The 115,343-nt window shown below is 42.6% G+C and carries 93 protein-coding genes and 1 tRNA gene (2 of these 94 only partly in view); 46 read left to right on the top strand and 48 right to left on the bottom strand.

Annotated elements, in window-relative coordinates; genetic code table 11:
• Window positions 1-683, bottom strand: the beginning of a protein-coding gene (locus Q0993_RS04130) for a tail fiber protein (RefSeq protein ID WP_299530006.1). 919 nt of this gene lie to the left of the window's left edge; the window shows 683 of its 1,602 coding nt (coding positions 1-683); it begins with the start codon at window positions 681-683; its stop codon lies beyond the left edge, outside the window.
• Between the two features lie 208 nt (window positions 684-891).
• Here Q0993_RS04130 and Q0993_RS04135 point away from each other — a divergent pair, with 208 nt between their 5' ends.
• The 7 genes from Q0993_RS04135 to Q0993_RS04165 are packed head-to-tail and all read left to right on the top strand — an operon-like array spanning window position 892 to window position 7,947.
• Window positions 892-1,317, top strand: coding sequence for a GNAT family N-acetyltransferase (locus Q0993_RS04135; protein WP_299530008.1), 426 nt, complete (start codon window positions 892-894; stop codon window positions 1,315-1,317).
• Window positions 1,314-1,673 carry a hypothetical protein gene (locus Q0993_RS04140; RefSeq protein WP_299530010.1) on the top strand — a complete coding sequence of 120 codons (360 nt, stop codon included), beginning with the start codon at window positions 1,314-1,316 and terminating at the stop codon, window positions 1,671-1,673. Before Q0993_RS04135 ends, Q0993_RS04140 begins: the two co-directional genes overlap by 4 nt.
• 19 nt (window positions 1,674-1,692) lie before the next feature.
• A complete protein-coding gene (locus tag Q0993_RS04145; protein WP_299530012.1) occupies window positions 1,693-3,237 on the top strand; it encodes a serine hydrolase in 1,545 nt (514 codons plus the stop codon).
• A gap of 33 nt (window positions 3,238-3,270) precedes the next feature.
• Window positions 3,271-6,420, top strand: a complete 3,150-nt coding sequence (locus Q0993_RS04150; RefSeq protein ID WP_299530014.1) for a glycosyl hydrolase — start codon at window positions 3,271-3,273, stop codon at window positions 6,418-6,420.
• 56 nt (window positions 6,421-6,476) lie between these two features.
• On the top strand, window positions 6,477-7,046 hold the full coding sequence (locus tag Q0993_RS04155) for a pentapeptide repeat-containing protein (RefSeq protein ID WP_299530016.1): 570 nt from the start codon (window positions 6,477-6,479) through the stop codon (window positions 7,044-7,046).
• A 57-nt stretch (window positions 7,047-7,103) separates the two neighbouring features.
• Entirely contained in the window at window positions 7,104-7,595 is a 492-nt protein-coding gene (locus tag Q0993_RS04160) for a DUF6265 family protein (protein ID WP_299530018.1), read from the top strand.
• Between the two features lies 1 nt (window position 7,596).
• Window positions 7,597-7,947, top strand: a complete 351-nt coding sequence (locus Q0993_RS04165) for a hypothetical protein (protein ID WP_299530019.1) — start codon at window positions 7,597-7,599, stop codon at window positions 7,945-7,947.
• Between the two features lie 6 nt (window positions 7,948-7,953).
• On the opposite strand, the gene Q0993_RS04170 is transcribed toward Q0993_RS04165, so the two are convergent.
• Window positions 7,954-8,418 (bottom strand): CBS domain-containing protein, encoded by a 465-nt coding sequence (locus Q0993_RS04170; RefSeq protein WP_299530021.1) that lies wholly within the window; start codon window positions 8,416-8,418, stop codon window positions 7,954-7,956.
• Between the two features lie 328 nt (window positions 8,419-8,746).
• Here Q0993_RS04170 and Q0993_RS04175 point away from each other — a divergent pair, with 328 nt between their 5' ends.
• The 3 genes from Q0993_RS04175 to Q0993_RS04185 all read left to right on the top strand — a co-directional run bounded on the left by Q0993_RS04175 (window position 8,747) and on the right by Q0993_RS04185 (window position 10,914).
• Window positions 8,747-9,556, top strand: a complete 810-nt coding sequence (locus Q0993_RS04175; RefSeq protein WP_299530023.1) for an SDR family oxidoreductase — start codon at window positions 8,747-8,749, stop codon at window positions 9,554-9,556.
• A gap of 121 nt (window positions 9,557-9,677) precedes the next feature.
• Window positions 9,678-10,052: a hypothetical protein gene (locus Q0993_RS04180; RefSeq protein ID WP_299530025.1), complete on the top strand. Its 375-nt coding sequence runs from the start codon at window positions 9,678-9,680 to the stop codon at window positions 10,050-10,052.
• A gap of 157 nt (window positions 10,053-10,209) precedes the next feature.
• Entirely contained in the window at window positions 10,210-10,914 is a 705-nt protein-coding gene (locus tag Q0993_RS04185) for a hypothetical protein (RefSeq protein ID WP_299530027.1), read from the top strand.
• Window positions 10,915-10,949: 35 nt separating this feature from the next.
• Here the strand turns inward: Q0993_RS04185 and Q0993_RS04190 are convergent, their stop codons facing one another.
• Together Q0993_RS04190 and Q0993_RS04195 are read right to left on the bottom strand one after the other, a co-directional pair.
• Entirely contained in the window at window positions 10,950-14,183 is a 3,234-nt protein-coding gene (locus Q0993_RS04190) for a glycosyl hydrolase (protein ID WP_299530029.1), read from the bottom strand.
• A 222-nt stretch (window positions 14,184-14,405) separates the two neighbouring features.
• The gene (locus tag Q0993_RS04195; RefSeq protein ID WP_299530031.1) at window positions 14,406-15,482 is read right to left on the bottom strand and encodes an AraC family transcriptional regulator; all 1,077 of its coding nucleotides are present in this window, start codon (window positions 15,480-15,482) and stop codon (window positions 14,406-14,408) included.
• A 159-nt stretch (window positions 15,483-15,641) separates the two neighbouring features.
• On the opposite strand from Q0993_RS04195, the gene Q0993_RS04200 reads away from it, so the two are divergent.
• Entirely contained in the window at window positions 15,642-16,070 is a 429-nt protein-coding gene (locus Q0993_RS04200; protein WP_299530033.1) for an SRPBCC domain-containing protein, read from the top strand.
• Window positions 16,060-16,383 (top strand): helix-turn-helix transcriptional regulator, encoded by a 324-nt coding sequence (locus Q0993_RS04205; RefSeq protein ID WP_299530035.1) that lies wholly within the window; start codon window positions 16,060-16,062, stop codon window positions 16,381-16,383. Before Q0993_RS04200 ends, Q0993_RS04205 begins: the two co-directional genes overlap by 11 nt.
• A gap of 2 nt (window positions 16,384-16,385) precedes the next feature.
• Here Q0993_RS04205 and Q0993_RS04210 read toward each other — a convergent pair whose 3' ends face one another.
• Window positions 16,386-17,474: a DUF2652 domain-containing protein gene (locus tag Q0993_RS04210; protein ID WP_299530037.1), complete on the bottom strand. Its 1,089-nt coding sequence runs from the start codon at window positions 17,472-17,474 to the stop codon at window positions 16,386-16,388.
• A gap of 46 nt (window positions 17,475-17,520) precedes the next feature.
• The gene (locus tag Q0993_RS04215; protein WP_299530039.1) at window positions 17,521-18,018 is read right to left on the bottom strand and encodes a hypothetical protein; all 498 of its coding nucleotides are present in this window, start codon (window positions 18,016-18,018) and stop codon (window positions 17,521-17,523) included.
• Window positions 18,019-18,083: 65 nt separating this feature from the next.
• Here Q0993_RS04215 and Q0993_RS04220 point away from each other — a divergent pair, with 65 nt between their 5' ends.
• Entirely contained in the window at window positions 18,084-19,025 is a 942-nt protein-coding gene (locus Q0993_RS04220; RefSeq protein WP_299530041.1) for an NAD-dependent epimerase/dehydratase family protein, read from the top strand.
• Here Q0993_RS04220 and Q0993_RS04225 read toward each other — a convergent pair.
• The 3 genes from Q0993_RS04225 to pta form a co-directional block, all read right to left on the bottom strand.
• On the bottom strand, window positions 19,022-19,330 hold the full coding sequence (locus Q0993_RS04225; RefSeq protein WP_299530043.1) for a hypothetical protein: 309 nt from the start codon (window positions 19,328-19,330) through the stop codon (window positions 19,022-19,024). The genes Q0993_RS04220 and Q0993_RS04225 overlap by 4 nt on opposite strands.
• 84 nt (window positions 19,331-19,414) lie before the next feature.
• The gene (locus Q0993_RS04230) at window positions 19,415-20,605 is read right to left on the bottom strand and encodes an acetate/propionate family kinase (RefSeq protein WP_299530045.1); all 1,191 of its coding nucleotides are present in this window, start codon (window positions 20,603-20,605) and stop codon (window positions 19,415-19,417) included.
• Window positions 20,606-20,679: 74 nt separating this feature from the next.
• Entirely contained in the window at window positions 20,680-22,773 is a 2,094-nt protein-coding gene (gene pta / locus Q0993_RS04235; protein WP_299530047.1) for a phosphate acetyltransferase, read from the bottom strand.
• Between the two features lie 200 nt (window positions 22,774-22,973).
• On the opposite strand from pta, the gene Q0993_RS04240 reads away from it, so the two are divergent.
• From Q0993_RS04240 to Q0993_RS04260, 5 genes are all read left to right on the top strand, one after another.
• Window positions 22,974-23,675: a hypothetical protein gene (locus Q0993_RS04240; protein WP_299530049.1), complete on the top strand. Its 702-nt coding sequence runs from the start codon at window positions 22,974-22,976 to the stop codon at window positions 23,673-23,675.
• Between the two features lie 176 nt (window positions 23,676-23,851).
• Entirely contained in the window at window positions 23,852-26,824 is a 2,973-nt protein-coding gene (locus tag Q0993_RS04245; RefSeq protein WP_299530051.1) for a PSD1 and planctomycete cytochrome C domain-containing protein, read from the top strand.
• 20 nt (window positions 26,825-26,844) lie between these two features.
• A complete protein-coding gene (locus Q0993_RS04250) occupies window positions 26,845-28,269 on the top strand; it encodes a DUF1501 domain-containing protein (protein WP_299530053.1) in 1,425 nt (474 codons plus the stop codon).
• Window positions 28,270-28,273: 4 nt separating this feature from the next.
• Window positions 28,274-29,209, top strand: coding sequence for a hypothetical protein (locus Q0993_RS04255; protein WP_299530055.1), 936 nt, complete (start codon window positions 28,274-28,276; stop codon window positions 29,207-29,209).
• Between the two features lie 6 nt (window positions 29,210-29,215).
• Window positions 29,216-30,631: a c-type cytochrome domain-containing protein gene (locus tag Q0993_RS04260; protein ID WP_299530057.1), complete on the top strand. Its 1,416-nt coding sequence runs from the start codon at window positions 29,216-29,218 to the stop codon at window positions 30,629-30,631.
• Between the two features lie 60 nt (window positions 30,632-30,691).
• Here the strand turns inward: Q0993_RS04260 and Q0993_RS04265 are convergent, their stop codons facing one another.
• The 7 genes from Q0993_RS04265 to Q0993_RS04295 form a co-directional block, all read right to left on the bottom strand.
• Window positions 30,692-31,579: an ABC transporter six-transmembrane domain-containing protein gene (locus tag Q0993_RS04265; protein WP_299530059.1), complete on the bottom strand. Its 888-nt coding sequence runs from the start codon at window positions 31,577-31,579 to the stop codon at window positions 30,692-30,694.
• A 24-nt stretch (window positions 31,580-31,603) separates the two neighbouring features.
• On the bottom strand, window positions 31,604-32,008 hold the full coding sequence (locus Q0993_RS04270; protein ID WP_299530062.1) for a hypothetical protein: 405 nt from the start codon (window positions 32,006-32,008) through the stop codon (window positions 31,604-31,606).
• Between the two features lie 136 nt (window positions 32,009-32,144).
• Window positions 32,145-33,257, bottom strand: a complete 1,113-nt coding sequence (locus Q0993_RS04275; protein ID WP_299530064.1) for an AraC family transcriptional regulator — start codon at window positions 33,255-33,257, stop codon at window positions 32,145-32,147.
• Between the two features lie 152 nt (window positions 33,258-33,409).
• Window positions 33,410-33,655 (bottom strand): hypothetical protein, encoded by a 246-nt coding sequence (locus Q0993_RS04280; RefSeq protein WP_299530066.1) that lies wholly within the window; start codon window positions 33,653-33,655, stop codon window positions 33,410-33,412.
• Window positions 33,636-36,746 carry an efflux RND transporter permease subunit gene (locus Q0993_RS04285; protein ID WP_299530068.1) on the bottom strand — a complete coding sequence of 1,037 codons (3,111 nt, stop codon included), beginning with the start codon at window positions 36,744-36,746 and terminating at the stop codon, window positions 33,636-33,638. The genes Q0993_RS04280 and Q0993_RS04285 overlap by 20 nt, the downstream gene beginning before the upstream one ends.
• 11 nt (window positions 36,747-36,757) lie before the next feature.
• Window positions 36,758-37,771, bottom strand: a complete 1,014-nt coding sequence (locus Q0993_RS04290) for an efflux RND transporter periplasmic adaptor subunit (RefSeq protein ID WP_299530069.1) — start codon at window positions 37,769-37,771, stop codon at window positions 36,758-36,760.
• 36 nt (window positions 37,772-37,807) lie between these two features.
• Window positions 37,808-39,121: a TolC family protein gene (locus tag Q0993_RS04295; RefSeq protein WP_299530071.1), complete on the bottom strand. Its 1,314-nt coding sequence runs from the start codon at window positions 39,119-39,121 to the stop codon at window positions 37,808-37,810.
• A 560-nt stretch (window positions 39,122-39,681) separates the two neighbouring features.
• On the opposite strand from Q0993_RS04295, the gene Q0993_RS04300 reads away from it, so the two are divergent.
• The 4 genes from Q0993_RS04300 (at window position 39,682) to Q0993_RS04315 (ending at window position 41,971) form a co-directional block, all read left to right on the top strand.
• Window positions 39,682-40,503, top strand: coding sequence for a trypsin-like serine protease (locus Q0993_RS04300; protein ID WP_299530073.1), 822 nt, complete (start codon window positions 39,682-39,684; stop codon window positions 40,501-40,503).
• A 95-nt stretch (window positions 40,504-40,598) separates the two neighbouring features.
• Window positions 40,599-40,964: a DUF6249 domain-containing protein gene (locus Q0993_RS04305; RefSeq protein WP_299530075.1), complete on the top strand. Its 366-nt coding sequence runs from the start codon at window positions 40,599-40,601 to the stop codon at window positions 40,962-40,964.
• An 18-nt stretch (window positions 40,965-40,982) separates the two neighbouring features.
• Window positions 40,983-41,570 carry an RNA polymerase sigma factor gene (locus Q0993_RS04310; RefSeq protein ID WP_299530077.1) on the top strand — a complete coding sequence of 196 codons (588 nt, stop codon included), beginning with the start codon at window positions 40,983-40,985 and terminating at the stop codon, window positions 41,568-41,570.
• Entirely contained in the window at window positions 41,567-41,971 is a 405-nt protein-coding gene (locus tag Q0993_RS04315; protein ID WP_299530078.1) for a hypothetical protein, read from the top strand. The genes Q0993_RS04310 and Q0993_RS04315 overlap by 4 nt, the downstream gene beginning before the upstream one ends.
• Window positions 41,972-42,306: 335 nt before the next feature.
• Here the strand turns inward: Q0993_RS04315 and Q0993_RS04320 are convergent, their stop codons facing one another.
• Window positions 42,307-43,155 carry an AraC family transcriptional regulator gene (locus Q0993_RS04320; RefSeq protein WP_299530080.1) on the bottom strand — a complete coding sequence of 283 codons (849 nt, stop codon included), beginning with the start codon at window positions 43,153-43,155 and terminating at the stop codon, window positions 42,307-42,309.
• Between the two features lie 137 nt (window positions 43,156-43,292).
• On the opposite strand from Q0993_RS04320, the gene Q0993_RS04325 reads away from it, so the two are divergent.
• Window positions 43,293-44,030 (top strand): phytanoyl-CoA dioxygenase family protein, encoded by a 738-nt coding sequence (locus Q0993_RS04325; protein ID WP_299530082.1) that lies wholly within the window; start codon window positions 43,293-43,295, stop codon window positions 44,028-44,030.
• 170 nt (window positions 44,031-44,200) lie between these two features.
• Here Q0993_RS04325 and Q0993_RS04330 read toward each other — a convergent pair whose 3' ends face one another.
• The 7 genes from Q0993_RS04330 to Q0993_RS04360 form a co-directional block, all read right to left on the bottom strand.
• Window positions 44,201-44,647, bottom strand: a complete 447-nt coding sequence (locus Q0993_RS04330) for an ester cyclase (protein ID WP_299530083.1) — start codon at window positions 44,645-44,647, stop codon at window positions 44,201-44,203.
• Window positions 44,648-44,673: 26 nt separating this feature from the next.
• Window positions 44,674-45,366, bottom strand: a complete 693-nt coding sequence (locus tag Q0993_RS04335; protein ID WP_299530085.1) for a type 1 glutamine amidotransferase domain-containing protein — start codon at window positions 45,364-45,366, stop codon at window positions 44,674-44,676.
• A gap of 101 nt (window positions 45,367-45,467) precedes the next feature.
• A complete protein-coding gene (locus tag Q0993_RS04340; protein ID WP_299530087.1) occupies window positions 45,468-45,953 on the bottom strand; it encodes a Crp/Fnr family transcriptional regulator in 486 nt (161 codons plus the stop codon).
• Window positions 45,954-46,334: 381 nt separating this feature from the next.
• Window positions 46,335-49,598: a hypothetical protein gene (locus Q0993_RS04345; protein WP_299530089.1), complete on the bottom strand. Its 3,264-nt coding sequence runs from the start codon at window positions 49,596-49,598 to the stop codon at window positions 46,335-46,337.
• Window position 49,599: 1 nt separating this feature from the next.
• Complete coding sequence (locus tag Q0993_RS04350) at window positions 49,600-50,469, bottom strand: ABC transporter ATP-binding protein (RefSeq protein ID WP_299530091.1); 870 nt, start codon at window positions 50,467-50,469, stop codon at window positions 49,600-49,602.
• Between the two features lie 171 nt (window positions 50,470-50,640).
• The gene (locus Q0993_RS04355; RefSeq protein WP_299530093.1) at window positions 50,641-51,057 is read right to left on the bottom strand and encodes a DoxX family membrane protein; all 417 of its coding nucleotides are present in this window, start codon (window positions 51,055-51,057) and stop codon (window positions 50,641-50,643) included.
• Between the two features lie 4 nt (window positions 51,058-51,061).
• A complete protein-coding gene (locus Q0993_RS04360; protein WP_299530095.1) occupies window positions 51,062-53,464 on the bottom strand; it encodes a TonB-dependent receptor in 2,403 nt (800 codons plus the stop codon).
• A gap of 141 nt (window positions 53,465-53,605) precedes the next feature.
• Here Q0993_RS04360 and Q0993_RS04365 point away from each other — a divergent pair, with 141 nt between their 5' ends.
• Both Q0993_RS04365 and Q0993_RS04370 read left to right on the top strand, forming a co-directional pair.
• The gene (locus tag Q0993_RS04365) at window positions 53,606-54,586 is read left to right on the top strand and encodes an AraC family transcriptional regulator (RefSeq protein WP_299530097.1); all 981 of its coding nucleotides are present in this window, start codon (window positions 53,606-53,608) and stop codon (window positions 54,584-54,586) included.
• 34 nt (window positions 54,587-54,620) lie between these two features.
• On the top strand, window positions 54,621-55,055 hold the full coding sequence (locus tag Q0993_RS04370; RefSeq protein ID WP_299530099.1) for a Fur family transcriptional regulator: 435 nt from the start codon (window positions 54,621-54,623) through the stop codon (window positions 55,053-55,055).
• 185 nt (window positions 55,056-55,240) lie between these two features.
• Here Q0993_RS04370 and Q0993_RS04375 read toward each other — a convergent pair.
• Window positions 55,241-55,312 (bottom strand) — tRNA-Arg (locus tag Q0993_RS04375).
• A gap of 19 nt (window positions 55,313-55,331) precedes the next feature.
• A complete protein-coding gene (locus Q0993_RS21860) occupies window positions 55,332-55,619 on the bottom strand; it encodes a GIY-YIG nuclease family protein (protein ID WP_367279578.1) in 288 nt (95 codons plus the stop codon).
• A gap of 263 nt (window positions 55,620-55,882) precedes the next feature.
• On the opposite strand from Q0993_RS21860, the gene Q0993_RS04380 reads away from it, so the two are divergent.
• The 5 genes from Q0993_RS04380 to Q0993_RS04400 are packed head-to-tail and all read left to right on the top strand — an operon-like array spanning window position 55,883 to window position 61,463.
• A complete protein-coding gene (locus Q0993_RS04380) occupies window positions 55,883-57,226 on the top strand; it encodes a Gfo/Idh/MocA family oxidoreductase (protein WP_299530101.1) in 1,344 nt (447 codons plus the stop codon).
• Between the two features lie 16 nt (window positions 57,227-57,242).
• Window positions 57,243-58,220 carry a Gfo/Idh/MocA family oxidoreductase gene (locus Q0993_RS04385; protein WP_299530103.1) on the top strand — a complete coding sequence of 326 codons (978 nt, stop codon included), beginning with the start codon at window positions 57,243-57,245 and terminating at the stop codon, window positions 58,218-58,220.
• Window positions 58,221-58,232: 12 nt separating this feature from the next.
• Window positions 58,233-59,444, top strand: a complete 1,212-nt coding sequence (gene nagA / locus Q0993_RS04390) for an N-acetylglucosamine-6-phosphate deacetylase (RefSeq protein WP_299530105.1) — start codon at window positions 58,233-58,235, stop codon at window positions 59,442-59,444.
• A 3-nt stretch (window positions 59,445-59,447) separates the two neighbouring features.
• The gene (locus Q0993_RS04395) at window positions 59,448-60,689 is read left to right on the top strand and encodes an Nramp family divalent metal transporter (protein WP_299530107.1); all 1,242 of its coding nucleotides are present in this window, start codon (window positions 59,448-59,450) and stop codon (window positions 60,687-60,689) included.
• A gap of 9 nt (window positions 60,690-60,698) precedes the next feature.
• The gene (locus tag Q0993_RS04400; RefSeq protein WP_299530109.1) at window positions 60,699-61,463 is read left to right on the top strand and encodes a glucosamine-6-phosphate deaminase; all 765 of its coding nucleotides are present in this window, start codon (window positions 60,699-60,701) and stop codon (window positions 61,461-61,463) included.
• On the opposite strand, the gene Q0993_RS04405 is transcribed toward Q0993_RS04400, so the two are convergent.
• Window positions 61,460-62,431 carry a sugar phosphate isomerase/epimerase gene (locus Q0993_RS04405; RefSeq protein WP_299530111.1) on the bottom strand — a complete coding sequence of 324 codons (972 nt, stop codon included), beginning with the start codon at window positions 62,429-62,431 and terminating at the stop codon, window positions 61,460-61,462. The two genes, Q0993_RS04400 and Q0993_RS04405, sit on opposite strands and share 4 nt — an antisense overlap.
• A gap of 188 nt (window positions 62,432-62,619) precedes the next feature.
• Here Q0993_RS04405 and Q0993_RS04410 point away from each other — a divergent pair, with 188 nt between their 5' ends.
• From Q0993_RS04410 to Q0993_RS04420, 3 genes are read left to right on the top strand one after another with little or no spacing between them, the layout of a single operon-like run.
• On the top strand, window positions 62,620-63,549 hold the full coding sequence (locus Q0993_RS04410; protein WP_299530113.1) for a DUF4434 domain-containing protein: 930 nt from the start codon (window positions 62,620-62,622) through the stop codon (window positions 63,547-63,549).
• 46 nt (window positions 63,550-63,595) lie between these two features.
• Window positions 63,596-64,756 carry an AGE family epimerase/isomerase gene (locus Q0993_RS04415; protein WP_299530115.1) on the top strand — a complete coding sequence of 387 codons (1,161 nt, stop codon included), beginning with the start codon at window positions 63,596-63,598 and terminating at the stop codon, window positions 64,754-64,756.
• Window positions 64,746-65,942, top strand: coding sequence for a family 10 glycosylhydrolase (locus Q0993_RS04420; RefSeq protein ID WP_299530117.1), 1,197 nt, complete (start codon window positions 64,746-64,748; stop codon window positions 65,940-65,942). The genes Q0993_RS04415 and Q0993_RS04420 overlap by 11 nt, the downstream gene beginning before the upstream one ends.
• On the opposite strand, the gene Q0993_RS04425 is transcribed toward Q0993_RS04420, so the two are convergent.
• Window positions 65,939-67,300 carry a TlpA disulfide reductase family protein gene (locus tag Q0993_RS04425; RefSeq protein WP_299530119.1) on the bottom strand — a complete coding sequence of 454 codons (1,362 nt, stop codon included), beginning with the start codon at window positions 67,298-67,300 and terminating at the stop codon, window positions 65,939-65,941. The genes Q0993_RS04420 and Q0993_RS04425 overlap by 4 nt on opposite strands.
• A 159-nt stretch (window positions 67,301-67,459) precedes the next feature.
• On the opposite strand from Q0993_RS04425, the gene Q0993_RS04430 reads away from it, so the two are divergent.
• Both Q0993_RS04430 and Q0993_RS04435 read left to right on the top strand, forming a co-directional pair.
• Window positions 67,460-68,824: a sulfatase-like hydrolase/transferase gene (locus Q0993_RS04430; protein ID WP_299530121.1), complete on the top strand. Its 1,365-nt coding sequence runs from the start codon at window positions 67,460-67,462 to the stop codon at window positions 68,822-68,824.
• 17 nt (window positions 68,825-68,841) lie between these two features.
• Window positions 68,842-70,680: an FAD-dependent oxidoreductase gene (locus Q0993_RS04435; protein ID WP_299530122.1), complete on the top strand. Its 1,839-nt coding sequence runs from the start codon at window positions 68,842-68,844 to the stop codon at window positions 70,678-70,680.
• Here Q0993_RS04435 and Q0993_RS04440 read toward each other — a convergent pair.
• From Q0993_RS04440 to Q0993_RS04480, 9 genes are all read right to left on the bottom strand, one after another.
• On the bottom strand, window positions 70,667-71,422 hold the full coding sequence (locus Q0993_RS04440; protein WP_299530364.1) for an alpha/beta hydrolase: 756 nt from the start codon (window positions 71,420-71,422) through the stop codon (window positions 70,667-70,669). The two genes, Q0993_RS04435 and Q0993_RS04440, sit on opposite strands and share 14 nt — an antisense overlap.
• Window positions 71,423-71,514: 92 nt before the next feature.
• Entirely contained in the window at window positions 71,515-72,093 is a 579-nt protein-coding gene (locus Q0993_RS04445) for a RidA family protein (RefSeq protein WP_299530123.1), read from the bottom strand.
• 28 nt (window positions 72,094-72,121) lie between these two features.
• Window positions 72,122-73,336 carry an aminotransferase class V-fold PLP-dependent enzyme gene (locus Q0993_RS04450; RefSeq protein WP_299530124.1) on the bottom strand — a complete coding sequence of 405 codons (1,215 nt, stop codon included), beginning with the start codon at window positions 73,334-73,336 and terminating at the stop codon, window positions 72,122-72,124.
• A 15-nt stretch (window positions 73,337-73,351) separates the two neighbouring features.
• Window positions 73,352-73,828 (bottom strand): RidA family protein, encoded by a 477-nt coding sequence (locus Q0993_RS04455; protein ID WP_299530125.1) that lies wholly within the window; start codon window positions 73,826-73,828, stop codon window positions 73,352-73,354.
• A 110-nt stretch (window positions 73,829-73,938) separates the two neighbouring features.
• On the bottom strand, window positions 73,939-74,856 hold the full coding sequence (locus Q0993_RS04460; protein WP_299530126.1) for an RraA family protein: 918 nt from the start codon (window positions 74,854-74,856) through the stop codon (window positions 73,939-73,941).
• Window positions 74,849-75,985 (bottom strand): bile acid:sodium symporter family protein, encoded by a 1,137-nt coding sequence (locus tag Q0993_RS04465; protein WP_299530127.1) that lies wholly within the window; start codon window positions 75,983-75,985, stop codon window positions 74,849-74,851. The genes Q0993_RS04460 and Q0993_RS04465 overlap by 8 nt, the downstream gene beginning before the upstream one ends.
• A gap of 9 nt (window positions 75,986-75,994) precedes the next feature.
• On the bottom strand, window positions 75,995-77,245 hold the full coding sequence (locus tag Q0993_RS04470; RefSeq protein WP_299530128.1) for an amidohydrolase/deacetylase family metallohydrolase: 1,251 nt from the start codon (window positions 77,243-77,245) through the stop codon (window positions 75,995-75,997).
• A gap of 23 nt (window positions 77,246-77,268) precedes the next feature.
• The gene (locus tag Q0993_RS04475; protein WP_299530129.1) at window positions 77,269-79,023 is read right to left on the bottom strand and encodes a PQQ-dependent sugar dehydrogenase; all 1,755 of its coding nucleotides are present in this window, start codon (window positions 79,021-79,023) and stop codon (window positions 77,269-77,271) included.
• A 177-nt stretch (window positions 79,024-79,200) separates the two neighbouring features.
• On the bottom strand, window positions 79,201-79,923 hold the full coding sequence (locus Q0993_RS04480; protein WP_299530130.1) for a carbohydrate-binding family 9-like protein: 723 nt from the start codon (window positions 79,921-79,923) through the stop codon (window positions 79,201-79,203).
• A 229-nt stretch (window positions 79,924-80,152) separates the two neighbouring features.
• Between Q0993_RS04480 and Q0993_RS04485 the strand changes: the two genes are divergently transcribed.
• Together Q0993_RS04485 and Q0993_RS04490 are read left to right on the top strand one after the other, a co-directional pair.
• Entirely contained in the window at window positions 80,153-82,696 is a 2,544-nt protein-coding gene (locus Q0993_RS04485; RefSeq protein ID WP_299530131.1) for a PSD1 and planctomycete cytochrome C domain-containing protein, read from the top strand.
• On the top strand, window positions 82,696-84,180 hold the full coding sequence (locus Q0993_RS04490; protein ID WP_299530132.1) for a DUF1501 domain-containing protein: 1,485 nt from the start codon (window positions 82,696-82,698) through the stop codon (window positions 84,178-84,180). The genes Q0993_RS04485 and Q0993_RS04490 overlap by 1 nt, the downstream gene beginning before the upstream one ends.
• 103 nt (window positions 84,181-84,283) lie before the next feature.
• Here Q0993_RS04490 and Q0993_RS04495 read toward each other — a convergent pair whose 3' ends face one another.
• Window positions 84,284-84,937: a DUF1080 domain-containing protein gene (locus Q0993_RS04495; protein ID WP_299530133.1), complete on the bottom strand. Its 654-nt coding sequence runs from the start codon at window positions 84,935-84,937 to the stop codon at window positions 84,284-84,286.
• Between the two features lie 144 nt (window positions 84,938-85,081).
• On the bottom strand, window positions 85,082-86,467 hold the full coding sequence (locus tag Q0993_RS04500; RefSeq protein WP_299530134.1) for a sulfatase: 1,386 nt from the start codon (window positions 86,465-86,467) through the stop codon (window positions 85,082-85,084).
• A gap of 254 nt (window positions 86,468-86,721) precedes the next feature.
• Here Q0993_RS04500 and Q0993_RS04505 point away from each other — a divergent pair, with 254 nt between their 5' ends.
• Window positions 86,722-88,140 carry a hypothetical protein gene (locus Q0993_RS04505; protein WP_299530135.1) on the top strand — a complete coding sequence of 473 codons (1,419 nt, stop codon included), beginning with the start codon at window positions 86,722-86,724 and terminating at the stop codon, window positions 88,138-88,140.
• Window positions 88,137-88,310: a hypothetical protein gene (locus tag Q0993_RS04510; protein ID WP_299530136.1), complete on the top strand. Its 174-nt coding sequence runs from the start codon at window positions 88,137-88,139 to the stop codon at window positions 88,308-88,310. Before Q0993_RS04505 ends, Q0993_RS04510 begins: the two co-directional genes overlap by 4 nt.
• Window positions 88,311-88,314: 4 nt before the next feature.
• Here Q0993_RS04510 and Q0993_RS04515 read toward each other — a convergent pair whose 3' ends face one another.
• On the bottom strand, window positions 88,315-90,579 hold the full coding sequence (locus Q0993_RS04515) for a GH92 family glycosyl hydrolase (protein WP_367279579.1): 2,265 nt from the start codon (window positions 90,577-90,579) through the stop codon (window positions 88,315-88,317).
• A gap of 196 nt (window positions 90,580-90,775) precedes the next feature.
• On the opposite strand from Q0993_RS04515, the gene Q0993_RS04520 reads away from it, so the two are divergent.
• Window positions 90,776-91,888 (top strand): cellulase family glycosylhydrolase, encoded by a 1,113-nt coding sequence (locus tag Q0993_RS04520; protein WP_299530137.1) that lies wholly within the window; start codon window positions 90,776-90,778, stop codon window positions 91,886-91,888.
• A gap of 9 nt (window positions 91,889-91,897) precedes the next feature.
• On the opposite strand, the gene Q0993_RS04525 is transcribed toward Q0993_RS04520, so the two are convergent.
• On the bottom strand, window positions 91,898-93,013 hold the full coding sequence (locus Q0993_RS04525) for an AraC family transcriptional regulator (RefSeq protein ID WP_299530138.1): 1,116 nt from the start codon (window positions 93,011-93,013) through the stop codon (window positions 91,898-91,900).
• Window positions 93,014-93,018: 5 nt separating this feature from the next.
• Window positions 93,019-93,141, bottom strand: a complete 123-nt coding sequence (locus Q0993_RS04530) for a hypothetical protein (protein ID WP_299530139.1) — start codon at window positions 93,139-93,141, stop codon at window positions 93,019-93,021.
• Window positions 93,142-93,257: 116 nt separating this feature from the next.
• Between Q0993_RS04530 and Q0993_RS04535 the strand changes: the two genes are divergently transcribed.
• The 3 genes from Q0993_RS04535 to Q0993_RS04545 all read left to right on the top strand — a co-directional run bounded on the left by Q0993_RS04535 (window position 93,258) and on the right by Q0993_RS04545 (window position 99,972).
• Window positions 93,258-95,189: an ADP-ribosylglycohydrolase family protein gene (locus Q0993_RS04535; RefSeq protein ID WP_299530140.1), complete on the top strand. Its 1,932-nt coding sequence runs from the start codon at window positions 93,258-93,260 to the stop codon at window positions 95,187-95,189.
• A 39-nt stretch (window positions 95,190-95,228) separates the two neighbouring features.
• On the top strand, window positions 95,229-96,494 hold the full coding sequence (locus tag Q0993_RS04540; RefSeq protein ID WP_299530141.1) for a multiheme c-type cytochrome: 1,266 nt from the start codon (window positions 95,229-95,231) through the stop codon (window positions 96,492-96,494).
• A 139-nt stretch (window positions 96,495-96,633) separates the two neighbouring features.
• Window positions 96,634-99,972 (top strand): VCBS repeat-containing protein, encoded by a 3,339-nt coding sequence (locus tag Q0993_RS04545; RefSeq protein WP_299530142.1) that lies wholly within the window; start codon window positions 96,634-96,636, stop codon window positions 99,970-99,972.
• Between the two features lie 366 nt (window positions 99,973-100,338).
• Here the strand turns inward: Q0993_RS04545 and Q0993_RS04550 are convergent, their stop codons facing one another.
• The 3 genes from Q0993_RS04550 to Q0993_RS04560 all read right to left on the bottom strand — a co-directional run bounded on the left by Q0993_RS04550 (window position 100,339) and on the right by Q0993_RS04560 (window position 106,591).
• On the bottom strand, window positions 100,339-101,883 hold the full coding sequence (locus Q0993_RS04550) for a RagB/SusD family nutrient uptake outer membrane protein (protein WP_299530143.1): 1,545 nt from the start codon (window positions 101,881-101,883) through the stop codon (window positions 100,339-100,341).
• A 13-nt stretch (window positions 101,884-101,896) separates the two neighbouring features.
• The gene (locus Q0993_RS04555) at window positions 101,897-105,013 is read right to left on the bottom strand and encodes a TonB-dependent receptor (protein WP_299530144.1); all 3,117 of its coding nucleotides are present in this window, start codon (window positions 105,011-105,013) and stop codon (window positions 101,897-101,899) included.
• Window positions 105,014-105,544: 531 nt separating this feature from the next.
• On the bottom strand, window positions 105,545-106,591 hold the full coding sequence (locus tag Q0993_RS04560; RefSeq protein ID WP_299530145.1) for a GntR family transcriptional regulator: 1,047 nt from the start codon (window positions 106,589-106,591) through the stop codon (window positions 105,545-105,547).
• Between the two features lie 173 nt (window positions 106,592-106,764).
• On the opposite strand from Q0993_RS04560, the gene Q0993_RS04565 reads away from it, so the two are divergent.
• From Q0993_RS04565 to Q0993_RS04575, 3 genes are read left to right on the top strand one after another with little or no spacing between them, the layout of a single operon-like run.
• Window positions 106,765-108,864, top strand: a complete 2,100-nt coding sequence (locus Q0993_RS04565; protein WP_299530146.1) for a bifunctional aldolase/short-chain dehydrogenase — start codon at window positions 106,765-106,767, stop codon at window positions 108,862-108,864.
• Window positions 108,865-108,912: 48 nt separating this feature from the next.
• The gene (locus Q0993_RS04570) at window positions 108,913-110,193 is read left to right on the top strand and encodes an L-rhamnose isomerase (RefSeq protein ID WP_299530147.1); all 1,281 of its coding nucleotides are present in this window, start codon (window positions 108,913-108,915) and stop codon (window positions 110,191-110,193) included.
• A 9-nt stretch (window positions 110,194-110,202) separates the two neighbouring features.
• Complete coding sequence (locus Q0993_RS04575) at window positions 110,203-111,576, top strand: FGGY family carbohydrate kinase (protein ID WP_299530148.1); 1,374 nt, start codon at window positions 110,203-110,205, stop codon at window positions 111,574-111,576.
• A gap of 7 nt (window positions 111,577-111,583) precedes the next feature.
• On the opposite strand, the gene araA is transcribed toward Q0993_RS04575, so the two are convergent.
• The 3 genes in view from araA to Q0993_RS04590 are tightly spaced (at most 28 nt apart) and all read right to left on the bottom strand, a layout consistent with a single transcriptional unit that may run on beyond the window.
• On the bottom strand, window positions 111,584-113,074 hold the full coding sequence (gene araA / locus Q0993_RS04580) for an L-arabinose isomerase (protein ID WP_299530149.1): 1,491 nt from the start codon (window positions 113,072-113,074) through the stop codon (window positions 111,584-111,586).
• A gap of 16 nt (window positions 113,075-113,090) precedes the next feature.
• On the bottom strand, window positions 113,091-114,716 hold the full coding sequence (locus Q0993_RS04585) for a sodium:solute symporter (RefSeq protein ID WP_299530150.1): 1,626 nt from the start codon (window positions 114,714-114,716) through the stop codon (window positions 113,091-113,093).
• Window positions 114,717-114,744: 28 nt separating this feature from the next.
• A protein-coding gene (locus tag Q0993_RS04590) for an L-ribulose-5-phosphate 4-epimerase (RefSeq protein WP_299530151.1) crosses the window boundary here: on the bottom strand, window positions 114,745-115,343 show its 3' portion. Its footprint extends 106 nt past the window's final position; only the last 599 of its 705 coding nucleotides appear in the window; its start codon lies beyond the right edge, outside the window; it ends in the stop codon at window positions 114,745-114,747.

A 115,343-nucleotide genomic window follows, 5' to 3' on the forward strand; every position in this document is an offset into this window, starting at 1 on the left:
GTGGCAAGGCCCAAAAAACCACCACTGGTTGTATCTCCCCGATAAAATGAAATGTAACCATTGTCCTCATCAAGCCCATACTTAAGTCCAAGCCTGAAGGATTCTATATTTGCAGGTTGCGTATCCAGAGTTTTAGCATAAAGCGAAAAACTGCTCTCATCAGCATTGGCCAAAATGGTCCCGTAGGAGTTGTTCCCATTGTTAACATGTAACGTAGCCCCTGGGTTAGTGGTGCCTATACCAACATTGCCATTGGAGCTAATTCGCATTCGTTCAACAAGGTTGGTAATTCCACTGCCCGCGTTTGTCTGAAACGTAATATATCCAGGAACCGCCCCCGTGGCTACACTTTCGGCATTGAATCCCATATGGGCGACCCTATGGTAATTGGTACCGTCAAAGCCAAAACCTCTTACCCATAGCGTATTATCCCCTGCAGCAAGTGCAGAAGGGGAGGATTCCGAACCTCCAGCCCCATATCCAAGGATGCCAAACCCACCTGAGGAGGTCCTGAAGGAATTCCCTCTTAAATAAACAACATTACCATCTTCCAAAAGGTGAAGGTTGGAAGCTGGGGCAGTAGTACCAATCCCCACATTACCGGAGGTAGGAAAGGTATTGGTTTGGCTCCAGGCCGAAACACAGCCCATTAGGGCAAAAAGAAAGATTTGGGACGTTTTCATTGTGTCGGGGGTTTTGTAGGTTAAAAATCAAATGTAAGAATATACATCTTTATTTCCAATAAACATAGAAATTATTCGATGAAATGTAAATCACGGAACGATAATTCCTGCAACGGTCTGCCCGTCAGGTTGTATAAAAGCCTTGAATAAAATATAGAGAAATCCGTACTTTTAGAACAGTGATAACCAACCCTATAAATTACCATCGATGTACTTATCCCTACTAACACCCTCTGATATCGACCCAAAAACCGAAAATCGGATCCAAATCCTTTTTAAACAGTTGAATGCCGTTCGGGTACCGGTTTCCCTGAATGAAATTCTAAATCCAAAGAATCCGGTAATCATAGCATACTGTACCTTGGAAAATCAAATTGTGGGAGTTGCGGCAATGGCAGAATATTCCGTAATTTCAGGTCGTAAGGGTTGGATCGAGGACGTGGTGGTAGACGAGGTGCATCGGGGCAAGGGTATTGGTCGCAAACTGATGGAATTCCTCATCAAGCAGGGTAGGCAAAAAGGAATTTCGGAAATCCTGCTCTTTACCGGATACCATAGAAAACCGGCCCACCAACTTTATCAAAATTTGGGATTTCAGAAAAAGGAAAGTCAAATCTATACATTGCAATTATGAGTACGCTATCTAAGGAAGCCTGGCAACAACGACTGGAATTATACGATGCATTGATAGCTAAATGTCCTCGATTTGAGCGAAAGGGAAAGACCATGCCCTATACCTCCGCCAATGGCCACATGTTTTCGCTCCTTAACAAGGCCGGGGAAATCGGCATCCGTTTTGTAAAGGACGTTCAGGAAAAGTATATGAGCGAATTGAACACCACGATCTATAAGTCCTATGGTGCCGTAATGCGAGGCTATATCCTCATTCCGGAAGTAGTCCTCAAAGATTCGAATCAAGTGGCCACCTATCTCAATGAAAGCTACGACTATGTAATGTCCTTGGAACCCAATACCTCCAAGAAAAAATGAATCCACCAAAACCCTCCCAATGAAAAGAATCGTCCTATGGATTCCCCTACTGTTCTGTACGTTGGTACAGACCTTGGGCCAGACCCCCCAAATAGATTTTAAGGCACTGGATGCCTATTACCAAAAAATGATGCGAGATTGGGATGTTCCCAGTGTCGCCATCGGCATCGTTAAAGATGGGGAATTGGTCTTTACGGGAAACTATGGTGTTCTGGAAGTGGGCCAAAACCAAAAGCCGAATGAGAACACCCTTTATGCCATCGCTTCCAATTCCAAGGCATTTACATCGGCCATTTTGGGCATGTTGGTCCAGGAAGGAAAATTGGGTTGGAACGACAAGGTAAAAAAGTACCTCCCCTATTTTGAGGTTTACGATTCCTGGGTGAGCAATGAGGTGACGGTGCGGGATTTGTTATGCCATCGGGTAGGGTTCGGTACCTTTAGCGGGGATGTCATTTGGTATAAGTCCAACCTTACCTCCGAGGAAATTATCAGAAGGTTCAAATATTTACCGAAGGCCTTCGATTTTCGGGCCGGTTTTGGGTATTCCAACCTTATGTACATCACCGCTGGGGAGCTTATCAAAAAAATAACCGGGAAAAGTTGGAACCAAAATGTAAAGGAACGGATTTTCCAACCTCTAGGGATGGATAGGACCATCACCTCGCCCAAGGAACTGCAGGCAAAAGGCAATTATGTTACCCCCCATGGTCGTGAAAATGATGTCAATATTCCTATTGCTTGGGAGGATTGGGAAGAGATAGGGGCCACCGGAGGCATTATCTCCAGCGTAAAGGATGTCTCCAAATGGATGATTTTTAATCTAAACCACGGTATATTGGGCAACGATACCTTGCTTACCCGCGTGACCCGAAACATGGTTTGGACCCCCCACAACAACTTTATCGTAGACCATACCAAAACAAATGATATGAACCGGCATTTTAGTGCCTACGGACTGGGGTGGGGATTGAGTGATTACCATGGCCTATTGCGCGTGGCCCATACGGGTGGCTTTGATGGTATGATTACGGCAGTAACTTTAATTCCTGACGAAAATTTGGGGGTAGTGGTGCTAACGAATGGGATGAAAAGTCCCATCCACGCGGCCACTTACCATGCCCTGGATCTATTTTTGGGGATTAACGGCAAGGATTGGTCCGCCGAATATCTGGAAAGAGCGAATAAAAAACAAAAGGAGGATTCCCGAGTGACCGATATCAAGACAAAACGCGTTTTGAATACCAAACCTTCCCTATCCCTAGAGGCATATTCCGGAGTGTACAAATCTGATATATATGGGGAGATTAAAATCGACCTCATAAACGAAAAATTACGGATGCAATTTGAACATACTCGAGAGCTGTCCGCCACTCTGGAACATTGGCACTATGACGTTTGGGAGATTAAGTGGGACAAAAAGCATGCTTGGTTCAATTTCGGTACCGTACGGTTTAAGACCGATAACAACATGAGCATAAAAGGATTGGATTTTGAAGTCCCCAACGACGACATTTTCTTTGAGGAATTAAAACCCTATAAGATAAAAGGCCCTTCGGAATAATGGCCTTTTCAATTTCAACACAGTAAAGACATTATGAAGATTTTTCCGTTTTTTTTGATTTCCCTATTCCTATTTCAATTTTCTGCCGAGGCACAAAGACGGGGCAAAAAAACCGCACCGCCCAAAGTTGTTGTACAGGATTCCCTTTTCCATGGGCTTACATGGCGTAATATAGGCCCCTTTCGAGGTGGCCGTAGTGTGGCCTGCTCCGGGGTAGTCGGCCAACCTATGACGTACTATATGGGTGGTACGGGCGGCGGCATATGGAAAACCATGGATGACGGTATTACTTGGAAAAATATTTCAGATGGTTTTCTTAAAACAGGAACCGTGGGGGCCATTGCGGTTTCTGAAAGCAATCCTAATATCGTCATTGCCGGTATGGGCGAGCATGCCGCCCGTGGCGTTATGACCTCTATGGGCGATGGGGTCTACAAATCTACCGACGCCGGCAAAACCTGGAAGCATATCGGTTTGGAGAGAACACGGCATATTTCTGATGTTAGTATCCACCCCACCAATCCCGATATTATTTTTGTGGCGGCCCAAGGTGCCCAATACGGCGAAACTCCGGAGCGTGGCATTTATCGAACTACTAATGGAGGGATGTCTTGGGAGAAAGTGCTTTTCGTAAATACCAAAACCGGAGCTTCTTCCCTCTCCATGGATATGACCAATCCTTTGATTCTTTATGCGGCCCTATGGGAACACAGAAGATATCCGTGGACCATGGAATCCGGCGGAGCTAGTTCAGGAATCTATAAATCTACGGATGGAGGCCATAGTTGGAAGCAACTTAGGGAAGGTCTCCCAGAGGCATTTGGAAAAGCGGGTATCTCGGTTTCACGGGCCAATAACGAACTTGTTTTTGCGGTCATTGAAGCCGAAGGGGAAAATGGTGGTGTCTATCGCTCCGAAGATGCCGGGGAAAATTGGAAGCAAGTCAATAAGGACCGAATCAACATTGCCCGATCCTGGTATTACATGGAAATTCTGGCCGATCCACAAAATGAAAATGTCGTATATGTGCTCAATGCCCCCGTGACCAAATCCATCGATGGGGGAAAAACCTTTACATCCCTCCCGACCCCACATGGGGACAACCACCATTTGTGGATCGACCCTTACAACAACCAGCGCATGATCAACTCCAATGACGGAGGAGCCAATGTCTCCAATAATGGGGGTAAAAGCTGGAGCACACAACAAAACCAACCTACTGCCCAGTTTTATCGTGTAATTACGGACAATCTTGTTCCCTACAATGTGTACGGAGGCCAGCAAGATAACTCGGCCATTGCCATTGCCAGCCGTACCAATGACGAAGGAATAGACTGGAAGGATTGGTATTCCGTAGCCGGCTGTGAAAGCGCCTTCCTAGCCTTTGACCCTGACAATCCGGAATATGTTTTTGGTGGATGTTATCAAGGTATTATCGAGAAATGGGTACGTGCATCCCGCGAAGGAAAATCGATCAAGGAATATCCTGAACTTGGGCTAAGCATTGCACCAAAGGATTTTAAGTATCGCTATAACTGGAACGCGCCCATTATTAGTTCACCGCATGACAGAAATACCATTTATCATGCTGGAAATGTAGTATTTAAAACTGTTGACCAAGGAAATAGCTGGGAAGTCATAAGTCCGGATTTAACCCGTAACGATAAGAACCGGCAGGGCCCTGGGGGCGGTCCCTACACCAATGAAGCAGCGGGTGGCGAGAACTACAACACCCTATCCTATTTGGTAGCATCTCCCCACGAGAAGGGCGTACTTTGGGCCGGAAGCGATGATGGACTGGTACATTTGACCAAGGATGACGGCCAAAATTGGGAAAATGTGACTCCTGCCGGTCTTGGGGAGGGTATCATTAATAGTATTGAGGTTTCTCCCCATAATCCGGCTACGGCCTACATCACTGTAATGCGCTACAAGTGGATGGATTTGACACCTTATATTTTTAAGACCACGGACTATGGAAAAACCTGGATCAAGATTACCAATGGAATTGCCGGCGAGCATACCTTTGTACGGGTGGTACGTGAAGACCCCAAATACAAGGGACTTCTATACGCCGGCACCGAAACCGGACTTTTTGTTTCCTGGGACAATGGTGAAAATTGGCAAACCTTTCAACTGAACCTTCCCGTAGTTCCCATTAACGACCTCATTGTCCAAAGTAATGATCTAGTGTTGGCCACCGCGGGGCGCTCCTTCTGGATATTGGATGATTTGGCCGCCATTCAGAACGCTACCCGACCGAAACAGCCTATCGAAATCTTTGCCCCTAAGGATACCTATTTGCTGTTTGGGAAAAGCAGTGAAAAACCTGTTCCAGGCCTAGGGGACAATCCAAAAAGTGGCGTCACCTTTGACTATTACCTGGATAGGGAAGCGGACAGTCTGGATTTAAAGCTAGAAGTAATGTACAAAGGAAAAACCATACGGACCATAACCAACAAAAAACCAAAGGATTTTAAATCCTGGCCCGGAGGCCCATCGAAACCCCAGGTGCTTCCCTCAAAAAAGGGATATAATCGGTTTACGTGGAATTTTAGAAAAGATGGCCTTCCTTCTATAGACAAGGTTTTTGTTTATGGAAATTATAGGGGATCCAGGGTGGGCCCAGGAAAGTACATCTTAAAGTTGACCTTGGACACACTAACATCCGAAACCCCAGTTACCCTTCTTGCGAATCCAAAAGTAGAAGCCACCTCAGCAGATTTTACGGAGCAGCAAAATGTCTTGAATAAAATTGAAAGCACCATAAAAAACATCCACGAATCCGTCAACCAAATGCGATCGGCAAGATCACAATTAAAGGATTATGCTAAATTGCTTGAAGGCCGTGAAGAAGCCGATGCATTGCTAACAAAAGGGGATTCACTTATTAAACGTATCGATACCTGGGAAGAGAACCTCATCCAACCAAAACAAAAGACCTTCCAAGATGTCATCAACTTTAACAACAAACTCAGTGCCCAATTAATGCATCTAAAAGGTTATGTGGATACGGCAGAACCTCGCGTTACCGAAGGTGCCCAGGTGCGTTTACGGGATTTGCTAAAGGAGTGGGGTATTTTCGAAAATGAGCGGGATGCCATAGTGAGGGACGAAATGGAGGATTACAATACAACCTACAAGGAGTTGGGATTGCCAGCCCTAATATTACCCAAACAATGACAGTTGCGATGAAGCCTATAATTAAATAATAAAGAATCAAACCCACCAAGCTCGCAATGAACGATTTTATAGCCGACCAAACTTTTAAGGGAATAAACTATACCCAGAGTCCCTTACCTAAAGGCGATTATGAAAATTGTGTTTTTGAGGGTTGCGATTTTTCCAAGGGCTATTTGGACAACCAAAATTTCATGGAGTGCGAATTCTTGGATTGTAATCTAAGTAATGCCAATATAGCAAATACCACTTTTAAGGAGGTTGTCTTTTCCCATTGCAAAATGCTAGGGCTTAAATTTGAGGATTGCAATGATTTTTTGATGAAATTCAGTTTTCAGGAATGCATTTTAAATTTTAGTTCATTCTATGACTTGAAGCTTAAAAATCAAAAGTTTGCCGATTGTACGTTAGAGGAAGTTGATTTTACGCAAGCGGACCTTGCCCATGCCCAATTCACTGAATGCGACCTAAAAGGTGCCATCTTCAGTGCAACCGTTTTGGAAAATGCCGATTTTAGAACGGCCCGTAATGTTAACATCGATCCCGAAAAAAATCGCTTAAAGAAAGCCCGATTCTCCAAAGAAGGTGCCATTGGATTGCTTAAAAAATATGATATCGTTGTGGAATAGAATATAATCTCCATTTGTAAACGGATAATTTGTACCTTAATCCTAAATCATTTTCTTATGAGAGACTATATAATTATCCTTCTTTTTTCTACACTGTTCTGCAGTGGACAAAACACCTTGCAGTTTCCAGAAAACGGGACCTCCCCAAAAGCCAGCTTACAAGATGTTTCTTGGATGGAAGGCCATTGGAGGGGAGAAGCTTTCGGGGGCATAACGGAAGAATTCTGGAGCCCTCCCTTGGGTGGTTCCATGATGTTCGTCTTTAAACTGGTATCCGATGGAAAGGTCAATTTTTATGAGGTGGGCCATATACAGGAAATCGGGGAGACCTTGCTTCTTCAACTGAAACACTTTCATGGTAATCTAAAAGGATGGGAGGAAAAGGACGAGACCGTGGATTTTAAATTGGTAAAGGTTGAGGAGAACCGCATATTTTTTGACGGTTTTACCTTTGAGAAAATTAACGCCAATGAAGTGAACCTCTATGTGGTCATTTCCGAGGATGGCAAAACCGAAAAGGAGGTTAAATTCAATTACAAAAGAATGTAGTTTGAAAAGAAAGTGTTTGGAATGCGGGGTTGAAATTATGGGAAGGGTAGATAAAAAATTCTGCTCGGACTACTGTCGTAACGCCTACAATAATAAAATCAACAAGGACAGTAAGAACCTTGTTCGAAACATCAACAACCGCTTGCGAAAGAATTATAGGATTTTGGATAGCTTTCCACTGCGGGAAGGCAAAACAAGAACTACAAGAACGCGACTATTGGATAAAGGTTTTGATTTTGACTTTATTACCAATCTATATACCACAAAGAAAGGAACTACGTATTACTTTGTCTATGACTTGGGTTATTTGCCCTTGGATAATGAGCAGTATATGATCGTAAAAAGGGAATAAGGTTCCCTATTTCCAATTTTGACCACTTAGTTTTAGTGCCGCGATTACAATATCCTTTCGGCTAATCTGGCCCACAAGAATGCCATCTTTCATTACCGGTAGCCTCCGACGGTTATGTTTGTCGAATACACCCGCTGCATCAAAGATGCTCATATCATGGGGAATGGTCTCAACTTCTTTGGTCATATATTTTTCGACACTTTTATCTAAAATAGGTTGATTAAAGTATCGGCTTTCGGAAATCTGTTTCATACAATCGGCCTCGGAAATAATCCCGACCAAAAAACCATTATCGTCCAATACGGGCCCACCGGAGATTTTGTGTTTGGCAAACGCCTCCATGACCTCCAAAATAGACTGATCAGGCGAAAAGTTTACCAATTTCTTGGACATATAATCGGTTACTAGGATTGGGGCATCAAACTCCTTTTTGGAAGACCTACGAATCCCCTGAAAACTTTTTATTCCCATAATTATTTGGTTTTTTACCTGCCTCGAATCAATTCAGGTTAATCTTAAATATAGTTAATTTTTGCGAATTACCTAAATAAATCCGCCAAAATACAGCAAACCTTCAAAATTTATACTTTTAGGGCATCACCTTTATAATAAAAAAATACGCTCCCACCATTATCCTCTTATTACTGGTTTTGGGCATTTATTAGGGCTTTACCTGGGCTTAACCCCTTATTCCGAGGGTGCGAGGGCATTTTATCCGAAAACAAAAAACCCAAAAAATGATATTATTCCATGCCATTTGTACGTAACGATGCTATATTAGTCATACAAAAGTTACGGTTTGAGTAAATCTATCGCCATAATAGGTTGCGGGTGGCTAGGCTTGCCCTTGGCAAAGTCCTTTCTGAACATAGGATACACAGTACATGGGAGTACTACCTCAAAAGAGAAGTTATCCTCATTGGCAGAAGCAGGTATTCGTCCATATTTGATTTCACTCTCGGAAGAAGGTCCCAAAGGGCCTGTCTCTGATTTTTTACAGGATGTTGATTCCCTTATCATCAATGTACCTCCCAAGTTAAGGGGCGGAAACCAAGGGAATTATATCGGAAAAATACAAGGCCTCTATAATGCCATCAAAACATCGTCCGTACAACAAATTGTCTTTGTAAGCAGTACTTCGGTCTATGGCAACATCGATGGGGAGGTTACCGAGGATACGGTGCCAAAACCCGCAACGGAGTCCGGGAGGCAGCTTTTGATAACGGAAGCTATTTTTAGAAATGACAACGAATTGCGGTCCACTATCGTCCGATTTGGAGGGTTAATAGGGCCAAATCGGCATCCAGTGACCATGCTCTCCGGAAGAACCGGATTGGCAAATGGCATTGCGCCTATAAATCTTATTCATCTCAATGATTGTATTGATATCCTCAGAAATATTGTTGAGCAGCGCTGGTGGAACGAAGTCTTTAATGGCGTATATCCAGATTATCCATCCAAGGCCGAGTACTATGCAGTTGAAGCAAAAAAAAGAGGAATTCCCGGTCCGGAGTATTCCAAAGAAACGGTTAAAAGGGGTAAAAAAGTTCAATCCAGTAAGCTTATTCTTGTTAAAAAGTATCGTTTTAACACTTCGATACATAGTTGATACGCCACACGAAAGTCGTTTTTCACAACAAAAACAGGTGTTTTGTGTTAATTATAGCCCTGATTTTTAATAACTTATCGATGAAATGCATAACTTTAGGTATATCTAAAACAAGATTGCCATGGAAAATTCAAGTCTAAAAGGGAGGATTTTGACAGAAATAGAAAACCTGATCTCCCAAAGTTGTGCCAACCAAAAAACGACAAGTAAATTTGAAAAATTCCATATCGCCTTACTTAAAAAGCACTACAATGCGGCGGAAGTCTCCATAGACTATCACCGAAAGCGAGTAAAGATGAACATTGTCATGGACGATACCTGTTATGACCCGAAAACAATAAATCTATATCTCCCCATGCTACATGTGAATTTGTTTTTTAAAAACCTAAAGGAGTTTTTAAAATCATGTATCGAACAGGATTCAAAAAGCCTTGGGTTCTATGCGGGACTATTGCGCTCTTTCACGAACAAGGAAGTGACACTTATGGTTGTCTAAATTATTGAAAATAATGATTATTAAAAAGGATGCCCCTTAGGCATCTTTTTTTTGTTCTTATGATACCTAGATTGCCCAAAACCATACAATTAAGTGTTTTCTTAACAGGATTCTACAAATAATTTTAATAGTTTTGCCCACCAAAATTTAATAACAGATGAAGAAGATAATATGGGTATCGGTACTTGCCATTGGTTTTGTGGCTACTGCCCAAACCAAGACCGAATTGCAAAAGCATTACGAAGCGTTTTACAAGGAAATGCGTTTACAGGGTGATATTGATGGTGTAATCAATGCCATGACACATTTGAATGTCCTATCCCCTTCAAAGGCTAGAAAAGACACCTTGGCCTATATCTATGCCAATGATAATCAACATCTTCAGGCCCTGAATACCATAGGAATAGAAAGATTGGATTCGGATTCCGATTTGGCCGTACAGGTGAAGGCCATTTCCTTGAAGGCGTTAAACCAACCTAAACGGGCCTTGGAACATTTTGAAGAGTTGTTCAAAAGAAGCCCAAATGTGTATCTGGCCTACGAAATGGCCGATTTAAAAATACAGACCGGTGATATTACCGGAGCTGAAGCCAATATCGAATATGGTATTGCCAATGCCAAGGATGATATGAAATATGCCTTTTATGAACGACAACAACCCTATGAGGTTCCCTTAAAGGCGGCTTTTATCCATTTAAAAGGTCTTACCAAATACAATAATGATAAGAATAACATCGATGAGGCTTTGGCCCTTATCGATGAGGCCTTGGCCATAGATCCCAATTTTAACTTGGCCAGTTTGAGCAAACAGGCCTTGGAAACACGGAAAAACCCGCCAGAGGCGGCAGAAACAAAAGAATAAATAAAGGCGGGGTTACCCGCCTTTATTGTTTAGTTTTAGTTTTCGATAAGGCCCTGTCCCTCGATCCATGGGGCACCTATAGCCTTTAACTCCTGTTCTATCGCTGGCAAAGTGGTATCCGTTATCGTCTTCAACTTTGATTTAATTTCTTTCAACTGATTTTTTCCCCGTAAAAAGGAAGCCCTATGATTGGCGGTCGGTCCATAGGTAGTACTCAATGCATAGGATGCCACAGAATTGGCATTTTGGGGTGTAGGATTGGAACGTTCCCCTATTTCACCTTTGGTTTGATCTCCTTTCAGTTCTTTCTCAATATCCAACAAGCGTTCCCTTGCCTCGTGAATACGATTTACGAGATCGGACGATGATTTGTCGGATTTGTCCGCCGCCCTTTGCATGGCATTCACCAGCATAAGCTTCTCAGACAGCACCATGTTCGTAGCAGTCAAGTCTTGTTGAAAGGAGTGGTATTCTTTGGTAAAAGCCGCGATTTCCTCATAGGAAGCTCCTTTTAATGCGCCTTGGCCCAAAGGAACCACTTCAAAGTTTTGGGGTTCTGCCAGTTGGATCATTTTACCGTCCACCCTTTTTGACAAGGTTACGGTATAATTGCCCGGGGTGACCATAACACCATCATTGGAGGATTCTTTTTGGACCCCGGGCGCCTTAAGTTTTACGGCACCTTTGTTGGGGTACTTCAAGTTCCAACTTACCCTATTAAATCCCTGTTTATTTGATCCTTTTACCCGATTCACTACCGCGCCCTTTTCATTCTTTATCGTAAGGATAATGGCAAGCGAGTCCTGACGTTTTTCAGCTTCCAGGGCATCCCAACCGGGAAATGGTATTTCAGTTGCTTTCTTCTCCTTTTCCTGGCGTTGTTCCTTTAGCGATTTCACCTTTTCCGGCAAAAAATAGGTGAAAACCGTTCCAAAAGGCGGGTTTTTGGCTTTATATTCAGAATCTCCCTGAGCATATACCGCATCTTTTTGGATATACCAGTATGCCGGTTTGGAAGGGAATAAAGTAGCTTCATTTTTCAACATGGTGTTACTGAAATTTCGTAGAGGACTTAAGTCATCAAGAACATAAAAACCTCGTCCAAATGAGGCGGCTACCAAATCATCCTCCCTCCTTTGTATCGTAATGTCCCGAAATGAAATTGTGGGTAGGCCTCCCTTTAGTTTAGTCCATTTGGCTCCTCCATCCGAAGTAAAGTATATTCCAAATTCAGTTGCGGCAAATAAGAGCCCTTTCTTAACATGGTCCTGTACCAAACGCCAAGTCAAAAGTCTTTCGGGCAGATTCCCATTTATGGAAACCCATGTTTTACCCTTATCACTGCTTTTTATAAGATACGGCCTAAAATCCCCGTACTTATGATTGTCCAAAGCCGCATAAACTATATTGGCATCGAACAGGTCCGCCCGGATATCGTTTATAAAGGCTGTTCCGGGTATGCCTTTAATGCTTCCTACTTCAATCTTGGTCCAAGTAGCACCACCATCATCGGTCACCTGTATAATGCCATCATCCGTCCCTGCATAGAGCAGGCCTTCCTGCTTTGGGGATTCTGCCAGTGAAGTTATGGTATTGTAGTTGGACATCGCATCAACATCCCACGCATTGTCCCAACTTTGCCGCCCACCCATTATAGGTAAGGCTATTCTATTCTGATTTCGGGTCAGGTCTTTTGATATGGCGGTCCATTCATCTCCTCTATTTTCGGAACGCCATACCCGTTGCGATGCGAAATACAGTCTAGTGGGGTTATGCGGACTTACCAAAATGGGGGCATCCCAATTAAAACGTTCATAAGGCTCTCCTTTAGCGGGTTGAGGTTGTATAAAAACGGTTTCCCCGGTGGTTTGATCAATGCGCCATAACCATCCCTGTTGATACTCCCCATATGTAATCTTTGGGTTTCCAGGTTCTACTGCGGACTGATGTCCATCCGCTCCAAGGGTAATCCACCAGTCCCCGTTGAGTATCCCTGACTCACTTCTAGTTCTACTGGGACCTCCATGGGACCCATTGTCCTGGGTGCCTCCATAAATGTTATAAAAAGGTTCTGTGTCATCAACGGCAACTTTATAGTATTGGATAATGGGCAAATTCCCTACAAAACGCCAACTCTTGGTCAAGTCAAAGCTTTCATAGAGTCCGCCATCAGTACCAAATAGCACATAGTTTGGGTCGGATTCCTTGAATGCCACGGCATGGCTGTCCACGTGCTTGTTTTCCTCGTTAAGGGTATAGAATGTTTTTCCATGATTATCGGAAACCTGTGTATAGTTGCTCATTAGATAGAGCCTACCCTTCTGGTGTGGGGATGCAAAAAGCTCCTGATAATAGTGGGGTCCTGTTCCACCAGATACAGCATCCGACTGTTTGACCCAGGACTGTCCTTTATTGGAGGACATAAATACGCCTCCCTTCTTCCGATCGAGTTCTATGGCGGCATAGAGTACATCCGGATCAAATGGGGAAATTGCCAAACCTATTTTACCCAGGTTAGACTTAGGGATGCCTTCGGTAAGTTTTGACCAGGTCTCGCCTCCGTCCGTACTTCTATGGATACCGGACCCGGGGCCGCCTCCCAAATAGGCGGCAACCGTTCTATGGCGCTGCCATGTTGCAGCGTACAGTACGTTAGGGTCTGTGTAGTCCATGACCAAATCTGTGGCTCCCGTCCATTCTTCATCACCCAATGTTTTTTTCCATGTTTTCCCACCATCAATGGATTTGTATATCCCGCGATCGCCTCCTTTCTTCCATAAGGGTCCTTGTGATGCTACCCAGATGATGTCAGAGTTTTCCGGATGGATGATAATCTTTGATAGGTGTTCGGATTTTTTAAGCCCCATATTCTTCCATGTTTTTCCATCGTCATGACTTACGTAGATCCCATCCCCGAAACCTACATGCCTACCTCCAACATTTTCGCCAGTACCGACCCAAACGGTATGCGGATTATTGGGATCTATGGTGATACAACCAATGGAATAACTTATCTGTTTGTCAAAAATTGGGGTCCAAGTGGTTCCGGAGTTAACCGTTTTCCAAACTCCCCCGGATCCAACGGCTACGTACCAAATATTTTCATTTTTAGGATGAATGGCTATATCTGCAATTCTACCGGAAGTCAAAGCCGGCCCTAAGCTCCTGAATTTAAGTCCCTCAAAAGTCTTTTCGTTCACTTGTTGCGTCATACCCAAGTGGGCAATTACCAAAAAGCATGCATAAAAAAGTAGTTTTTGCCTTCTCATTGTGCTACAATTAGTTTTAGTATTTCGAATTAGTCAATCCAAGCAATTTAAGGAATTTGCGGTTATTTTCTTACGTACAAGACTTAGAATGTGAATAACTCCAATACAACGTAAAATCCGAACTTCGGGATGTTTGGCGGCAGTTCTTTTAAACAGCTGAATTTAATCAGGCTGAGCCCAAGGTCAAAATCAGTTTTACGGAAAATTAAGAATATGGGAAGCCTAAGAGGTCTTACTATGTTGATGGATGTACGCTTTTGGGGTAATTCCCTTTTCCTTTTTGAAAGCCGTATAAAATACCGAGCTTGATTTAAAACCTGCCCTTTGGGCAATTCCCATGATGGTTAAAGAGGAGTGCTGCCCGGAACGCAAGGCCTCCTCCACTTCGGAAATTCTAAGGCTGTTAATGAACCCATTGAAATTCCTATTGTAGTTTTGATTAATGAGGTGGCTTAATTCATGGTACGGCATATTCAATTGGTGGGAGAGTGTTCGGATGTTTAAATCGGAATCCCTATAGTACTTTTTCTCGCGTATTAGCGCAATCAAGGAGTCGCACTCACTATCCTGGTTTTTTATTTCCCTTTTCCCAATTCGTGAATTTTTTCCGACTCCCCTTTCAAAAGAGCCTGTAAGCTTTTGATAGGAGACCCACACCATTAAAAAGGTAAAAAGCAACGTGATATTGAGGTAAAAAAGACTGGAAAGTTCATGGACAAAGATTCGGTATACGTGAAACAACAAATTAAGAAACCAAATGGATGCAATGCTCCAAAAAATGACCTTGGCTAGTTTACGCTTGCCCTTCTTCCAATTTTTAAGTGAATAAAAGGACAGGGATAGATAAACAAGAAAGTGCAGATTCCATAACAAAAGTATGGCTTTATGGTCCAAGATCCAGGTTCCCCAATTTCCTGAAGGGGTATTGGGAAAGGCTAAAGTCCAGATTGTAAAGGATAAAATGAAATAAAAAGGCAACAAATGAACCGCATCGGATACCTTCCTTTTTCCAGAAAATGCGTTAGACCTAATATAGAGATACAAAAGAGGGGCCATAGCCCAAATAACTGCATTGCTAATGGGCTCAAAAACATGAAGGACATGGCCATAACCCGTAAAATTCAGTATCGTATTAAAGATGACCACTCCAATGATGAAAAATAAAAAAGAAAGTAATTGTGCATTCCGACCAAGATCCCCTGATTTTCCCATCACATAGACATATGAAAGTAAAAAACAATTGCCCACGCCAAAAGCATTGATCAATACGGAAACATCCTCAACGATATGTAATTCCATGTAAATCCTTTAGAGGATAAGACGACGCACCTAGGGTCAACGTTACATGATATGCCATAGATTCAAAAAAATAAAATGCAACCAAAAAGTTGCGTATTAAAATTTATTAGCTATATTTGCAACCATATAGTTGCATATTAATTAAAAAAACGAACAGTCATGAAAGATGTAATTTCAAAGGAACACGTATTTGATCATTCCATCGAAAAAGTATGGAATGCGATTTCCAAGGCGGAGGAAATCTCCGCTTGGTTCATCAATGCCGATTTTAAGGCAGAAATCGGGTACAACTACACTTTTACCGCAGATGAGGAGCATGGGTGTACCCAAATAACGGGAGTTGTAAAAGCGGCGGATCCGTATACATTGGTGTATACTTGGATTGTCCAAAATACAAATACCGAAACCACGGTTAAATGGGAATTGAATGAAATGGAGGGAAAGACCAAGCTGTATTTGGAGCACTCGGGAATATCCAAATATCCAGGTGATAGTGCCGTACAAATGTTCACTAGTTTTAATGCCGGATGGGATAATTGCATATCTGAACTTTCCAAGTATCTAATACAGGAAGTCCATGCAGGATAAGATTACGACAATTCTAAAGGCCATAGCCGACCCGACAAGGCGTGAAATCTTTCACGCCTTGATCTTAGCGGCTACCGCAATGCCCATCACCCAAATTTCCGGTCAATTTGAAATTAGCCGACAAGGGATTACCAAGCATTTGAAGACTTTAGAGGAAGCTGGATTGGTGGAAATCAATACCAAAGGTAGGGAACGTTATTGCTATGCAAATGCAAGACCGCTTAAAGAAGTAAACCAATGGCTTAAGTTTTACGAGCATTTCTGGAACGATGCCTTGGGTAACCTTGGTTCCTATTTGGACAGCAAGCCTTAAAACTAGGTTAGTAAGGGTTTGGCCTTAACAAATCGGTAGAGTCCATCCAAGGCCTGTAGTGTATTTTTCTTGAAGACCCGGCGGACAAAAAGAAAAACAATCAATTTTTTCAAGGGCGACTTGGCTTCCCAATATACTTCGCTCCTCAGGTTACACGAGGTTTGTGAAGTAGGGGTAATACTATAAAATTGATACAAGGCATCCAAGGGCGGGGGGCTTGTTGTCATCTCGCCATAGACCAGTACCTCGGGATCTACTTCTTTGGTGACGGTAATAAAATTTAAATGCTTTCCGTTAATGACACATACATGCTCTGTTCCCAGTCGTGTGACCTCATTTTCATTAAAAACGAAATCATCCACCCCCTTCACCCATTCATGGCGGTATTTATAATTGGTAATATACTCCATGAGTTCCGTAGCCGAAACCGGAAATTGTTTATCAAAAGTCAGGTTGGGTGGTCTGTCAAAAACAACTTTCTTAGCCTGGGAATATGTATTCAAGCTCAGTTTTTCACGATCGATCAACGCATAGATGTATTCTACTTCCTTACCATCATAGTCGTCCTTCCCTTCCTTAAACCTAAAAACCTTGCTGTAGTAATAGATCGGTAACTCTATTTCCTTGGCCAGCTTTTTACTGACCAATACATAATTATCACTATCGATAGAATTTTTTAGCAAGCGATGGGCCTCTATTACTTGTTGTCCAAATGGCTTTCTGTTTCCCTTTACAGCAATATATTGTAGCTCTCCGCAGTGCGCGACTATCTTAAGTTGAAGGTTGGGTGCCGTGGCACAGGCATTACAGGGGCATATTCTATTTTTTTCCAACAACTTCAAATGACTATAAAACGCGGTGAAAATGGTTTCTATTTGGGCCAACAATCGCTCCTGTGAAGGTATTTCTCCCTCCTTATAAAAGAATAGGGCGTCGCCCTCTATTTCAACCAATTCCATATCCTGGGTATTGGCATCAATAAGTACTTCCAACAGTTCGGAAATCACATGTTGGCTATGTTCTACCTCCGTTGTCTGGACAAATTTGGTAAAACCGGAAATATCCGGAATGAAAAGCAGTGAATTCGGCATGACTTTAATCCAAATAACCTTCAAAAACCATAGAACAAACCGTCCCCTATTCGTCTTCCAAAATAAGTTTGGTGTCTAGGGTACTGTTAATTATGATATTGAAGTGATCCCGAAATATATTGTAGGCATCGATCATCTCTAAGGTCGGTTCTTGGGGGTCCTGTTGGAATTCTAAATAGTCCTTGGCCTTTAAGACATAGGTTTTAAATACTTTTTGCCTGCTCCTTACCTGGGAAATATCAAAAAATTCGGGATATTTTGAATCAGCCAATAGATTTTGCTTTTCAATCAAGTCTTCAATGACCAGTTTAAGGTCTTCTTTGTTCTCGATTGAATAGAGGGCATCAAAACTGGTTTCAAGCGCGTTAAATTCAGGCCAGCTTTTCAAAATATCCATTGCCTTAGAGTTTATTGGTGTCTTTTTTGGCCATTTTTCCGTGGATATATCAAACACGGAAGAATCCGTTTCCCCCTCCTTTTTATCGCCGGACCCACAAGAAATAAGCACTAGGACCATAACTCCCAAAGCGAAGAATTTTTGCATAACGCGAATGTACAAATTTTAGAATCGGTTATCTTTACCCCCATATCCCTTTAACTTCATTTTAAATGCACAAGTCCATACTTATTCTAGGAGCCTGCGGTCAGATAGGCACTGAACTTACCTTAAACCTAAGGGAAACCTACGGAAATGAATCCGTAATTGCCAGTGACATCAGGGAAGGAAACGAAAATTTGATGGACTCGGGTTCTTTTGAATTATTGGATGCTACTGACTACGATGCATTGGAGGAAGTTATTGCCTATTATGAAATAGATGAAGTTTATCTTATGGCCGCCATGCTCAGTGCAACAGCGGAGAAATTCCCGGAACGGGCCTGGAACCTTAATATGAACTCCCTATTTAATGTTCTGAACCTTGCCAAGGATAAAAAGATAAAAAGAATCTTCTGGCCATCCAGCATTGCGGTCTTTGGTCCCAGCACCCCAAAGACTAACACTCCTCAAAACACGATAATGGAGCCCAGTACGGTCTATGGTATAAGCAAGCAGTCCGGCGAGCGTTGGTGCAACTATTATCATCACAAATTTGGAGTGGACGTTCGCAGTCTTCGCTACCCAGGACTAATTAGTTGGAAGACCCAACCTGGCGGGGGAACCACGGACTACGCCGTAGAGATTTATCACAAGGCCTTGACCGAAGGTGCCTATAGCTGTTTCCTAAACAAGGACACTAAACTCCCTATGATGTTCATGGACGATGCCATACGGGCCACCCAACAGCTTATGGCAACCGACATGGAAAAAATAGGGATACGTTCGTCCTATAACCTATCGGCCATGAGCTTTTCCCCAAAGGAAATTGCCCAAAACATCAAGGAACACATTCCGGAGTTCGAAATTTTTTATGAGCCCGATTTTAGACAGGCCATCGCGGATTCTTGGCCCAACAGTATCGATGATTCCCAGGCTAGAAAGGACTGGGGCTGGAAACCTCTCTTTGATTTGAACAAGACAACAAAGGACATGTTGGGGAATTTAAAAGCCTAGTCCTCATCTTCTTCTTCCAGCATCTCTTTGGGATCTACTACGGCAGTGGGATCATCCGCGGCAAAATCCTCATAATCATCCTCATCGTAGTTTTCCATGGTATACTCCAGTTTGGCACTGATTTTCACCAAATACTTGGTGCTACCATCAATAACTTCCACTGCTTCAATACGTTGGCCTCTGGCATTTTTAAAAGTAATGATATTGCGATCATCGTACCCATCGGGATATTTGTCCACCAAAAGTTTGAGTACTTCTGGGGTCAGTTTTTTGAAATCTACGATGACTCTTTTTAGGTTGTCCATGATTACGTGTCCAAAAGTTAAGCAAAAATCAGGCTTGTAGCAATAGTGTCCTAAAAAGAAGTCCCTTCAAATTCTTGAAGGATTTCAGACCCCGGAACACAGTCCAAAGGTCTGCTTAGCGATTTCCAATTCCTCATTTGTGGCAATGACCAGAATCTTGATTTTGGAGGAATTCTTGTTTATTTCCCGTATTGGAGCCGGGCCCATGTCATTTTTATAGTCGTCCAGGACAATGCCGAGATAGGACATGTCCGTGCAAACAAGTTTCCGCAAGACACTGGAGTTTTCACCGATACCCGCTGTGAACACAATGGCATCCAAACCATTCATAGCAGCTGCATACGCCCCAATGTATTTTTTAATGCGATAAGCATTCATTTCCAGCGCAATTTGGCAATCCGTATCCCCATTTTCGGCCTTCGCCTGAATGTCCCTCAAATCACTATATCCGGTAAGGCCCAACATGCCACTTTCCGCATTCAGTATACGGTTTACCTCATCTAGCGAATGCCCTAATGTGTTCACCAGGTAAAAAATGAGGGCATGGTCTATATCCCCACTTCGGGAACCCATAAGAAGTCCATTGGAAGGGGCAAAACCCAGACTATGGTCAACGCTCTTACCATCGGCCACAGCAGTGATACTACATCCATTTCCAAGATGAATCGTAATTATTTTGGATTCTTCTTTTTTTAAATATTCAATCGCCTTTTCGGAAACATATTTATGACTGGTGCCATGGAATCCATAGGACCGGATGCCGTAATCTGTATAAAACCTGTTGGGAATGCCATACTTGTGCGCCTTAACGGGAATTGTTTGATGGAAAGCCGTATCGAAAACCGCAACTTGCCTGGCTTTTGGGAACAATTGTTCGGCAATTTGAATTCCTTCCAAATTATGGGGATTATGCAAAGGTGCCAAAGCAGAAAATTCCCGGATTTCTTTTTTTACCGTATCGGTAACCCAAGTGGTCTTGGCAAAGGAATCTCCTCCATGAACTACCCTATGCCCTACCACATCAATTTCTTCGATATCATTGATGGCTCCATTTTCAGCGTCCAAAAGGATATCCAGAATTCTCTGCAGTCCCAGTTTATGGCTCTTTATGGCATCCACATAATGTAAGGTCTTACCATTACCCTTGTACGTTAAAGTAGCCTCTTCCAAACCAATGCGCTCCACGATTCCAGAACAAGTAACATGTTCCGAAGGCATTTGTATCAGCTGGAATTTTATGGATGAGCTTCCGGAGTTTAGAATTAGAATGTTCATAGGCTAAAGATAGTAGTATTCTTTACGGCATATGGTAGGGTAGAACGGTTACGGCAGATTTTATTTTCTTTGATTTACATGGTCTGTGCTTGAATGGCTGTAATGATAACGGTATTAACGACGTCCTCGGTGGTACAACCTCGACTCAGGTCGTTTACAGGTTTTTTAAGCCCTTGCAATATGGGCCCTATGGCCAAGGCACCTGTCTCCCTTTGTACCGCCTTATAGGTATTGTTCCCAGTATTGAGGTCGGGGAAAATAAATATAGTTGCCTGTCCCGCAACATCGGAATCCGGAAGTTTGCTTTTACCCACTTGTAGATCTACCGCGGCATCATATTGGATTGGGCCCTCAATTTTAAGATCTGGACGTTTCTTTCGAACAAGTTCAGTAGCCTGGCGTACCCGTTCCACATCCTCACCTGCCCCTGAACTCCCAGACGAATAGGACAACATCGCTATTTTGGGTTCTATACCGAAGGCCAAGCCCGATTCGGCCGAGGAAATGGCAATCTCCGATAGTTGCTCGGCAGTTGGGTTTGGATTGATGGCACAATCACCAAAAACTACTACGCGATTGGGAAGGCACATAAAAAAGACCGAAGATACCAGAGAAACACCCGGCAAAGTCTTTACGAATTGTAGGGCAGGCCGTATGGTATGCTGGGTAGTATGTACTGCACCGGAGACCATCCCATCGGCATGGCCTTTGTAGACCATCATGGTTCCAAAATAGGAAACATCGGTCATCAGATCGCGCGCCATGGTACGGTTCAAGTTTTTATGTTTGCGCAACTCATACAGTGTATCCACGTATTCATCAAAATTTTCGGCTCTGGCCGGGTCAATAATGGAAATCCGGGATATGTCCAATGCCAAATCCAATTGAACTATTTTTTCCTTGATATGCGCAACATTCCCCAATAAAGTGATATCAACGGCATTGTTATCCAATAATTCCTGAGCCGCTTTGAGAATGCGTTCGTCTGTTCCTTCCGGTAGTACAATATGTTTTTTGTTCGCCTGGGCCTTTTTCACAATATTGTACTGAAACATTCTCGGGGTGATTCCATTGGAAGAAAAGGTTACCAAACGCTCTGAAAGCTCCAGTTCTGGTGTGAATTTTGCAAAATCTTGAATGGAAGTGGTTATCTTTTTGGTGTTCTTGGCATAAATCTTAGGTGTTATCGCCCCTATTCGGTTTGTGATGTGAAAAGTTCCCTCCTTTACCGAAATAATCGGCACTATTTCTGAAAGTCCCTGAATAAGTTTTGTAATTGGTTCCTCCGGCTTTAGCCCTCCAGTTAGGATGATGCCGGAGACCGTCGGATAGTTGGAGGAGATATGCGCCTGTAAAGCCCCCAGGATGATATCCGCCCTATCCCCCGGAGTAATGACAAGTGCATCTTCCCTCATATGAGTCAGATAGTTCCGCAACTGCATGGCTCCTACCCCAAAATGTCCTGCCTGATTGTTTAAATAGGACGCCCCGAATAAAACCTCTCCATCCAGTTCGTCCACGATTTCCTTAATGGTGGGGTTTCCTAAAACAGGATTTAGGGGAATAGCCCCGATCAAGACCGCTTCGGGTAGATCCTTTTTAAGGGCATCCGTAACCAATGCTATGTTCTCAGGTTGTATCTTATTGGCAACCATCATCAATACCTCAACTTCTTGTTCCTTGAACGAATCATAGGCCAAATACATGTCCCCAATGAATTCATCCAAGGTCTTACCAACTCCACTGGTCACAATTATGGTTGGAATACCAAGGTTTTTGGCCATTAAAACATTTATGTCCCATTCGATAATACCGCCTTCTCCCGTAAAATCCGTGCCTTCTACAAGGACAAAATCAAAACGATCTTCAATGGCCTTGTACTTTTCAATAATCTTGTCCAGCACCTCATCTTCTTTGTCCCTATTCAACTTTTTTACCACATCGCTACGGGTATACGCATAGGCATCATCATGATCCAGATCCAAATTGAAATAGGACAGTACAGTTTCAATATGATTGTCCATTTTACCAGGGCCAAAGTCATCGATAATGGGCCTGAAGTAGCCCACTTTGGCGGCCTTACCTAGCAATACCTGCATAAGACCTAGGGAAACGATGGACTTACCGCTTTTGGGCTGTGTGGTTGCAATATAAACTGCTTTATTCATGAATCTGTGTTATTGAAGCTGTAAATTTATGGCATTCTTGTCGGGGAATTGCAGTGGAAAACATAAAAGATCAAAAGCTTAACATAGGTGACTTTTCTATCCACACCACTTAAAAATTTGATAATTCTTTCGTACTTTGCTTTTAGGGTGATGGCGTATATATCTAAGATTGTTTTCTACATAACTCTAAATCGAGAAAAATGAAACTGGCACAAAAAATATTGAGTATTTGCTTGTTAATAACAGCGTGGTCCGCTACCGGACAAATTGCCCCGGGTATTTATCATACCAGTATGGACAATGTGCATCATGAACTAAAAACAAATGGGAATTATCTGATCCATTCTATTTATGAAAAGTCTCCTGCAAAATTTATCAAAACTTTAGGTGGGTTCTACACTACCGAAGGCAATATTCTTAAGGTAAAGCTTGAATTTAATTCCAACTACGAAGCGGATGGTCTCACCGAGCTAACCCTGGCGTATTCGCAAGAAGGGGAAAAGCTGACCTTAAAAAATGGTAAAACATTGCACTTTATCGCTTCCAAGGAATCGCGACAGGATTTGGACGGCCCATGGCTTTTTGCCACACGTGGGCCGGATAACGGACAAGAACGACGCGGTGAGGAAAATCCCAGAAAGACCTTAAAGTATCTTCAGGGCGATCGTTTTCAATGGATTGCCTACAACACGGAGACCATGAAATTCTTTGGTACGGGTGGTGGTTCCTTTTCCTCTAAAGATGGCATTTATACGGAGAACATTGAGTATTTTTCCAGGGACAACTCCCGTGTCGGGGCATCCCTAAAATTCGACTATGAAATCAAGGATGTGGATTGGCATCACACAGGCAAGAATAGTAAGGGCGAACCCATGTATGAAATTTGGAGCAGGCGAAAATAGACTTTGCGAACAGTGCCCCTACAACATCCCGGTATTTCGACTACTCTTGGTTGGGTTATTAAAACGGGCTCCTTTCTTTGTACCAATGTTAGGAAAGTAACATCCTGGCCACACTGTACAATGGAATCCTAATATTTTAATCTTTATATTTGATGGGAAGCCTGTAAAAAGTTGGAATGGTGTTCTCCCAAAAAAGAAATATCGTAATCGCGATCGGGTTCGTTTGTGTCCTGATATCTTCCTGTGGCGATAACCGACAATTTTCTGAGCCATTACCGGAAACCGTGGATTTCAATTTTCATATCCGACCTATTTTGGTACAAAATTGTTATTTATGCCACGGCCCCGACGCAAGCGGAAGAAAAGCGGAGCTGAGACTGGACACTTATGAAGGGGCTACAGCGGCCCTAAAGGAAGGTGGCCATGCCATAGTTCCTGGAAAACCTTCAAAAAGTCAATTGATCTATCGGATCAATCACGAAGCTGAAGACCTGGTAATGCCTCCCCCGGATTCCAATTACAAACTGACCGAACGGGAAAAGGCATTATTGGAAAAATGGATCGATCAAGGCGCCGAATGGAAACCGCATTGGGCATTTATAAAACCAGAAACCGGGATTGCCCCTAACAATAGCAATGCAATTGATTCATTGATTCATATGCGACTACGGCAAAAAGGTTTATCCAAGACCTCCAAGGCCGATAAAAATACCCTCATTCGAAGAGTGTCCTATCTGCTGACCGGTCTCCCACCATCACCTGAGGATGTAAAGCGTTTTGTTGCTGATACTTCCAGTGATGCTTATGGAAGCATGGTAGATCGTTACTTAAATTCAAAAGGCTACGGCGAACGCTGGGCCCGCCATTGGATGGACCTTGTCCGTTATGCAGAGACCAAGGGCCATGAATTTGATTATCCTATTGTAGGGGCCTATAAGTATCGCGATTACCTCATACGTGCCTTCAACGAAGATGTGCCCTATGACCAACTTTTAACGGAGCATTTGGCCGGGGATTTATTAGAGGAGTCCCGTGAAAACAAGGAAACCGGCATTTCCGAATCGCCCTTGGGAACAGCATTTTATGTGATGGGCGAAGGCAAACATAGTCCGGTGGATATCAAAAAGGAAGAAGCGGATCGCATTGACAACATGATAGATGTGACCAGTAAGACCTTTCAAGGTCTAACCGTTTCCTGTGCAAAGTGCCATGATCATAAGTTCGACCCGATAACGGCGGCCGATTATTATGCCTTTTACGGTATTATGGAAAGTACGCGCTTTACACCCATTGCCGACGTTTCGATGACCACTGGGCAAACCGCCAAGCAAGTTCAGGATTTGAATCGCTATATGCGAAAAATTGTAGCCGATTCCTGGTCAGAAAAAGACCTACAGGAAATAACCGCTTCAAGGGAATCGCAAAGGCAAAATTCGCCCCTGGATGCGCCTTATACAATTATCGGCGATTTCAGAAATTCCGGTTTTGATAGATGGCTCACAAACGGTCTCGCCTTTGGGGAACGAACTACCTTGGGAAATCCTTTGGTGGATAGGACCTCTGAAAAATTATTAGGGTTGGATAAAGGCAGAGCCTCCAGCAAAACTTTGGGCACTGGAGTATTCGGCTCCCTACAATCTCCCAATTTTATTCTGGACACCGATTACATCGGGATAAGGGCCCGAGGTGCCAACAGTACTATCCGTATCATCATTGATAATTTTCAATTGATCCAAGACCCTATCTACGGAGAGCTAGAGCAGCAGATTAATTCCAAATCCTGGAACAATTACGTTTTTGATATCAGTCCGTGGAAGGGCCACAAGGCCTATATCGAAATTCTTCCAGGTGGCTATAAAGGTCATCATTATAACTTGCCCAAGGATGCCTTTATTGAAGCCCAGTACGCCATTACCTATACTTCGGAATGGCCTGTTGAAATGAAACAGCCGATTGCGAAGCCCGTAAAAAAAGAAAATTGGGCCACCCTGGAACTTTCGGCGAATTTGGTCAATGGGCTGAATCAAAGACTTGCGGAAGGAAAGCTTCCCTCAGAGTTTCCGCAATTAGCCACCGCTTTGGACAGTAGTTACCAACTAATCAAGAATATAGAGGGTGGTTCTTTCTTCTACGGCATTACCGATGGTTTTGGCATCAATAGTCCCGTATTTAATAGGGGTGACCATAACGATCTTCTGGAGGGCGATATTCCCAGACGATTCTTGTCCGCACTACCTTTGGGCGATGTCCCCTTTACATCAAAAGGAAGCGGACGATTGGAATTGGCCGAAACCATGTTGAGCGAGGACAATCCTTTAACAGCTCGGGTAATGGTCAATCGTATTTGGCATCATCTTTTTGGTAAGGGCATCGTGGAGACGGTTGATAATTTCGGATTACAGGGCAAATTGCCTTCCCATCCCGAACTGTTGGACTATCTGGCTATTACCTTCCAAAAGGAAGGATGGTCCATAAAAAAGATGGTCCGTAGTATTGTAACTTCCGAAACATTCAAGAGAGGTACGGCCCGCAATGAAGAGCTCACCAACAAGGACCCGAATAATATTTATCTGGCTTCCTTCCCGGTGAGGCGATTGGAGGCCGAGGCAATTCGCGATGGTGTTCTGGCCGTTTCAGGAAGTTTGGATTCTACTATGTACGGCCCTCCCGTAAAGACCTATCTTACCGAGTTTATGCAAGGCAGAGGAAGGCCAAGCCAGTCCGGTCCCATGGATGGCGCCGGGAGAAGAAGCATTTATCAGGAAGTTCGCCGAAATTTCCTGGAGCCCATGATGGTCACTTTTGATCGTCCCATTCCGTTTAGCACCTTTGGCAATCGCAATGTAACCAATGTGCCGGCACAATCGTTAACTTTAATGAACGATCCTTTTATAGCACAGCAGGCAGGGATTATGGCAGAGAAACTACTCGCCCAAAAAGAACTGACCTTCGATCAAAAAATCGAATGGATCTATATGCGGACCTTTTCTAGAAAACCTAATCCAGAGGAAATACGCAAAGCACAACAATTTATAAGCGGACTGCGGAAAATGGAATCTACGGAAACTGATACGGACAACGAGATCTTAATCTGGAAGGATTTCTGCCATAGCATATTTAATCTAAAAGAATTTATATACTTGATCTAATGAGCCGATACCATAATTTTATGCAACGCCCCCTGTCTCGCCGAGAAATGCTCGGAATATGTAAGGGAGGGTTTGGTGCCCTTGCCTTTACCAGCATGTTCGGGGTTTTGCCTTTTGGTTGTGATCGGCCCAAAACTAGTGCTGCCGATACCGATCTATACCTTGGGGCCCATTATATGCCCAAAGCCAAAAACATCATCTTTTTGTATATGGACGGTGGGGTATCCCAAGTAGATTCATTCGACCCCAAACCTCGACTTGCCAAGGAAAATGGTCAAGATCCCAGAAAAAAGTTCAAGGTAGATGCCACACAATTCGATAATGTTGGAAAGATTTTAAAAAGTCCATGGGAATTCAAGCAGTATGGTGAATGCGGTATGCCTGTAAGTTCACTGTTTCCCCATATCGCTACTTGTGTAGATGATATTGCCTTGATCCGATCTATGACTTCCAATTTTCCCGAACATACCAATGCCAATTATTTTTTACATACCGGTAGTGGTATTCAAGGACGGCCCAGTATGGGATCTTGGATGACGTATGGTTTGGGAAGCGAGAACAGGAATATTCCAGGGTATGTGGTTTTGGATGGTGGTCTGATTCCTCCCGGCGGCCTGGACAATTTTAAGAACGGCTTTTTACCGGCTTCCTATCAGGCTTCCATCTTAAGGGCCGGGGCAGAACCTGTAGCCAATATCAAGCCCTTGGAAAAGGTCAATAATCTACAGGAAGAAAAATTGCAGTTTATCAAACAACTGGACAACAGCCTCATTGGAAAAATGGGAGAGGCGGATGCTGTGGAATCGGCTATTTCCAATTACGAGCTGGCCTATAAAATGCAGTCTTCCATTCCCGAATTGACAGAGTTCAAGGAAGAATCCAAGGCCACCAAAAAGTTATATGGATTCGATTCCGATGATCCCCATACCCGGGGTTATGCGGCCCAGTGCCTATTGGCAAGACGTTTGGTAGAGCGCGGGGTCCGGTTTATTGAATTGACCTGTCCCAAGGTAGCGGCAGACCGCTGGGATCAACACAGCAATCTAAGGGACGGACACGAACGAAATGCCCATGCCGTGGACCAACCCATTGCCGGACTATTAAAAGATTTAAAATCCCGCGGCATGTTGGAGGACACCTTGGTGGTTTGGACAGGTGAATTTGGGCGGACTCCCTTTGCCCAAGGCACCGACGGAAGGGATCACAACCCATCGGCCTTTAGTATGTGGATGGCCGGGGCGGGAGTGAAAGGAGGTACCATATTCGGCAAAACGGATGAGTATGGGTATCGGGTCATCGAAAACGAAGTAACCATTCACGACATGCATGCCACGATCATGCATCTTATGGGTATTAACCACGAACAATTGACTTTTCGTTTTGGAGGTCGGGATATGCGCTTGACCGATGTACATGGGCATGTTATGAAGGATATTTTGGCTTGAAATTTTGAAGGAAGGAAAAACTACTATGCACGACTTTTCCAAAAAGGGAATATTCATTTTTCTTTTGTTGCCCATACTATTGATGGGTCAAAAAACCTCGGACATAACACATTCCTTCTTTTTGGCCGGACCCCAGTTTACAGGCATTATAGACGACGCCGGGGAAGAGCTTTGGGATTCAGGGAAACCTGGGGCAAGGGACGGTTATATTTTGGAAAATGGAAACCTTTTGATTTGTTGGGCAGATGAGGTATTGGAATTCAATACAAAAAAAGAAGTAATCTTCTCCTTTCAAAGAGCCGAAAAATCCATGGAATTGGGAACTGCTGTCCGGCTACAAAATGGAAACACGATGATCACGGAATCCGGAACCAGGCCCAGGATAATAGAAGTGGATGTCCATGGAAATGTGGTCAAAAGTGTCCCTTTGTTACCGGAAACGGATAATGTACATATGCAGACACGTATGGCGAGAAAATTGGAAAACGGCAACTATCTGGTTCCCCATCTATTGGCATTCGCGGTCAAGGAATATGACAATACCGGTAAAGTCATATGTTCTTTTCAAACAGATTTGGAGGATTTGGGAGGAAGAGCGGGAGAAAACTGGCCCTTTACGGCTATCCGATTAAAAAATGGCAATACCGTAATTACCCTTACGCATGGCAACAAAGTCGTCGAAATGGATCCGGAGGGAAAAGTAGTATGGAAAGTGGACAATACCGATTTGAAGGGAGACCCCTTGGCCGATCCATGCGGTGCCCAAAGATTACCCAACGGCAACACGGTCATTGCTAGTTATGGGGCTAAGGAAGGTATAAAACTTTTAGAACTCGACAGGAATAAGAATATGGTTTGGACGTACTCCGGTCATAACGTCCACCATTTTCAAATACTTACCACCAATGGAAAACCTTTACTGGGAAAGCCCCTTAAATAGAACTGAATGGAGTTGGTCCTTATGCTCACTTTTGGCTTTCTAGAAGATCCTTCTGACATCCTTATTTTTTTTGGGCGATTCCATCCGCTAGTGGTACATCTACCCATTGGGTTTCTGATACTGGCCATTATTGCCCAATTTGCCAGCCGTTGGCCTAAGTTCCAGCCTTTAAAACCCTTTCTCCATTACCTTTGGGGGCTAGGCGCCATTAGTGCATTTCTCGCCGTTCTTTTTGGTTATCTATTGTCCCTTTCAGGAGATTATGATACGGATACCTTATTCTGGCATCAATGGAGCGGAATTATGGTCCTGGTATTGTCATTGGCCTGTTATTCCCTTTTTAAAAAGCAAGGAAAAAATACCCCATTTGTGAAATGGCCCTTGGTTGTTTTGGTTGCCATCACCATTACCTATACGGGGCATTTGGGAGGCAATCTCACTCATGGATCTACGTACTTGTTGGAATACGCCCCTAATCCCGTCAGGGGTATGGCCGGTCTACCCCCAAAGAAAGAGCCGAGACCCAAAGTGACACTCTTGGATTCTGCAGATATCTATTTGGATTTGGTACAGCCTATGATGGACGCCAAATGCATTAGCTGTCACAACCCTGGCAAAAAGAAAGGCGGATTGCTATTGACCTCCCATACCGAACTAATGAAGGGAGGCGAAAGTGGCGAAGTGGTAACGATGGGCGATGCCGAGGCAAGTGAGCTGTTTAGACGGATTGCACTTCCCGAAGACCATGATGATTTTATGCCCTCGGAAGGCAAAAGACCGTTAACCGAAGAAGAAGTGGATATCATTGAATTTTGGATTACTACCGGCGCCTTGCCCAAAGGATATGTCACTGAACTAGATAGCAAAAAGGAAATTATTGAAACCGTGAATACCTATCTTGGGTTGGACCAGAATACTATTTTTGGCCAAACCGTAGAGCCACCAAATACAATGCTTATTGATTCCCTAACGGACAATGGTTTTATTATAAACCGCCTAATGCGGGATAACTACTTTCTCGATGCCAATTTTAGCCTTAGTGAAAGAGAAATCACCCAAGCCGACCTGGATTTGTTAATGCGCCTTAAGGCACAATTGGTTTGGCTAGATCTAAGCCATTCGGGAGTAACGGACGAGCATCTTCAACAGTTGGGGCAGTTGGAAAATCTTGTAAAATTGAATCTTAGCGGAAATGCTATCTCGGACACAGGAATTCAACATTTATCAAAATTGACCCATCTGGAATCCTTGAATTTATATAATACCAAAGTTTCGGGGGAACTACTCAACCTGCTTCCCAAACTTGGTAAGCTAAAAAGCATTTATCTCTGGAAAACCCATATCGGTGATACACTTGCTATACAACTTCAGGAAGAATATAAAAATCTTACTATCGTTTATGAGCGGGAGAACTTCGAATAAAAAGTTGGCCCGGACGCTCCCGTGATCGCTCAGGCCATATGCTGTTCCGAACACAAATACTCATAGATTTTCCAATCGCCACTTTATTTCCTTTAGTCGTAACCAATTTTGGTAAAACACCGGTAGGGTAATTACACTTTCTATATATTGAAAAACATAGATGATTAGCGAAAATAGGGCCCCGTATGCCACATTGCCCGCACTTACGGACAGAACTATGGAGAGTACCAAAAACCCCATGAGCACAAGCCATGAAATTGAAAAGTTAAACACTTCCAAATCCGATAGTTTAATATTCCATTTCATCATGTTTTTTAGATGGGATGCCAATAATCCTTTATTGTTCGTCGTGATAACATTTACCTGCTTCTCAAACTCGTTGTTGTATGCGCTATTTAAATAGGTGGTTCTTTTTCGGGTCAGGAAATAAATGAGAAAAACGAAAAACGTGGCTACAAGACCGGTTATAAATACTTGGGTATTTAAACTTGCCAAGATGATGACTACGCCTATCATTGCAATACTATTGGAAATCAACACGGGAAAGGAGTTTTCCAAAAACTCAACAATCTCATTGATCATGCCCAATCTTGCGGTTTTGACGGAAGATTGGTTTTCTTCTATTTTCAAAAGCGTTTCATTGCCCAACCTTCGGTATACCTTTGCATAGATCCTTGAATCGAAAAATCTACGCCCCCCTCCAATCAAGATAATAAGCGTCCCCAATATGCCAAGCTGAACGGCTCCCCAATAACTTCCCTGAAGTGCATCGTCTATGGCAAAACCGATAAATAAAGGGATTAACAATTCAATGGCGGACTCCATCAAAATCAAGATGAATATGAAGATAAGCTTCCATTTGAATTCCAAGAGTATGGCCCTAATTGTTGTTTTTTCGGTATCGAGCCTTTTTCTGATCCTTTTCCAGATTTTTTCTTTATCGATCATGGGCCATCTATCTTGAAAGGGAAACTATTTCAATCGTTTCCAAGTTTCGTTGTCAGAGTAACCCCAGGCCGAATAGCGTATTCGTAATGTATTGCTATTTTCCAACTTAAGCGTTGCTTTTACCTCATACTCCTTTCCTTCATAGGTGAACTTATACTTCCCGTTGCCTTCCCTTCCCTTAAATGTTACATCCTTTATGGCCAATGATTCATGCTTCTCACCATGTCCCTTATCGTCTTTGATGTAGGTGGTATAACAGTTAAGTTTCCCGTTTTCATTTCTAAATTCATACGTCACATAGGATTTCTCGTTCTTTTCCTCGTACTCGGCTTCCCATGCCCCAGGTAATGGGTTGTTGTTTTGGGCGTTCATATCCGTAATCGACACCAATACTATCGCCAAAGTGGAAATTGTTCTTAAAATTCGCATACTATTTCTTTTTAATTGTGGCCAAAGGTATAGGGGAGGATGTGTAGAAATGCCCTTCCCTATAATACTGAACATAAAAAAGGTGTCTTGAATCGTAGGCAAGACACTCTTGGGATTCTTTTCGCCGTAAATAGAGCTACACTTTGGAAGCCTTTTTAAATTCGGTAGGGGTTTGCGAAGTCACTTTTTTAAAGGCGGTATAGAATGCTGCCTTACTATTAAAACCAACATCTAGGGATATCGCGAAAATGGTGTCCGGTTTTGGCATAAGCAGTCTCTTTTTAGCTTCCTCAATGCGAAAGCTATTGATGAAATCCGGAAAGCTCATGCCCGAGTTTTGATTGATCGCCTGTGAAATATGATGCAACGAAGCCCCTAATTTTTCTGACAACGTATTCAATTTCAAATCGAAATCCAAGTATAGCTGTTCTTCCTTGACCAAAGTGCCGATTTTGTGAAACAGTTCTGACGAATCCTTTAAGGAGGACTTGGCATATTTCTTTTGGGTTGCTTCCGGTAAATCCTCAAAATCCCCGGAAAAAGCAAATACGGGAAAATGCATTATGGAATAGGCAAAAATAAAAAAGAAAATAGCGATCAATAACGATTCGAACTTCATGGAGACTTGATAGGTATCCAAGGTATAGCCATTGACCAAAAGATTGATGAACAGACCCAATTGTAAAATAACAAGTGTAATCAGTATTAATTTGGCCCATTTGTATTTAAGCCTTTCATCCTTGTCCAGGATCATCATAGTTGGAGCCTGCCTGAACCGATAAAATGCAAGGAAGAAGAAAGAAATATTGAGCAGACTTACCAAGAGGTACTCCAGGAACAACCATTCATCGTATCCTGAGGATTTTAGGGATGCAAAAAATGTATCCATATTCTCGTACTCCAAAAGTGGATAGAAGAAAGACCACCGTAATAGGGTAACGCCAATAACAATGAAGAGCCACTTTTTAAATGCTACAGGTAGTTTTATCAATAAAGCAATGAAGTAATAGAATAAAAACCCGACTAAATGGTAGAACATGTAGGATATGCCAAAGTACCAATTGTTCCCACTTTCGCTTAGGGTAACATAATAGTCAAAGGATACGAACGTAAAATAAAACACAAGAGTCGCCAGAACGTAGCGAAGCCTTTTATTCCTCCCCAAACCCGATTTTCGGAATACAATGAAAGCAAATAAAAATACCCCCACTGTGAGACTCAACAAGGGTGTAATGTTTAACGCATCCATAGGGCAAATGTAGTATTTAATGCCCATAAAAAAACGGAGTGATTACTCCGTTTTCCAGTAACAGTTTGCCCATATGTCCTAAATGAGTCGTAGAATTTAGGGTTCAAAGAATGCACTCCACGACACATATAATGTTTCCTTGATTTTCTATATCATTGTGCGAAGTATAAAATCACCAACGCATCTATAGCAAGGATCAGTGCCAAAATAAGTACCCAAACCCATAGTCTTAGATGAAAGTTCTTGGCTATTTTCACTTCCGCCCACCACCAAATGCTGATATACCCGATCCATATCCAAGTGTTCTCAATTTTATGAAGCAGCATAATGATCATTCCAATCAAAAAAACGATCATTACCGCAGAGAACTTTGCGATTTCAATTTTTGATGGTTTCATTTAACTGCCTTTTTCGCCTTCTACTTCTAATGACGTAAAACAAGGAGGGAATCAAATACAGGGTCAATATGGTCGATGTAATCATTCCCCCAATGGTTACGATGCCCATGGGAATTCTATATTCCGCACCTGCATCCCCCAAACCAATGGCATTGGGCAACATTCCAAATATTATGGCTACCGTCGTCATAATAACAGCCTTCATTTTGGTCTTCCCGGAAAGGATGGTAGCACTGTGAATGTCCATTTTCTTCTTGCGCATTAACTGTTCGGTATAGTCATGGATTAAAATATCGTCATTGACGACTAGGCCAAGCAAGGTGATGATGGCCATCAAGGACATGATATTCATAGTGGTCCCCGCAAAATACATGATTACAAAAACCCCAATCAAGGCCATGGGTACGGTAGTGAATATGACCAAGGGTTGCCATAGGCTTTCCATAAGCGAGGCCAAAAGCATATACATTAACAACAACGCCAATAAAAATGTTATGGTCATATCGGCTACCGTATTGTCCAATTCCTCTACGTTTCCGCTCCATTGGAAATCAACACCCGAAGGGAGACTAATTTCTTCAAGTTTTGAATCAATGACGGCCCTTACATCCCCCAATATATAGCCGGGTGCCAAGGTTGCACTAAACTCGGAAGTCTTTGACTTTTCCTTGTGAAGGATTTGGGCGGGGGCAGTTTCATAGGACACTTCGGCCAGCTGGCCTACGGTATACATCCCCGTTGGTGTATGTACCGGGAGTTGCTCGATGTCGGTTACCGAATTGGCTTGGGAAACCGGAACCTTGATGTTTATGTTGTACTCCACATCATTTTCACTCATTACCGTTGCTTTGATTCCGGTAATGGCACTACGAATGACCAGTGCCAGTTCATTGACCGAGATTCCCAATTCGGCCAACAAACGCTTCTTGGGTTTAAACTGGAGTAAAGGTGGCCCATTTCGCAAACTCGATTCGAAAGAAATCAAGCCCTCCACATCCTTCAAAAGATTCATGACCTGATCATTTGCCTCGGATAGTTTCGCGGCATCGTTGGATTTTAAGGAAAATCCCAAATCCCCACTTTCCTCGGAATTCACGGTGGCCACTACAGGTTTAATTTCTGGAATCCCCTTGAGTTCATTTAATAGTTTCTCCCCAATTTGAGCGTTGGACAGTTCCCGATCCACACTCTTGTTAAGTTTCAATGAAATATTGGTATAATTGGAACCGGTGGTAAAGGAGTTTTTACTGCCCAACATACTGAGTACCGCTTTTACTTCCGGGTATGCGGTAATCTTTTGTTCCACCAGTTTTGTCAACTCCCTATTTTTCTCGATCGAGGTGCCCGGTTGCATTTCTAGCTCCACGAACAAATCCCCATTGTCGGATTCCGGTTCAAATTCAAACCCGATTTCCCCCAATAGACCCATACTCATGATAAAGAAAAAGAACATTACGGCAAACAGGATGATGGGGTTGCGTTTCTTGGACATCAACCTTCTTAAGGATCTTTCGTAAACCTCCTGAAGTTTTTCAAATGAAGTAATGATCCAGTTTGAAAATTTGGAGGGTTTTGGATTGTTCTTCAATAAAATCGATGCAAGCATCGGGGTCAAGGTAATGGAGACCAGAAGCGAAAAAATGGTCGCGAATGAAATGGTCAAGGCATATTCCCTAAAGAATGCACCGACTATGGAATTCATGGAAGCAATCGGTAAGAACACCACCAAGTTGGTTCCCGTAGAGGCCAATACCGCTGTAAAAACTTCCTGTGTACCGGTAACACAGGCCTCTTTTATGGGCAAGCCCTCTTTTTTGAGGCGAAGAATATTTTCCAAAACCACTATGGAGTTGGAAACCAGGGCCCCAATGGCCACGGCAAAGCTCATCAATGACAACATATTGAGCGACCCATCAAAAAGCCGCATGGCCAAAAAATTAATGATAAGCGATACGGGAATGGAGATGCTTACAATTATGGTGGCCTTAATGTTGTTTACGAATAGGAATAAAATCAATCCAGTAATCACAATACCCAGAATAACGTTGATCATGGCATCGTTTACCGAGCTTTCAATATATTCCGAGGAGTCAAATGGCAAACTCAAGGTAACCCCTTTGGGCAGGTTCCTTTGAATTTCAGGTACCAGTTCCTTTACCGCCTTGGCTATGGCCACCGCATTTGCCGTACTGCTCTTCTGTACGCCTATCCCCACAATATTGTTGAGCTCCCTTTTTTCGATACCATCGTAAAAAAAGGCATCGCTTTTTGCAATCTCGAAAGTATCCTTAACGTTGGCAAAATCGGTCAGTTTCTTTTCGCCATAAGGAGTTGAAACAAAGGTGCTCTCGACGGATTCAACAGAATTATACTTGCTTCCGGTTTTTACTATGGATTCCCGATCTTCACTTACGATATCGCCGCCGGACATATCCACATTATTCTCCTTTAGCTGTGTAGCAACCTCCGTAATGTTCATACCTAGGTCGTAGAGGTTTTTTTTATCGACCTCTACATGAATTTCACGTAATTTACCACCGTTAAACTCAATTTTGGTAACCCCGTCGATACGTGAAATCTTGTCCTTGATTTCCCGTCTGGATAGTTGATAGAGTTCGTTGGCATCCACATTTCCGGTAATGATCAGATCCACCACGGAACCACTATTCATACTAAAAGGGGCCAATAAAGGTTTAGATCGTTTGCGAACAAACGGAAGTTTGGCCTCTTTGGGTAAAAAAGAAACTACCAGGTCTATCTTGTTTCGAAGTTCGGCCATGGCCTTATCCTGGTCTTTATCCAATTCAAATTGAACAATGATCATGGACATATTGGGCATGGAATAGGACTGCATAAGTTTTAATCCATTGATCGTGGCCACTTCCTTTTCCAGCAGATTGGTAATCTCGGTTTCCACTTCACCAGGGGTTGCTCCGGGATAGTCGGTTATAATCGCCATGGCGGGAAGATTAACCTCGGGCATAAGATTAACCGGCAACTTTACATAAGACATAAATCCAAATAGTAATAATGCCAAAAAGACCATTGAGGTGGTTACCGGTCTGGATACTGCAAAATTGGTGACTTGCATAGTGTTATTGTTTATTGAATCTCTAAAACGGGGCTATTCCTTTCCATTTTGTCTGAACCAGCGGTAATCAGACGTTGTCCTACCCTTAGCCCCTTGATTATCTGTACGGAAGTTTCATTTCGCTGTCCTACTTTTACATCCTTCTCGACAGCACTACCATCCTCTATGAGGAACACATAATTTCTGCTTCCGATTTGTTTTAGGGATTCTACAGGAATCCAAATACCCGATAATGATTCCCTGATCTCTACCTGGATCTCTACATGGCTCCCTGTATACTGAACCCCCTCGTTCCTAAAAGAGGCGGTAACCCGAAAGGCCTTTCGTTTGGGATCCATTTGTATGGATCTTTCCGTAATCTTTCCTTTGATCCTTTTATCAGGGAGCATCAAAAAGGTAGTCGCTCCTATCTCTACTTGGGCTATGTCCTCCGGTGTTACATAAAAAATGGTTTCCATAGTAGCCGTTTCCGCTATACTAAACAGGGGTTGTCCCATGCTCACTTCCTCACCCATTTTAATCGGCACCTGTGTGATAATTCCCGAAAAAGGTGCGCGGACCGTGTTCGCATTTTGTAGTTGCTGGGTCGTCTTGACCTGAACATCCAGTTGGGTCTTATACGCGTCAACGGAAACCCTGGAAACGGCACCGGCTTTGAACAATTCTTGTTGCCTGGCATAGTCTTCGGCGGTTCTATTCTGTTCGATCCTTGCCTGATCGATCTGCAATTGGTAATTCAAGGGCGGGTATTTAGCGATGATTTCCCCACGCCGTACTTTTTGACCAGGCTGGGCGTTAAGTGTGGTCACTATTCCGGATTGTTGTGCAACAAAACTGGCCGATTTGGAAAACCGCAGTTCCCCATAATATAGCTTCCTTTCCGTATAAGGCGCTTCTTTTACGGTAATGGCCTTTACATTGATCGGTTCTTTCTTGGTGGATTCCTGTTGGATTTCCGGCCAATAACATGCCCCCAAAAGGGAACTTGAAATAACCACTATCACTAAATGCTTTACTATTTTCATGTGTTTGTTTTTAGTGTTTTTCCAGGGTCTAACCGCTCAATTTTTTTGACCCGTTATTCGCAAAATTTGAAGGTGCGCCAGATGTAAATCGAGGTATGCATTGAGCAATTCCAGTCGGGACTGTGTGAGCCGTAACCGACTTTCTTTAAATTCAATGGTAGTGACGACACCCAGGCTCAATTGCTTTTTAAAAATTTCTATTTCATTTTCGTTCAAAAGAATGGTTTCCCTATACGTTTCAATATTGGCCATGGCATTGTTATAGGTATTCTCGGCCGTCTTGAGTTGGTTGAACAAGTCCCGCTTGGTTTTGGTAAGATTGAGTTCCGCCGTTTCCCTCTCAAGGGTAGCCTTGGCGATTTTGGCCTTGTTGCTCCCTCCAGAGAGAATGGGCATGCTAACGCCCAGCTGAAAAAAGAACAAATTGTTTTCGTTATCGCTAAAATTAAAGTTGTTCGCCTGGGCATCGAAGTTATAGCCAGCAGTCAGATTTAACTTTGGGTACCAAAATTTCCTTTTGAGATTGATTTGCCTATCCGCAATTTCCACCTCTTTTTTTAAGGTTTTGAGTTGTGGTTGTTCCTCTAGGTTTGCCTCGTTGGTATATATGGGATTGTTTAGTCCTAGGGTTTCGAGGTCATCGGTTAGCATTATATCCTCCTTCATGGAAATATTGGCCAGTACCTTAAGTTCGTTCATCAACTTTCCCAATTGATTTTTGGCATTCTCAAGGGAAGGGAGTGTTTTTTTATAAAATATTTCGGCTTGTTGTACCTGCAAATCACTAACGGTACCCTTGCTATGCAGTTTCCGTATCTGGGCCAACTGGTCTTTTGCCAAGTTTGAATTTTCAGCAAGTACCGCCACACTTGCCTTGGTAAAAAGGGCCTGCCAATACAGCGATGAAGCCTGGGCGACAAGTTCATTGGAGAGATAGGCATTGTTTAAAACGCTGATTTCCTCGGCAAGCCTTGCAATCCGGACAGCAGGAAAAACCGCAGCATCAAAAATGGTCTGGTTCAAGGCTGCATTGGCATTAACACTGTTGTTAAAGTTGGTTCTCAACCGGGTTATGCTTCCGTCAAAATCATTGATAAAGAGAAAATTTCTATTGAAGTCCCGCTGATAAAACCCATTAAGCCGCACATCCGGCAATAAGGCGGATTTGGCAATTTTGGTTTCCTCCTTTGAAATGAGAACTTGCCTTTCACTTTGCTTTAAATCGATATTGTTCTTTTTGACCATATCGATATATGTTTTCAGATCCATCTCCTGGGAATACGATAGGGTATGGATCAAGAAAACTATACAAGAGAGTATCCCAGTGAAGGAGCGAAAGTTATACTTCATTTGCTTCGTTGTTTCGTGGTAAAAAGGGTTGCCCCTCTTTTTCGAAGCAAAAGTAGAACCGCGCTATATCCTAAAAGACTTGCCCTATAAATCAGGACATATTTTTTTAGTATCGAATTATAGGGAACAGCATATTGAACCCTCTAAAGGATTTTTTGTTCCTCAAATTCAGAACAAAAAATGCACATTGAAAAAGTAGCGCCGTAAAAAGTGGTTTCGGGATAATGGGAAAATAGATGTTGACATATCCCATAAAAGGTGTATTGTCGAAACCACTAAAAAAGACCAGAAATAGGACTTTCCATTAAAATGGGTATTGATTTTGCTTTTTTGTCCTGTAAGTCCGCCTTTTTATAGGATTCTAGAGTAATTAACGTTTTACCTATTCCGATTTCGAGGTAACCAATTTCAACTAATTGAATAATCTACTCCACAATGAGAAATTGAAAAACTAAACCCATTTGAAACCTAATTTTAAAATCAGTAGTCTTATACTTTAGATAGGGGATTGATGAAGTTTCAATCCTCATTGCAAATCATTCATCTATAAAACAGAAAGTATGAAAAGAGTACTGATTTTGCTGCTTTTGGCAACCAGCCCGATACTCCTAAGTTTTAATGCCACAAGTTTCTTTGGTATGATTCGTCATGATGTAGATATTGAAAAATATAAAGAAATTGGCAGACAACCTGAGTATAATTGCGTGGGAAGATATTCCATTTCAGAAACAGTGGAAGACTATGCAGTAGGAGTCTTAATATCTTCTCAATGGGTTTTGACCGCAGCACACTTTGTTCAGGATTCCTCAGTATGGAAGTTCGGGGATAACTTTTATCGAACAAAAAGGATAGTCAAGCACCCAAAACTAAAGCCGAACTCCAAGGAAACACAATGGGATGGATGGGATATGGCTTTAGTAGAACTTGAAACACCTATTTTGAATATCAAGCCCGCGGAGCGCTATCGTGGAAATGAAGAACTGGGTAGAACAATTACCAAGTTGGGTTACGGATTTATTGGAGATGGAAAAGCAGGATTATCTACACCAAGAACGCAAGAAAAACTTGGTGGCCAAAACATTGTTGATGCCATAGGGGGCATATTCGAGGATAGAGAATTCAGTACCAGCGTAATGATATGTGATTTCGACAATCCAGAAAATCCAAAGTCCAACCATTTTGGTTCTCCTATTCCGCTCGAAATGGAAATAGGAGGGTCAAAAGGGGACAGTGGAGGTGGGGTTTTTATGGATAATAATGGTACGACCGTTTTAGTGGGAATCGTTTCAGGAGCTTTGAATCGTCAAATCAAATACGGAGCTGTAATGGCTTTGGCTAGGGTTTCAAAAGCCAATGAATGGATAGATTCAGTTATCGATTGATATAGTTTCTTCTAATCTAAAATTATCTCTTGACTAAATTGAAACCCATTTTCAAAATCTGTAGTCTTATATTATAGCAAACAAAACTTAAAAACATGTATGCATACTTCGTTATAATCGCAATAGCGTTATCTGTCTTCGGAATTGCCTATACCTTCTTTACATATCGCAATAAAGAACGTATGGCCCTAATTGAATCGGGAATTGATATTGAATACTTCAGACTTAAGACCCAAAGACAGAATATTATGCTGTTAAGTTTTGGTTTAATATTCATCGGTTTCGCCTTAGGTATCCTGAGTGGGTTCTTTTTTGAAAAATACCTGTTAGAAAATTATAACCCTAAAGACTATCGCAACTACCCACAGGCATATTTAAGCATGATTACTTTGTTCATGGGTATGGCCATGCTGGTTGCATATTTTATAAATCGGAAGATGAAAAGTAAAATCAGTAGGTAAGAGTATTTATCCGTTATAATGGACAAATCCAACTATTCAGAAGAGGATGCTATCGAATCGGCAATGGTTGGTCAGGAGGATGGGTATAGGTACTTGCTTACAAAATACCAGAGGTATGCGTTCTCGATTGCCATTGGGATTGTTAGAAATGAAGAAAATGCGGAAGAGGTTGTGCAGGATTCATTTATTAGGATTTTCAAACATATTTCCAAGTTCAACAAGTCGGGTAAGTTTTCTACTTGGTTGTATCGTATAGTATACAATACCGCACTAACCAGCTTAAGGAGGAAAAGAAAAATAGATTTTCTTTCATTGAACGAGCCAGAAAATTATGACCTAGAAATTCCCGCCAACTATTCGAACGGATTCGATGATCTGGTTAAAGGCGATAAAGTCAAATTCGTAAATAAGGCTATAGCGAGGCTTTCGGAAGCCGAAAACTTAGCACTTATACTCTACTATACGAATGAGTGTTCGATTATTGAGATTTCACAGATTACAGGATGGAATACATCTACAATCAAAACAAGGCTTTACAGGGGGAGACAAAATTTATACTTGGAACTTTCCAAGCTATTGGGAAATGAAGTAAAAGAAATACGATGAAAAAATTGAATTTGAACCATCAGGTTGATGAAGACGATGAAAAGTTGATAAGCCTTCTTAGGACATCTATAAGTCGGGAAGCCTCCGAACAATTTGTAGATAACACTTTACAGAAGTTCTTGACTCTAAAAGTAAAAAGAAAGAAACTCTACAAACCTTTAAAATTGCCATTGTACTTGATGCTGGTTATAGGATTCATTCTTTTGGCACCTATCTTTATTATGTTGAACTCTCAAGTATCCCCTCCCGATTTTGGGCTTGAGTGGGGTGATTTCATTGAAAACATGTCGTTTCAACTGGATTCTTGGTATACACTAACCCCATTACTGTTAGTATTGGTTTTAATTTCTGTCGTCTGGATTGAATTAGGTCTGTTCAAATTTCGAAATCCTTTTGTATAATCGTTTTCAAGGTAAAAGAAGCCCATAAAACCAACATATTTTGGGAATCTACCTCTCCTCACAAATCTGTCTCATAAACTCGCCGTTTTTTAGGACATCACCTCTACTTCATTCTATTCCTTTAATTAGCTGTGGTCGACAAATACGTTAAATTCATATTGTTCCTTTATTACTATAGGACCAACGACTTGAAAGGCTTGATAGTATTACATTTTTGATGTACCAAGCCGGTTGCATCGACATTTGGTGCACCACGCCCCTTCCCTTATAAAGGTTTCCGTTCAAAGTCTAATTTTTTAATCCCCTCTTAGTCCGGTTGTCATAGTTATTGCTTATCAATAATTGGCATATTGTTTTTTAAAAGCCAAAGGGTTTTCCAGAGTAATAGCCTTAAAAACCCGATTGAAATAAGAAAGGCTTTCAAAACCACAAGCGTAACACACTTCACTGACATTTTTGTCCAATAACAGTAGACGTTTGGCTTGATTGATGCGATATTGATTCAAAAATTCAGTAAATGTCAAATGTGTTGCCTGTTTGAAATAACGACAAAAAGCAACTTTTGTCAGGTGGCATAAATCGGCAACTTCTTCCACTTTTATTTTGCGTTGATAATTAGCCTCAATAAAATCATATAACAATTGGAGCCGTTCTTGCGATTTTCTAGTGTATTGATTCTTTACTGGACTATCATGCAATAACTTAATTTCTGTACAATGTGCCAATAATTGAAATACTCGCAACACTTCTAAAAATTGTTCAAATGGGTGTAAAACAGATAATTTTTCAAGCATTTCTCCTGCAATAGTCTTTGTTTTGCCTTCAATGACAATAACATATTTCGATTGTTCAAGAAATCGATGAACAGCCAATAGTTCTGGAGTCTGAATCGAATTTTCCTTTAAAAAATCGGGTCGAATATGCAAAACCGTTTTTTTGTAATCAGTCTTTACTCCGTAATCAACGTTAAGATGTGGAATATTTGAGCCAATAAAAACTAAACTACTGCTTTCATATCGGGATATATGTTGGCCGATATGACGTCTGCCGTTAGCACCCTCGATATAGGTAAGCTCCAATTCTGGGTGATAATGCCAAAAGTAAAAATCGTTCATTCGTGAATTGGGCAAGATTTGAAACGAACTATTGCTAGCGGGTTGTATGGATTCCAATTGAATTTTCATCGTCAATATACTTTTACCAAGGCAAAAATCGTAAAAAATGTTTATATAGTTCAAAAAATGATGAATTTTGAGGTAGAACGCCCCTCTCTGTAATTTTATCTTCGCTACATTATTTCACTTTTAAAAAGATGTAGGATATGCTTACTAAACAAGAAATTGATTTTTTAGATAACAACGGTTATCTAAATTTGGGTCAACTATTAATACCAGAACAAGTAATTCAAATTAATGAACGCCTCGCTGAACTATTGCAGCTGGAAGGCGACAATGCAGGGTTAGAATTGGGAAAATCAAAATATATCCGCCATCCGAAAGAAGATGGGACGGACCGCTTGGCGGATTTAGTCAATAAAGGCTCTGTTTTTGATATTTTTTACACTCATCCTAGGGTATTGTCTGGTATTGAAGCCGTATTAGGGCAGACATACAAATTATCGTCACTAAATTATCGGGCTGCAAAACCAGGCAAAGGGCAGCAAAGACTTCACGTTGATTGGAAAAATGCTGTAGCGAGCGGTTCTTTTAAAGTCTGCAATAGTATTTGGCTTTTAGATGATTTTACGGAACACAATGGGTCTACCCGCATAGTCCCTAAAACGCATAAATCGAGTATTCTGCCTGAGGAAGCTATGTCAGATCCTAATGACGAGCATCCTGACGAAATTCGCATTATGGCGCCTGCAGGCTCTGTTTTTATTTTTAATTCGCATGTATGGCATGGTGGTACAACCAATCAAACAAGCCATGACCGACGTAGTATTCACAGTTATTTTTGTACAAGGGACCAACCTCAACAAATTGACCAGAGGGAATTTATAACCCGAGAAGTTTTACAACGCATTGGTGAAAAGGGCAAGTATATTTTAGATGTTTAAGAAGAACTGAGTTAAAATTTTCCGATTTTTATTGAATAGCTTAATTTTCAATTGTCCCATAAAACGAACATTTTACAGCTCTTTTAAACCTATTGAAACTTTAGGGGAACCCTTATCGAAATAAAAAAACTGCCCGTAAAGGGCAGTTTCAGATATTGTCGAAAATAGACTTAGGATGCTGGGTTGTAACCAATCTGTTGAAACCAATCCCAGTTGTCCCAAAAAGAGGTAATCTCTTCAATTTGGTTATCGTCATTGATTTTCAAAATGAACAGGTGTTCCACATTGTAGTACCTCCCTTTGCTTGGTATTCCCAGAATTTCCTTTTCCTGGGTGCCACCAATGAATACCCTTACTATGGCATTTCCTTCGTTATCCACCGTAATGCTCTTTACATCATTGGTAAGGTCGGGAAAGGAAGTGATAAGCGCATTGGCAATACCTTTCCAAGTAGTTCCTTCACCTCCTTTTATCTTGCCTATTCCGTTCTCCCCAAGTGGGACATATCTGAAGGTTCCTTCGGCTGTTGCGAGGGAAACTGCCTTGTCTAAATCCTGATTTTTGTAAGCGTTGAAGAATTCTTGTGCTACTTGCTTTCTGTTTACTAAAGTTTTCATTTTGATTGTTTTTTTACGATTAAATTTTATTTTACTGAAATTAATTCGAGGGTCTTTTTTGCTGTCAATATGGATGACTGGGGATTTTGACCCGTAACCAAATTGCCATCTTCAATGACAAATTCACTCCAATCATCCCCTTTTTGGTATATGCCTCCTTCTTCGACAAGTGTCTTTTCTAAAAGAAAGGGTACAACTTCGGTAAGACCAACGGCCTCTTCTTCTGAATTGGTGAAGGAAGTCAGGCGACGTCCTTTTACGAAGGGTTGGCCATTTTCGGTCTTTACACCTTTTAGACCAACCACACCGTGACAAACCAAGCCTATCGGTCTGTCTTTTTTGGCGAAGGCATTAATCAGTCGGGCTACCTCTGCATTGTCACCAAGGTCCCACATCGGGCCGTGTCCGCCAGGGAAGAACAATATGTCATATTCTTCGGGGTTGATTTCGGAAAGCACGGGTACATTTTTTATAGCATTCAGTGCTTTGTCATCAACGAAGAATCGTTTGGTGTAGGCCGTCTGCCATTCCTGTAGTTGGCTCTTTGGGTCCAAGGGAACTTGTCCCCCTTTTGGCGAAGCAATGGTAATGGCTGCCCCGTTATCCAAAAATTGATAATAGGGTCCGGCCAGTTCTTCTAGCCAGACTCCTGTTTTCTCACCTGTATTTCCCAAGGTATCGTGAGAGGTTGTTACGATCAATACATTTAAAGTATCCATTGTGCAGTGTTTTATGGGTTATTAAAATCTTACACTACAAAGATGCGGCGGGAACAAGGCCAAAATCGTTGACCTTGGTTATGAAAAAAGATTGACCTGTGTTAAGATTGGGCCAGTTTTCTACGTAAGCGACTAAGGCTTTCGGGCTTTATGCCCAGATAATTGGCGATCAGATAGTTTGGAACGCGCTGTTCAATATTAGGATAACGTTTTTGGAAATCAAGGTACCTTTCGGTACTTGTCTTTTCCATTGCAGAAAGGATTCTATCCTGAAGTGCTACATAGGCTCCAGAAAGTTTGATGCGGAAAAAACGTTCAAATCCAGGTATTTTTTGGTACAGTAGTTCCAGGTCATCCCTATGGATACCTAATAGCTCGGAGTGCTCTAGACAATCGATGTTAAAACGGGCCTTTCGTTCTTTGAAAAAAGCCCCAAAATCGCTTACCCACCAGTTCTCAATGGCAAACTGTACGGTGTGCTCATTCCCTCCGGAATCGACTTCGAATGTTCTTAGGCAACCTTTGGAGACAAAATACTGGTAATTGACGTAATCGCCCTCTTGAATGAGATACTGACGTTTCCTCATTCTTTTTGGAACCAATAGAGAATGAAAAACTTCAAGGTCTTTGTCTGTTAGCGAGATATGCTCCGCGATATGTTCATCAATGCTATCGAACATAATACGAAAGTAAGAAATAGGTGTTCTAAATCTGTTTTGTTCGTCATTTTAGTAGTCAAACCACAAAAGTAATGTCACTGTGTGTATATTTGACACTTTCCTAAAAATATCTATAAAACCAACGTTTTTTCGGAAGGAATTGCAACAAAAATGCTGACGACTTAAGAATTTTACGTTTGAGTCATCTTCAACCGCAGATATAGTCAAACAAGCTTATTCTAGTTTAAATTACATAGTTGTAACTCTCGAAACGGAAGACAAACCCAAACTGAACATTTTTAGCTATCTCTAATCCACAGCTTCAAAAAGGCTTTTTATCGATTCTTTTTTGGCTGAAGGTACTTCCTCCAACAATTTTAGATAAAAATCAATAAATCTTTTGGGTTCGCTTTGATTTTCCTTTCCCCACTGGGCCAAAATTGAATTAAACTTTTTGATCCCAATGGTTTCCATCAAAGAGAACATGGCCCATGCTCCTTTGTTTACTTCAAGATAGTCAGCACCATCAGCGTAGAGTAATGGAGGTTCTATGTTGGGTTCATTGTTTTTGTCCTTGCCATATTTATCCTTTTTCTTTTGTACCAGAAGCTGTGAGGCTTCATCACCTAAAGACTCTTTCACAAATTGCAATCCAATGGCCTCGGGCAATGCCATGATGAGCATCTCAGCACCCTGAACGTCGGCAACGGATAGTTTTTTTTGCAACCATAGACTTGCCAATCCACTTCCAATGGTTTGATGGATATAGGCCTTTTCCTGTAAGCCTTCGGTATTGGCGACCCATCCCTCTTTTTCAGAAAGGGCAATGGTGTTGGCAAAAGTGTATCTGTCGTCTTGCCAACGGTGTATCTCTACCAACTGTAGATAATTGTCCACCGTATTTGCACCAAATTTGGTTCCCATAAAGGCAACCCCTTTTTTAATGGCTTCTTGATATAATACTATATTAAAAGTGTGGGTAGGTTTATATAAAATAGAGTAGGCTACCTTATCTGCCTTGCCATTGGCAATGGCATAATCTGATGAACCTACATGCCAATTGAACACTTGGGGAGTAGTTACTGTGTAGGTCGCTATATTTCGACCATCCTTGGTCTCCATTTTTTGTAAGACCCCCGCTGTAAAAGGAATTTGACCTTCTTCGGTACTTACGGTTAGCTTACCGGTAACCCAATTGGCATCTGTAGCAAATACATTTTGTCCAAGGGCAAAAGAATCATCTATGTCGGCCATTCTGGAATCCAGTCTTCGCAACCCTTGTTCCTTACGTTTGCGATTTTCCAACAATTCCTTATCACTATCATAACCAATTACTGGTAAAAACTCTTGTATGCTTCCAAAGCTACCCTTGTTTGTTAAATCTGCCTGAAAATCACTCTGAACAAAACCAATATATTGCTTGGTTCCCTCTAAAGAAAGCTGCAACGAACTGTCCTTTTGTATGGCTTTCGGAATCAAATAAGCGGTCAGGTTTTGCTCGGCATCCTCTTTTGCGATAGTCAATTCCTGTCCGTTCAGCATTACGCTGGTCAATTGGGTAAAATCCTTGGAATTTAGAAATAGGCTGTCCGCCCCTTTTTCGTTGTTCAAGATGATATCAGCAGAAAATTCAGCCCTTCTTTCCGAAGGAAAAAGGTCTAGCTTTGCATCCAACATTTCGTATTTGGGTTGCGGTTTGGTTTCCAAATACTTGTATGTCTTCTCATACTCGGCATCCAACCGTTCTTCTACAGCCTCTGGGGTAAAGTTTCCGTTGTCATAAACATTTTTGGTAATGAAAGACATTAAAAGCAAGAATACCCCAAAAAACGCCACCATCACGACTTTGGAACCTAAACCGAGCTGCATATTTCTTAAGGAAAGCCTGTTTTTCCATTTTTTGTCCGAGCCTCGCTTCCACAGCCAAACACCTGCCATGACTAGGGTAACGGCCAACGCCAACCAATACAGGAAGAACCAATTGGCCGACTGATGGAATATACCGTAACCGCTAGTTTCTGAGTAGTCTTCCACACCGGGTGTAAAGCCATAACCCACTCTTAAGTCTTCAATGATGCCCATATCAAAGGAAACAATCAAGAAAATAAAAAAGCCAACACAAAGAAGATGTGTCAAAATTCGATGGCTAGTTAATGCGCCTACAAAAAATACCAACGAAGCCCAAAGGACAAAATTTAAGAAGGCCCATCGGTACAATAATAAATCTTCCACAAACCTTCCTAAGTCTATATAAGAAGCACCGCCCAACAGAACCTGGGTAAACAGTGAAACCAAAATAAAGCTTAGGCTTAAGATAAAAGATAGTCCAATAACGGCTGCCAATCTAGAAAGTTGGGTAACCCACACCGGAACAGGTAATGAATCTGTTATTTGCCAGATATTCACCGTTTTGTCCTTAAAAAATAGCTCTCCGGCCCAAATCATGATCAACATGGTAACAAAGACGCCCCATTGCAACCTAAAATAGGTCATATTGCTACTTATTGGATGTTCATTGCCTATATAGTAGGCAGCATTCCAGGTAACGTTTTGCATAAATACCATCAATAAAATAATACCTAGAATTATTTTAAATGAGGTAGGACGAACAATATTCATGAACTCCAATTTCGAAAGCGACCATAATTTGGTTACAAAATTGCGCACCCGATATTGCTTCACCACCTTCGGTAATTTTATGGATGCGGCAGTAAACGCCCCCTTTTTGTCTTCTTTGATTTTTTTAGATTTATCGACCCCTGCTTGAATAAAATATTTGAAGGAAAATCGGATATACGATGCTATGGTAAATAACAACGCAAGTCCAAACCAAAATAGCCTATTGTATAACACAAAGCCTGAGAGCCGGAACATTTCTATATTTTTTTGCGAGGGAGTCAACAATTCCGTGTAGTGTTGTGCAGCCACATATCCGCCAGAATCTGCCAAAATGTATGCCATTAAATTATCCCCGCCACCGGTTTCATAAGAAGTTTGCGCAATTAAAAAAATGATGACCACCAAAAAAACGGCCAAATAACTTGTAGCTATTTTTCTGGTAAAAACGATGGAGAAAAATACTATGGACACATAAAAAAAGAGATTGGGTATCGTAAACATAATCCAACCATGAAATAAGGGGCCCCATGGTGTGGGTCCAAAACGACTTGCCTCGCCTATACCGGAATAAGGTACCAACAAATGCCCCACGATCATACCCGTACTTAGAATCACCAAATAAAGGAAAGCGGCCAAAAAGCGGCCCACAAAAAAATTTTTGTCATTGATGGGCAAAGCATAGGTCCATTGAGCGGATTTATATCTAATATCCTTATAAAGCACTCCCCCTGTGGCAATAGCAATAATGATAATCATCAACATGCCCATAGCCGCATAATTGCGGTACAAGATACTGGAGGCATTCATTAGCACACCCTCATTGGCAAAAAAATCAAAAGACCCTTTGGTGTACCATATCATCTGAAACGCCAGCATGACGAAGAAAATGAGGGTTACCCAACTGAACAAACGTTGCTTGAGTTCATTCTTTATTATGGAAAATACGGTCTTCATCTTAACTCTCGCTTAAAATTTTAAAATAGGCATCTTCCAACGAGGGCGCTTTGGCATCAAATTCTTCGGAGGGCATATCATCTGCCAAAACGGTAATCATCAGTTTTCCGGCAAAGAAACGTTGTGATATCACCTCGTACTTTTCTTGATATTCGACTAGTTCTTCCTTTCTGATGGGAACTTCATATAGTTTGTTTCGCAGGGCCTCTTCAACTTCATCCGGTTTGCCGGTAAGTACCACCTCTCCATTGCCAATAATGGCCATATCCGTACAAAGGGTACTAACATCTTCCACGATATGTGTGGAAAGAATCACCACGGAATCCTCGCCCAACTCTGAAAGCAGATTGTAAAAACGATTTCGTTCCATGGGATCCAAACCAGCTGTAGGCTCGTCCACAATGATAAGCTGAGGATTCCCCAATAGGGCCTGGGCAATACCAAATCGCTGTTTCATACCCCCCGAGTAGCCATCAAGTTTTTTGTTCCTAACGTCGTAGAGATTTACTTTTTGAAGTAATGCCTCTACTGTTTCCTTGCGTTCCCCTTTATTTGCAATGCCCTTCATATCAGCAATGTGCAAGAGCAATTCCTCTGCCGTAACGTTAGGATAAACACCGAACTCTTGCGGGAGATATCCCAAGGTCCTTCTAAGTTCTTCAGGTTTCTTTAGAACATCTATACCATTAAAATTTATGCTTCCCTCATCTGGATCTTGCAAGGTGGCAATGGTTCTCATAAGTGTTGATTTTCCAGCGCCATTTTGTCCCAAGAGGCCAAACATGCCCCTTTCTATGGTAAGGGATACATTTTTTAGTGCCTGTACTCCATTGGAGTACGTTTTTGAAAGGTTTTGAATTTCGAGTTTCATAGTAATTCTTTTATGGTTATGGTACTGTATACCGAGGTTTGAAAAAGTAGAAGACCGTAGTAGCAAAATTTAGACCCTGACATGATGCATTGCGCTGTTTTTCAAAAACACTTCTAATGAATCGCAACGATACGGCAGAGACAATAAATGATATTGAAAACAATAGTTCCGTTATATCCATGAGTTTTGTTTTTTGAAAAGGGTAGGCTGCCAATCTTTATATCTATTAAGAAGCAAGATGAGATTCAGCGCAAGCATAACACCATCAAAAATGATAAAAGGAGGGTATTTTGAAAAAAACACATGGGTCATAAGCAGACAAAGTATCAATGGCACTAGCATGATACAGCCAAGCAAATAGGTGCGTTTGAATACCAACAAAAGGCCGCAAACCAATTGAAAGAAACCTACAAAATATAAGTAACCAGCGTTTTGAAGTAAGTCATAAAAGACAAAAAAAGAAGGGTCGGCTTCCGCAGCATCTGCTTTGAAAACCGAGGGGTCATATGGCAAAAATAGTTTTTCCATCCCCGCATAAATGAACAGTATCGCCAAAAGAAACCTTATGATATAGGTGGCAATTTTCATTGATCTAAAATTTGGCAGTTACCGTAGCTCCATAGGTCTGTGGAAGGCCATACGAAGCAAATATGCCCGAACCGCTCACCGAATAACCGTAGCTCAAGTATGTTTCATCGGTGAGGTTTTTGGCCCATAAGGCAAATTCAAGATTTTTTGACCCTACTACGAGTCGACCGTTTAATAAACCATAGGCACCTTGACTTGCCGTATTCTCGGGGTCGAAAAAGATTTCGGACTGAAATTGATAATCCAAAACAACGGAACCTTTCCACTTTTTGCTCAAATTAGTGGTATAATTGGCCCCCAAGCTTCCACTCCATTCAGGGGAAACTACTTGCATATTTCCTTCATTGTTAATTTCAGTGCCCGTAAAACCAATATAGGTGTAATCCGTAAACTCCGTCTTTAAATACCCTAAGTTTCCTATTAGACTAAGACCTTTGGTTACTATGAATTCCGTTTCCAATTCCACGCCATAGCTTCGGGAATTTCCAATGTTCTCCCTCCCAATACTAAAGGTAGACAGGTCCAATACGTTAAAAAGTTGCTGATCCGTGTAATTGATATAGAACAGTGTAACATTAAGTTTTACCTTGTTGTTCCATAAGGTGTTCTTAGTGCCTAGCTCATAATTCCAACTAAATTCAGGGTCAAAGGTCGCTTGATTTTCGTCGAGCACAAACTCGTTCACTCCCCCTGGTCGGTATCCCCTGGTGACATTGGCGAATATGAGTGAATTCCCACTCACCTGGTAACCTAAGCTAAATTTGGGGGATATTGCACTAAACTCCGTTTCTTTATCAAATTGCGCCGGTACTGCCCCTAAAGGTGGAAACACAAATTCTTGTCCATCTTTTTCAAAGCTATTATCAACCTCTAAGCTGCTATCTTCAATTTCATACCGTAAACCTGCTGTTAAGGTAATTTCATCGGTGAGTTGATACGAGGCCTGTCCAAAAATGGATAGGCCCTTTTGTCTTATTTCGTTATCCGCCAGCTGATCGTACGGATATTGTGCCGCCACCTCTGGGGGTAACATGGGGTTGAATGCATTGTCCACCCCATTACTGGTTCTTCTATCACTTTGATTTGAAACCGAATAGAGGTACAGACCTCCAATCCAATCCAGTTTACTTTTTGTATTGGAACTCACCCTAATTTCCTGACTGACGGTAGATAACTCGGTATCATCAGAAACAACTGCTTGGATATCTGCCGGAGAAAAATCAAAATCGTCTCCACTTCGCTCAATATTGGTATATTGATACGCAGTAATGGCCTCAACTCTTATCCTATCGTTTGTAAATCTAAGGTTGAACGCGTTGTTCGAAATATTTGTAGTATAGATACCATTGGTATTTTGGGCCACTTGAAAAGGGTTGTTGTTTACCGTTTCATCAATGACTTCTGCAGTTGCCCCGAATCCACCGATAAACGCATAGGCATTTACCTCCCTTCTTTCATAACCCGAATTGAGTCTAAAAAGCCAATTGTCATTTGCGACATAGGTTAAATTCAGATTTCCATTATAGGCTTCTCTCCCCAGTAGCTCTGTGTTATTCAAAAATGTATTTTCAATATAACCGTCCCTAGCAGTAAGCCCTCCATTGATTTTAGCGAATAGTTTGTCCTTTACAATGGGCGTACTGATTCCTGCTTGTACCTCATATTGGTTTAGGTTTCCATAACCCGTGGTAACATAGCCCTTGGTGTCGTTCGTAGGTTTTTTACTGATAATATTTATGACCCCGCCAATGGAGTTTCTGCCAAATAGTGTTCCTTGTGGCCCTTTTAAAATTTCAATACGTTCTATATCCCCAAAATAGGAGGGAAAGGAAGAAACATTGAATAACGGCACATCGTCCACATAGACACCTACTACTGGAGTTTCATCGATAGTAGTAATACCCCTTGTGGAAACAAGGGGGAAAGAACCACCCCCGTCATCATACGTTCTAAAGTTGGATGTAATGCGTCCAAGTTCGTTGATATTGCTAATTTGCAGGTCGGCTACTTCTTGTGCATTTGCCACAGATACAGAGGCAGCGGTCTTTTGAATATTTTGCAACCTTCGATTAACGGCCGTCACCACCACCTCATTAAGTTGATCAGAAGTATTGGCTAAAGTCAAATCCAGAGTAGTGTTCGCGCTTAATTCTATTTCCTTGGTTACACTTTGGAAACCTAAATAGCTTACTTGCACAAAATAAGTCTGAGGTTGAAGTCCATTAATGGAAAAAGTGCCATCCGCATTGGAGAAGGTTCCCTTGGTGGTTTCCAAAATAAAAATATTGGCTCCAACTATGGGATTTCCTTCGCTATCTTTGACTGTTCCGGTAATTGAATTTTCCTGAGCTGTTGACAACAAGGAAGCCAATAAAGCAACCAAGAAGGTTAAATTTTTGAAATTCATTGGTAGTTTGTTGATATTTATAGCTAAAATTCGTTATTTAGATTTGTTATAAATAATTATGTTTATTGGGTAAAAGTAGCTTGCATCCAGTAAAGATTAGCTACGCAAAACGGAATAAAACCTACGCAAAAAGGAATTACGATGAGTACAAAACTCTACTTGAATAACCTCGAGGAAATTATCTATGAATCCGGTAGTGTACAGCATCATTTTGACAATGCCGGAACAGGTGAATTTAAGTTCTCATTCGATTATAAAAAATTCAATGGCTGGTATAAGGAAATTGTTCTAGACAATTTTAGAATTAGTTATGGTAGTGGTTCTTTTTTGGAAAAGACCACTATTTTTTTCGAGTTTGACGAGGAAACGGTCGAAATGCATTTTGCAATAAAAGGAAACTCCACAACTTCTATGGAGAGTTTTGATGGAGATTTCTCCATTGGTCCCAATTCGCACAATATATTTTACGGCCATGATTTTCGAGGTGCCCTGGAATGGAAATCAAAGGAAATGTTTTTTTTGGAGGTAAATCTTAAGCCTAGCTTTTTTGAGCAATATCTTCCGTCATCCGGACAATTTGATATGTTCAAAAAGTTAATTCAAAATAGGGTGCCGGGAATAATCAGTCCGCATAATCATCCAATAACCTCAGAGATGTTCATTATCATAAATGACCTTATCAATTGTACGTTGAGAGATGAATTTCGAAAATTGTTCCTAGAAGCCAAGGTGATGGAATTGCTGCTTTTGCAGTTGAATCAAATGCAGCAATGCGAACTCTGTTTTGCCCATGCGGATGCTTCCAAAAAAATAATTGAAAAGATGTATTTAGCTCGAGATATTATTCTAGGAAAGTTAAATAATCCGTTGAGCCTTTCGGAATTGGCCAAAATGATCAGCACTAATGAATGTACACTAAAAAAGGAATTTAAAAATGTTTTTGGAACTACCGTTTTTGGATATATCCGCAATACCAAAATGGAGAGGGCAAAAAATATGTTACTCTATGAGAACCTATCTGTCAATGAAATTTCTGAGATGGTAGGTTATAAAAATCCACAGCATTTTACTACCGCATTTAAAAAGCAGTTTGGGGTATCCCCAAGTAAAATCGTCTGTTGACCATTCTTTACAAAATTTTTAATACAACTAAATTATGGCCTGCGTAAGTAGTTTTAACATCATTAAAGGAGTGTTCACAGCCTTTCTCGAAGAAAATGGACATCGAAAAACACCAGAGCGATATACAATTTTGGAAGAGATTTACAACAGTGATGAACATTTGAACATTGATAGCCTATATATACTAATGAAAAACAAAAACTATAGGGTTAGTCGGGCTACGCTTTATAACACCATGGAGCTTTTAATTGAATGCAATTTGGTTAGAAAGCATCAGTTTGGAGATAATGTTGCCAAATATGAAAAGTCCTTTTTCAGCAGCAAACATGATCACGTTATTTTAACCGATACCGGGGAAGTAGTGGAATTCTGTGATCCTCGTGTTGAGGAAATCAAGAAGACTATTGAAGAGACATTTAACATCAAAGTGGATAGACATTCATTGTATTTTTATGGAGAGCGTAACTAGAGGTCAAAAGAGCATAGTTTATGAAGTGTAATACTTTATTTTGATTATAAATTAATTACAACTTTATAAAAAACCTTAACAACCTAAGGGTAGCCTCTCTAAGAATTACTGCGAAAGTAGAAATATGAACTTCGGTTCAAAAGCTTCGCTTTAACATACTTCGTGTTTTTTGCTTCACCACTTTGTAGCCCCGGCAAGAATCGAACTTGCATCTAAAGTTTAGGAAACTTCTATTCTATCCATTGAACTACGGGGCCATAATTTTGAAGTGCAAACTTATGAATACTTTTCTATAAGCTTTCGACTAATTTCGGGATATTTTTTTAGGTCCAATATGTACTTCCTACTCTTCATTTTTTTGATATGTTTCTCAATTTTATCCGCTAGCGAAGAAGTTTCAACTTCCAAGGTATAGAAATATTTCCATGGCATCCGCAACCTAGTAATGCCTGTATTTAGTTCAACTGAGTTATGGAATTTCAATCTCTTTTTTAGATTGGATGTTCTTCCGATGTAATAACTATCATCTTTTAAAGATTGGATGACATAGACATAGTGCGCCATGGTAAACTTGTACTATCAAAATTCCTCAAAGAACCTAAATCCCTAGTAGCCAAGGAAACTTCCCCCGATAGTCATCGGGGCTATCCATTGAACTACGGGGCCAATTTATCAAGAGTGCAAAAGTAAAATTTTTTTTGGGAGAGTTGAAAATCGGCAACAACTTATTTGATGTGGATTTTGAGCCATTCCAACGGATAAAAGAATATTCCTATCATTTCTTTCCCGTACAAAATCATATCTTGTACTGTGGTAAAACCAGAGGTATGAAAAACAAGACCAACCCAAGAAGAAACTTTATCAAAAAAAGTTCAATGGCCTTAGTGGCCGGTGGAATATTGCCCCATTTTAGTGCCAAGAGCTATGCCCGAATTTTGGGAGCCAACGAAAGGATCCTTGCTTCGGTAATGGGTGTAAATAGTCGTGGTAATGCCCTTGCCCAAAATTTTGCAGGTCAGGATAATTGTGATGTAATCCATATTTGTGATGTGGATAAAAGGGCCGTCACAAAATGTGTCGATGCCCTTAAAGTGCGACAGACCGTTAGGGCAAAAGGTTTTGGAGATTTTCGAAAATCCTTGGAGGACAAAGATGTGGATGTGCTAGTCATTGCCGCTCCGGACCATTGGCATGCCCCAGCTTCGCTTTTGGCGATGCAGGCGGGCAAGCATGTTTATGTTGAAAAGCCCTGTAGTCATAATCCCAATGAGGGTGAAATCCTCGTCCAAGCTGCAAAAAAATATGGAAAGGTCATTCAAATGGGTAACCAGCGTCGTTCATGGCCCAATGTTGTGGAAGGTATAAACGCCTTGAAAGCCGGCGCAGTTGGTCGCGTATATTTTGGTAAAGGCTGGTATTCCAACAACAGGCCCTCAATAGGAATAGGCAAGGAAACGGAGGTGCCCGATTGGTTGGATTGGGAGCTTTGGCAGGGCCCGGCACCAAGGAAGAATTTCAAGGACAACCTCATCCATTACAATTGGCACTGGCATTGGCATTGGGGTACTGGGGAAGCCCTGAACAATGGCACCCATATGATCGATCTACTGCGCTGGGGCATGGAGGTAGATTATCCCTCAAAAGTGAGTTCCAATGGAGGGCGCTATCGCTATAAGGACGATTGGGAGACTCCGGACACCCAAATCATAAATCTGGATTTCGACAATGGTATGACCATGTCCTGGGAAGGCCGAAGCTGTAATGGGAAAAATATAGAGGGAAGTTCCGTTGGGGTGATGTTCTACGGAGAAAATGGCAGCATGTTGATTCCCGGAGGTGATAGTTATACAATTTTCGACCTTCAGGGTAAAGTCGTAAAAGAGGTAAAGAACACCATGAAAATCGATGCGAGGAATAAAATGAATCCTGCAGAAAAATTGGATGCCTTTCATATTCAGAATATGTTCGAAGCTATAAAACGCGGGACGGCACTCAATTCGGATATCGATTCAGGCCATAAGAGCACCTTGCTCGTACAACTGGGGAACATTGCCCAACGCATTGGGCGATCATTGGAAATTGATGCCAAAAATGGCCATATCCTAAATGATGCGAATGCCGAGAAACTATGGGGCCGTTCTTATGAACCAGAATGGGAAATGAGGCTCTGAGCCCTAAAAATAGGTCATGACCACGCGAAGATCTTTTTTAAAAAAAACCGGAAAAGGCGCACTCCTATCTACAGCCACACTGACCACCCCCCTAGGGTTGGTTTCGCAATGGGCCAACCTTCCCAAACCATTCATCATTGGCATTATAGGCGCCGAAAACTCACATACCGCGGGCTTTGGAAAGTTATTCAATATTGACAAGGCCTTCCCCGGAATGGAAGTAAAATATGTTTGGGGAGAGACCCAGGAGTTTGCTAAAACAGCCATGGAAAAAGGCAATATTCCCAAAATGGTCAAAGATCCCAATGAAATGCTCGGAAAAATAGATGCCCTTATCGTGGACCATCGACACGGAAAATTTCATCTGGAACCGGCCATTCCTTTTATTAAGGCTGGAATTCCGGCCTTTATTGACAAACCTTTCTGCTATCGTGCCGAAAAGGGAAAGGAATTTTTGAAAATGGCCCGTAAATACGGCACGCCGGTTACTTCCTTTAGTTCCATTGCGCACAGTTACGAGACTTTTGATATTATGGAACAATTACGAGATATGGGCAGTTTTAACCAAGTGGTGCGGTATGGACCAGTAGATCTGGAATCTAAATATGGGGGTATATTTTTCTACGGGGCACATATCGTTCAGCCTTTGTTGTACATGTTCGGGGATACGGTGAAAAAGGTACAAGTGCACAAAAATGGAAAAAACAGTAGTGCCAGTCTTGTTTTTGAAAACGGAATGATGGCCAGCCTTATTTTCACCACCAAAAAATACGGATGGCGTACCTATGTTGAAACGGACGATGGCATACAGGAGTTGACTTCAAGAGTAGAAGAAAAAAAGCCTGCTAAAAACTATGCCGATATGGTACATATGTTCCGAACAGGTGAGGAACCACGGAGCCACAGGAGCATCATTCATGGTGTGGCCGTACTGGAAGCCCTTGAAAAATCCGTAGCAACCGGAAAATGGGAGGATGTAGCCCATTGGAATTAAAAAAATAATACCATGAAGTTTTTGACCTTATGTATGATCTTTATACTGGCACCCATGATTCCCTTTGAATCCTCTAATGCGATTACACTCCAAGGTATTAGCTATTGGGACGAAAATCCGGTTTCAATCTCCCTGAAAAATGGAAGAATCACCGCGTTAAAACCACTGGGCCCGGAAACGGATAGACCTCCTTTGTATATCGCTCCAGGTTTGATAGATGTACAGATCAATGGGTATGTCGGGGTAGATTTTTCCGGACCGGACCTAACCGTGGAAGGAGTTGTAAAAGCGACCAAAGCATTATGGAAGGCCGGGGTTACCAGCTATTTTCCAACCATTATCACAAGTGATGTGGATCGGATCAAAAAAAACTTCGCCATTTTGGCAGAAGCCCGAAAAAATCCCGAAATAGGGCGATCCATTCCCGGATTTCATTTGGAAGGACCCTATATTTCTCCTTTGGCCGGTTTTCGTGGGGCACATTTGGAAAAATACATTAAAAAACCAGATTGGAAAGAATTTCAAGAAATCCAAAAAGCGGCAGAAAATGGCATAAAGCTGATAACCGTTGCCCCGGAAATCGATGGGATGATTCCCTTTATTCGTAAATGTGTGGAGAGCGGAGTTATAGTTTCCTTGGGACACCACAACGGCTCAGCGGAAGAAATACAGCGTGCGGTCGATATGGGTGCCACCATGGGCACTCATTTGGGAAATGGATGTGCCAATGAAATCAACCGTCACTATAACCCTATTTGGCCGCAATTGTCCAATGATGCCATTACGATCAGTATAATCGCCGATGGCTTTCATTTGACCAAGGAGGAAGTACGTACCTTTTATAAGGCCAAAGGTGTTGAAAATACCATTTTGGTTTCCGATGCCCTGGATTTGGCCGGTCTACCACCCGGTGAGTATATCCGGGGGGAAAGAAAATTAGTACTTACCCCTAATGTTGTGAAACTTCCGAGGGAAAATGTGTTGGCAGGTGCCGCCTCTCCTATCAGCAAATGCGTGGGAGTGGTAATGGAGTATACCGGATGTTCCCTAAAAAATGCAATTCAGATGGCGAGTACCAATCCGGCGAGGTTATTTTCGTTGGATGAGCTGGGGGAAATTGAAGTAGGCAAACAAGCGGACCTTATCCTTTTTTCCATAAAGGACAATCAAATGGTCGTTGAGCAAACCTATGTTGGGGGGAAATTGGTATACGACCAGAACTAGTCTATGGAAAATAAGCCCTTTTATAGAAAATTGCTTTTGGCCTTGGCCGCCGTTGGTCCCGGTTTATTTCTTATTGGGTATAATATCGGTACCGGTAGCGTAACTACTATGGCCAAAACCGGGGCCGAACACGGTATGGGGCTTTTCTGGGCCTTGGTGCTCTCCTGTATTTTTACATATATCCTTATGGTAGCTTACGGTAAGGTAACTTTGGTCAGTGGCAAGACCGCTTTATTCAATTTCAAAACCCAGTTCCGATGGGGATGGATCCTATCTCTCTATATTATCATTGCGCTTATCATTGGGGAACTATTGGCTTTAATGGGTGTTATGGGTATTGTGGCGGACCTGGTCCAGGAAGGTCTTCGCCTCGCTTTTGACGGACTGGTCATTAAGACGTTTTGGATTATTCTCTTTTTTAGCATCATCCTGTATTTTTTACTTTGGTATGGTCAATATCGAACCTTTGAAAAAGTACTGACGGTGTTGGTCATTGTAATGGGACTTTCATTTATCGTGGTTTTTTTCATGGTAAAACCCGATTTTTCTGCATTGGCGGAAGGTATTGTCCCCAATATTCCAGATACGCCCGGGGCGCTTGGCTTAATCGCCGCTATTACCGGTACCACTTGCTCCGCTGCCGTGTTCATTATGAGAAGTACGGTGGTGGCAGAAAAGGGTTGGAGTACCAATGATTTAAAAACGGAAAAACGCGATGCCTTTGTATCTGCTGCCATGATGCTCCTATTGAGCGGTGTGATCATGGCCGTAGCGGCGGGGACGTTACACGTATCCGGGCTTAAATTGGAGAATACCGTAGAAATGATCGATTTGTTCGAGCCTATCGGCGGTAAGCTTGCTGCTTTTATACTTATCATCGGCATTACCGGGGCAGGGCTTTCCACAATATTTCCCATAGTATTGATAGCTCCATGGTTGGTAGCCGATTATACGGGAAGACCTAGAAACATACGCTCGGCGCAGTCCAGATGGCTTATTTTTGGAGCTATGCTTTTTGCCTTTGGTACCGTTTTCTTGGAAGAAAGACCACCTGCCCTAATGATTTTCTCACAGGCCTTTCAAGCCTGTATCCTTCCCGCGGTAGCAGTTCCCATCTTTGTATTGATCAATAAGAAAGGATTGATGCAAAACCATAGAGCCAGTAAAGCATTAAATTTCGGAATCCTGCTGGTAATCCTGTTCTCCTTGATTACCACTTGGTTTGCCATTGTTGAATTTCTATAAGCCTTCAAAATGACAAAATCGTTCAAAATAGACAAACTGCAGATTGCCGTTTATGGCGACCTTACTGAAATGGGAGAGGCAGCAGCCGACTTCGTAAAAAGTAAATTGGACGAAGCTATACGGGAAAGAGGCGAGGCAAACCTTATTCTCGCTACTGGGGCCTCTCAGTTTTCCTTTTTAAAGGCCCTACAAGAGAAAGTAATCGATTGGAAAAAAATTGCCGTTTTTCATTTGGACGAATACAAGGGTATTTCGGACCGACATCCGGCCAGTTTCCGAAAGTATTTGAAGGAACGCATCCTCGATGCGGTATCTCCAAAAAAAGTCTATTTTTTGAATGGTGATGCGCCAGATCTGGAAAAGGAGATGGACAGTTATTCGAAAGCTTTGGAGCAAAATCCCATAGATATCGCCTGTATCGGGATTGGTGAAAACGGTCACATAGCCTTTAACGATCCTCCCGTTGCCGACTTCAACGACCCAAAATTGGTCAAACTGGTTTCCTTGGATGAAGATTGCAGAAATCAACAATTGGGAGAAGGGTGGTTCCCTACCCTAGCCGATGTTCCCAAACAGGCCCTTACCCTTACCATTCCCGCAATTATGCGCTGTAAGGCTATTAGTTGCGTGGTACCGGACGAACGAAAGGCTACTGCAGTCCATAATACATTGCATGGGGCAATCGACACAAAATGCCCGGCTACCATTCTAAGAACACATTCGGATACGCGATTGTTTTTGGACAACCACGCTGCTTCAAAAATAATGGCCTAAACGGTTTTCAGATAATCAATACTTCGTTTCAGGGCCGTTTTGGGATCCTGGACCAAGTCCTGTTCCACGAAAAAGTGTTTGGCCCCGTTTTCTTGAGCCGTCTTTATAATTCCATTGATGTCCATTTCGCCATCACCAACATTGGTCATCAAAGGAAAGAGCTCCATCCATTGTTGCATGTCAGAACCATCCCCCGAAAAATAGGTCAGCGGTTTCATATCCTTAATGTGCAACAAATGGTAACGTCCAGAATATTTTTTGAGGTACTCCATGGGGTTGGCCCTACCGGCTGTGGTCCAGAAAATATCCATTTCCAAAAATACCAAATCCGGGTCGGTAGCATCCATCATCACTTCGAACGGTATTTGACCATCAACTTCATTCAATCCATATCCATGATTGTGATAAGCGAATTTAAGCCCAAGCTTTTTTGCATTTTCACCTATGGAATTGAATATATCGGCCATTTTCTTGTAATCATCCATGGACTTTCTGCGATCATCGGGTATAGCTGGAAGCGTAATGTATTCAAATCCCAAAATCTCCTTGGCCTTTCCAAAAGCCTCAATGTGGTTTTCCAGGGTATCCAAATCTGTATGCATGGAGGGGATGCTCATATTATGGTCTTTAAGCAGTCCCTTTACTTCTTGCTCCGAAAGCCCAAAATATCCACTGCCTGAAAAGCCCAAGAATGCCTCTGCCGCTTTCCAACCTGCTTTTGCACTTTCAGAACTATAGGGATAGGGCCCAAAGAGTTCCAACTCCGTATAGCCCATTTTGGAGAGCATTTGAAGACCTCCCTTAAAATCCTTCTCCAACAAGGCGGGCAATGAGAACAATTGTATTCCAATTTTATCCATAGTATCCATGACCGGTTTTGTAAATGAATGGGCAATCAGTTGTTCCATTCCCAGAACGCCAGCTGCCGATAAAAGGCCAAATTGTTTAATAAAGTCGTCTCTTTTCATGATTCTTATCCTACTACTAATTCCTCATAAATATATCAAATAATAAAAGATTCACCTAAAAGCGATTCGGGTACAGAATCCACTACAAAACTTTGGCTATCTTAGGCGCCAAATCCATGAAAGACCATACCAATTCAGTGAATTTTTCCCTGTTTTGATGGGGCATAAGAGGAAAAAAGATACTTTAAATGCAGATTACAGGAACTTTCCTAGACGAGATAAGTCACGATATCCCACATCAGAATTGGGGGGCCAAGGAGTGGGATGCCGATTTTGCCCACATGAAAAAAATGGGTATTGATACCGTGATTCTAATTCGTTGTGGATACCATCAATTTCTGACCTATCCCTCGGAATATTTAATAAAGAAACACAATCGGTTTCTTCCCTCCGTTGATTTGGTGAAACTGTTCCTTGAACTTGCCGAAAAATATGACATGACCTTCTATTTTGGAACCTATGATAGTGGCAAATATTGGGAAACCGGTGATATGCGGCATGAAATAGATGTAAATCTGCATGTTATTGAGGAGGTCTACAAAACCTACGGTCATCACAAAAGCTTTGGCGGCTGGTATTTAAGTTTGGAATTGAGCCGAAAGACCAAGGGTGCGGTAGAGTCCATTGCGCAATTGGGCGACCATTGCAAGGCGGTAAGTAGCGGATTGCCCGTGTTGATCTCCCCATGGATAGATGGGAAGAAAGCCATAGCCGCAACAGAAGGGCAACTTATGAAAGCTTCCGGTATCTCACTCAAGGAGCATGAAAAAGAATGGGATGAAATCTTTGATGGGATTAAAAATAGCGTTGATATTGTTGCTTTTCAAGATGGCCATGTGGGCTACAATGAATTGGAGGATTATTTGAGCATAAACAAATCCTTGGCGGACAAGTATGGATTGCGATCCTGGACAAATTCCGAATCATTTGACAGGGATATGCCCATTAAATTTCTTCCCATAAAATTCGAAAAACTCCTATTGAAATTGGAGGCGGCGAAACGTGCCGGTTGCGAAAAGGCCATTACTTTTGAATTCTCCCATTTTATGAGCCCACAATCTGCTTATTTGCAAGCCGGACACCTATACAATCGATATATGGAATATTTTAAAAGCTAATACCGACTGCCGGCACAACAGAGGTTGGCATAAAAAACAGAATTTTTTGAAACAGTACGCGGAAATATATAAAAATGAACTACTCGACCAGATTATTCCATTCTGGGAAAAAAATTCTTTGGATAAAGAGAACGGTGGTTATTTTACCTGTCTTAATGGCCAGGGAAACGTCTATGATACCGATAAGTTTATTTGGCTTCAAGCCCGCCAGATTTGGACATTTTCAATTTTATACCAAAAAGTACAAAAAAAAGTGGCCTGGAAGGAAGCGGCACTCTTGGGGGCAGATTTTCTCGAAAAAAATGGGCGGGACACTCATGGGAACTGGTATTTTTCCCTGAATCGAAAGGGGAGGCCCCTGGTACAACCCTATAATATTTTTTCGGATTGTTTTGCGGCTATGGCTTTTGGTGCCTTGTACGAAATAGAACCTAGGGAGCGCTACGCAGAAATTGCTCAAACTACCTTCCAAAACATCTTAAGGCGGCAAGAGAATCCCAAGGGAAAATACAACAAAATCTATCCAGGTACACGCAATCTCCAAAACTTTGCCTTGCCCATGATCCTTTGCAATCTATCCTTGGAACTGGAGCATCTATTAGGAACCGAACAGGTAAAAAATGTGACCGATTCCATAATCGACTTGGTCATTAACCAATTCTATCACAAAGAAAGCGGGCTGGTCCTGGAAAACATTTCCGATACCGGAGAATTTGTGGATAGTTTTGAGGGCCGGTTGCTCAATCCTGGCCATGCCATTGAGGCCATGTGGTTTATTATGAACCTGGGAATCCGTAAAAATGATACAACACTTATCGAAAAGGCCGAAGAGATTATGTTCCAACAATTGGAACATGGATGGGACAAGACCTATGGCGGCATTTTTTATTTTATGGATTTTAAGGGTCATCCTCCACAGCAATTGGAGCACGACCAAAAACTTTGGTGGGTCCATTTGGAAACCTTGGTCGCCTTGGCAAAGACCTATGCCTACAATCAGAACCCCAAGGCGAAACAGTGGTTCGAAAAAGTACATGAATATGCTTGGCACCATTTTCGCGATAAGCAAAACGGCGGTGAGTGGTTTGGCTATCTCAACCGGAAAGGGGAAATTCTGTCTGACCTGAAGGGTGGTAAATGGAAAGGTTGTTTTCATGTGCCCCGTGCCCTGTTGGAAGTATGGAAAACCTTGGAAAATGACAGCTAGTTTTATATTTACAAGAAAGTCCAACTGGAAACCGCCGAGAACGGATATGGGGCTTTCAAATCTTTCAAATACTTTTCGGTATATTTCATTTTTTTGTTTGCTATGCATAGGTACCTTTTGCTTCTCCCAGTCCCAAAAGGGCGTGTGGCTTACCGATGTGGCCAGCAAGGCCCTGGATTCCAAAGAGGGTATTGAAGAAGTAGTACAGCGGTGTAAAATCTATGGTATTGATCAGATTTATGTGGTGGTGTGGAACCGAGGCTATACCCTTTATCCCAGCGAAGTAATGCAAGGGGAATTCGGGAAAAAGGTCTCTCCCCGGTTTGCCGAAAGGGATATTTTACAAGAACTTATAGCCATTGCGCATGCCGAAGGACTGAAGGTCCATGCCTGGTTCGAATTCGGATTTTCGAGTAGTTATCAAGAAGAAGATGGTGGACACATCCTTCGGGCAAGACCCGAATGGAAAGCCTTGGATAGTGCAGGGAAACTGGTCTCAAAAAATGGGTTCCAGTGGATGAACGCTTTTGATACCGAAGTGCAGGATTTTCTACTTTCCCTGATTACCGAAGTTGTTGAGAATTATGACATCGACGGTATTCAAGGTGATGACCGTTTACCGGCCAATCCTTCTACCGCAGGATATGATGCACTTACGGTTTCCCTATACAAAAAAGAGCACGAGGGCAAATCGCCTCCCCAGGATTACAAAGATGCCGATTGGATCGATTGGCGTGCCAAACGATTGAACCGCTTTGCCCAAAGAATCCATGTGACCGTAAAATCCATAAAACCGGATATTGCAGTAACCATGGCACCGAGTATCTTCCCCTGGAGCAAGGAGGAATATCTACAGGATTGGCCGACATGGGTAAAAAACGGTTGGGTAGATGCCATAATTCCTCAGGTCTATCGGTATGATATCAAAGCCTACACCACCACTCTGGATGCCAATTTGGAATTCATGCCCGCGGGCTCAACTATCCCATTTGTTCCTGGAGTACTCTTAAAAGTAGGCGATTATACCCCATCCAGGCGATTTTTAAAAAAGATGATAAGAGTCAATCGCGAGCGGGGCTTGGATAGTGAGGTTTTTTTCTTTTATGAAGGATTAAAGGAACATGAGCGATTTTTTGAAAAGGCATATGGCAAAATAAATTTGAACAAGAGAAATGACCCTCGCTAGTTTTGCTCTTTTAACAACGTATTAATCTGTCTTTCGCTTTTGTCAAGATTCTTTAAATTGGAATCTACCACTAGACCTTCCTTGTCGATTAACATGTATTTTGGAATAAACTTGATATTATAATTTTTGCCATAATCCGTGGACATCCCTTTTTTAATGAACAATTCCGAATGGTAATCCATTGGGGATTCCTCGTTTTCTAAAAAGTCCATCCAGTTCGTTTTCTTGACATCTAATGAAACAAACAAAAAAGCAATGTCATCACGCTCCCTAAGTCTGGCGGCCATTTTTTTAAGCCGGGGCCTACCCGCAATACAGGGGCCGCACCAACTTGCCCAATTATCTATAAAAACAATTTTACCGCGATAATCAGATAACTTAACCTTTTCACCTTTTAAATTCTCGGCAGTAAAATCATAGGCCATCTCTCCTTTTTGGGTAGCCAAATAAACCTTTGAAAGTTGTTCTATTAACGTAAAATACCTATTGCTTTTTTCTCTTTTGATCAACTCACGTAATGATTCCGAATTTAGCAAATCCTCATGTTTTGGCCAGTAATGCGGTCGTTCCATAAGCGACTTGATATAAATCGATTTTAAGAAATCGGCATTATCCCCATTTCTTGTTTTCTGTTCAACAAAGTCCAAAAAAGCGCCAATATTCGTTATGGAATCGTTCTCCCTTAAATATTCCAGCTCATAGGTATATAAAGCATTTGAAGTAAAGGTTTTTGCCCAAATGCTATTTCCATCAACATGTTGGGCGAAATCAAAAAAGCTATTCTTATAGTCAAGATTTTTGACCATTCGACCATAAAAAAACAGGAAAGAATAAATCCGAGCATCGTTCTGATAATGAAGCAGATCTTCCATTTCTTCATTTAATTGTTCCTTGTGCCCTTGTATCACTTCTCTTCGGTTGATTCTAAATTCCTCAAAAAGACTACGCAAGGAATCCAAATCCTGGGTTTTAAAAATGAAATTGCCATGGTCTGCAAAAAAAGCATTATTGCTTCTCCAGAGGTAGGTCAACAGAGAATCCCTAACATGGTTAGTAACAATGGTAGTATCGCTTTTAACACTAATTCTTAAGTCGGTACCACCTTCCAATATGCTAAGGTAACGTTGCTTATCGTCACCAAATTTTATTTTGCCAATAGTGGGATTAGCGGGAACCTCAAAGTTAAATTTGGATGAGGACAACGGTATCAGGGCCAAGATACGATCTGTAGTAAATTCGGTCAAAAAAACAGTGTCCTGATGCATAAGGTCAGAATCCAAAAATATACTGATTGTTTTTTTATCCTGGCAGGAAATTGCCAGGATACTAAAAACAAGATATAGATACTTAAACTTCATAAATCCAATGCTTACCTATTGAATTACTTCAGACTATTTATTAAAAATATAACATAATATTTGTTCCGGTTAACGTAGAAGTTCGATTTAACGAAAAGGAATCAAGAAACATGAATGGTTTTTTGGTAAATTATGCCCTAAACTAAACATTGAGTAATAGTGCCATTCAAACTACACCTATCTCCAAAAAATGTTCTAACTGCAGCTATTTTATTTCTATCGGTATTTTTTGTTCTGGGTCAAAAAAAAGTATCCGAAAAACCTAATGTCATCCTAATTTTAACGGATGATCAAGGCTGGGCAGATGTTAATTGTTATGGCGCTAAGGACCTCCATACCCCCAATATGGACAAACTGGCCCGGGAAGGCGTAAGGTTCACCCAGTTTTATGCAGCTGCTTCCGTTTGTTCTCCCTCAAGGGCCTCTATGCTGACCGGACTAAATCCCCACGCCGCAGGTTTGCCGGGAAATGCTTCCTCTACCAAGGGCGAGGAGGGAATGCCGTCCAATCGTTTTACCTTGGCCGAAATGATGAAACAGGCGGGTTATGCTACAGGTCATGTGGGGAAGTGGCATTTGGGCTATACCCCGGAGACCATGCCCAATGGACAAGGGTTTGATTACTCTTACGGCCATATGGGCGGGTGCATTGATAATTATTCCCATTTCTTTTATTGGCATGGTCCCAATCGCCACGATCTTTGGGAAAATGGAACCGAAATTTGGGCCGATGGAAAATATTTTCCGGATTTGATGGCAACCCAAGCGGAGACCTTTATCGATCAACATAAGAAAACACCTTTCTTCTTGTACTATGCCATCAACCTTCCACACTATCCCTTACAGCCCGATGAAAAATGGCGTAATTATTACAACGGTCTTGAATCACCTAGGAAGGAATATGCCGCATTTGTTTCTACCATTGATGAACGTATCGGAAAGCTTCTTAAAAAATTGGAAGACCTGGGCCTCAGGGAAAACACGATCATCATTTTTCAATCGGATCACGGATACTCCAAGGAAGAACGCACCTTTGGCGGCGGTGGCAGTGCCGGACCGTTCCGAGGAGCAAAATTCAGTCTCTTCGAAGGCGGTATACGTGTCCCGGCCATTATCAGTTGGAAAGGACATCTACCGGAAAATACGAGCAGAAATCAAATGGCCCTTAACATCGATTGGTTTCCGACCATAGCGGAACTGTGCGGTATAACAGCACCTGTGAACTTGGAAGGAAGAAGCCTTGTACCCATTCTTAAAAACAATACTAGGCCTTCCGAACACCAAACCTTTATCTGGCAAAACAATGGTTCCTGGGCCGTACGCAAAGATAATTGGAAACTGATCGGTGATCCTTGGGATAGTTCCGATAAGGCTCCACTTGATCCGGAGAAGGACAAACTCTTTTTGGCCAATATGGCCATGGACTCCACGGAAATGACCAATCTGGCGACCCAATATCCTGAAAAAGTAGTAGAATTACGGGCCGAATATACCAATTGGCCTTATTCAAAATCAGAACAATAAATGAAATCCGCAAAACCATGAATTTAAAAATTACTGCCCTAATTACCCTTTGTTTTCTAGTTACCCACGCCCAAAAACAGACGGATATTGTAATTATAGGTGGTGGTGCCGGGGGTACGTCCGCTGGTATTCAAGCCGCCCGTATTGGGGTAAAGGTTCAGATTATCGAAGCTACTCCATGGCTTGGAGGAATGCTTACATCTGCGGGGGTTTCCGCCATTGATGGCAATCATGAAATGCCATCAGGCATTTGGGGAGAATTCCGCCAAAAATTAAGGAATCACTACGGTGGCGCCAAAGCTTTGGCTACGGGTTGGGTGAGCCACACCTTATTTGAACCTTCTATAGGAAATCAAATCTTACAAGAAATGGCTGATATTGCTAATCTGGATATTGCCTTTAACGCCCAATATACCAATGTCAAAAAAGAAGGGGAGGACTGGCAGGTGACCTATGTCCAAAATCGAAAAACATATACCACCCAGGCCAAAATCTTGATCGATGCTACCGAAATCGGCGAGCTTTTACCTTTAGTGGGGGCCGACTTTCGTTTAGGGATGGATTCCAAAAACGATACCGGTGAAAAAGAAGCTCCAGAAACAGCGAACAGCATTGTACAGGATTTGACCTATGTCCTAATCCTTGAGGATGTGGGCAGTACCCGGGGAAGACGGGGTCTCGTAAAAAAGCCAAAAAACTACGACCCAAAAAACTATGAATGTGCCTGTAAACGTGAAGACGGTGAAATGTTCGGAGGGGTATCCAACTGTCAACAAATGTTGGACTATGGTAAACTTCCCAATAACAAATACATGATGAACTGGCCCAATTGCGGTAATGACTTTTATCTCAATTGGCCCGAACTAACCCCACAGGAACGAACGGAAAGATTGCTAGAGGCAAAGCAATTTACCCAAGGCTTTGTGTATTACATTCAAAATGAACTGGGTTTTAAAAATCTCCGTGTTGCCGAAGAATTTCCGACCAAGGACAATTTTCCCATGATTCCCTATGACCGCGAAGCGCGAAGGGTAAAGGGAAAGGCCTTTTTAACCGTGGATCATGTGGAAAGACCGTATGATTTTACCTTGTACCGCACCGGGGTGGCCGTTGGTGATTACCCTATAGACCACCATCATGACAAGAATCCCGATGCGCCAGAAATCGATTTTATAAATATCAAAGTCCCTAGCTACAATGTACCCTTGGGAAGTTTGGTCCCTACCGATCTAGAAAACTTTATCGTAGCTGAAAAGAATATCAGCGTTTCCAACATTGTAAACGGCGCAACCCGCCTGCAGCCCGTGGTTTTGGGTATCGGGCAAGCAGCGGGGGCCTTGGCGGCAACGGCCATAATGGAAAACAAGCCACCCTCCACGGTATCCATCCGGCAGGTACAAAATGCCTTATTGAAAAGTAAGGCCTATGCAATGCCGTTCATCGATGTGCAAAGTGATGATCCCGCTTTTGCCGCCATGCAACGTATGGGGGCCACCGGAATTTTAAAAGCTTATGGAGTACCCTATAAATGGGCCAACCAAACTTGGTTCTATCCGGATCGAATCGTTTCCGAATACGAGTTAAAGGAAGGTTTACTCCCTTACTATCCGGAAATAGAAAAACTCCATGCCTCAGGAGCCGAGACTACTCCAGCTTTTATTGGGCAACTTCTGGAAAAAATCGATACGGATTACTCTTGGGATTCCATCCAAAAGGACTGGAAGTCCTGGAATATCCAGCAGGAATATGATGGGAACACGTCGCTTAACCGTAGAAGTGTAAGTATTCTTGTCGATACCCTTTTAAATCCTTTTGCCAAGGAAATAGATTTTGAAGGGAAACTCATTTCGGATTGATCTCATCCGTAGCTATGGGCTTTGATTTCTCCTTTATAAAATTCAACAATAAGGGAATAGCGGGATATACCATGTTATGGCCATATCCATCTAGTTCCATGAGTTCGACATCCGGATGTTCCACTACTTTCATCATTCTATAGAAATAGGCATTTTCTTCATAGCGGCCCAATAACTCCAATTCACGATTACCGGTAATCAACAGCATAGGTGGGGCATCCTTTCGGACATGGAATAGGGGAGCATAGGAATCAATAATCGGTTGCGTTCCTTTAATACCCATTTCCTTTCTAATGGTAAAATGGGTTATGGTATGTCCACTAAAAGGAATCAAGCCTGCAATATCGTTTGCATCGATTCCATGTTTTTCGAGATAGTGTTTATCGAGCCCGACCATGCTCGCCAAATAGCCCCCCGCAGAATGCCCGGTAATGAAAATCTTTTCGGGATTTCCGTTATACTGTTCAATAGTATTGAATGTCCATGCCACCGCAGCTGCGGCATCTTCAATATACACAGGATGTTTAACTTTCGGGTGCATCCTGTAATTCACGCTTACGACCACCACACCTTTTTCCAATAAGCCTTCGGGAATATGCTTCTCTCCAAATTCCAGTCCTCCTCCATGAAACCAGATAACCGCAGAAACATTCACCGTATCCTTGGGATAGTATATGTCTAGTTTGCAACGCTCTTTTATGTATGGATCGGAAGCACGTGTTTTTTGATTATAATACGGAATATCCTTCTTAAGGACATAGGTAACGGTTTGCGCCAACACAAAGGGTCCGCACAGGATGAGAACAAAGGTCTGTATTTGAAATAGGGTCCTTATCAATCGTATACTTCAACGATCATCTCTACCTCTATGGCAATATCACTAGGTAAAGCTCCCATACCCACGGCTGCCCGGGCATGTTTACCGTTTTCTCCAAAAACAGCTACCATCAAATCTGAATATCCATTGACTACCTTGGGCTGGTCGGTAAAATCAGGAGTACTGTTGACCATACCCAATACCTTTACGATACGCTTTACTTTGTTCAAATTGCCCAATTCCGCCTTAAGTACGGAAAGTTGGTTGATTCCCGTGATGCGTGCGGCCTCATAGCCTTCCTCAATGGTAAGGTCCCCACCCAACTTCCCGGTAATGTTCTCTCCGTCCGGCTTTAGAGGGCCCTTCCCTGCCAAAAAAATCAGGTTTCCCGTCCGTACGGCATTGACGTAATTGGCTACCGGTGCGGAAGGTGTACTAAGCGCTATGCCCAACTCCGAAAGTTTGGCCTCCGGATCATATCCTTCCGGAATAGACTCTTCTTTCTTGGTTTCGGTTTCAACGGTTTGTTTACTTTCAGGAGCTGTTTGGCAGGAAATCATTAAAAGCAGGGATATTGTGGCTAAAACTATTTTCATTTTACGTAGTCTTTTTTCAGATTAGATTCTATGCATTTGCCAAGACCTCCTTAACACGGGCCGCAACAATACGTTCTTGTCCGGGTTCCATCATCCAGGTGGTAATGCCCACTTCTTCCTTGTTTCCCACAGTTTCTATGGAAGGATGACCATCACGCAGTTTTTTCCGCATGTCGTCCTTTGAAATTTTCACCACTTTTTCATCCCACCGAATTCTTAGACTGGGTACATGATTGGCATGCGGAGGGACATGTATCTCGGTTTCCACACCCTTTATGGATTTGGCGCTATCACTGATCAGTTTAATCTGGTCTTCCCAAAGTTGCCATTCCTTTTTATGATCTTTGGCCAAATAAAGCTCCAAGGCCACCAACATTCCCAAAACCTCTTCCTTGTTTACCTTCATACCCCGGCCAATGGTGGTACCCCTTGGCGGTGTATGCATCCGGGCAGCCTCAATATATTTTCTTTTACCCAGTAACAAGCCTGCACTTTGGGGGCCCCGGAGTCCCTTTCCTCCTGAAAATGCTACCAGATCAAAGCCCATTTTTGTGAAGCGGAAGAGATTTTCTACGGGCGGTACGTCCGCGGCGCAATCGATAAAAGTGGGAATGTTATGCTTCTTGCCCAAGGCTACGAATTCTTCCCATTTAATCTCGCCCTTTTCCGCGTTCGCATTTAAAAACCAGAGCATGGCCGTTTTTTTGGAAATGGCCTTTTCCAATTCCTTGGCTGTTTTTACCCAAACCAGTTTTGCACCGGTATTGGTCAGTGCCTGGGTGTATCCTATGTTATGGGATTCCTGAAGGATAACTTCATTTTTCATGCCCTCGGTATTGGGCAACTGCTTCACTTTTTCTTGGTCCGATCCACATAATACCCCGGCCATTCCAATGCTCATGGCTCCGAAACAACCTGATGATACCGTTGCGTATTCGCAATCCAATAATTGGGCGATCCGTTCCCCTACCTTGTCCTGTAACTCATCCAGGTTAACGTAGTCCGAAGTGCCGTAGGTTATGGCATCAGTGACCTCCTTAGGCATTAATGATCCGGTCATTGAGGTATAGGTTCCTGCGGCATTTATAAAGGTCCGTATCCCCAATTCCTTGAAAAAATCCCGTGCCAAGGGTTTTGCAATGGTTTTCTCCACCACTTTTGCCCGGAGCAATTCAGGTCCCAATAAACCTCCGATCAAAGGGAGGGTGGAAAGCGTCTTTAAAACTTTTCTTCTACTACTCATGATTCGTCTTTTTTGTTAGTCCAAGGCTGCAATACAATCCATTTCCACCAGTGATTTACCAGGGACTCCACCGTAGGTGGCAACTGTGGTCCGAACGGGCGGATTCTTGCCAAAACGCCCCCGGAAAACTTCGTTCATCCCCTTGTAATCCTGTAAATCCGCCAGATAAACATTTACCTTCAATACTTTTTCCATGGAGGAACCATTACGCTCCAGTTCCTTTTGTAATTCTTGCAATACTATCTCTGTATGCGCCTTGATTTCATAGGGCTCAACATGTGCCCCTTTTCCGGCAATGTAGAGTGTATTTCCATGTTTTACCGCACCTGAAAAAAGTGGAATATCTTGATCGGTAACAATATCGCCGACCACCTCTTTTTTTGCCTTTTTATCCTTATTCATTGCATTAACGGTACCTATGCCGAATAAGGCGGCAATACCCATACCCATTTTCTTAAAGGATGCCCTTCGTGTTGTCTTTTTGTTCATCATGATACTGTCTTTATTTGGTTAATTCAAAGATGGATGGAGACCACCCCGCTTTGATCTATTGTTAAGATACCCTCTTACGCCAAGAAGAGGAATTTTTTTATTTGACTATTTTACCACGTTCTTTTTTTCAACAATTCCTGTATCTGTTCTTTGGGTACGGGAAGTTCGTCCATATGATCCTTGAGCCATTGTGAAAAATCCTTTTCTATCTCGTCCGTCCATCTTCCATCAATCTGTCCTGGGGTATACTTGCCTTCCTTGAGCCTACCGATTCCAAACAAATCCCGTAAACGGACCACTTCCGAGGTGACCACTATCTTTTCCGCTAGGTGGGCCGGTATAAAAACTACCCCCTCTTTTTTGGCCAGGACAATATCCCCAGGAAGTACCGTGGCAGCACCGATTCGGATGGGGGAATTAATGCTTTCCAACATTACCTCCTGCAGGAAGGATGGGTGCCAACCTCTCACAAAGGCATTGAAGCCCTCTATTTGGGACAGTCCTTCCATATCGCGACTGGAAGCGTTGAAAACTACCCCGGTTTTCGATTTGGCATAAATGGAATTGCCCAAATTGTCCCCAATCAAAGTTCCATCCACAATTTTTCCAAAACCGTCCGCCACATAGACATCCCCCTGCACAAGCATATCTATGGGCCATGAATTAGTGTTCCCGATTTGGCCCTCTTCTTTTCCTTTTTTCTTGATTTGATCCGATACATCCGGACGATTGGGCATGTATTGTACCGTAAGGGCACGACCGACAATCGGCACATCATCATGCAACGGTTCCCAACCTCCTTCAAATTGATTGTGATACCCTTCATTTCTTAGGGTTCCCCATGCTTCTTCAATGGTAACACTTTTCATGCGTTCCAAAACACTGTTAGGCACTTTGGGTCTCCCATCTTCAAAACGTTCTCCTTCCCATTGTGGGGTTAGAAACATGATATAGTCCTTTGAAGCCGTTTGGCCCCAGGCCAGGTTTCCTACCAATAGCAGTAGAAATAAAGATCTAATCCTATTCATCCGTATTAATTTTAGTATCAATTTGTACTTCTTCCAATGGTTTTTTTGTCTCTTTGGAGGCATCCTTGTCCCGCCAATAGGTAGCCAAAGAAGAACCTGAAATGTTCATCCAAGGACCGAATACGGCCGGGGCCAGACCTACCGTGGCTACTTTTCCCATTTCCAAGGCGATACCGGAAGCCAAACCTCCGTTCTGCATCCCTACTTCCAAAGCTATGGTCCTACAATCCCTCTCCTCCATTTTGAACAATCGGCATCCCCAATATCCCAGAAAATAACCCGCAGCGTTATGGACAATTGCTGCTACCACAAGCAGCAGACCTATGGTCAAAAGGTTGTCTCTACCTGCCGCGGTTATAATCATAATAATCAAGGCAATACCGCCCATGGAGACTATGGGCATGGCCTTGTCCAACCACTGTGCCTTTCCATGAAAAAAATGGTTAAAAAGCAGTCCCACGATTATTGGTACGATTACAATTTTTAATATGCTCAGCATCATTCCCCAAAAATCAATGGGAACAAACTGCCCTGCAAAGGTTTCCATGAGTAGAGGGGTCATCAAAGGGGCCAAAAGTGTGGATACAGCTGTCAATGTAACGGACAAGGCCACATTGGCCTTGGCCAAATACGACATTACGTTGGAGGCCAACCCACTTGGGGAAGATCCTATTAAAACAACACCCGCCGCAATCTCCGGAGGAAATCCAAAAATGGTAGCAAGGCCCAGTCCCAATAAGGGCATTATTGTAAACTGACAGATGACACCGACCAAAACTCCTTTTGGCATTTTTACAACACCCCAAAAATCCTTGATACTCATGGCCGTACCCATACCGAACATAATTACCTGCAAGAGGGGTACAATCAACAATTTCATTTGAAAATCACCTATCTGCCTCAAGTACCCGGGATAGAACATAGCATAGGAAACAGCGGCAAAAATCAATATGGTAAATGAGAAGCCCTTAAAAAATTGGTGCCCCCTAGCCGATAAGGCCAACAATACCAAAAATAGGATGAGGGAAGGTCCAATCTGGTTGCCCATACCCAAAATTAAAAGTATAATTGTGGCCAATAGGAAAACCATGGCAGCTATAAGCAGAATAATGGATGTCCTTTTTTTCATGAAATCAATTTATTCGTTCCACGGTTTGCTGGCCAAACCGTTTAAATCGTACATAACGATACCGTCCTTAATAGTAAGTTCACACTCCAATTTTTGATTGCCAATCATCTTCTTTTTCCGCACATCGATAAAGCCAAAGTTACCTTTGAGTAGGTTCAAAACGGCCACATCGGCCACCGCTCCTTCTGAAAGATGGCCTAGATCTTCCCTTTGGATAATTTGTGCAGGCTGCCATGTGGAAGCAGCAATAACCTCTTTCAAGGACATATCCATATTCAGAAACTTTGACATTACATTGATTTGGCTTTTCATACCTCCATTCATACTTCCTGTGTGCAAATCGGTACTAATAGAGTTGGGTTTTAGCCCCTGCTCCATGGCAGGAATGGCCTGATCAAAACGAAAACTACCCCCACCGTGGCCCACATCAAAGACAATACCTTTTTTTTGGGCCTCAAAAACAAAATCCCTGACCTTTCCGTTCTCATTCACAATTGGGGTCCTACCCTTTACATTGGCATAGGCATGTGTAAAAATATCTCCTGGCCTCAACTTTTCCAAGAAGAGATTTTTTATGGACAATTCCGGTTCACTACCTCCAAAATCAATCATGACGGGAATACCCGCCTGTTTCCCTGCTTCTACTGTCCGTTCCGTGGGTGTCCAATCAAATCCGTTATAGTGGGCCAACTTTACCCCTACCACAATATCAGGGTATTGCTTGGCGACCATAGTAGTCAATTTGGGGTCCATATCCCCAACATTCTGCTCAATGGCCCCTCCTTTCATTCCCAGACCAACAATATTCAAAAAGGCCAGCACTCTAGTCTTTGAACGGTCGATCACCTGTTCCTTAAATTTCCTAAAATCCTTCCACCCGGAACTACCCGCATCGGCCACTGTGGTAACCCCACTACGAAACGTAAACCCATCTGGGGGTAAGGCACTAAAGCTATTGTTCAAATATCCAAAAGGTACAGTACCGTGAAAATTATGGGTATGGATGTCCAGTAGGCCCGGGACTACGTAAAATCCTTCGGCATTCACCACGACCTCGGCCTGACCTTCGGATATATCAGAATCTACTTTGGCAATCTTTCCCTGCTTTATGGCCACATCCATTACTTTATCGATATCGTTTTTGACATCAATGACATGACCTCCCTTTATGAGCATATCATAAGCTTGGGCCGATACCATAGGGGTAGCTAAAAGAAACATCCCAAAGCAAAAAGCGAATTTCAAGACTATTGATTTCATATCGGTGTTCGTTTTAATATTCTCTATTCCGTAGTAACCCGTATAGGTTCAATGGGTGTACCGGAGGCCTCCAGGGCCTCACGCATCTTGGCGACCTCTTTTCCCTCAATCCCATCGGCTTCATTTCCAAAACTGGAACGGATAAAGGTAAGCACCTCGGCAATCTCTTCATCGCTCAAAAAACTGTGTTGTGGCATCACGCCGTTGTAGACTTCTTCACCTATTTTAAGACTGCCTTCCATGCCCCTAAGCATTACCTCAATAAGTCGTTCCTTATCCCCGGTAACCCAATCGGTGCCATAAAGCGGAGGAAACCTTCCCGGTGCCCCTCCCCCTTGTTTTTGGTGACAGGCACTACAATATTGATAATAGATGCGTTCACCACCTGAAACATCCTCTTCCATTAAATTGTCCGTAATCTTATCAGGAGTCCTTATATGTGAAAGTTTTTTTCGTTCTTCCATTTGGGTCAATTCTTCCTGTCCAAAAGTCTCCCTGTCCCCGTTGTATGTCACTTTCCAAATTTTACCTTTTACTGAATCGGAAATATACATTTCCCCATCTGGTCCAACAGCCAGACCCATGGGTCTATGCACGGCATCCGTGACATCTACTATAGGGTCTACTTGGGCAAACCCATCGGCAAAAACCTCGACCTCCCCACTGGGTTTACCTTCTTTAAAAGGAACAAAACCTACAAAATAACCGGATTGCGGATAGGGTGCCCGGTTGGTAGATCCATGGAAGGTAATAAACGCCCCATTCTTATAACGTTCTGGAAATGCATCACCCTTGTAAAAAATCAAGTCGTTCGGGGCCCAATGTCCTGGAAAGCCTATAATAGGATCGTCATATTCTGCACATCGGCCAACGATCTCACCATCACCTCCGTATTCGGGGGCCAATACTTTCTTGCCCGACATCTGATCATAATAGCAATAGGGCCACCCAAAATGGGATCCTTCCGTAACCCGCATAAATTCCTCGGAGGGCAGCATGGCGCTCTCCCACGGTGAAAAGGTATTGGGCCATAAACGTAGGAGATCGTCCCGACCGTGCATGACCACATATAACTCCTCATCAACAGGGTTCCAATTCATAGCCACCACAGAACGAATCCCAGAGGCATATTTATAGCCGTCCTTTTGGGTCTGGTTTAATTTATTGGCATCAAAACGCCAAATACCTCCGTGGTCCTCAAGTTGAGGACATGGATCCAAACCTGGGGCCTCCGGTGTTCTTTTAGGGTCTTGGCACGCATTGGAGGGCGCCCCAAAGGGAACATACATATAGCCCTTGTTGTCAAACGCAATGGGTTTGCCAATATGCTCATGCTTACCATGGTGATGATCATCTCTCATTACAATTTCCGCCTCCCCCTCCGGAATCAAAGTGCCCGGTTTTAATTTATGTCGATAAACCACCAAATCCGAACTATAGTAGATATAACCATTATAAATACGCATGGCGGTTGCATAGCTCCATCTCGCTCGCTGATGCTTGCCTCCAAATTTTTCCACCATATCCGAATAGCCATCTCCATTGGTATCCTTTAGGGCAATTACCGAAGCATTTTCATGTGCATTGCGCAACTTGGCATAAAGGATATTATCTTCCGTGACATCCATATGCCTAACGGTTTCGGCCACGCTATCGATTACAATTACGGAAGAGAAGCCCTCGGGAAGAAATAGGCCGCCATCCCGACCGTTCGGGCTACATCCTAAAAAAAACTGGAGTGTGCTAAGGCATAGAATGCCTATTTTTAAACGCGACAAACGATGAATCATCTTGGTAACAGGAAATGGTAGTTTTGTATTGGACTTGGTTAAGGTAAAATTCTTTTATATAGAAAACAAGCGAAAGTCTCAAAATGTGCTCGAGCACACCTTAAAATCTTACGCATATAATTATAGGTCTAACAGCCATAAAACAAAAGGTATCTTAGCTGAATTTCATTCAAAAATTAGGGTTCCAAAAAACTCTGGTCGATGAAAATCGGGTCGCTCGGTTCCTACCGGGTTCCAGGAAACATAATGCTTTTCGGATGTATCGTCCCCACATTTGTAAAAATTAGATCTTGATGTGAGCCCTGCCAGCTTAATCCCTTTATGGGAGGTCAGCAATTTTGCAGGTAGAATTATAGTCATTTCCCACTGATGCCCCCCACCCTTTTCCTTAAAGGGCAAATCTCCCAAACTCGATTTTATTTTAACAAGTCGTTCAATTTTCTTGGGATCGATAAACTTGCGGGTGTGGCGATCCGGACCATAGGCCAAATGTGGTGTTCCGATACAACTAAATTCAAAGTTGTAGTAGCTTCCGTCTCCCATGGGATCAAAAAAGAATTCTACACAACTATCGCGGGATACCGAACCGTTGATTTCCGTACGATCAGCAAGTATATTTTTTTCGTTTACATAATACTTTATCCAAATCTGGTTATTGCTATGTGCAATCCTAAACTTAACCTCTGGTAAATACGGAAACTTTTCCCAATTGATTACTGCTATCGATTGCAATTCGGTCTGTTCCTCCAACAATCGGGAGACCTCCTCCAAACCTAGGGACTTTTTACTTTCAATTCTTTTGACGATCAGGGAATTCATAGTATTGATTTCGGTTTGTCCACATACCGTGGCGACAACCAAGAAGAACAGGATATGGACAATCTTCATTTTACAACATATTCCTTTGAATAGGTAAGATACGTAACTTTAAAGGCTTTTGCAGTACCATGGTATTTTTTCATCAGATTAACGTTTATTCTTATTGGTCCATTCCCGAAGGGTTCTATTCCAATCCAAAACCTCTAGAAACAAGAACATTTATAGATTATTCTCTTGACGGGTATCCCATTAAATTTCAGTAAATTGAGGCATGATTCCCGGTGATTTTAAGATTCTCATGAGATTTTTGAAAAATCTGTTTTTTTGGATGCTTCTTTTGGGGGTCATTGGTTGCGGCCCTCAAATGCCAGAAACCGTAAAACTAGCTTACGAAGAACTTCCTGAGAAAATCGATTTTAATTTTCATGTACGGCCCATCCTGTCCGATCGTTGCTTTGCCTGCCATGGTCCTGATGAAAATGCAAGAAAGGCCAATCTTAGATTGGATACGGAAGAGGGGCTGTTTTCAATGCTGGAAGGCAAGGAAAAGTTTCCAATCGTACCGGGCAAACCTGGAGATAGTGAGGTCATTGAGCGTGTCCTTCACGAAGATCCGGAAATTGTAATGCCCACTCCGGAAAGCAATCTGACCCTGACCGATACGGAAAAAGCCACCCTGCTAAAATGGGTGGAACAGGGGGCCGAATGGAAGACCCACTGGGCCTTCAATGCCCCTGTAAAGGCTCCTCTTCCCAAAGTAAACGAACCCTCATGGGCAAGGAACGAAATTGATTATTTTGTCTTGGACAAGTTGAAATCCGTAGGATTGTCTCCCTCCGAAGACGCCGACAAAGAAACGCTTATCAGACGGCTTTCTTTTGATTTGAATGGACTACCGCCCACACCGGAGGAAGTCCATGCGTTTAAGAAGGATACATCCCCCAATGCCTATGAAAAATTGGTCGATCGACTTTTAGCCTCTCCCCGATATGGTGAACGATGGGCCTGGGAATGGCTGGATGTGGCCCGTTACGCTGACACCAATGGGTTTCAAGGTGATGCCACCCGTGATATGTGGCCTTGGCGCGATTGGGTAATCCAGGCATTTAACGACAACATGCCCTATGATGAATTCACCATTAAACAACTAGCGGGCGACCTTTTGCCCAACGCCACCCGGAACGATATTTTAGCAACGGGCTTTAACCGTAACCACACCTATAATACCGAAGGCGGAAGTATTCCCGAGGAGACCCGTGTGACCAATGTATTTGATCGGGTGGAGACGACAGGAACAACATGGTTGGGACTTACCATGAATTGTGCACGTTGCCATGACCACAAGTACGATCAAATTACCCAAAAGGAGTATTATCAAATGTTCGATTACTTCAACCAGACCTCCGAAGAAGGTGGAGGTTGGGGAGGAAAACAAAAGCCCCTGCTCGATTTAAGTCCGGAGGAAGAGTTTAAGAAAAATCAAAGACTTCAGAATTATGTAGATGAATTGGTCGCCAAGGTAAAAATCTTTGAAGATGAAAATTACCCGAGGGAACCCGGAGTACCTATGTCCGAGGCGGAAGCCATTAAAAAGCTCAAGGGTCTTGATACCCGTATCCTAATAAATCCACCGGATAAAAGAGGAACGGGGAGTTACAAGCAATTGGCCAACTACTTTAGGACAGCGCACCCAAGATATGGTCAATTACTGGAACAAGTATATGGGGCCATGCAGACCTATGACAAGGCTACGGCCCACACCACTCAGGTAATGGTAATGGACGAGGCGGAAGAGCCTCGGACCACCTACGTTCTTGACAGGGGAGGCTATGATAAACCCAGGATGGACGAACCAATAATCCGGGATGTCCCGGCCATATTGCCCCCAATACCCGAGAATACCAAAAATGACCGCTTGGCATTGGCCCAATGGATCGTGTCCAAGGAGCAGCCATTGACCGCAAGGGTGATTATAAATCGGTATTGGCAGGCCTTTTTTGGAAAGGGCATTGTAAAGACCATAGATGATTTTGGTGTTCAGAGTACGTTGCCAAGCCACCCGGAGTTGTTGGACTGGCTGGCCGTAGACTTCCAGGAAAATGGTTGGGACCTAAAAGCCCTTTTTAAAAAAATCGTGATGAGCGCTACATATAGGCAAAGCTCCAAGTTTAGCCCTAAATTGTTGGAAATGGATCCGGAAAACCGGTATCTGGCACGGGCCACGAGGATGCGATTACCCTCCTGGATGCTTCGCGATCAAGTGCTTTATATGAGCGGACTTTTGGTGGATAGTATAGGTGGAAAACCCGTTAAACCCTATCAACCCAAAGGGGTTTGGGAAGAAGCTACTTTTGGCTTCATTAACTACGAACAGGATCATGGGGATAATCTGTATAGGAAAAGTCTGTACACTTTTTGGAGGCGCATCGTTGGGCCTACTTTTATATTCGATAATTCCCCGAGACAGGTCTGTACCGTAAAAAAACCGGATACCAACACCCCTTTGCACGCCCTTACTACCTTGAACGACATAACCTATCTGGAAGCGTCCCGAGTGATGGCGGAAAAAGTACTAAATACAAAAACCAAGGATGACGAACGTATCCGATTTCTTTTTGAATGGGCCACTGCCAGAGTTCCAGATGCAGAGGAAATGAGGATTTTGAAAAATCGATTGATTAAACTTCGCTCAGAATATACGTCCCTTTCGGAAGAGGCCCGAAAACTGATTGCAATTGGGGAATATTCAATAAATAAGGACTTAGTGGTGACCGATTATGCTGCCTATACCGCATTAAGTTCCTTGGTATTCAATTTGGACGAAACGATAACACGGCAATAATGGATAAAGCGACGAGACATCCTTTGGAGGAATATCAAGCGGGTATGACCCGCCGGAATTTTTTTGGGAAAATGGCACAGGGTATCGGGGTGGCTGCCTTGGGAAGTATGTTAAATCCCCTGTCGGCCTTAGCTTCAAACTCCGGCCAGGGGAGGTTAACCGGGAACGGATCGGGACTTCCCCATTTTGCCCCTAAGGCCAAAAGGGTCATTTATCTTTTTCAAAATGGCGCACCCTCCCATATCGACCTTTTTGATTATAAACCTATTCTCAAAAAATGGCACGGCACCCAAATTCCGGATTCATTAACTGCCGGGAAACGTTTCTCCACCATGACCGGAGAGCAAACCGAGCGACCCGTAATCGCTGAAATAGCTAATTTTGCGCAACATGGCCAAAGTGGTGCCTGGGTTTCCGATTTCATGCCTGAAACAGCAAAAATTGCCGATGATCTCTGTTTCATTAAATCTATGTATACCGAATCGGTAAACCACGCTCCGGCCATAACTTTTTTCCTCACTGGTTCCGAACAACCCGGAAGGCCGACTATGGGATCTTGGCTAACTTATGGCCTGGGTAGTACGGCCAAAGACCTCCCGGATTTTGTCGCCATGACATCGCGCGACAAGGAGGCCAGTTGTGGTCAGATTTTCTATGATTATTATTGGGGCAGCGGGTTTTTGCCCAGTAAGTTTCAAGGAGTGAAATTTCGGGGTGGAGGAGACCCCGTGCTATACCTAAAAAATCCGGAAGGGATGAGTCGTGAAATGCGTCGCAAGATTCTGGATGATATACAAATTCTTAACCAGCAGAACTATAAAGAATTTGCCGATCCGGAGATACAAACCCGTATCGCACAATACGAGATGGCCTACAAAATGCAAATGAGTGTCCCAGATCTTACTGATTTTTCCGATGAGCCGCAACATATTTTGGATATGTATGGCCCTGACGTGCACCGTAAGGGCAGTTTTGCCTATAATTGTCTTATGGCAAGGCGCCTAGCCGAAAGGGACGTGCGTTTTATTCAATGCATGCATGCTGGGTGGGACCAACACCGAAACCTCAACTACCAATTAAAAATTCAATGTCAGGATACGGATCAGCCCAGTGCGGCGCTGATCAAAGATTTGAAGCAACGTGGTATGTTAGAGGACACCTTAGTGATTTGGGGCGGTGAATTTGGCCGGACTCCCTTCTTACAGGGTAATATCGCCGACTATCGGAATTGGGGCCGCGATCATCATCCCTATGTATTTACCATTTGGATGGCCGGAGCCGGGGTAAAACCGGGTATTTCCTATGGCGCCTCGGACGACTTTGGCTTTAATCCAGTGGAGGGGAATGTACACGTGCATGACTTTCAAGCCACGGTAATGCATCTGATGGGAATAGACCACGAACAATTTACATTTAAACACCAAGGAAGACGTTATCGGCTAACCGATGTTCACGGTCATGTAGTAAAGGATATCCTATCCTAACAACTATGAACAAACTATTGAAAAGGCATCATTCTGAAGCTACGTAAAGCTTAAGGGTCACTGCGCACCACAAAATCAAGATCAGGAACCGACGACCAAGAAGCTATGGCAAAACCTTAACCATGATATCCTTATAATACACTACACTTTCCGGGTCATGTCCCTGCAGTGCAAAGGTTCCGCCATTCAGGACACGGTATTTGTCCCCTTCTCCCCGATTCGGATGTTCCGGTTCCGTATAATCCACTACCACGATATCATTTATTTTGACTACTATCCGTTTACCTTCTACTTTGACGTACTCGGTATACCAGACATCGTCTTTTACATATTTTTCCTTGACATCTACAATGGCGTATAAACTACCCGTTCTTCTCCAATCCTTTTGGGTATTGTTGACTTGGACTTCATAACCGTGTGATGGCCATCCATCTTCCTGAAACCGGGTATGGATATAAATCCCTGAATTTGCGCCCGGTTTGGTCATCACCGATGCCTTAAATTCAAAATTTTGAAAGTTATGGCCTTCCACATCCCCCGCATAGAACAAATGGGCCCTAGGACCGGCCACTTTTATAGCACCGTCTTCCACTGAAAAAGTAGACGCATTTTTACCCACTTTCCATCCATCAAAATTTTTTCCATTGAACAAGGAAACCCACCCCTTTCCATTGCTTTCGGCTTCCTGGCCCAGAGCACCTGTAAAAACCATTACACAAAGCAACATGGACCAGGCGTATTTTAAAGTATCTCTCATTAGTTAGTTATTTGAACTTTCAATTTGCTCCTACAAAGTATAAAAAATAAACCAGTAATGCTGCAAAGTGCCCAATACAAATGGTTTAATAACAGCATGCAGCGAGCAACCCCGATCTAGTTTACCCACTTGCTCCATTGGCATCTACTTTGCCATTCTCTTTAAATCTTCATAGAGACTGCGTTGTTTCTCCAACACATTAGTGTATTTGGGGTCTGAGACCAGATTAATTTCCTCCAGGGGATCACGGGATAAATCGAACAATTCTTCATAATCGTATTCCGAGTATTTGATATACTTGACACCAGTGCTAATTACCCCTTGTGTTACCGGTATTTTTGGGCTTCCAAAAAAAGAATGTTCGTAGAAAAAGGCAGAACGGGTACTATCGTTATTCTTGATTGCCGCAACGAGATCCAGTCCTTGCATCGATTCCGGTGGGTCAATTCCGGCAAATCCTAAAATTGTAGGGGCAATATCTATATTTAGTGCTATTTGGTCCATTTTCCCTTTTGGGCTTCCCCCCCTAGGATCATATATAATTAAGGGAACACGAACCGATTCCTCATAGGGATACCATTTTCCAGCTAGACCATGCTCTCCCAGAAACATTCCATTATCACCCATAAAGACGATGACGGTATTTTTGTCCAACCCTTTTTCTTTCAACTGTTTCCTAAGTGCACCCACTACATCGTCTACTCCGGTCAAGAGTCTATAATAATTTTTGACACTTCGCTGGTACTTCTCCGGAGTATCGAACCGGAGTTTCCAACGCTCGCGCCCAATGTTTTCATCCGTACGGAAAAAGTCGGGAAAGGATTCCCAATATTTTGGATCGGCCGTTTTTGGTTCAGGTATCACAATATCCCTATAATAGTCTGCATACCTTGGGTTAGGTATAAACTGACGTGGATCAACATCCTGTACATGTGGAGCTTTAAAACTTACCGAAAGGCAAAAGGGTCTGTCATCTACTTCGTTAATAAAAGTTTCAATGTTATTGGCGACCACATCCGTGTAATGGATATAGTTTCCATTTTTATCGGTGTTTTCATAATCAGGTTGACTCTTTTCGGTACAAGCCCAAAAATCGAACAACGCCTTTGGATGCACCTTGGCCTCTCCAACCCCATATTTCCCGATAAAACCGATCTTGTAGCCCTTGTTCTTTAATTGCATGGGGTAGGTGCCTTCCAAAGCATCTGGGGAAAGGCCGGTTTTAAAGTCATGGATCCCATGTCTGGATTCATACTGACCGGTAAGCATACTGGCACGGCTAACGGCACAAATGGAAGTGGTTACATAAGCATTCTTAAAAAGTAGTCCACCGTTAGCAATTTCATCCAAATGTGGTGTTTGAATAATTGTATTCCCCATAGCGCCCAAGGCATCCCAGCGCTGGTCGTCCGTAAGCAAATAGATAATGTTGGGTTTATCCGAAATGACCTTTTTAGGTTTTTCGGAACAACCTAACACTACGCAAAAAATCATGAAAACAAATCCGAATCCTTTTAATAATCGAAGCATAGACAACTGTTTTAAAGGTTCGGAGATAGCATTTTTCGAAATAATCGAACCCATTCCCAATTTAGAATAAAAAATAGGTTTTTACCACTATCTTTTTCTCCGTATTTTTAAATTATAAGTATAAGATGGAATACTGTGTACATCTTTATCCGTAAGTAAACCTTCCGTTATTGTGTAATTTTCCCAAGGCATTTTTTACAAATGCTCTTCAAAGAAATCCAATATCGGAACCACTACAGCAAACAACAAATTTTATGGGTGTCCAAAAATGGTTAAATCTTGACGAAGCCAAGAAGGTAAACGAATATGAGCGAGAACCTGTTCCGGTATCCGAAGTCAAGGGGTTTAAAAAGTTTGTGGGTTTGGTCGCCGGAGAGCATATTGCAGGTACTGAATTCGTTATCGGACCATTATTTGTCATACACGGAGTGGCTGCAGCGGATCTCTTTTTGGGACTACTTTTAGGAAATTTACTGGCCACACTAAGTTGGACTTTAATTTGTGCTCCGGCAGCGGTAAAGACACGATTGACTATTTTTTTTCAGTTGGAAAAAATCTGTGGTTTTAACCTGGTCTCTATTTACAACTTTGTCAACGGTCTACTTTATGCAGTTTTGGCGGCAGCCATGATAGGTGTATCAGCATCCGCTATTGGTATTCTTTTTGGTATTAAAGGTCCTGGGTTGACCAGCTTGTATCCGGAAAGTTTTTCATGGGTCCTCATTATTGTCGCCGTTGGTTCCGTCATAGCCATAGTGGCTACCTTTGGATTTGACATGGTTGCCAAGTTTTCCTCTCTTTTTGCACCTTGGATGCCTTTGATCTTTTTAGCGGCGGGTTTGGCTGTCCTGCCCCAGCTCGGAGTTACCGGTTTTGATAATTTTTGGGACGTGGCCAATACCAAAATATGGACGGGAGTACCGTTGGAGGGGCAAAGCAAATACACCTTTTGGCATGTTATGATATTTGCCTGGTTGTGTAACAATGCCATGCATATTGGTTTATCGGATATGTCAATATATCGCTATGCCAGGAAACCCACCTATGGATTGGCATCTGCCTTTGGAATGTTTATTGGACATTTTATGGCATGGATCGCTTCCGGTATTCTTTGCGCATTGGCTTTGACAGAAGGCAACTCAAACCCTTCCCCGGGGGAAATTGCTTATATGGGTGCAGGTATCGCCGGTTTAATTTGCGTAGTGGTCGCGGGATGGACAACGGCCAATCCCACAATTTATAGGGCTGGCTTGGCTACCCAAGCTCTCTTCCCGTCTATGAAGCGTTGGAAGATAACAGTTGCCGTTGGGATTATTGCCATGATAATGGCCTGTTTTCCGGCCATTGTTAGCAAGCTGGACCAATATTTAGGCCTATATGCCCTAGTGGCTGCACCTGTTGGCGCCGTAGTATTGATCGATATCTTCCTCTTCCCCAAAATAGGACTTATATCCAATTTTGCGGAAGTAGCCAAGTTGAAATTTAATTTTTCCGTGGCCCTGGTTTGGATTTTAGCCATGATTGCCGGATATCTACTGTATGACTATTTTAAGCTGGACTTTTATTTTTTCATGGCAGTACCCAGTTGGATTATAGCCGCAGTGCTCTATGTACTGGCTGCTTATTTTCAGCAGAAAGTTTTGCTCAAAAAGGAAATCGCACAACACTTATGAAGGCTGTATTAAAAATAATTTCGTATCTGGGATTGGCACTGACTATTATACCTGTCTTTTTTGTTCTTGGGGGTTCTTTGGATGATGCCTCGTACAAAACCTTACTATTGGTGGGTACGCTATGCTGGTTTTTTACGGCTCCGTTTTGGATGTTCGGGAAAAAGGAATAGGAACTTATTCAGTCTCAATGATGAGTTCACTAGTGCTCCCTGTAATGTCAAAATGATTTATTCGGTAATCGACCGCCTTGTCATCCAACCTCATGCTTTTTATTCTTCTCCCTTTTGTACCGAGCCTTTTAATGGTGAACTCCTTGCCCTGATAAAAATCGGTATTAAGTTTCAAAACCACTTTTTCAAAAGAAGGTAAAGTAACCATATATGAAGGGTTTCCGGGCGTATCCGGATATATGCCCAACATGGCAAATACTACCCATGCCGACATTGTTCCCGCATCGTCGTTCCCCGGAAGACCATTGGGTTGCGTGGTAAAATGTGTGGCTAAAAGCTCGTTGATTTTTTGTGCGGTGCTGTACGCTTTCTCTCGCGTATAATTATAGAAAAAAGGGAAGCCCAAACCCGGCTCATTGGTCATATCAAAATGCTTATCCTCGAATATGGTATTCAATTGGGATAGAAATCGTTCGTCTCCTAATCTGGTTTTAAGACTATCCAACCCATGGGGAATGGAAAACAGATATTGCCATGCCGAACCCTCCACAAAACCGGGACCTCCCCTGAGACCAAAATTCATGTCGTCCCAAAGATCTTGGGCCGGATCAAAAGGCCTATACCAACTGCCATCACGATTCTTTGGCCTAAGCAGTCCAGTTTCATCGTCATACAGTTTTAAAAAGGACATTGAACGATTTAAATAGTACTGGAAATCTTGTTTTTTTCCGAGCAAATTGGCCATTTGCGCTATGTTGTAATCCGCCAAATTGAATTCCATCGAAGTAGAGACCGCGCCCCATACTATCCCATTGTTCCATCCAAAATTTTTGGCATCATTTACTTCACTATCCATCGGAATATAGCCGAGGTCCAAATATTCCTTAAGCCCCCTTCTAAAACGGTTCCCTTCAATAACAGTAGCTTGTTTGGTGACCGCCTCATAGGCTTTCCCAACATCAAACCGATCTATTCCTTTAACATAGGTATCCCCGAGGACAATGGCGGCCGGATCGCCCACCATAATATTGGGTTCATAGGCAAAGATTTCCCATTTGGGCAACCAACCGGATTCCTTGTAAATCCCCACCATGGTCTTTACCATATCCAATTGTCTTTCTGGATATACCAATGTAAAAAGTGGGTGCGTAGTCCGATAGGTATCCCATAGCGAAAATCCGGTATATCGGGTATAACCCTCGGCTTGGCCCACTTCCTTGCTATCCATTTGTATATACTCCCCATTGTGGTCGCTAAAAGTTATAGGCATTAAAAGACTGTGGTACAGGGCGGTATAGAATTTCACCATATCATCCCTGGAAGTTGTTTCTACCTGAATTTTGCCCAATTCCCTTTCCCATTCAATTTTTGCTTTTCCCCGGACAGTCTCAAAATTAAATCCGGATTGTTCCGTATGAAGGTTTTCACGGGCATTCCTTTCGGATACAAAGGAAACTCCTACTTTTATGTGTAAGTCGGTCGGTTTTTCATTTTCAAATTGGTAGACTATTCCACTAGGCTCCCCTTCCAAATACTTTTCAAAATGCGTTGTTTTGTTCTGGTGAACCAAAAAAAGTGAATCGGCCTTGCGGTCCATTTCAACGTGAAAATAAAGTTGACTTCTATTGTTCGAACCACAGAAAAATCCTTCTACCTGATGTCCACTAACCGAACTGTAATCATAAGTCGCTATATGGCCTCCCTTCACATGTCCTTGTTGGGCATTTAAATCTAGATAAACGGTACTGCTACCGGCTGGTAATTCTATTTGGAACAGCCCTGACCTAGTAGTTGTCGTAGCCTTAACCCGGATATCTTCTTCATTTAACCTAACACTATAGTACCCGGGTTTCGCCACTTCTTCTGAATATGTAGAACCCAACGGCTCTTCAGAAAAAGGTCTTGATGAAAACTTAAAGGGAACATGACCGGCAGCTGGACAGCCCACCCCGGAAAAGTTCACACAGCTAAAACCGTAGATTTTTTCTTCCCCATAGCGATAGCCTGTGGCCAGATGGGCTTTTGTAAAGTCAAAGGTTTGCGGACTGATGGCCGTCATTCCCCAAGGGACTACCGCTCCAGGGTGCACATTGCCAAAACTACGCTTAAGGGCATTTCCTTTGGTTCCGATAAATGGGTCCACAAAAGAAGTATACTCAAGATTGGGGACGGGAGGGTCTTCTTTCATTTCGCCACAGCTAAGAGCTAAAAGCAGAAGTAAAATAACCAGATAAAAAAACGATAGGAACGAAAAGGGTCTGTACATCATGTTGAGTGCATCATACTTTCTAAAATTAAGATGTCACTTTAAAGAGGCCCTTTTATTTTGGAAAACAGGAGATAAAATAGATACACATTCATTGATCAAACCTTAACCCAAATCACTTCTGATTTGTAAAATGGAACCCTTTTGTATTTCTGAATACGGATATTTGGAGCTGTTCTCCATTTTAAACTGTACTCACATGAAACATAAGCTTTTTTACATCTGTTTGCTTATCGGGATAGTCGCTTTTCAAGCCTGCAATACCAAATCCAAAAAGGAAATGGAGATTGACGAAAGTCCGGTCGGAAAATACCATTGGAAGACCTACAGAGGTGTAAACGTAAATTGTACCATACAAGAAGAAGATATAAAATATCTGGCCGAATCTGGCGGGAATCTTGTGCGATTGAGTATGCCCATATGTACTTTTATAGAACTTAAGGAACCTTATACACTAAACGAAAGTGCCTTCATAAAGTTGGATTCTGTTTTGAACTGGGGCGAAAAGTATGGAGTAAACGTCTTGATAGACCCTCATAAATACCCCGGAACCGAGCATCAATGGACCATGTTAGGATCCGATCCCTTTTGGAAAGACTTTAAATGGCATAATGTCATCATTTATTTTTGGGAAAAACTTGCTGAAAGATATGCCCAAAGGGGGAGTGTGGTCGCGGGCTATGATTTATTGAACGAACCTCAAATCCCATTAGATATGGAAAAGGGCACACCGGAAGACGTAAACCTTCTCTATAAAAAACTAACCGATGCCATCCGTAGGGTAGATACCCTTCATACCATAGTATATGCGTTGCCAAGAATCTATGATGAACCCAATAAAAAAATGTACGGCTATCATAAAGGAATACAAAAGTTTGATTTACCCAGTGATGACAATATTTGCCTGGAAACCCATACTTACATGCCCAAGGCGTTTAGCCATCAAAACATTTGGGAAGAGGGCGACTACGTTCCTTATCCCGTTACTCTGGAAGGGGTGGTCTGGGATAAAGGGAAACTGGAGGAAGAACAGTTTGAACTTATTCAATTCTCAATCGATAATCCTGATATCCCAATCTTAGTGGGAGAGTTTAGTAGTCCTAGATGGACCGGACAGGACGGTATTCGATATCTATCCGACATCATAGACATTGCCGAAGAACAAAACTGGTCCTGGGCCTACCATGCCTATCGGGAAAATCAGGTATGGGATCCTGAAATGTCCATTACAAATCGGGCGGATAGTGTTCGCATAGAGAACGCTCCCAGATGGGAGCTTTTAAAAAACTATTTTAGCAGGAACCACAAATAGGCCAACGGACTATGCGGAAATTACTTTTTCCTTTGTATCCGTTGTGTTCATCTTTTTATATTGGGTAGGGGTCTTACCCGTAAATTTTTTAAAATTCACATAAAAAACGGATTCCGAACGGAAACCACTATCCACAGCAATTGCAAATATGGTAAGGTTATCGTGCTCGCTACTTCTTAAAAGACGTTTGGCCTCCGCTATCCTCTTTTCATTTACAAATTCACTGAATGATTTTCCCATGTGCTCATTCAATAGTTTGGATAAAATATAAGAGTGGATACCAAGGGCATGGGCCAATTTTTTTTCATCCAGCTCCGTATCCAAATACATTTTTTGCTCATCCATAAGACGACTTAGTTCCCTTTGATGTTTTTCCAATTCAGGAAAATCGGATTCCTCCATATTCTTGATCAATGGTAAGCCTGAAAGGATTTTGGGGTACTTGAATGCGAAAAATAGTGTGATAAAAATGATAGAGCAGGTAAACAACAAATAATTTATCTCTATAAGCTTTAGGACTCCTTCATTAGAGGCATTAGGTTCATTTGTGCCCACAATACCCCAATGTAACATTGTGGTAAAGGCAATGTAGGTTAAAAGACCCAAAAAGACGAAGAGCATTTTGGGCCATAGGAGAATGGATTGCTGTTTTTGCTTTACGGATATATCCTTGAAACGGAATAACCTATATCCCTTGATGAGGAGAAATAGCTTCCATAGAAATATCACTACAAGATCAATCTTATGAAAGGTATTGCCAATATAAGCTCGGAAGGTAAGATTTTCATTTAGTAGAACATAACCCGTTAATGCGGCAGACCAAAGGAAGGGTACTAAAAAGTAGGGTAGCCTTTTTTTTGTAAACGGCTTTCCCATTATCGCATTGATATAAACAAATACCAAGGTGGGAAGCCATAAATCCAAAATATCCGGTGCCACCAAGAATTCCGGAACATCAAATTTTAAATCTTGATATCGCAATAAATATTGAAAAAGGATATTGAGGGCAATTGCAATAAAAATTGAGGAAAGGATATAGTTGTTCTTGGCCCTCTTGACCAAAGGAATGATAATTCCTACTATAAAACTTTGTATAAACCCCCAAATAAATAACGGTACGGACATATCCTTTAAATATAAATAAAAGAATCGTTCGCCATACCAATAAAATAAGGCTTTCCACCCCTACCCTCCTTAATCCAATACCCGTAGGCCACATTCATAAAATTCGTGTTCATGGTTCTTAAAAACATAGCTCCTTTTGTTTTTATTATTTAAAATTTCAAATCCAAAGTAATTGTTACCACATATTTTTGATATTGTCCCAAAGAACACGAATTGAAAAGAGTATTTATTGAATAAAGCGATTATGAAAAAAACAATACAATACCAGGACTACTATGACAAAGTGCTGGGAGGTTGGATCGGTAAATGTGCAGGAGGTATTCTGGGTGCCCCAATCGAGGGTTTCAAGAAATTCAACACCATTCCTTACTCGGACGAGCTCTTTGCAACCAATTTTGCCAATGACGACCTGGATCTTCAAGTCCTATGGCTGGATATGTTACTTCAAAAAGGGGATAAGGTCCGGGAGGCCGATTTTAATTCACATTGGATGCGACATGTAGATTTTCCTTGGTGCGAATACGGTATCGCATTACGAAATATGCGAATGGGCCTGGACAATCCCAATACCGGCGAACATAACAATTGGTATTGGAACAGTGGCATGGGATCACCAATTCGGAGTGAAATTTGGGGCATGGTCAATCCTGGACATCCGGAAAAAGCGGTCTTCTATGCAGGAATTGATTCTAGATTGGACCATCATGGTTTTTCCGTACATGCGGAACAGTATCTTTCCGCATGTGCGTCCCTTGCATTTTTTGAATCCGATGTAAAGACCATTTTGTCACAAGGTCTCCAATACATTCCATCCGATTCTGATTGCCATATACTGGTACATAGAATAATGGAATGGAACAAACAATTTGATTTTGATATTGTTGCGGGAAAAATTAAAAGCTATTATGGTGATGCTGATTTTACGGCTGCTGCAATGAATGTAGGATTCATTTTATTGTCCTTATTGCATGCGGATAATTCGTTCGATTTTCTAATCGATGCTTTGCATATGGGTCATGACAGCGACTGCGTGGTTGCTACGGCTGGTGGTCTTTTAGGTATTATCCTGGGATATAAAGCTATTCCCGAAGTATGGAAAAAACGTGTTGGGGATGAATTGTTGGTCAGCCCTGAGATTACCGGGATATATTGCCCCAAGACCATTACCGAACTTAGCGAACTTACTTGTAAGGCAGGAATCCATTTCGCTTCGGCAACCGATAGTATCCGTATTGTTGATTTTCCTTCCGAGGCCATTTTTGTCCCTCCTTATAAAGACTATGCCATCCACACCGAAGTAATCTCTTTTCCCAATCCTGCAACCAAAAAAAATGCCTCAATTACAATCCATTATGAAAATCAAGAGGATAGCCCTCAAAAAGTTCAATTGGCAATTTCATCACCCTACTTTAAAAGGATAGAGACAAGTTTATCAGTATCACCGATTTCTAAACTTTCTTGGGAGGTTTTGTTGGAATTTAATGATAAACCCTTCCCAAAATCCTACACAAAAATCCCGTATACCTTGCATGTAAAAGTGGATGATAAAAAGTCCAGTATCCTTGAAAAAGGGATGCCCTATTATGGTGAGTGGTTACTCTTGGGACCCTTCATTGAAGATGACCCCTCTCTTGTTCCTCTTGATACAAAATATCCTGACCATGGCTTACCGTCCTTACCCTCTTGCGCATATATGAACCATGACCTGGCCCGACCAGAAAAGGAATTTGTTTCGGTAAAGACCGTTGAACGACTCCTAGCTGAAAAGTGTATTTTTAAACAGCCTTTTCATGCTGAAATCGTTCATCCGGATGCTATGAAAATGAATCTCAAGGATTACTTTTATGGAAATGGGGAACGGACGCTTTATCTTTACTCCGAAGTCCATACGGACCATGCTGCCAAAAAGTGGCTTGCCTTGGGCAGTAGCACATATGTAAAGGTTTGGCATAATGGTGAAAAAGTATACCACAATGATGCATTGAAACGATCATGGCCCTTGGCCCATACAGTGGAGTTGTTTTTGGCAAAAGGCAAAAACTCCTTCTTAATTCGAATGGACGTTACCTTGGACAATTTTGAATTGGAAATCGGTTTAAAAGAACATAATGAAAAACATGCCCACCAAAGTCAGTGGGAATCCAATTTGCAGTTTACCCTTGATAAGTCCTTATAATCAATTGGACTACTTTTAAGCGGGAAATTAGGCGACCGTATGAAGAAAATCGATACAAGAAATCAGCTTCCTTATGTATGGATTGCCGCTGGGATACTTCTTACCCTATTGCTGGTTATGTATCTCTATGTTAAGAAGACTTCCCCGGTCCAGTCCGATTATCAAACAATATTTCCCATCGCCACCCATTCCAATGGGGACAACTATGTGGGTTCCGAGGCATGCAGGGCATGTCACGCCGATATCTATAAAACACATTTGGAAACTGCCCATTACCATAGTTCGTCCTTAGCCGATTCCGGTTCGGTAAAAGGCAGTTTCAAGAAAGACAAGAACCTATATCAATTAAACGACAGTATTCGGTTCAAAATGCTTTTGGAAGATTCGGAAATGTACCAACAGGCTTGGAATATAATTTCCGGAGAAAAAATTTCCAAGTCCAAAATTGATGTGGTTATCGGTTCGGGAACCAAGGGACAATCCTATCTATCTTGGGAAAACGATAAGCTATATCAACTGCAGGTTTCATATTTTACACCCACGGATAGTTGGACCAATAGTCCAGGTATCCCCATGCAACTAATGGAACAACGCCGTCCCGCAAATGCCAAATGTTTGGAATGCCATACCACATTTGCAAAAAACACGGCGCTATATGGCATGGGCAATTCCTATGATAAATCCCAAATTATGTATGGTATTGATTGTGAACGCTGTCACGGGCCTTTGCAGAAACACGTAACTTTTCATAAAAACAATCCCGAATTGAGTGAAGCCAGGTATGTGATAAATCACGATACGCTGTCCAGACAACAACGTTTGGACGCCTGCGCACTATGCCATTCAGGAGTTAGGATGGACATACAGCCCGCCTTTCTTTTTTTAACCGGGGATAAGCTAACAGAGTATTCACTTCCGGATTCCAATGCAAAAGATTTGGAGGGGATAGATGTACATGGCAACCAGTACGATCTTTTAAGGGCCAGTACATGTTTTAAGCAGACGGAAAGCATGGACTGTACAAGCTGTCATAATCCCCATAAGAATGAAAGAGGGGATTCCGCATCCTTTAACACAAAATGTATGAAGTGTCATTCCAAGAACTCCATCTTATGTAAGGTTGACCCCTTGCTTTCCAATCAGAAAAATACAAATTGTGTAGCCTGCCATATGCCGCTTATTCCCTCCAAATCAATGTTTGTGCAGATAGGCCGGGATAGCCTGAAAGTTCCGGTAATGGTGCGTACACATTTAATCGACATCTATGCTCAATCCGAGACTGAAAAGGGAGATGCAAAAATGTGAGGAACCACTCCTTGATTCGGTATTTTTTGTTTGATCCAAACTCGATTTTTAACTTTCGAAAATGATTAGAAAACCCTCTGGTATTGCCTTTTTCATGTTACAAATTCTGTACCTTAGAGACTGCAAAAAAAAATTGCATATGTTTAAAAATTCATTGGGGGTATTGTTCCTTTTTTTATTGTTTTTGGGGTGCTCCAAAAATAAGGACCAACAAAAAAAATTTATTCATCTGAATCCCACCGTCACGGGTATAACGTTCGCCAATCAAATTACCGAGAATGATAGTATTAATGTGGTAAACTTCCAATATTGCTACAATGGAGGCGGAGTGGGTATTGGCGATTTTGACCAAAATGGACTGCCCGATATTGTATTTTCTGGAAACCAGGTTTCCTCAAGAATCTATTTGAACCAAGGTGGCCTAACCTTTACCGATGTTTCGGAAGATGCGAATTTCCAGACCGCTTCCTGGGTTACAGGGGTTTCCATAGTAGACATTAATGCCGATGGACTGGACGACATTTATCTCAACGTTGGTGGTGCGGATTGCCGTAATGATTGTAACAATCTTCTCTTTATAAATCAAGGGGTTGGGGACAATGGAGTTCCAACATTTGCAGAACAAGCAAAGGCCTATGGATTGGATGATGGCCATTACTCCCAGCAAGCCGTATTCTTCGATTTTGATTACGATGGTGATCTGGATGTTTACATAGCCCATAATGGCAACTCCAATATAGACAAGAACAATCCATTCCCGAAACAGTATCTACCCCCCCACTTAAAGGATTTCCTGCTTCGGAATGACACTAAATCCGATATTCCACACCCGGTATTCACCAATATATCCGATAGTGTTGGCATTATCCATAGTGGGTTTGGTCTTGGTTTGGGCATAAATGATTTTAACGCGGACGGGTTGACGGACATTTATGTGGCCAACGATTTTATTACGGAGGATCTCCTTTATATACAACAGGTTCATCCGGATAGCGCAATGCCGTTTTTCCTTGAAAAGAGTAAAGAGTTTTTGGGTCACGAAACGTACAACTCCATGGGTATGGATTTCAATGACCTGAATAACGATAGTCGCCCGGACATCCTGGTGGTGGACATGTTACCCAAGGATTATGAGCGGCACAAGAAAATGCTGGGCATGATGAATTACGAAAAATACCTGCTTTCGCTAAAAAATGAGTATAGTGCCCAATATGTCCGCAATACCTTGCAAATGAATAACGGTCAGTTAATGGGAAAACCTATCAAGTCCAGTGAAATTGGTTTTCTTAAAGGAATCGCAAGTACGGATTGGAGCTGGGCGCCGCTAATGTTGGATTTGGACAACGATTCCGACAAAGATCTGTACATTTCCAATGGTTATGTAAAGGATGTGGCGGACTTGGATTATATCAATTACTCCGGCTTAAACAATATGTTCGGTACTACGGAAGAACGTATAGCCAAGCAAATTGAATTTGCCAATAACTTGGACAGTATTTATTTGCCGAATTTCATTTATGAAAATAAAGGATCGGAAGGCTTCTCCGATGTTTCTACCCATTGGATTGCCGAAAAGCCTTCGTATTCCAACGGGGTCGCTTATGCCGATTTGGACCTTGACGGGGATTTGGATCTTGTTATCAACAACATCAACGCAGCTGCCTACGTATTGGAAAACAAGACTTCAGATGATTCCAGTACACATTTTTTTCGGCTAAGGCTAAAAGGTAACCCAAAGAATCCCCATGGTATTGGGTCCCAGATAACCCTTTGGAACCAAGGCCAGGCACAATATCAATTTCAATCCGTTATCCGAGGATATTTGTCCTCCGTGGAACCGGTTTTACACTTTGGGGTTAGGGATACCCTAGTAGATTCCCTACAAGTGGTATGGCCCAATGGAAGAGCCCAAATGATACGAAATCTTAAGGCTGATCAAACGTTGACGCTCAGTATTCAAAGTGCTGAGGCAAACCCAGTCCGAAATAGGGAAAATGACCTTTTGTTTAAAATTAACGAAGGACTATTGGAACATACCCATACCGAAAATAGTTTCAATGAATTTGATCGGCAGCGCCTACTTATGCGGCAGTACTCGCAACAAGGTCCCTGTATCGCCGTTGGAAATTTAGATGGGGAGCCCGGGGATGAACTGTTTATTGGAGGTAGCCATGGACAGTCCGGGACCATTTGGTCCCAGGATGAATTGGGCCAGTACCAGGTGATTCAAGAATTGGACGCCCAATATGAGGATTCCGACGCGTCCTTTGTGGATATCGACGGAGATGGTGACCTGGATCTTTACATCGCTAGTGGGGGTACAGAATTTGGAAGGGTCTCAGAAAATTACAGAGATCGATTGTATCTGAACAATGGTCTGGGGCAATTGGAAAAAACTGAAAAATGGCTTCCCGAAGTTCTGGAGAGTACCCACTGCATTAGGCCGTTTGATTTTGACCATGACGGGGACATGGATTTCTTTATAGCATCACGAAATGTTCCCGATTCCTATCCCGAGACTCCGAAAAGTCGTTTGTTGATCAATGAAAATGGCAAAATGGTTGACGCTAAGAACGCATCTATCTCAGAGGTTGGTATGATTACCGATGCACTGTGGGTGGATGTAGATGGAGATTCCTGGGAAGATTTGATTTTGGTGGGCGAATGGATGCCCGTTACCCTGTTCCAAAACCACAATGGAGATTTAAGGCCAATGCAAACCTCGTTTACCAATAAAAAGGGCATTGCAATCAAAACGACGGGGTGGTGGAACAATGTAGCTTCTGCCGATTTTGATAAAGATGGGGATATAGATTTTTTATTGGGCAATCAAGGGCTAAATGGGTTTATGAACCCTTCACAGGAAAAACCGCTGTACGTCTATAAAGGGGATTTTGACCAAAATGGAAGCCCCGATCCCATTTTGGCGCAATACTTTAAAACCGAAAATGGACCTCGTCTATTACCCATACATACACGCGATGATATTGTGGCCCAGTTGGTGAGCTTAAAAAAGAGGTACCTTACCTATGATGCCTTTGTACAGGTAAACTTTACCGAGCTGTTGAACATATCCAATCTTGAGGAGGAAACCCTACAGGCCCATACATTTCAAAGCAGTTACTTGGAGAACTTGGGGAACGGATCCTTTGTATTGCATCCACTCCCCGAGATTTGCCAAATTGCCCCCATTAATGACATTTTGGTAGATGATTTTGATGCGGATGGGCACCTTGATGCCCTCTTGGTAGGCAATGATTTTTCTGCAGAAACCCTTTATGGAAAATCCGATGCCCTCACGGGATTGTTCTTAAAAGGGGACGGGAATCTCGGTTTTATGCCCATTCCAAGTTCCGATTCCGGTTTTTACATACCGGGTCAATCCAATCATTTGAAACCCTTTGAAGATAAAGAAGGGCGGCCTTGGGTCATAGCCACTCAGAACAACGAGGAGGTAAGGGTCTTTTCTTGGAAATAATAGGGTTATAGGACTACAAACGAATAGCTATTTTAGACATATCCTTCAGGTGAGCCCATCTTAGCCGACATCAAAACACCGATTGTTCATACATCTAGAAAGTTGGGGAAATTCATATTTTAAGGAATAGATTATCCCTCCTATATCACCTTTGGTTCAATATTGGCCCTATGTATATGGAAGACATGAATGGCTCGAGGAATTTTCACTAAGCATTTCTATTTACTATCGCCAACGCCATTTTGCCAATATCCAGGAAATGAGCGTTACTATTTTGGTATTTCTATAAAAAGAAGAGGGTAATAGATTTTCTATTACCCCCTTACAAATTCACTAATAAAATTAAACTAACTCAAACAATTCTCATTAATACCCAGGATTCTGATCAGCATTGGTCAGATCTGGATTACCATCAATTTCGTTTTGTGGAATAGGCAAGAATTCATGCTTGCCAGTTTGATAATTCTCCAATACCTGAGATGCCAGGCCCCATCTTTGCAAGTCAAAGTAGCGAACTTGTTCACCAGCGAGTTCTACGGCCCGTTCGTGCACAATAGCATCGAAAACCTCTTGTTGCGAACCTACAGGAAACCCTCTGGAGTCCATCTCCGCTGTTCCGTAATTAGGCATCCCAACCCTGTCCCTAACTTGGTTAAGTAAGGCGATAGCAGCGCCTTGGTTGCCCAGTTCATTTTCAGCTTCGGCCAACATCAATAGTACGTCTGCATAACGGATAACCCTAAAGTTAATTCCACTATATTCAAACCCGTCTGTAGTACGTGTATCCAGATTTTGATATTTACGCCATGCCGGTGAAGCAATTGTAAAAACCAAAGGAAGGTTACCATCCGCATCGGGATCTCCAAATGCAACAGGACCGTCTATCGGCAATTCCGACCCTGGAGGAAAGGTTTGCCCTCCAAATACACTTCCGTCACTATAGAAATAGGCATCAAAGCGCGGGTCATCATCCTCATACTCATCCAATAAAGTTGGCCTGACAATAATATTGGCAAAATTCAATGGAGAATACTCAATACCACGGAAGGTACTTTCACGAACACCATTTCCTGTGGCATTCCATTGGTCACCACCGATTTCCTGACTGTAGTTTACCTCAAATATGGATTCCGAATTAAACTCGCCTGCAATATTCCCATTGTCACGAGGTTCTACCCCTACTATGGTATAGCCTTGGATAGCCTCAAACTCAGCCTTGGCCTCCGCCCATTGCCCCCGGAATAAGTGAGCCTTGCCTTTTAAGGCCTGCGCGGCTCCTCTTGTGGCCCTTCCTTGCGGCGTGCTTCCCACTTCGGGCAAATTGGCCACTGCAAAGGTCAAATCCTCAAATATCAGGTTGTATACTTCTTCCTGTGTGGCCTTTGGCACCCCTCCGGTCTCGGAGGCAACCGTAGAAGTGGGACGTGGAATACCTCCCCAAAGATTGGTCAATTTAAAGTAATACAAGGCCCTCAAAAAACGAACTTCGCCCAAACGTTGGTTGATTTCACCTTCCGGAACGTTCTGTATCAATCCTTCCTCTGCCGCCTCAATTACAAAGTTGCAACTATTGATTCCTCTATAAGCCGCAGTCCAAAAAGTAAAAAATTCGCCTAAGGAAGGGTCAAAAGTATAGTCCATAAAAGCTTTTAGACCGCCCTGAAGCGCATCGGTTCCCAGATTCTCCTGGGATAGATTATCGAAAAGGAAAAACGCGATTCTGCCATACATACCCTGCGATTGCAAAAACGAATAGGCCGAATTAACGGCAGATTGCAGTTCCCCGGAATTTTGGAAAAAGGTTTCTGGAACGATAACATTAGGATCGAGAAGTTCCAACTCCTCCTCCTTACAGCTTACCATACCCAGCAATACCGCTACAAATGTTACAATTATTTTCTTAGTCTTCATCTCTAATTTTTTTTTAAAATTCTATCTGTAATCCTGCCAATACGGTCCTCGCCTGTGGAAAACGACCTTGGTCCAATCCAATGGTGTTAATATCGGTACCACCATCCAAAACTGGTACAATTTCAGGGTCATAGCCCGAATAGTCCGTGAAGGTAATTAAATTTTGTCCACTTACATAAAAGCGTAATCTGCTTATGGAACCATTGGCAAAGTTGGTCAAGACCCTACTGGGAATGGTATACCCCAAGGTCATACTTCGTACCCTAGTAAATGATCCGTCCTCGATAAAACGATCCGATACTTGCTCATTCCCTGTAAACCCAGGTGTGGCCTTGGGAATGGTCTGGGATGGGTTGGTCGGAGACCAGCGATCTAAAATATCTGTACTCATATTAAATAATCTGGCCTGTTGTTCCAAGGTAAGGCGGAACCCATTATAAATATCCCGGCCATATTCCCCAACTAGGAAAACCGAGAAATCCAAGTTTTTATATTTAAAATTGAAATCGGCCCCCAATTGAAAATCCGGATTGGGATTACCGATAACAACCCGGTCATCGGCATTGATAGCCCCGTCATTGTTGGTATCCACATAACGTATATTCCCTGGTTCGGCATTATTTTGAGTGGCATGCGCATCCACCTCTGCCTGGTTTTGGAAAATACCATCCGTCCGCAACCCAAAGAAGTGGAAAGGTGCCTCTCCTACAAAAAGACGGGTATGAAACTGCTGGAACCAGTTCCCTGAAAAAATGGCATCCACGCTCCCTAATGAGGTTACTTCCTGGTTTAGGGTCGCAAACATATTAAGGTTAGCTCCCCAGGTAAAGTCCCCTTCAAAATCTTTATATCCTACTGTGAATTCCAACCCTGTAAGTTCAGTACCTCCAACATTCCGGGTTTGGTTGGCAGTGGTTGCACCCAAGGAGGCGGGCAAAGGAACATCGACCAAAAGCCCATCACTCTCATTTTTGAAGTACTCTGCGGATACGGTCAACGCATTATTGAAAAAGGCCAAATCCGCCCCAATGTTCAAAGAGGTCAATTCCTCCCATTGCAGTTGCTCGTTGGGTATCCTGGCCGGCCGCGTACCACTGACCAAGGTCCCATCGATAACGTAGTTAAAATCGGTTAATAAACCGGTCTGAAACTGATAATTCCCGATGTTATTGTTTCCGGTGATTCCCCAACTCGCCCTTAATTTCAAGGTTGATAAATCCTCACTATCCTGTAAAAAGGGAAGGTTTGCCAAATTCACCGCTCCGGAGACCGACGGGAAATAACCCCACTGATTCCCTGGCGCGAATCTTGAAGATCCATCCGCCCTTAAGGTACCGCTTAAAAAGAAAGTACGGTCAAAATCATAACCAACCCTTCCAAATACGGAATGCAGATTATTCTCATTCTCGGAACTGGTCAAGTTCTCTACCTCATTGGGATTTAGATTCTGCACATTATCCGTTAAAGGATTAATCGTAAAGGCATCGATACGATCAAAGACGGTTCGGTTGCGCTCGTAACCCGCCAAAACATCCAAATTGTGCTTCTCATTAAAGGTTTTATTGTATGTCAAAGTATTGGTGATTACCGTACTTAAATTTCTTCGTCTATTGTCCCTGGTCTCTGAAAATAATCGTGTTCTGGAACCCGTAGGAATGGAAGGTTCAAAATTGTCCTGATTGGTAAAGGCATGGTCCAGACCAATGGTCAATCTATAAGTTAAGCCAGGTATGATCTCGTAACTCCCGAAAATCGATCCGACTATACTCGTTTGCGTTGTCAAGAATTCTCCATTTTCCCTAAGCCGTACCGGGTTTTCAATATCCTGACCGTTAAAGGAAGTAGTAATTTCCGAATAGAAATTGGTCTCCTCGTCAAAAACGGGTCGGGTTGGGTCAAAACGAGTAGCATTGCCCAAAATAGTACCACCATCACCCCCAAAGGTTCTGGATAAACCCAAGTTCAAAGTCTGGCCCATAGTAATCTTATCGCTCAGGTCTATAGTGGTATTAAGACCCACGGAATACCGATCAAATCGGGATTCTATCAGAGCACCTTCCTGATTCAAATACCCTAAACGTACACTATAGGTAGCATTTTCGCTTCCCCCGGAAGCCTCAATATCGTAGTTTTGCCATAGGCCCGTCCTCGTAATTTCGTCCTGATAGTCCGTACTTACCGCAGGATCAAAGTTACCGGGTTGTAATCCAGGATAAATTTGGTTTCCAGGTTCAACCGGGTCCGCGTCATAAGCTTCAGAGGCATATTGCCGATATTGCTCTGCGTTAAGTACGTCCAAGGTTTTAGGAATAGAGGAAAGACCCGCGTAGCTACTGGCTCTAAAACTAGTTCTTCCCTTTTTACCTCCTTTGGTCTTGATCAATACCACACCATTGGAAGCCCTGGATCCATAAATGGCGGCACTAGAAGCGTCCTTAAGAATATCCACCGATTCAATAGCTTCGGCAGGGATGTTGTTCAAGTTACCGGTGGGCACTCCATCTACGATAAACAAAGGCTGGTTATTTCCAAAGGTTCCCAATCCCCTAATCGTCACTAATGGAGCCGCTCCAGGGGTACCTCTATTGGTTACCTGAACCCCTGCGGCCCTTCCTTGGAGGGCTTGTTCCACACCAATGGCCGGGGTTTCTACCAAATCCTCACTGTTAACGGAAGAAATGGCATTGGTTACCGCAACCCTACTCTGAGTACCGTATCCTACAAGTACTACTTCGTCCAATTGGCTGGCATCTTCCTGAAGTGTCACGTCAACAGTACTTTGCCCATTAACGGCAATTTCCTGGGTGGCATAACCTATATAACTAACCACCAAGGTGGCACCGCTATCCACATTTATAGTGTAATTACCGTCAAAATCAGTCTGGGTACCATTAGTAGTCCCTTTTTCGACGATACTTGCTCCGGGCAATGGCGCCCCGGTATCATCGGTCACCGTACCCGTTACTGAAGATTGAAATACCGTAGTCTTGGGGTCGTCAAGGTTTGCCAAACCGCCCGCCAAGGCCGTCTGAAGGCCCAAAACAAGCAGCAAGGATAACAGCCCCAATTTGAGAAAATCGTGGTTTCTCGCCTGAGGCCATAAAACATGTTTTTTGTGTTTTTGCGTCATAATAGTTGAGTTGTTGAGTTAATTAAAACCGTTCTATTCCGGGGGACCTATTAGGCATTCCAGAATTGAATTCTCCTGATTTTTAAAATTAAACCAAAAAGAAATTTTGAATTTCTTGTATTTTGTCAATTGCGAATCATAAAATTACAGATATTGTTTATTAAAATATCCATTAAAAGGGGTTTAGTTTTTTGAAAATATCCCATTTTTTCAAATTTTTTCATGTTTTAGGTTATTCCGAAGGCCACAATATTTTCATGGTTTTATTTCATTCCATCCTCATAAAATTTCATTTTCATCAACAAATAATCCCGGAAAATAACAAGGAAATATGCACGAATATATTTTATTGATTGGGGGAAAGAATCCTGTAGTGTCCTGTCACAGTACTAGAGCAATTCCAAAAAAGGTGGAATGATTAGGGCTTCAGATTCGTTTTTGACATATGGGTTTACCTTATCACCCCCTCATTTAACTGTCCGGTAATGTGCGTAAAGGTGATCCATCCAAATTCGCTAATCTGGCCGACATTCAATGTGAGTTTCTATCGATAAAACTAAAAGGGTTTTTTATCCTACCCGTTTCCCGTTTAAGAATCATTTTTGCGGCTGTCTTACCCATAGCCTCGAATTTTGTAGAAATTACCGTAATACCTAACAATTCCTTTAGTGGAGTGTCATTATACGAAATGATACCGATATCGTTCCCCAGCTTCATGTCCATATCACGTATCCGTTTCATGAGGTTTACCAGATCCGCTTCCTCTATGGTAATGAATAAATCTCCCTTCTTCAGTATGATGTCATCAAACAATTCTTCAATAATCTCAAAATCAATTGCGTTTTCTACACAAAATTTGCGAAATCCATGCAAAATTCTTTTTGGATAAGGATAGACCGATTTACTTGGATAAATCAGAATTAACTTCCTATAGTTTAAAATTTTAGGCAAACCTTGTTTCAAGGCCTCGTAGATATCTCTCTCAAAATCCTGAAAAATTTGAATTGCCGCTCCCGGCATTTCCAATTTATTGTTGTCCAGTACAACAAGTTTGTCATCCGGAATTTTTTTCAGAGCATTTACGACTTTCGGTGGAGAACTAATGTGTAAAAGGGTTTCAGTCTTAAAATGGGGCATTACCACATAATAATCATATCCCCCAAAGTGCTTTTCAAACAGATTCAAAAAAAGGCCTACATCGCAATGGTAGATGTGTAAATCCGTATGTGCTCCGCTTCCCAAGCCTTCAATAAAGGAATTATATATTAACATCTTGTATGAACTCAATTTATTGATCAGGAAAAGGATATTGATTTTCGATACAAGGTCGGTCCTGGTGATATAGTAACCCTTTCCACGGGTCGAAGAGATTATTTTTTGATCTTTTAAAATCTTGTAGGCCTTTTCGACCGTGTGTCTTGAAAGGTAGAATTCCTCACTGAAATTATTAATGGATGGTATCTTCTGCCCTACCTTAAGGTGGCCTTCCGAGATATTATTTACTATGGAATCTACAATTTGCCTATATTTCGGTACCCTAGAGTCTCCATTTATTTTAATGTGTTGATAGATATCCATATTCGGATTTTTTGGAAAAGGTAGAATCCCTTATTGTATCCGCTTTGAAAATAAGAGATAATACTACAAACTACAAGCTTATCCTAGATGATGTTACACAAAAACAGTACACTACAGGATGGAAAGCAAAATGGGTAACCACATATTTGTAATTTAAATCCAATTATTTGAACATGCCCACAAAAAAATTCAAACACGTAGACTATTTATGGGATTCCGAAAAGGCCGAGTCCCTTGGCAACGATCAGCAAGCCCTGTTCCTTTACCGATCAAATATACTGGGTTCCGATTTAAGGATTACCAACTATGGTGGGGGCAATACCAGCTGCAAGACCCTGGAAACAGATCCTTTGACCAACGAGGAGGTAGAAGTGATGTGGATAAAAGGTTCTGGTGGCGACATTGGCACGTTGACCAAGGCCGGAATAGCAGGATTGTACACCCAACGTCTACGGGACTTAAAAAAAGTGTACGGCGGTTTGGGGGACGAAGATAGAATGGTGGGGCTTTTTAATCACTGTATTTTCGATTTGGATAGTAGGGCACCGTCCATAGACACTCCACTCCATGGCCTATTACCTTTTAAACATATAGACCATTTGCACCCGGATGCCCTTATCGCGATCGCCGCTGCCAAGGACGGTGAAAAAATCGTAAAAGAGATTTGGGGAAGTACAATGGGTTGGGTTCCCTGGCAACGTCCCGGTTTTGACCTAGGATTGCAATTAGAAAAATGTTTGGAAGAAAACCCAGGAATCCGGGGCATCGTCCTGGGAAGTCATGGCCTTTTTACATGGGGCGATACCTCATATGAATGCTACAAGAACAGCCTAGAGGTCATCGAAATGGCCTCGGATTATATAGAAACCAAAATCAAGGAAAACGGCCTTGTATTCGGCGGGCAGAAATTACCCCCTCTTCCGGAAGAGGAAAGATTGAAAAAGGCCGCCCAACTAATGCCTTTATTAAGGGGCTTGTGTTCTTCCGAAAATAGGATGATCGGGCATTTCACGGACAATAAGACTGTTTTGGAATTTAGCACCAGTCATGACCTTAAAAGACTGGCCCCAATGGGGACTTCCTGTCCCGACCATTTCCTAAGAACCAAAATCCAGCCCTTGGTACTTGCATTGGATATACACTGCGATATCTCCAAAACCGATGATGTCCTTAAGCAGTTGGAACCGGCTTTTAAGGATTATCGGGAGGAATATAAAAAATACTATTATAGCTGTAGGCAATCCCATAGTCCCGCAATGCGAGATTCCAATCCGGTTATTATCATCTATCCTGGGATAGGAATGTTCAGTTTTGCCAAAAACAAGCAGACCGCCCGCGTGGCCAGTGAATTTTATGTGAACGCAATCAATGTGATGCGAGGTGCCGAAGCCATTTCCCAGTATACCGCCCTGCCAAGGCAGGAAGCCTTTAATATTGAATATTGGCTATTGGAGGAGGCCAAATTACAACGCATGCCAAAAGAAAAAACACTGTCTAGAAAAGTTGCCCTGATTACCGGGGCCGGTGGCGGTATAGGGAAGGCGATAGCGGACAAACTTGCCAAGGAGGGAGCTAATATAGTATTGACCGATATTGCAGAGGATCGGCTTAAGGAAGCCCATAAAACCTTTTCCAAAGATGTTGCTACTTATGCAGTTTGTGATGTTACCAATAGTATTTCTGTCGAAAATGCCTATAAAAAGGCATGCTTGGAATTTGGAGGTATCGATATTGTGGTACACAGTGCGGGATTGGCCATTTCAAAACCACTGGAGGAGACCACTGAAAAGGAGTGGGAGCTTTTGCAAAACGTTTTGGTACAAGGACAGTTTGAACTGGCCAAACAGGCAGTGGGTATACTGCGAAAACAAGATCTGGGTGGTGATTTTATTAGTATCGCCAGCAAAAATGGCCTGGTTTCCGGACCCAATAACGTGGGGTATGGAACCGCCAAGGCCGCCCAACAACATATGACCCGGTTATTGGCCGCAGAACTTGGTGCTGATGCCATTAGGGTAAATACCGTAAATCCCGATGGTGTAATTATAGGTAGTAAAATATGGGAAGGTGACTGGGCCAAAGGGAGGGCCAAGGCCTATGGTATAAAAGTTGAGGAGCTTCCCTCCTTTTATGCCAAAAGAAATTTGTTAAACCAAATTATTTATCCTTCCGATATTGCCAATGGCGTATATGCCTTGGTAGCCCTACTGGACAAATCCACCGGGAATACCCTAAATGTGGACGGAGGCATACCGAACGCCTTCGTAAGATAACTTTGTCATAAACTATTCCCTTATATTTGAATATTAAGGCCTTACCTCATGAAAATTGATATAAACCAGCTACAGGACATCAATAAAAAACAGGGTCCATTACATGTCAAAAGCTTTGATTTTCTGTCTGAAATACTTACAAAAGATGGGCATGATGTCCAAAAGGTCATTGAAAGATTACAGGCCTTTCAAGTGGCCATCCCCAGCTGGGCATTGGGAGCAGGAGGCACCCGGTTCGGAAGGTTTTCCTTTTATGGTGAACCATCAACCCTAGAGCAAAAAGTTGAAGATGTTGGAATATTGCATGCCCTTACCCAAACAGCAGGTGCGATATCCCTGCATATTCCTTGGGATGTTCCCCATGATTTTGAAAGCATAATTCAGCTTGCAAATTCCCATAGTATTTCTTTTGACGCCGTAAACTCCAATACCTTCCAAGATCAACCGAATGCCGAGGAAAGTTATCGCCATGGCTCCCTGAGCAATAGCGAGAAAGCCGTTCGGCAACAGGCCATTGAGCATACCATTGAGGTCATACAAATTGGTGAAAAGCTGGGTTCCAAGAGCTTGACCGTTTGGCTGGCGGACGGTTCCAATTTTCCAGGACAAAGCAACTTTCAGAATGCCTTGATCCATACCGAAGAAAGCCTAAAAACCATTTACAAGGCGCTCCCCAGAGACTGGAAATTGTTCATTGAATACAAACCTTATGAACCCAATTTTTACAGCACGGTCATTCCGGACTGGGGCACATCCTTTTTATTGGCCAATGCGTGTGGAGAAAAAGCCTTTACTTTGGTGGACCTAGGACACCACCTACCCAACACAAATATTGAACAGATAGTCGCGACCTTAATGCTTCATGGCAAATTAGGGGGATTTCATTTTAACGACAGTAAATATGGTGACGATGACCTTACTGTGGGAAGTATAAAACCATATGGACTTTTTCTAATTTTCAATGAACTGGTACAGGGAATGGAGAACAATCCTCAAAATCCATCTCCGGCCTGGATGATAGATGCCAGCCACAATATCAAAGACCCATTGGAAGATTTATTGCAGTCCTTGGAGGCCATCCAAGAAGCCTACGCCAAAGCCCTTATCATTGATCAGTTGAAATTGAGGGAAGCCCAAGAGCGTAATGATGTTGTACAATGCCAAGAAGTTTTGCAAAACGCATATAGGACCGATGTAAGGCCACTAATACAGGAGGCAAGATTACGAAGTGGCGGGGCCCTAAGCCCTATTCTGGCCTATAGGGATTTGCTGATCAGAAAAGCACTTGTAGAGGAACGGGGCAAAAACAGCAAGGCTACCGGCCTATAGATAAAGGGGATGAAAAAGGTTACAGCGATATTCGATATTGGCAAAACCAATAAAAAGTTTTTCCTAATCGATAAGGATTACCAAGAGGTCTATCGGGAATATATTCAAATTAAGGAAGTTTTTGATGAAGACGATTACCCGGCGGATGACCTGGAAGCCCTTCAAAAATGGATGCTGAAAGTGCTTCCGAACACGGGGAAGACCCGGAAATTTGAAGTAACCGCAATCAATTTTTCTTCTTATGGTGCCAGTTTGGTGCATTTGGATAAATATGGAAACGTAATTGGACCGCTATACAATTACACCAAACCTTTAGATGATGGAATCATCAATGATTTCTACAAAAAACACGGCCCAAAGACCGATTTTTTGATAAAAACGGGATCCCCGGCACTAGGCATGTTAAACTCCGGACTACAATTATACTGGCTTAAATACAGACGTCCGGAAAAATTCAAAAGGATACGGCATTCTCTACACCTGCCCCAATACCTCAGCTACGTCTTTACCAAAAAGCTGGCCAGTGAACGTACCAGTATAGGTTGCCATACAGCCTTATGGGATTATTCAAAAAGAGACTATCACCACTGGGTATATCAAGAAGACATACACCGGATTCTCCCTCCAATTCTTCCTACCGATACCAAAACTATGATTAATTTCAATGGATATTCAATTCCTGTTGGAATAGGTATACATGACAGTTCTGCCGCGCTACTGCCATACCTTAGAAGTATTGACCACCATTTTGTGCTACTCTCTACGGGTACCTGGAGTATTGCCCTGAACCCATTTTCGGATTGCGAGCTCAATGAGGAAGAGGTTGAAGTAGGTTCTACCCTTTTTATGGGCACCGGTGGTGCGCCAATAAAATCCATGCGTTTGTTCCTGGGAAATGAATACCGATATCAAAAAGGGGAGCTTTGCAAAAAATACAGTGTTCCCTTAAATCAAGACAAATCTGTTGTATTTGACCCTATGATATATAAAACTATTCTCCAAGAGTATAGTCCTTGTTTTAAATGGATAGGAATCGAAGATGAAAATTCCCCTTCCCAAACCAATTACAGACATCTATCATTTGAAACGGCCTACCATCAACTGATAACTGAACTGGCTAAACTTCAGGCAACCCAAGTCATTTCCGTTATTGGAAAATCCAAAATAAGAAATGTTTACGTGGATGGCGGTTTTGCGCGAAATGATGTCTTCATGAAAATATTGGCCCATCAACTGAACGGAATAAATCTGTACACCGCGGAGAACTCAATAGGATCAACACTTGGAGCGGTTATTGGCCTGAAAGGTCACAAACTGGATCAGAACTTTCTTGAGTCCAATTACAGATTAAAAAAAATTGTTCCAGATTCTGTGGAATTATAAAGGGGTATTAATTAAAGACAGCCTCATTCCACCTTAGCTCTTGTTTAAATCGGTACAAATCCGTTTTCTGGTTGATCAAAAGAAATTCAATATCCATAAGCTCAGCAAAATCCTCTAAGGATTCTGCTGTTATATTTTGACTATAACAGGTATGATGGGCTCCTCCGGCATAGATCCAAGCTGTAGCAGCAGTCTGGAGGTCCGGTTTGGCATTCCACAGGACCCGGGCCACAGGAAGTTTGGGCATATCATGTATATCATCCAAGGCTTCCACCTCATTGACCAACATCCGAAACCGATTTCCCATATCCACAATCGAGGCATTAAGGGCATTTCCTCCTCCAGCATTAAATACAAGCCTAACTGGATCTTCCTTGCCCCCTATTCCCAAAGGGTGTACTTCACAGGAGATATCTCCTTCTGCGATAGATGGGCAAATTTCCAACATATGAGACCCCAAACAGGCCCTATTATCGGGATTAAAATGATAGGTATAGTCTTCCATAAAACTATTGCCACCATCCAAACCAGCCCCCATTACTTTCATGGTCCTTACCAAAGCTGCGGTCTTCCAATCCCCTTCCGCCCCAAATCCATAGCCTTCTGCCATTAAGCGCTGCGCTGCAATGCCCGGTAGCTGTTTCATCCCATGCAAGTCCTCAAAGGTATTCGTAAACGCATGAAATCCACCCTCTTCCAAAAAAGTCCGCATCCCCAATTCTATTTTTGCCGCATCCCTTAGGGAAGATCGCATACTGCCATTGGACTTTAAAGGGTCCGCCAGAACATAGACGCTTTCATACTCTTGAATCAAAATATCGATTTGTTTTTCCGTAACCGAATTGATGAATTGCACCAAATCCCCAACACCATATCCGTTTACCTCATACCCAAATGTAATCTGTGCGGAGACTTTGTTCCCTTCAGTTACGGCAACCTGGCGCATGTTGTCCCCAAATCGGGCGATTTTCATCTTTTTGGAATCGGCCACCGCATTGGCTACCCGGCACCAATCGGCCATCTTTTGTACCACCCTGGGGTCCTGCCAATGCCCAACAATTACTTTTCTCCGTAATCGCATCCGCGACGCAAGAAAGCCAAATTCACGACCGCCATGTGCGGATTGGTTTAAATTCATGAATCCCATATCTATGGAACTCCAAGGAATGTCCCTATTGTATTGGGTATGCAAATGCAAAAATGGTTTTTGAAGCGCCTTAAGGCCAGCTATCCACATTTTGGCTGGGGAAAACGTATGCATCCAAAGGATCAGGCCTACACAACTATCATCATTGTTGGCCTCCTTACATAATCCATTTATTTCCTCAGCAGTCTTTACGACGGGTTTAAAGACTACGGTCCCTGGAATTCTGCTGTCCGCATCAAAACCTTTGGCCATTTCCTCAGAATGCAGGGTCACTTGCCGCAAAGTCTCCGGACCATAGAGGTGTTGACTTCCCGTTACAAACCAGACTTCATTCTTACTTAAATCTATCATCCTGAATGTTTCAATATTATAAACTTAATGTACTGAAGGAAACCATTATGTAGATAACGATCAATACCACACCCACGGAAGCGATGATATCCCAAATCGTATAACTGTTTTTGTTCTCCGCTTTTTGCTTTTCCGTTACCGTACCAAAGGTAAGGCCGGCCAATTGTCTTTGGGATGGAGCAGGATAGAACATACTTACGCCAATGGCAATAGCGATACACATAGCAAAGAAATATGCCCCAAAGACCAGCCAATTGATATCCGCAAGCATGAAAAGAAAACTACCTTCCGCAAAGCTCGATTTCAGGATTTCCAAGGTCAATTTTGAAAAGCCAATGATGAATCCCCCGATAAGCGTAGCAATGGCCCCGTTGGCATTAATCCGCTTGTAAAAAATTCCCAATAAGAACACCGCTGCAATCGGAGGTGATATATAGGCCTGTACATTCTGGAGGTATTCGTACAATCCATCCGACAGCGTGGTGATAATAGGAATCCATAACAAGCCCAGTCCCACTACAAAGAAGGTGGCGATCCTACCTGTCCTTACCAATTCTTCCTCTGGTTTTTCGGGTTTCAGTTTTTTATAGATATCCAAGGTAAACAAAGTGGAACAGGAATTAAACACGGAAGCCAAGGAACTCATAAGGGCTGCCAAAAGTCCAGCGGCCACAAGACCTCGCATTCCCGATGGCATTAGATTACTCATCAAAACGGGAAAGGCTTGATCCGGACTGTCCCAATCCAATTTCCCCTGCATTTTTAACCCCAAGGCGATTACACCGGGGATTAGGAAAAGGAATACCGGCATTAGCTTTAAGAGGGCACCGAAAATACTACCCCTGCGCCCTTCTTTGATATTCTTTGCAGTCAGTACCCTTTGTACTATCACCTGATCGGTGCACCAATACCAAATTCCGACTACGGTACTGGTTATAAAAAGAGGCAACCACGGATAATCGGGATCGGAATTGGGGCGCCACATATTGAAATAATCCGCACCAACGGTTTCCTTAAGTTCGCCCCAACCACCTACGGCATCCAATCCTAGAAAAGTTAAAATTCCGGCACCCAATACCAGAACAATGGCCTGTATAGTCTCCGTATATACTACGGCACGCATTCCGCCCAAAACCGTATAAAGACCCGTAAGCACCACAGTGGCCACGGCACCTATCCAAAAGGGAATACCCAATAAGGCAGAGACTACCACCCCACCGGCATAGATGGTTACGGAAACCTTGGTTAAAATGTAAGCAATCAATGATACTATGGAAAGTACCCATCTGGAGCGCGCATCGAATCGTTTTTCCAGAAACTCGGGCATAGTGAAAACTCCACTGCGGGCATAGAAGGGAAGAAATACCCAACCCAACATCAATACCAACCAGGCGTGTAATTCATAAATCAAAAGAGGCATTTTATCCCCAGCCCCGTTACCGGCAAGGCCTACTACATGTTCGGAACCAATGTTGGAGGCGAAAATGGAGGCCCCTACCACAAACCAACCGATGTTCCGGCCAGCCAAAAAATAATCTTCAGTGTCCTTTTGCTTCTGCCTAATGACCCACCAGGCCACTCCTAACAGAACAATGAAATAGCCGGTAATGACTACCCAGTCCAATGTATCCAATCCTTTCATAAATTTATTTTAGTTGGTTGTTCCCTATTCAATTTCCTTGTCCGTAGTAGGAATCCTTTCCGTGTTTGCGCTCAAAGTGTTTCTTTTTCAAGGCTTCCTTTAATGGACCTATATCCGGATTTATCTGTAAGGTCAAATAGGCCATTTTGGCAATCTCCTCACACACCGCGCTATTATATACCGCTTTGGCAGCCGTAGCTCCCCAAGTAAAAGGGGCATGGCTTCCTACCAAAATCATTTCCATTTCATTGTAATCCAAGTCCCGTTCTTTTAGGCAATCCACTATTTGATATCCCGTCATATGCTCATAATCCCCTTGTATGTACTCGTCCTTCATAGGTACGGTACATGGGATATCACTTACTAGATGATCCGCATGGGTTGTGCCAAAAATGGGGATATCCGATAATGCTTGGGCCCACGCAGTTCCGTACGTGGAATGGGTGTGTACTATACCTCCAATCGTACCCCATTCCTTGTAGAGCACAGCATGTGTTTTGGTATCCGAGGAAGGTCGCAATGTACCTTCAATTATTTTGGCTTCAAAATCGCAGATAACCATATCTTCTACCTTTAAATCGGCATAGGGAACACCGCTAGGTTTAATAGCGAACACCTCTCTTTTTC

This window comes from Ulvibacterium sp., from assembly GCF_028285715.1.
Classification (GTDB): domain Bacteria; phylum Bacteroidota; class Bacteroidia; order Flavobacteriales; family Flavobacteriaceae; genus Ulvibacterium.

Excerpts from the sequence above, each read along its gene's own strand:
- Q0993_RS04420 (WP_299530117.1), top strand. The coding sequence starts at position 64,746 with ATGACAGCTAGTTTTATATTTACAAGAAAGTCCAACTGGAAACCGCCG.
- Q0993_RS04380 (WP_299530101.1), top strand. The coding sequence starts at position 55,883 with ATGAAAAACAAGACCAACCCAAGAAGAAACTTTATCAAAAAAAGTTCA.
- Q0993_RS04520 (WP_299530137.1), top strand. The coding sequence starts at position 90,776 with ATGAAACATAAGCTTTTTTACATCTGTTTGCTTATCGGGATAGTCGCT.
- Q0993_RS04485 (WP_299530131.1), top strand. The coding sequence starts at position 80,153 with ATGAGATTTTTGAAAAATCTGTTTTTTTGGATGCTTCTTTTGGGGGTC.
- Q0993_RS04335 (WP_299530085.1), bottom strand. The coding sequence starts at position 45,366 with ATGGATACTTTAAATGTATTGATCGTAACAACCTCTCACGATACCTTG.
- Q0993_RS04460 (WP_299530126.1), bottom strand. The coding sequence starts at position 74,856 with ATGAATAGGATTAGATCTTTATTTCTACTGCTATTGGTAGGAAACCTG.
- Q0993_RS04270 (WP_299530062.1), bottom strand. The coding sequence starts at position 32,008 with ATGCGAATTTTAAGAACAATTTCCACTTTGGCGATAGTATTGGTGTCG.
- Q0993_RS04260 (WP_299530057.1), top strand. The coding sequence starts at position 29,216 with ATGGAGTTGGTCCTTATGCTCACTTTTGGCTTTCTAGAAGATCCTTCT.
- Q0993_RS04585 (WP_299530150.1), bottom strand. The coding sequence starts at position 114,716 with ATGAAAGGATTGGATACATTGGACTGGGTAGTCATTACCGGCTATTTC.
- Q0993_RS04315 (WP_299530078.1), top strand. The coding sequence starts at position 41,567 with ATGAAAAAATTGAATTTGAACCATCAGGTTGATGAAGACGATGAAAAG.
- Q0993_RS04470 (WP_299530128.1), bottom strand. The coding sequence starts at position 77,245 with ATGAAATCAATAGTCTTGAAATTCGCTTTTTGCTTTGGGATGTTTCTT.
- Q0993_RS04555 (WP_299530144.1), bottom strand. The coding sequence starts at position 105,013 with ATGACGCAAAAACACAAAAAACATGTTTTATGGCCTCAGGCGAGAAAC.
- Q0993_RS04425 (WP_299530119.1), bottom strand. The coding sequence starts at position 67,300 with ATGAAGTTTAAGTATCTATATCTTGTTTTTAGTATCCTGGCAATTTCC.
- Q0993_RS04510 (WP_299530136.1), top strand. The coding sequence starts at position 88,137 with ATGAAGGCTGTATTAAAAATAATTTCGTATCTGGGATTGGCACTGACT.
- Q0993_RS04250 (WP_299530053.1), top strand. The coding sequence starts at position 26,845 with ATGCAACGCCCCCTGTCTCGCCGAGAAATGCTCGGAATATGTAAGGGA.
- Q0993_RS04325 (WP_299530082.1), top strand. The coding sequence starts at position 43,293 with ATGCTTACTAAACAAGAAATTGATTTTTTAGATAACAACGGTTATCTA.
- Q0993_RS04505 (WP_299530135.1), top strand. The coding sequence starts at position 86,722 with ATGGGTGTCCAAAAATGGTTAAATCTTGACGAAGCCAAGAAGGTAAAC.
- Q0993_RS04240 (WP_299530049.1), top strand. The coding sequence starts at position 22,974 with ATGAAACTGGCACAAAAAATATTGAGTATTTGCTTGTTAATAACAGCG.
- Q0993_RS04160 (WP_299530018.1), top strand. The coding sequence starts at position 7,104 with ATGAGAGACTATATAATTATCCTTCTTTTTTCTACACTGTTCTGCAGT.
- Q0993_RS04230 (WP_299530045.1), bottom strand. The coding sequence starts at position 20,605 with ATGAACATTCTAATTCTAAACTCCGGAAGCTCATCCATAAAATTCCAG.
- Q0993_RS04200 (WP_299530033.1), top strand. The coding sequence starts at position 15,642 with ATGAAAGATGTAATTTCAAAGGAACACGTATTTGATCATTCCATCGAA.
- Q0993_RS04575 (WP_299530148.1), top strand. The coding sequence starts at position 110,203 with ATGAAAAAGGTTACAGCGATATTCGATATTGGCAAAACCAATAAAAAG.
- Q0993_RS04340 (WP_299530087.1), bottom strand. The coding sequence starts at position 45,953 with ATGAGGAAACGTCAGTATCTCATTCAAGAGGGCGATTACGTCAATTAC.
- Q0993_RS04320 (WP_299530080.1), bottom strand. The coding sequence starts at position 43,155 with ATGAAAATTCAATTGGAATCCATACAACCCGCTAGCAATAGTTCGTTT.
- Q0993_RS04225 (WP_299530043.1), bottom strand. The coding sequence starts at position 19,330 with ATGGACAACCTAAAAAGAGTCATCGTAGATTTCAAAAAACTGACCCCA.
- Q0993_RS04265 (WP_299530059.1), bottom strand. The coding sequence starts at position 31,579 with ATGATCGATAAAGAAAAAATCTGGAAAAGGATCAGAAAAAGGCTCGAT.
- Q0993_RS04170 (WP_299530021.1), bottom strand. The coding sequence starts at position 8,418 with ATGGGAATAAAAAGTTTTCAGGGGATTCGTAGGTCTTCCAAAAAGGAG.
- Q0993_RS04435 (WP_299530122.1), top strand. The coding sequence starts at position 68,842 with ATGAATTTAAAAATTACTGCCCTAATTACCCTTTGTTTTCTAGTTACC.
- Q0993_RS04385 (WP_299530103.1), top strand. The coding sequence starts at position 57,243 with ATGACCACGCGAAGATCTTTTTTAAAAAAAACCGGAAAAGGCGCACTC.
- Q0993_RS04140 (WP_299530010.1), top strand. The coding sequence starts at position 1,314 with ATGAGTACGCTATCTAAGGAAGCCTGGCAACAACGACTGGAATTATAC.
- Q0993_RS04365 (WP_299530097.1), top strand. The coding sequence starts at position 53,606 with ATGAGTACAAAACTCTACTTGAATAACCTCGAGGAAATTATCTATGAA.
- Q0993_RS04355 (WP_299530093.1), bottom strand. The coding sequence starts at position 51,057 with ATGAAAATTGCCACCTATATCATAAGGTTTCTTTTGGCGATACTGTTC.
- Q0993_RS04305 (WP_299530075.1), top strand. The coding sequence starts at position 40,599 with ATGTATGCATACTTCGTTATAATCGCAATAGCGTTATCTGTCTTCGGA.
- nagA (WP_299530105.1), top strand. The coding sequence starts at position 58,233 with ATGAAGTTTTTGACCTTATGTATGATCTTTATACTGGCACCCATGATT.
- Q0993_RS04195 (WP_299530031.1), bottom strand. The coding sequence starts at position 15,482 with ATGGAATTACATATCGTTGAGGATGTTTCCGTATTGATCAATGCTTTT.
- Q0993_RS04220 (WP_299530041.1), top strand. The coding sequence starts at position 18,084 with ATGCACAAGTCCATACTTATTCTAGGAGCCTGCGGTCAGATAGGCACT.
- Q0993_RS04445 (WP_299530123.1), bottom strand. The coding sequence starts at position 72,093 with ATGAAAATAGTTTTAGCCACAATATCCCTGCTTTTAATGATTTCCTGC.
- Q0993_RS04370 (WP_299530099.1), top strand. The coding sequence starts at position 54,621 with ATGGCCTGCGTAAGTAGTTTTAACATCATTAAAGGAGTGTTCACAGCC.
- Q0993_RS04490 (WP_299530132.1), top strand. The coding sequence starts at position 82,696 with ATGGATAAAGCGACGAGACATCCTTTGGAGGAATATCAAGCGGGTATG.
- Q0993_RS04405 (WP_299530111.1), bottom strand. The coding sequence starts at position 62,431 with ATGAAAAGAGACGACTTTATTAAACAATTTGGCCTTTTATCGGCAGCT.
- Q0993_RS04500 (WP_299530134.1), bottom strand. The coding sequence starts at position 86,467 with ATGCTTCGATTATTAAAAGGATTCGGATTTGTTTTCATGATTTTTTGC.
- Q0993_RS04275 (WP_299530064.1), bottom strand. The coding sequence starts at position 33,257 with ATGGATGCGTTAAACATTACACCCTTGTTGAGTCTCACAGTGGGGGTA.
- Q0993_RS04525 (WP_299530138.1), bottom strand. The coding sequence starts at position 93,013 with ATGTCCGTACCGTTATTTATTTGGGGGTTTATACAAAGTTTTATAGTA.
- Q0993_RS04540 (WP_299530141.1), top strand. The coding sequence starts at position 95,229 with ATGAAGAAAATCGATACAAGAAATCAGCTTCCTTATGTATGGATTGCC.
- Q0993_RS04215 (WP_299530039.1), bottom strand. The coding sequence starts at position 18,018 with ATGCAAAAATTCTTCGCTTTGGGAGTTATGGTCCTAGTGCTTATTTCT.
- Q0993_RS04330 (WP_299530083.1), bottom strand. The coding sequence starts at position 44,647 with ATGAAAACTTTAGTAAACAGAAAGCAAGTAGCACAAGAATTCTTCAAC.
- Q0993_RS04280 (WP_299530066.1), bottom strand. The coding sequence starts at position 33,655 with ATGAAACCATCAAAAATTGAAATCGCAAAGTTCTCTGCGGTAATGATC.
- Q0993_RS04205 (WP_299530035.1), top strand. The coding sequence starts at position 16,060 with ATGCAGGATAAGATTACGACAATTCTAAAGGCCATAGCCGACCCGACA.
- Q0993_RS04400 (WP_299530109.1), top strand. The coding sequence starts at position 60,699 with ATGACAAAATCGTTCAAAATAGACAAACTGCAGATTGCCGTTTATGGC.
- Q0993_RS04180 (WP_299530025.1), top strand. The coding sequence starts at position 9,678 with ATGGAAAATTCAAGTCTAAAAGGGAGGATTTTGACAGAAATAGAAAAC.
- Q0993_RS04145 (WP_299530012.1), top strand. The coding sequence starts at position 1,693 with ATGAAAAGAATCGTCCTATGGATTCCCCTACTGTTCTGTACGTTGGTA.
- Q0993_RS04535 (WP_299530140.1), top strand. The coding sequence starts at position 93,258 with ATGAAAAAAACAATACAATACCAGGACTACTATGACAAAGTGCTGGGA.
- Q0993_RS04565 (WP_299530146.1), top strand. The coding sequence starts at position 106,765 with ATGCCCACAAAAAAATTCAAACACGTAGACTATTTATGGGATTCCGAA.
- araA (WP_299530149.1), bottom strand. The coding sequence starts at position 113,074 with ATGATAGATTTAAGTAAGAATGAAGTCTGGTTTGTAACGGGAAGTCAA.
- Q0993_RS04545 (WP_299530142.1), top strand. The coding sequence starts at position 96,634 with ATGTTTAAAAATTCATTGGGGGTATTGTTCCTTTTTTTATTGTTTTTG.
- Q0993_RS04150 (WP_299530014.1), top strand. The coding sequence starts at position 3,271 with ATGAAGATTTTTCCGTTTTTTTTGATTTCCCTATTCCTATTTCAATTT.
- Q0993_RS04360 (WP_299530095.1), bottom strand. The coding sequence starts at position 53,464 with ATGAATTTCAAAAATTTAACCTTCTTGGTTGCTTTATTGGCTTCCTTG.
- Q0993_RS04285 (WP_299530068.1), bottom strand. The coding sequence starts at position 36,746 with ATGCAAGTCACCAATTTTGCAGTATCCAGACCGGTAACCACCTCAATG.
- Q0993_RS04480 (WP_299530130.1), bottom strand. The coding sequence starts at position 79,923 with ATGAAGATTGTCCATATCCTGTTCTTCTTGGTTGTCGCCACGGTATGT.
- Q0993_RS04560 (WP_299530145.1), bottom strand. The coding sequence starts at position 106,591 with ATGGATATCTATCAACACATTAAAATAAATGGAGACTCTAGGGTACCG.
- Q0993_RS04550 (WP_299530143.1), bottom strand. The coding sequence starts at position 101,883 with ATGAAGACTAAGAAAATAATTGTAACATTTGTAGCGGTATTGCTGGGT.
- Q0993_RS04295 (WP_299530071.1), bottom strand. The coding sequence starts at position 39,121 with ATGAAGTATAACTTTCGCTCCTTCACTGGGATACTCTCTTGTATAGTT.
- Q0993_RS04530 (WP_299530139.1), bottom strand. The coding sequence starts at position 93,141 with ATGTTTTTAAGAACCATGAACACGAATTTTATGAATGTGGCCTACGGG.
- Q0993_RS04245 (WP_299530051.1), top strand. The coding sequence starts at position 23,852 with ATGGTGTTCTCCCAAAAAAGAAATATCGTAATCGCGATCGGGTTCGTT.
- Q0993_RS04155 (WP_299530016.1), top strand. The coding sequence starts at position 6,477 with ATGAACGATTTTATAGCCGACCAAACTTTTAAGGGAATAAACTATACC.
- Q0993_RS04450 (WP_299530124.1), bottom strand. The coding sequence starts at position 73,336 with ATGAGTAGTAGAAGAAAAGTTTTAAAGACGCTTTCCACCCTCCCTTTG.
- Q0993_RS04495 (WP_299530133.1), bottom strand. The coding sequence starts at position 84,937 with ATGAGAGATACTTTAAAATACGCCTGGTCCATGTTGCTTTGTGTAATG.
- Q0993_RS04210 (WP_299530037.1), bottom strand. The coding sequence starts at position 17,474 with ATGCCGAATTCACTGCTTTTCATTCCGGATATTTCCGGTTTTACCAAA.
- Q0993_RS21860 (WP_367279578.1), bottom strand. The coding sequence starts at position 55,619 with ATGGCGCACTATGTCTATGTCATCCAATCTTTAAAAGATGATAGTTAT.
- Q0993_RS04345 (WP_299530089.1), bottom strand. The coding sequence starts at position 49,598 with ATGAAGACCGTATTTTCCATAATAAAGAATGAACTCAAGCAACGTTTG.
- Q0993_RS04515 (WP_367279579.1), bottom strand. The coding sequence starts at position 90,579 with ATGATGTACAGACCCTTTTCGTTCCTATCGTTTTTTTATCTGGTTATT.
- Q0993_RS04185 (WP_299530027.1), top strand. The coding sequence starts at position 10,210 with ATGAAGAAGATAATATGGGTATCGGTACTTGCCATTGGTTTTGTGGCT.
- Q0993_RS04395 (WP_299530107.1), top strand. The coding sequence starts at position 59,448 with ATGGAAAATAAGCCCTTTTATAGAAAATTGCTTTTGGCCTTGGCCGCC.
- pta (WP_299530047.1), bottom strand. The coding sequence starts at position 22,773 with ATGAATAAAGCAGTTTATATTGCAACCACACAGCCCAAAAGCGGTAAG.
- Q0993_RS04310 (WP_299530077.1), top strand. The coding sequence starts at position 40,983 with ATGGACAAATCCAACTATTCAGAAGAGGATGCTATCGAATCGGCAATG.
- Q0993_RS04570 (WP_299530147.1), top strand. The coding sequence starts at position 108,913 with ATGAAAATTGATATAAACCAGCTACAGGACATCAATAAAAAACAGGGT.
- Q0993_RS04465 (WP_299530127.1), bottom strand. The coding sequence starts at position 75,985 with ATGAAAAAAAGGACATCCATTATTCTGCTTATAGCTGCCATGGTTTTC.
- Q0993_RS04290 (WP_299530069.1), bottom strand. The coding sequence starts at position 37,771 with ATGAAAATAGTAAAGCATTTAGTGATAGTGGTTATTTCAAGTTCCCTT.
- Q0993_RS04455 (WP_299530125.1), bottom strand. The coding sequence starts at position 73,828 with ATGATGAACAAAAAGACAACACGAAGGGCATCCTTTAAGAAAATGGGT.
- Q0993_RS04350 (WP_299530091.1), bottom strand. The coding sequence starts at position 50,469 with ATGAAACTCGAAATTCAAAACCTTTCAAAAACGTACTCCAATGGAGTA.
- Q0993_RS04300 (WP_299530073.1), top strand. The coding sequence starts at position 39,682 with ATGAAAAGAGTACTGATTTTGCTGCTTTTGGCAACCAGCCCGATACTC.
- Q0993_RS04410 (WP_299530113.1), top strand. The coding sequence starts at position 62,620 with ATGCAGATTACAGGAACTTTCCTAGACGAGATAAGTCACGATATCCCA.
- Q0993_RS04135 (WP_299530008.1), top strand. The coding sequence starts at position 892 with ATGTACTTATCCCTACTAACACCCTCTGATATCGACCCAAAAACCGAA.
- Q0993_RS04190 (WP_299530029.1), bottom strand. The coding sequence starts at position 14,183 with ATGAGAAGGCAAAAACTACTTTTTTATGCATGCTTTTTGGTAATTGCC.